Below are 86,714 nucleotides of genomic sequence, written 5' to 3'. Positions count from 1 at the left end.
AACCAGGGAATGCTGGCATCAAAAGCCAGTGCCTTACCGCTTGGCGATAGCCCAACAATGATTTATTTAAAGTTTAGACACTTACAGTAATCACACTGTGTCTTGATCATGTTGAAAACTCAACATCAAGAATGATGGTGCGGTCGGAGAGACTTGAACTCTCACACCTTGCGGCGCCAGAACCTAAATCTGGTGCGTCTACCAATTCCGCCACGACCGCAGCAAGCTTTTTAGCTAACAGGCTGATTGGTGAGGCCTTGTTAACGTTGTGCTCTTAATTCATCGTACTTAGCATCTCGCTTTTAGTACTTCTAAACAAAGAGTTTAAATATGGTGGCTACTGCGGGATTCGAACCTGCGACCCCATCATTATGAGTGATGTGCTCTAACCAACTGAGCTAAGTAGCCAAATAATGTTTACACACTATTTTAAAATATGGTGCGGTCGGAGAGACTTGAACTCTCACACCTTGCGGCGCCAGAACCTAAATCTGGTGCGTCTACCAATTCCGCCACGACCGCGGTGCTTTTTTTGTCTCTAATAAAAGAGAGTCTCTTAGCAAGAGTATAGTCTTGGCCGATGATTGGTAAATCAACCAGACGTTGTATGGTGGCTACTGCGGGATTCGAACCTGCGACCCCATCATTATGAGTGATGTGCTCTAACCAACTGAGCTAAGTAGCCATCTTTTTGGAGCGAAACAATATAATACAATCTCGCCGACAGTGCCATACTCTTTTTCAAGAATTTTCACTGTTAGTAATAATCGCTCAATTAAGCATCGATTATCACGAATGTTGGCTGGGCTACCTGGATTCGAACCAGGGAATGCTGGCATCAAAAGCCAGTGCCTTACCGCTTGGCGATAGCCCAACAATGAATATCTACACGATATTCTAAAAAGAATGGTGCGGTCGGAGAGACTTGAACTCTCACACCTTACGGCGCCAGAACCTAAATCTGGTGCGTCTACCAATTCCGCCACGACCGCATTCTTTTTCTTTCCTAAAAACTTTCGTTAAAAAAGCGTTTAGGAAATGGTGGCTACTGCGGGATTCGAACCTGCGACCCCATCATTATGAGTGATGTGCTCTAACCAACTGAGCTAAGTAGCCATTTTCCAAATTGTTGCTCACTTCGATAAGTTGCCTTGTCGTTGTGAACGGAGCGCATTATGCGGATCTGACCGAAATGCGTCAACAGTTTTTTTGAATAAATTTCGATTTTAGAATCGTTCGAGTTTTTTTTAATCAAAGAGACGTATTTGTGATCAAAAATGGACGTCAAAATGCCATGCAGCCTTTAATTAAAATGGAAACAGACAAATGCTGCTTGTTTCAAATAAAAGAAAAGCCAACGCATTTGTTGGCTTTTTGAACAGTTAAAGCAATTGATTTTTATACGTTGAAACGGAAATGAACCACATCACCATCTTTTACGATGTAATCTTTGCCTTCTAGACGCCATTTACCGGCTTCTTTAGCACCGCTTTCACCACGGAACTGGATGAAGTCATCGTAACCAACAACTTCTGCTCGGATGAAGCCTTTCTCGAAATCTGTGTGGATCTTACCTGCAGATTGAGGAGCTGTCGCACCGATTGGGATAGTCCATGCACGTACTTCTTTAACACCCGCTGTAAAGTAGGTTTGAAGTGTTAGCAATTCGTAGCCAGAACGGATCACACGGTTTAGGCCTGGTTCTTCAATGCCCATGTCTGCTAGGAATTCTTCACGATCTTCATCATCAAGTTCTGAAAGCTCAGATTCAATAGCAGCACATACAGGCACAACAACGTTATTTTCTTTTGCAGCGTATTCACGAACAAGATCAAGGAACGGGTTGTCTTCGAAACCGTCTTCGTTAACGTTAGCAATGTACATTGTTGGTTTAAGTGTTAAGAAGTTTAGGTAGTCAACGGCTGCCAACTCTTCTTTTGATAGCTCAACAGTACGAGCCATTCCGCCTTCAGTTAGGACTGGAAGTAGCTTTTCAAGTACAGCTGTTTCGAATTTAGCGTCTTTGTCGCCGCCTTTAGCTTTTTTAGCTTGACGGAAAATAGCACGCTCACACGAATCTAGATCCGCAAGAGCTAGCTCTAGGTTGATGGTTTCGATGTCTTCGATAGGAGAGATCTTACCTGCAACGTGGATGATGTTTTCGTTTTCAAAACAGCGTACTACGTGACCGATAGCGTCAGTTTCACGGATGTTAGCTAGGAACTTGTTACCTAAGCCTTCACCTTTTGATGCGCCAGCAACCAAACCTGCGATATCAACAAATTCCATTGTTGTCGGCAAGATGCGTTGCGGATTTACAATCTCTGCAAGTGCGTCAAGACGAAGATCAGGTACAGGAACAACGCCTGTGTTTGGTTCGATAGTACAGAAAGGGAAGTTAGCCGCTTCGATACCAGCTTTTGTTAGTGCGTTAAACAGAGTTGATTTACCAACGTTTGGTAGGCCAACGATGCCACATTTAAAACCCATGATTTAGACCTTATTCTGCTTTGAACGTGTGTAAGCGATTTTGCGCTTTGGTTAAGCCATCTTTAAGTAATATATCGAGACAGCGTACAGACTCATCGACTGCCGCGTCTAGGCACTCCTGCTCTTTAGCTGGAGCTTTACCAAGGACGTAACCCGCGACTCTATCTTTATGCCCGGGATGGCCGATGCCAATCCTCAAGCGGTAAAATTCTTTGTTGTTACCCATTTTACTGATGATGTCACGCAGTCCATTATGACCACCATGACCGCCACCTTTTTTAAATTTAGCCACGCCTGGAGGCATGTCCAATTCATCATGTGCGACCATGATTTCTTCTGGCTTTATTTGGTAGAATTTCGCAATTGCGGCTACCGATTTGCCGGATAAGTTCATGAACGTAGATGGGACCAGTAAACGGAGATCTTGACCATTGACCATGATACGGCCCGTTTGACCAAAATACTTCGCTTCATTTTTCAATGTAATATTATGAACACGAGCAAGTTCTTCTACCGCCCATGCACCAGCATTATGGCGAGTTCTTGCGTATTCAGGGCCTGGATTTGCTAGCCCAACGAGCAGTTTAATCTGTTGACTCAAGGTAAGGATCTCTCTGGAATCTCAAAAAGCGCGGTATGATAGCACACTTCTGTGCTATCGGGCGACAGCATCCTAATGACGGGGCTGTTTTGTCTTTTTTAGGAGCACAGTTGCAATCGCACTGATGGCTAAAGCGTAGCAATAATAGGAGTGAGTGGTGACTTCTAACGGTGACAGCTGGAGTATTGAACCGATCAGTAAGACTTGGGCCCCGTAGGGTAAAATACCCTGCATAATGCATGAGAATATATCCAATAGACTGGCAGAGCGTTTGGCACTAATGCCATGCTTTTTTGCTAGATCTTTCGCAATACTGCCCGAAACTAAAATGGAGACGGTATTATTTGCGGTGCAACAGTTCACTAAGCTCACCAGTAGTGCGATACCAAATTCACCACTTTTTTGGCTGCTATTTCTCAAGGCATTGCTGAGTTTTTCAGTAATGTAGTTCAAACCGCCTTGTTGCTTCATCAATTCGCTTAAGCCACCAATCAGCATAGAAAGAAGAAATATCTCCTGCATATTGCCAAAGCCAGTATAGATATCTTGCCCGTATTGCGTGAGGCTGTAATCAACGGTAGTGCTTAAACCAATCACACCGGCCATCAAAGTTCCGATGGTCAAAACGGCAAACACATTGATACCTGATACCGCGAGAATGAGAATGCTGATATAAGGTAATACGTTGATCCAGTTAAAGTCAGACACGATCGGGGCGGTGCTTGGCGTGCCAAGAACGCCAAATAGGATCAAGGAAACTACCGCCGCAGGTAACGCGATACTGATGTTTTCCTTAAATTTGTCTTTCATTTCACAACCTTGCGAGCGAGTCGCTGCAATGGTGGTATCTGATATGATCGACAAGTTGTCACCAAACATGGCACCACCGAGAACAGCACCAGCAGCAATGGCATGGTCGATACCTGCTGCATCGGCTATGCCAAGAGCCACAGGAGCTAGGGCAGCAATGGTGCCCATAGATGTACCCATAGCGGTCGCGATGAATGCCGCGATGACAAACATGCCCGGTAATATCAAACTTGGTGGCAGTAGAGATAAGCCCAGGTTTACCGTCGCATCGACACCGCCAGTGGCTTTGGCGACGGATGCAAAAGCGCCTGCTAGCAAGTAAATCATGCACATGGCAATAATGTCACTGTGGCCAACACCGCGAATGAATTGTTCGATGGCTTTGTTGATCGACTCTTTGCTCATCAATATTGCGATGATTACCGCTGGCAGTGCGGCAATAGGCGCTGGCAGTTGATAAAACGCAAACTCCACACCTTGCAATGTTAAATAGCTTCCTACGCCAATAAACAGGGTTAGAAAGGTAGCAAAAGGTATCAAGGCTTTGATGGATGGCGTCGACATGACAGATTACTCAATAGCGGAAATTGGCGCTAGGGTACGTATTTTGTTTGGGAGTGTCAACGTCTGGATGGCTATACGGCTGCGGTCAAAAAAATACCCCGCCGAGGCAGGGTATTCGATATTTCGATTTACTGACGCAGTAATTTGCGCTCAGAAAATGTCTCTTAGCTGAACATTGCAGAGATAGACTCTTCGTTGCTGATGCGACGAATAGCTTCTGCAAGCATGCTAGATAGAGTTAACTGAGTAACTTTACCCGTAGCTGCCATTTCATCAGAAAGCTGAATTGAGTCAGTGATGATCACTTGGTCAAGTACAGAGTTCTTGATGTTTTCTGCTGCAGTACCAGAGAAAACTGCGTGAGTTGCGTAAGCGAATACACGTTTGGCGCCACGCTCTTTCAAAGCTTCTGCTGCTTTACACAGTGTGCCACCCGTATCGATCATGTCATCAACGATCACACAGTCGCGACCTTCAACATCACCAATTAGGTTCATCACTTCAGAAACGTTAGCACGTGGGCGACGCTTATCAACGATAGCGATATCTGTGTCGTCTAGTGCTTTTGCAGTAGCGCGAGCACGAACAACACCGCCTAGGTCAGGAGATACAACAACAGGATCTTCTAGACCACGAGCACGCATATCTTCAAGCAGTACCGGAGTACCGAAGATGTTGTCTACTGGTACATCGAAGAAGCCTTGGATTTGCTCTGCGTGTAGGTCAATAGTTAATACGCGGTCAACGCCAACGTTAGAAAGGAAGTCAGCGACAACTTTCGCAGTGATTGGCACACGAGCAGAACGTACACGACGATCTTGACGAGCGTAACCAAAGTAAGGAATAACAGCAGTAATACGGCCCGCTGAAGCACGGCGCATTGCGTCAATCATTACCACCAATTCCATTAGGTTGTCATTGGTTGGTGCACAAGTTGATTGGATGATGAATACATCACTACCACGAACGTTTTCGTTGATTTGAACAGCGACTTCGCCATCAGAAAAACGAGAAACAGTAGCGTCTCCTAGAGAGATGTATAGACGATCTGCAATGCGTTGGGCTAGTTCAGGTGTTGCGTTACCAGCAAATAGCTTCATATCAGGCACGGTGGAAACCTCGGGTTTGCGTCCAGTTTTATTTAGATAGTGAGTAGACTGAATCAAGTTCAGTCAATCTTTGGTTTAAAGGCGAAAGATTTACGCCTTCAGCGACAAACGCGTGGGTATCGTTTGGCAACTGAGAGAGTACCGATTCTGCTGCCTGTTTACTGTGAAATTCAGCAAAAACGCAGGAACCCGTACCCGTCAATCTTGACGGCGCGTATTGTAGCAGCCATGAAAGTTGCTTATCAACCTCGGAATAGAGGATTCTAACTATTTTTTCGCAATCGTTTTCGTAAGGAGAGTCTAAAAGCGTTACCAGCTCTCGTTTTACTGTGTTTCTGGTCAATTCAGGATGAGAAAAAATTTCTGCGGTAGATATTGCGACATTGGGCCTAATCACCAAATACCAGTTCTGTTTTGGTGACACTGGGACTAACTTTTCACCGACCCCTTCAGCGAATGCGGAGAAGCCTTTTACAAAAACCGGGACGTCTGCACCTAATGCTAAACCGATTTCTGCTAACTCATCGTCGCTTAGTTTGGTTTGCCATAGAAAGTTAAGTGCGACTAGAGCTGTGGCTGCGTTTGAAGAACCACCGCCAATACCACCACCCATAGGAAGTATTTTTTTGAGCTCAATGTGGGCTCCAAAGCCGACGTCACTTTTTTGTTGCAATGCCGTTGCCGCTTTCCAAATGAGATTGTCTTCGAGTTCTACACCTTCAATGGCTGGTGAAATGGTGATGCTGCCGCTGGTATTGGCTTGAATCGTCAACTCGTCGCCGTAATCAATGAATTGGAATAGGGTTTGTAGGTCGTGATAACCATTGGGTCTTTGGCCGGTAATGTATAAAAATAAATTCAGCTTGGCAGGGGATGGCCAAGAGGTTGCGTCTGTGATCATTGGTTTATCAGCCATTTTGAAATTGACAGTTTAATTCTGGTGTCGTCGTGGGTCATGTTAATACTGCTGGGCAACACGTAATTTACGTTGTTTTCTGAGATTTGATCTCGATAACGATCAAACTGAATAGCCCAGTCTTGACCTGTTACATTTTTTTCAAGCGTTGCTAGCGTATTAAGGTTACTCACGGTGTAGTGATCGGCATTGGTGGGCATACCTTTAACCCAATCGGAAAGTTCTTTGACTGGAATGCTTAAGCCGGTGAGTTTTTTTACTAACATATTAGCGTTTGGGTGGGTAAAAGTGCGGCCATCATAAGTGACGACTTTAGCGCCCATGTTGGTAAAGGTTAAATCCAACGCTGTTTGCCCTAAGAAGGTTGTTAGCGTTAATTGGGTATTCGCTGGAGTGCGTTTCCAGTAAAAATTAAGGCTTTGGCGGTCGTCAGCACCGATATAAGCCATTTTCCCAGATAAGGTATAGTACGAAAGGTCAGTGAGTTGCTGTTGATGACTTTGCCATTCTACGCTGTGCAACGGCGCCTGAGGTACTGAGCTACAGCCGATTAAAAAAGAAGCACAAGCCAGTAATGTTAACCATTGCGTCTTTTTTCGCCAGTTAAATGCGCTGGAAAGAATATGAAACACTCGAATTCAAACCTCAAAATACCAATAATGTGGCTTACTATAGCATTGAAATCACGAACTCAGAAAATCCCCTCTTTAAATAGGCTCTCCCATACAGTAAAATTCCCGGTCTTACACCACTCTGGACAGAGAACGCCCATTACATGTCTTTGCTTGCTATAGGTATCAATCACAATACCGCTTCGGTGGATTTGCGCGAAAAAGTCGCCTTTTCACCAGATAAGCTTACAAAAGCTCTAAAAGAATTTGCAGCAAATAACCATGTAAAAGGTGTGGTTATACTTTCAACTTGTAATCGAACTGAGCTGTATTGCAATGTAAAGCAAGAAGGTAAAGGGCGGCTAATTGACTGGCTGACACAGTTTCACAATGTGAAACCAGAAGATCTCATGTCTAGCCTTTACATCCATGAAGAGCAAGCGGCTATAAAGCATTTGATGCGTGTGTCGTGTGGCTTGGATTCGCTGGTGTTAGGTGAGCCGCAAATATTAGGGCAAGTGAAACAATCTTTTTCAGATGCAAGAGAGCATAAAGCGGTGGATGCCGCGATGGAAAAGCTGTTTCAAAAAGCTTTCTCTGTAGCAAAGAGAGTCAGAACCGAAACCGAAATTGGTGGTAACGCCGTTTCAGTTGCCTATGCTGCGTGTACGCTCGCTAAACAAATTTTTGAATCAATTGAAGATACCACCATTCTTTTGGTGGGTGCGGGCGAAACCATAGAGTTGGTCGCTAAGCACTTAGATGGTCATGGTTGCAAAGAAATGATCGTTGCCAACAGAACCAAAGAAAGAGCATTAGGTTTGGCAGAACAGTTTGGGGCAACCGTCATCAGCTTACCTGAAATACCCGATCACCTTCATCGCGCAGATATTGTCATTAGTTCTACTGCAAGCCCACTGCCTATAATTGGTAAAGGAATGGTAGAAACAGCGTTGAAGACCAGAAAGCATCAACCTATTTTATTGGTTGATATCGCGGTACCTAGGGATGTGGAATCACAAGTGAGTGAATTAAATGATGCCTATCTGTATACCGTGGACGATTTGCAATCCATCGTTGATCGTAATATCGAGCAACGAAAAGTAGAAGCGATTCAAGCGGAAGCCATCGTTTCTGAAGAGAGTGCAGCCTTCATGAGTTGGCTCCGTTCACTACAAGCAGTAGACAGCATTCGAGACTATCGGTACTCTGCCAACCAAATTCGTGAAGATCTGTTGACGAAAAGTCTACAATCTCTAGAGGCAGGTGCTGATCCAAGCAAAATTCTGGTTGAGCTTAGTAATAAGCTGACCAACAAATTGATCCATGCTCCGACTCGTGCGCTGCAAAGTGCCGCAGAGCAAGGTGAACCTGCAAAATTAACCGTCATCAGACAGAGTCTCGGCCTCGAAGACTCGTAACTAAATAAAGAAAATTATGAATCCTTCTATTTTGACCAAACTTCAAACGCTGGTTGAGCGTTATGAAGAAGTGCAGCATTTACTTGGTGATCCAGGCGTTATCGGCGATCAAAACAAGTTTCGCGCGCTTTCTAAAGAATATTCTCAACTGGAAGAGCTAACTCAGTGCTTTCAAGCTTACGAACAAGCTCAAGAAGACTTGGTTGCGGCTGAGGAAATGGCCAAAGAAGACGACGCAGAAATGCGCGAAATGGCGCAAGAAGAAATTAAAGAATCAAAAGCCAACATTGAAAAGTTGACTGCTGATCTGCAAATTCTCTTGCTTCCAAAAGATCCTAACGATGATCGCAACTGCTTCTTAGAAATCCGTGCTGGTGCTGGTGGTGATGAAGCGGGTATTTTCGCAGGTAACCTTTTCCGTTTGTACAGCAAATATGCAGAGAAAAAAGGTTGGCGTGTTGAAGTCATGAGCTCTAATGTTTCAGAGCAAGGTGGCTTTAAAGAAATGATCGCTAAAGTCAGTGGCGACGGCGCTTATGGTATTTTGAAGTTTGAGTCCGGCGGTCACCGTGTACAGCGTGTACCTGAGACAGAGTCTCAAGGCCGTGTACACACTTCTGCTTGTACTGTTGCCGTTATGGCTGAAATCCCTGAAGCCGAGATCCCAGAAATCAAAGCGGGCGATTTAAAAATTGATACTTTCCGTGCATCTGGCGCGGGTGGTCAGCACGTAAACACCACTGATTCTGCAATTCGTATTACTCACTTGCCAACCGGTACTGTGGTTGAATGTCAGGATGAGCGTTCGCAGCATAAAAACAAAGCGAAAGCGATGGCAGTACTTGCCGCTCGTATTACGCAAGCCGAAGAAGCACGACGCGCCGCGGAAGTGTCTGATACTCGTCGTAACCTATTAGGTTCGGGCGACCGTAGTGACCGTATTCGTACTTACAACTACCCACAAGGCCGTGTATCCGATCATCGCATTAACTTGACGCTTTACCGTCTAAATGAAGTGATGGAAGGGGATCTACAATGTTTGGTTGACCCAGTAATGACTGAGCACCAAGCGGATCAACTAGCAGCATTGTCAGAGCATAACTAATTATATGTTCGAAAATTCTCAGTCAGAAACAGACTCTGTGCCTCTTTTGTCTATAGAGGCACAACTGAAAAGTGCGAGCATTGAATTGCTGGCGAGCGGCAGTGATTCACCTTCACTAGACGCCGCGGTCCTTCTTTGCCACGTATTGGACAAACCAAGAAGCTATTTGCTGACTTGGCCAGAACGTGAGCTTACAAAAGAGCAGTTAACTGACTTTGAAACCGTAATGGAAAGACGAAAAAAAGGCGAACCTGTTGCTTACATATTAGGTGAACGTGAGTTTTGGTCTTTGCCATTAAAGGTGGAACCATCCACCTTGATACCAAGGCCCGATACAGAGCGATTGGTTGAGTTGGCATTAGATAAAATACCAACATCACCTTGCCAGATATTGGATCTTGGTACCGGCACTGGCGCCATTGCTTTGGCGCTTGCATCAGAGTTACCGAACCATTCACTTACTGGTATTGATATTCGACCTGAAGCTCAAGCCTTAGCGAGTGAGAATGCTAAGAGATTAGCACTAAATAATAGCTGTTTTTTACAAGGGAGTTGGTATTCACCCTTAGAAGACGGAACAAAGTTTGCATGTATTGTCAGTAATCCACCTTATATCGAAAAAGACGACCCTCATTTAGTGCAAGGTGATGTCCGCTTCGAACCCTTATCAGCGCTAGTTGCTGAGGAAAAAGGCATGGCTGACCTTACGTATATCGCAAACCATGGCCGTCAGTTTCTTGTCGAAGCTGGCTGGTTACTAATGGAACATGGTTTTGAGCAAGGACAAGCTGTACGTGAAATGATGCAGAGTTTCGGATACACAGATGTCGAAACAGCTCAAGATTATGCTGGAAACGATCGAGTGACATTAGGTCGTTATACTAACTAGGTCATCAGACCCTAATAACTAGAAGCAGAACATCCATGTACGAAGGTCTAAAACATTTCCACTTACTGACTATTGCGCTCAGCGCCATACTTTTTGTAATTCGTTATGCATTGATGGTAGCTAAATCACCAATGTTAGAATCTGAGTTTCTTAAACGAGTGCCGCATATTAATGATGCCGTTTTATTACTTTCTGGTATCGCACTCATTATGTTTACGGGAATCATCCCATTCACACCCTCAGCCGTTTGGTTAACCGAAAAACTTACTTGCGTTATGGCATATATCGCTTTGGGTTTCTTTGCTTTGCATTACGGTAGAAATCAGTTGCTGAGAGGTTTTGCATTCTTTGGTGCACTTGGTTGGCTTGCAATGGCAGGCAAAATAGCAATGACCAAAGTGCCCACTTTCTTAGGGTAAATTATGTTGAATTTGTTTGACGAAGACTTCGACAACATGGAACTTGTGGAAGGCGCATTGGCTTTGAACTGTGCGATAAACCCTGAAACACAAAGTCAATGGGCGAAAGCAGAGTTACGACGTTTGCTAGAAGAAGCAGAGCAAACATTGAGTATTGAGTCGAACGAGCAACAAAAATTCGAGTCCTTTTTACGACTGTTCTACCATGAATGGAAGTTTTCTGGAGACAGTGAAGCGTATTTTTCATCTGAAAATGCGTTCATTGACAAAGTGCTAGAGCGTAGAAAAGGCATTCCTGTCAGCCTTGGGGCCTTGTTACTTTATTTTAGTCGTAAACTTGGCTTCCCTGTTGAAGGTGTGACTTTCCCAACTCAATTTTTAGTTAAAGTGACTTGGTTTAATGAGCGCCCTCTATATATCAATCCGTTTACTGGCGAATACGTCGGTGAGCAGATGCTATTAGCTTGGTTAATTGGCCACGATGGCCCATTGGCAAAGTTGCAACCTGAGCACTTAGCGACCGCCGATAATCCAACCGTTATTGGTCGTTGGCTTGCTCTTGCCAAAGGTGCGTTATTGCGAGAAGAACGCTACACTTTAGCCCTTGCTTGTACCGATTTAGCACTTACCTTTGTTCCGGACGATCCGTATGAGATTCGTGACCGTGGCTTTATTTATCAACAACTCGATTGCCATCAAATAGCAGCAACGGATTACCAGTTCTTTATTGATCAATGTCCGGATGACCCTGCGGCTGAGCTGTTGAAAGCGCAAGTTAATAATATGAACAAAACTTCAATTACAATCCATTAATTGGGTTGAGATAAGAATAGAGAGAAGATGATGGAACAGAAAACGGTTCAAATAGGCAATATTCCTGTTGCTAATGATAAGCCATTTACTTTATTTGCTGGAATGAACGTTCTTGAGTCTCGCGATCTTGCTATGCAGATCTGTGAGCATTACGTCAAGGTAACGGATAAGCTGGGCATTCCTTATGTGTTTAAAGCATCGTTTGATAAAGCGAACCGTTCATCTATCAACTCTTACCGTGGCCCTGGTATGGAAGCCGGTCTGAAAATCTTCCAAGAGCTGAAAGACACGTTTGGTGTGAAGATCATTACGGACATTCACAATGAAGAACAAGCGAAAACCGTTGCTGAAGTGGTTGATGTGATTCAGCTTCCTGCATTCCTTGCTCGCCAAACCGATTTGGTTGAAGCGATGGCGAAGACGGGGGCGGTGATCAACGTGAAAAAACCTCAGTTCATGAGCCCGAACCAAGTCGGTAACATCGTTGATAAATTCGCCGAGTGCGGTAACGAGAACATCATCTTGTGTGAACGTGGCGCTTGTATGGGTTACGATAATCTCGTTGTGGATATGCTTGGTTTTGGTGTTATGAAGAAGGTGTCTAACGGCAGCCCAATCATCTTTGATGTGACGCACTCACTGCAAATGCGTGACCCTTCGGGCGCGGCATCTGGCGGCCGTCGTGAGCAAACTGTAGAGCTTGCAAAAGCAGGCTTGGCTACGGGGATTGCGGGTTTGTTTATCGAAGCGCACCCTAACCCAGAAAAAGCTCTGTGTGATGGCCCATCGGCGTTACCACTAGACAAGCTAGAACCTTTCTTGGCTCAGATGAAATCGCTAGATGACCTTATTAAAGGTTTTGAGCACATCGATATTAAGTAAAGCTTTTTAAAAAAAATGTTATTCCAATAAAAAACCGCACTATTAAGTAGTGCGGTTTTTTCGTTTCAATATCGCTTTGGTTATAGCTTAAAGCGCGAGACTTCTTGGAACAATTCGTTTGAAATCGTGTTCAATTCCGAAGCTTGCGAACTGGCTACTTGAGCTTGGCTTGCTAAGTCATCAGACACGTCTTTCACTTCATTAGTATTGCGCGTTATTTCTGCGGTAACCAAAGATTGTTCTTCCGCTGCTGCCGCGATTTGGCTGGCCATGTCGTTGATCAAGTTTGCAGATTGAGTAATGCGTTGTAAGCTTTCAGATGCCACTCGTGCGTCATTTACCGCTTTCTCTGCATTGTCTTGACTCGTCTGCATAGAACCTACGGCACGATTGGTGGTGGTTTGAAGAGTCACAATGTTCTTATTGATTTCTTCAGTTGCATCATGAGTACGTTGGCTAAGAACCCTTACCTCGTCGGCAACAACCGCAAATCCACGTCCTTGCTCACCAGCACGAGCGGCTTCAATCGCTGCGTTGAGTGCTAATAGGTTCGTTTGCTCTGCAATATCTTGAATGGTAGACAAGATTCCGCTGATCTCTTTTGTGCGTTGCTCTAGCTCTTGGATAACGTTAGTTGCATCACTGATGTCCGTTGCTAAAGCAAGAATTGAATTTTGGCTGTTTAATACTTCTCGTTCACCTTCATTTGAAATAGTGACGGTTTCAGCGCCTTCACGAGCTGTATTTTCGGCGTTGTTCGCGATTTCCTGCGTGGCACTCGACATCTCGGTTACTGCAGTTGCCACCATATTAATTTCTTGCATTTGGTGGTCGATACGAGCTGCGTTGTCATTAGCATGGGCGGCTGTGATATCGGCTTGCTTGGAAAGATGCGTCGAATGGTGATGAATATTCGAAACTAAGGTATGCATTTTCTCAACAAACTGGTTAAAGCTTTGTGCTAGCTTGCCTACTTCATCTTGGCTGCGTACTTCAATACGCTGGGTTAAGTCACCATCGCCTTCAGAAATGGCTTCCAATGCTTTGGTTACTTGAGTCAGACCACCAAGAAGGAAAGTAATTAACCACCAAATGAACACGATCATAATCGCAGCTACGACTACCGCGACGACAATGAGCTCTTTTAATAAACTTGCATGGTTAGCCTCTTCAGTTGTACGATCCATTTCGATGGCAAAAACCCAATCAGATTCAGGAACATTGATGAAGTAGACCAGCTTTTCTTTGCCATTGCGCATAACGCTTTCAATGCGGTTGTCTTGAATTGCGGCGTTCATGTTACCGATATTGATGCCCGGAGCGAAGTCAGCCAATCGCTTCATTAACATGTTGCTTTGAGGGTGAGCTAAAATGACCCCCTCTTTATTAAGCATCATAGCAAAGGCGTTGGTACCCACTTCGTATTCATTGATGGCTTTTTGTAGTGACTTCAGTTTTAAATCGGCGCCCATAATACCAATAACATTGCCGTTAGAGATGACCGGTGTCGAAATGGTAATGAGAGTATCGCCATCTTGAGCTCCCGCGTAGGGTTTTGACACATATGTGGAACGTGTCTGCTTCGCTATCTGAAACCAATCACGCGAGTTCGCATCGAAACCCGGGTGTGGTTCAGATTTTCCAGTAGGGTAAAGATCGCCATTTAACTCGGCATAAAACATTTCATCAAACTTACCGGCTCTTTTCGCCAGTGGCATGATGTCGATGGCTTGCTGCAAAGTATCAACTTGTGACATTCCCTCTACGATGCTTTTGTGGCTACTTAACCAATAAGATAACGAGTCACTAGCCGCTTTAGATGTACTGATGGCTCGGCTGTATACACCAAAGCGGGTTTGGTCAAACAAGGTGTTGGATGCTTGCCAGGTTAAAATGGTTGCCAAAATAGAAATGCAGGTTAAAACGGATAGGGTTATTTTAACTTTTAGTGAGGTGTTCTTTATAAAATTACTCATATTTTACGTACATTATTAAGTATTGGCACAGCATACGGTAGAATGGGGTTGAAATCCATACGAGTTATCGATTGTATTGACAAAATTGTAGCCAGTTTTGGCCATTTTGCGTAATCGTTTGCCTGTGATCTTCGTATTATTCGAATTGAAAGTAGGTCATGTTGTTACAGGTTTAGGGGTTAAGAATAGTGATCTATTCGTCATAAATATGAAATCGCTATGGTTGTTTCTATAAGTTAATTTAAACTTGTTCATGTTTTTTAAGGTTAAGCCACGATATGAGCCAATTTAAACTACAAATACAGTGTGGGTTTAACCTCTCCTCTACTAATTAAAAAGGTTATTAAGCATGAAGGAACGCCTAAATCTAAAAGTTGCTATTAGCGCAGCTATTCTTGCCACTCTTACTGGCTGTGCATCACAAGCTCCAGCATGGGATGCAGATACAACGTATAAGCTAACGGTCTTGCATACGAATGATCATCACGGTCGTTTCTGGCAGAATAAATATGGCGAGTACGGTATGGCTGCTCGTAAGACGTTAATTGATGAATTGCGTACAGAGATTCGTGCTGACGGTGGTAGCGTATTGCTATTGTCTGGTGGTGACATTAATACAGGTGTTCCAGAGTCTGATTTGCAAGATGCAGAACCAGATTTTAAAGGCATGAAAATGCTGGGTTACGATGCAATGGCATTGGGTAACCACGAGTTTGATAACCCGTTAGATGTTCTAGAAAAGCAAATTAAGTGGGGCGGTTTCCCTATGCTTTCTGCCAACATCTACGATAAAGAGACTGGCGAGCGCAAATACCAAGCTTATCAAATGTTCGAAAAACAAGGCATTAAGATTGCTGTTATCGGCCTAACTACTGAAGATACGGCAAAAATTGGTAACCCTGAGTACATCAACAGCCTTGATTTCCGTGACCCGAAAGCTGAAGCGAAGAAATTGATCGCTGAAATCGAAAAAACGGAAAAACCTGACTTAATTTTCGCAGTAACTCACATGGGTCACTACGAAGATGGTAAGCGTGGTATCAACGCACCGGGTGACGTAGCATTGGCTCGCTACCTAAATGAAGGTTCTCTGGATATGATCGTAGGTGGTCACTCTCAAGAGCCTGTGTGTATGGAAGGACCGAACGTTATCACGAAGAAGTTCCAGCCTGCAGACGAGTGTAAGCCAGATCAACAAAACGGTACTTGGATTGTTCAAGCGCACGAGTGGGGCAAATACGTAGGCCGCGCTGATTACGAATTCCGTAATGGCGAGCTAGAAATGGTGAGCTACGACCTGATTCCAGTAAACTTGAAGAAGAAAGTGAAAATCGACGGCAAGAAACAACGTGTTCTTATCGAAGATGAAATTAAGCAAGATGCAGAAGTTCTTGCGTTCTTAGAACCTTTCCAAAACCAAGGTCAAGCTGAGCTTAATGTTAAGATTGCAACAACAAACGGTAAGCTAGAAGGCGACCGTAATGTGGTTCGTTTTGAGCAGACTAACCTTGGTCGCTTAATTGCAACGGCACACATGGTTCGTGCTAAAGCTGATTTCGCTGTGATGAACTCAGGCGGCGTTCGTGATTCAATTGAAGGTGGCGACGTAACCTACAAAGACGTACTAACGGTTCAACCATTTGCAAATATCCTGACTTACACTGATATGACGGGCGCTGAAGTAATGGACTACCTAAACGTAGTTGGTACTAAGCCTGTAGATTCAGGTGCGTACGCACAGTTTGCTGGTATTTCAATGACAGTTGAAAACGGTCAAGTAAGTAATGTTGTGATTGGTGGCAAGCCATTAGATCCAGCGAAAACTTACCGTTTCACCGTTCCTAGCTACAACGCTGCTGGTGGTGATGGTTACCCTAAACTAAACAGCCACCCTGGTTACGTAAACACAGGTTTTGTTGATGCTGAAGTACTGAAAGATTACTTAGAAAGCAACAGCCCAATCAAAGTAGAAGATTACGCATCTAAAGGCGAAATGGTATACAAATAATTGACCTAACGGTTTAAATATTATTTGATGAAGGCGAAGCATAACTGCTTCGCCTTTTTTTATGAGTACGAGTAATCCAATGACACCGGCGATTAATCTAGCAAAGAAGAAAAAAATAGCACATCAAGTGCATCAGTATCAGCATGATCCAAAACATGAGAGTTACGGGTTAGAAGCGGCGCAAGCGTTGGGACAAGATCCTAAAACGGTATTCAAAACGCTGTTGTTTGCGTTGGATGGGAACCCTCGGTCGCTAGCGGTTGCTATCATTCCGGTAGAACAAAAATTGAATTTGAAATTGGCGGCCAAAGCAGCCAAGGCGAAGAAAGCCGAAATGGCGAATCCTGATATCGCTCAGAAAACCACAGGGTACGTAGTAGGGGGGATCAGCCCTTTGGGTCAGAAGAAGGCTCTGCCAACCTTCATCCACCAATCTGCATTAGATCTGGATACTATATGTGTTAGTGCAGGTAAACGAGGCTTAGAGATAGAGCTAGCGCCACAAGACCTCGCGGCATTAACAAGAGCGTATTTTGTTGAGCTGTGTTTGGAACCGAGCACTCGCTGAGTAGATTTCAGACACCAATGTTCAAAGGAATCGAACTCAATATTTTTGTGGGTACATTGTTTTAGAGATGACGAAAATTGGAATGCCGGGCATACAAAAAAAGGTTGGCGGAAGCCAACCTTTTGTTTTTCTGTTGTTTCTAAATTGAATTAGAAAGAACGGCTGTACTGTAGACCAACTAAGATTGCGTTTGCGCGAGTAACACCTTCAATAGAAGATAATGCGATAGTATTTCCTGTATTCGGAACATAAGTTGTTTCTTTAACGTCAACATCCTGTCCGAGTAAGTAGGTAAAACCAAAGTCGATGTTAGATTTAGTATCTAGGTGATAAGTGAAACCACCAGAGAACCAATTACGATTAGAATCAGGAACAGAAATAGAGGTTAGCTGATCTTGTGCGCTGGTATCATGCATGTAACCAGCACGTAGCGTCCAGTCTTGGTTTAAGTAGTATGTTCCGCCAATCGCGTAATGCATACCGTCTTTCCATTCGTATTTCTTATCTACGCCAGCATCTTCGATAGTGATTTTATCGAAAGAAGACCAACCTATCCATTGAACGCTGTAGTGTACTGCAAACTTCGTATCAACAATTTTATGGAAACCAGAAAACTCTAACATATCTGGAAGTGGCATAACTAGAGTATCTTTTGAATCAACGCCCATGATGGTTACATCACCTTTGGCTTTTAACTCAGGGCTATAATGATAAGCTAGGCCGAATCTATTGTTTTCGTCTATTTCATATACAGAGCCTAAATTGAAACCTAAAGCCCAGCCATCAGCATCTGCGTTCAGTACAGTCGTTCCTCCGCCAGAAATTACTCTATCAGATAACGTACGTTTCATTTTTCCAGAACCATAGATGATGTCTAAGCCAGCACCAAAGCTAAGTTGTTCGTTTACGCGGTAAGAGCCAGCCACACCGATGTTTGCGCTTTTTACGTCAGTCAGTCCACCGTATTCAGAAGCAGCAAAGGACTCGTCGAATTCAGTTTTAGTTCCGAAGTTTGTGTAAGCATTCACACCAACAGCAAATTTCTCATTGATAGGAACAATTAGGTGGATATTTGGCGCTACTGATGTACTACCTGCATCAGAATAGTTGGAGTCAACTGTATCGTAACCAGATCCGTTAAATGTAGAGTATTTCGCATCTTTAACTTCAATTTGAGAAGTTATAGATGTGAAACCCAAAGACATAGAGGTCTCATCAAACAGCGCCATTGCTGCAGGGTTACGTGCCATTACTGAAGCGTTATCAGCGATAACCGCATCACCAGCAAATGCACGGCCTAGGCCCGTTGCTGATTGAGCGTTAAGTTGGAATCCGGCGGCAACCGCTTGTTGTGAAGCGAGAGCGATGGTTGCTGCAATTACCGTTTTTTTAAACAGACGCGTGCTATTCATTGGTGACTACCTATAATTATTTATTTTTTTAGTTACCCGCTTATAGTGCCAAGTGATTAAGTCGGCGCGGGCTGTTGAGCAAATACTCAGTGATGCAGATAGTAAAGGTAGAAATAGACAGGAGAAATCCGACCAGAAGAAAAAATGGCGATAAAATCCATGAAATGGGCGGTAATTAACAGTAACTACGGCGAAAACGGTGTTTTTTAGAGTTTATACTCTATCTTGGTTCAGGTGAAAGTGAGCTAAATGAGAAATGCTCCCGTTAGGGAGCATTTTAAGTTTTAGCCGATTGGTTTAATGATTGGAGCCAGTGCTTCGGCGATTTTAGCGACATCTTCGTCTGCTTCACCGACTAACACCATACTGGCACCTTTAAGAGGCGTTATTGTGCCACTCATGCCATTTTTCTGGAACGATTGAGTGGCATCGCTATCAACGCGTGTTACGAACATCGTTACTCGGCCTTTCTCACCCTGGAATACCATGTGCATGGCATTTGAGCTACCAAAACCACAGTGATTTAGGTAATAAACGTGGTACGGGAAATTATCGCTAAATGAGAAATCAAAAGGTTTCAATTTCATATTGATTTGCTTAGACGATACTTTCTCATCCAATGGGTTGGTAAATGGCGACTCATCAACCACATGCTGCATGGCTGTGTCTGCTAGCGAGGCATGTGCCGGGCTAACGATGAGCGGTGCCCAATTGATTTGTCCTACCAGCAACCCTGCAGCGAATGCAATGGAAGCCGCCATGGCCATAGTTCGTTTCATTACCGAGCGAGTGAAAGGTGTTTCTTCAATCTCAGCACTTTGATTAAATAGAATTCGATCAGCAAGGCCGTCAGGCACATCGACTTTCATTGCTTGTTCTATTTGGTTATCAAGTTTTAGAATGTCATCGATAAACTTAGAATTGAACTCACACTGTTCTTGTGTCAGCGGGCTATCAGATTCTTTATTCTTGGGATCGGACATAATTCGACGGCGAAGTTCTAAATCATCCATTATGTACCCCCTTATCTAGATCAGATTCATCTAACATGTCTTTGAGTTGATTTCTCGCTCGGAAAAGTCGAGTCATCACCGTATTTTTATTAAGATTTAAAATATCTCCTATCTCTTCACCGCTGAATCCACCAATAACTTGGAGAAACAGAGGCTCACGATAATCAATATCCAGCTTCATGATTTGGTTTTGCAGCCATTCTTGCTGATGCTTGGGATCATCGCTGGTTTTTGCTTCCGCACCATGATCGTCAATATCCACCAATTCTAACTGTTTCCTCTCAAATCTTCGTGCGTTTTCGCGGCGCAATATAGTGATTAACCAAGACTTGGCTGCTTTTTCATCTTGTAAGCTGTCTATGGCTTTCCAAGCTCTTAAGCAGGTTTCTTGCACTAAGTCTTCCGCAATGTGTCCATCCTTGCACAACCAATAGGCGTAGCGATAAAGGTCGCGATGGTAAGCCCGCACAAGGGCTTCGTATCGTTTTTGTTTGTCCATATCAGAGTTGACCGGACTCTTTGATTTTTTCTTTCCAAATAAATTTAATATTGACACATGCGGCTCCATTTTCTCGAGCGAATAACGAGAAAAGCTTATCCTTGCGGCAGTATGAGGTAAAACCACCAATAAATTGATCTAGTTCAATTTCTAGCAATGCGAAAGCGCTATAGTACGGGTGTCATCTCGTTGGTATTTATTATCGACATGTTGAGCAAGATGACACTTCCTTTTGAAGGCTGACTTTACTTTCTCCTAATCAGGAAACTGATTTTTGAATTTTGGCGATACGCTATATATCGATTCCAACCACACAAATATGTGTGGTTTTTTTTTATCAGTCACATTATTTTCCATTCTAGCACCCTTTCTTATTTTTCGTTGTCTGACAAAAGCGACAAATTAAACGATACAGCCCAAAAACGATCCGCTTATTCCTCCTATTCTTGCAGTTGGTCACGCTCTGGCGTAAAAAGTGATTTAAACATATGTTTTAATCTGATAACATTTTTGCTACATATACAGGTCTGACCTCTCAAGCAAGGAGACACAATGGGCATACAGGATTTAACCACACGATCGGGTGAGCGTATCGCGATAGTCGCAGGTTTACGCACACCATTCGCACGTCAAAGCACTGAGTTTGGTCATGTACCAGCGGTTGATTTAGGCAAAATGGTGGTGAGCGAAATGCTAACGCGAGCGGATGTTGACCCCGCTATTGTCGATCAAGTTGTGTTTGGTCAGGTTGTACAAATGCCTGAAGCGCCGAATATCGCTCGTGAAATCGTTCTTGGCACGGGTATGGACGTTAAAACCGATGCATATAGCGTAACCCGTGCTTGTGCTACGAGCTTCCAGGCAGCAGCAAATGTGGCTGAGAGCATTATTGCAGGCACTATTGATGTTGGTATTGCCGGTGGTGCTGATTCTTCCTCGGTTTTGCCTATTGGCGTTTCAAAAAAGCTGGCTTCTTCATTATTGGCGTTGAGTAAAGCTCGAAAGTCTGGCCAAAAGCTGTCTATTTTGAGTAAATTGTCGTTCAAAGATCTGATGCCTGTTCCTCCAGCCGTTGCTGAGTATTCCACCGGTATTTCTATGGGCCAGACTGCTGAACAGATGGCGAAAACCCATGGAATAACACGAGAAGAGCAAGACGCTTTGGCTCACCGTTCGCATTCCTTGGCGGCGCAAGCATGGGCTGATGGTAAGATCCGTGATGAAGTGATGACTGCATTCCCTGAACCTTACAAAAAGTGGATTGATACCGATAACAACATCCGTACCGATTCTACGGTAGAGGGTTACGCAAAGTTGCGCCCAGCCTTTGACCGTAAGAACGGTAGTGTTACGGCGGCAAACAGTACGCCATTGACCGATGGTGCGGCAGCCGTTCTGATGATGAGAGAAGGTAAAGCGAAAGAGCTCGGCCTCGAAATATTAGGCTACATTCGTTCGTATGCTTTTTCTGCCATTGATGTGCATGAAGACATGCTGATGGGCCCATCTCACGCAACGCCTATCGCCTTAGACAGAGCAGGGATCACATTAGATGACCTCACGCTCATCGATATGCACGAAGCCTTTGCAGCGCAAACATTGGCGAATGTAAAAATGTTTGCTAGCGATAAATTCGCTCAAGAAGTGCTAGGCCGTGATAAAGCGATTGGCGAAATCGACATGGAAAAATTTAATGTGTTAGGCGGTTCTTTGGCTTACGGACATCCGTTTGCTGCGACTGGCGCACGTATGATGACACAAACATTGCGTGAGCTAAAAAGACGCGGTGGTGGTCTGGCACTGAACACAGCTTGTGCTGCGGGTGGTTTAGGTGCAGCAATGGTATTGGAGGTAGAATAATGAGTAATCAAAACGCATTTCAATTAACCATTGATGACCAAGGCCTTGCATGGCTTGCGATTGATGTGCCCGGCGAAAAGATGAATACCCTTCAAGCTCAGTTTACTGAAGAGATGCAAACCATCTTGATGGAACTTGAAGCTAAAAAACATGAAGTATCTGGTTTAATTATTCATTCCTTGAAACCAGACAACTTTGTTGCAGGCGCTGATGTACGCATGCTAGACGCTTGTACAACAGCTGAAGAAGCTCAAGGCCTAGCCGCTCAAGGTCAGCAAATGTTTAACCAGCTTGAAGCGTTACCTTTCCCTGTGGTTTCTGCAATCCACGGTCCTTGTTTAGGCGGGGGCTTAGAGCTTGCACTGGCTTGTGATTACCGAGTATGTAGTGATTCAGACAAAACGCGCCTTGGTTTACCTGAAGTTCAGCTTGGTTTGCTGCCCGGTTCGGGTGGTACACAAAGGCTACCTCGTTTAATCGGTTTACTGCCAAGTTTAGATTTGATTTTGACTGGTAAACAGCTAAGAGCGAAAAAAGCGAATAAGTTGGGTGTGGTTGATGCTTGTGTACCTGAATCTATTTTATTGGAAGTTGCCAAGAAGTATGCCTCTGGTAAAAAGGCAAAACGTAAACTGGCGACCAAAGAGCGTCTGCTTTCTGGTGTGAAATTCGGTAGAAATTTTGTGTTTGATCAAGCAAGCAAGAAGACACTTGCCAAAACTCGTGGCAATTATCCGGCTGCTGACGCCATCTTAGATGTTATTGCTTATGGTTTAGAACACGGTATCGAAAAAGGTTTGGAAAACGAAGCCAAACGTTTTGGTGTGTTGTGCATGAGCAATGAATCTAAAGCATTACGTTCTATTTTCTTTGCGACAACAGAAATGAAGAAAGAAAATGGCACGGATGAAAAGCCACGTTTGGTTTCTCGTGTTGGTGTGCTTGGCGGTGGCCTTATGGGAGCGGGTATTAGCCACGTATCCGTATCTAAAGCTAAAGTGCCAGTGCGAATTAAAGATGTTTCTAACGACGGTGTGTTAGGAGCAATTAATTACAATTACAAGCTGCTTAATAAGCAGAAAAAACGCCGAATTTTAACCAAAGCCGAGCTGCAGTATCGAATGTCTCAGCTGTCTGGTGGTACGGATTACACCGCGTTTAAAAACACCGATATGGTGATTGAAGCGGTATTTGAAGATCTTGCCTTGAAACAAGGCATGGTTAAAGAGATAGAGCAATACGGCAATGAACGTACTATCTTCGCCACGAATACTTCTTCACTGCCTATCCACCAAATTGCTGCAGAGGCGCAGCGCCCTGAAAATGTCATCGGCCTGCACTACTTTAGCCCGGTAGAAAAAATGCCGTTGGTGGAAGTTATTCCACATGAAGGAACTTCTGATGAAGTTATCTCAACCACGGTAGAATTGGCACGTAAGCAAGGCAAAACACCCATCGTTGTGGCGGATAAAGCCGGTTTCTATGTAAACCGAATATTAGCGCCGTACATGAATGAGTCTGCACAAGTGTTGTTGGGCGGCGAGCCTATCGAGCAACTTGATAATGCTTTGCTTAATTTCGGTTTCCCTGTCGGGCCAATAGCGCTGCTTGATGAAGTTGGCGTTGATATTGGCGCGAAGATCATGCCAATCTTGGTCGAAGAGCTAGGGGCGCGATTTAAGGCTCCAGAAGTCTTTGATGTGTTGCTTAATGACGGCCGCAAAGGGCGTAAAGTCGGTAAAGGCTTCTACAGCTATAACGGCAAAAAGAAAGAAGTGGATAAAAGCGTTTATAAGCTATTGAAACTTCAACCAGAAGCGAAACTACCAGAAAAAGACATCGCACTACGTTGTGTGTTGCCAATGTTGAACGAAGCAGTTCGCTGTTTAGATGAGGGTATCATTCGCAGCGCAAGAGATGGCGACATTGGGGCTATTTTCGGTATCGGTTTCCCTCCATTCTTAGGTGGCCCATTCCGTTATATGGATCAAATTGGCACCAAAGAGTTAGTGAGCATCATGAACAACTTTGCCGAGAAATACGGTGACAGGTTCGCACCTTGTGACGGTTTATTAACGAGAGCGGGTAGTGATGCGCGTTTCTACGATTAAACCCGCATAGAATACAGTGATTAAAATGAAATTAGGGCTACCATTGGTAGCCCTAATTATTTACGCCTTCCGCCTTTAACCTAAATCAACATCTTTAGGTCGTAGCTGAAACTCTTCAACAGAGCCAATTTCTTGCCCTACGTTGAGTACTTCCACTTCTTCATGCTCGTTGCCCTGGCTATGCATGATCAAGCGGTTGGCTGTGCGAGGTTTGAGTATGCTCACGATAAATCGAATCATCTCAGAACGAGTGAGCCCTTTGAGTTCTTCTAGCACTTGTTCGCGCTGGCGAAACTCTTCATCTTTATTGCCAATTGCTACCCACAATCTTTGCGCTCGCCCGCGTAAGTTGTTGTCTGGCGTTGCTACTTGATTCCATAGGCCTTTTTTACTGCTTTGCCATTGGTATTCATTCAGCTCTAATAACACCATGTAAAAGGCATTGAGGAACTCATCAATGGCAGACAATAGCTCGATAGGGGCTGCCTTAGGAGATTGCACATAAAGCACAATACCAGGGTGGCGGTTAAGTGGCATATTGCCTGTGCCGACCATATAGCCCAGTTGTTGCTTAGTACGGATTTCATGGAAAAATGTTGCAGACATCAAATGATTCGCAAGAGAGTAAAGCGCAATGTTTCGAGGGTTGACCTCTGGGCACTGATAGTAAATGACGATCGCAGAGTCTGCTTGGTCGCAAAAAACTTCTCGCTGATACGTGCCATGCTCACCGAGCATAATCAGCGGGCGTAAGGATTCTTCGTAGCGTTGATCTTCCACACGAAGTGCTGATTTAATCGTTTTAGCTAACGTTTGGGCTTGTTGTTTTTGCCAGTCACCGTAAACGAACAGTTCCACATGCAGTTCAGCCAGAATGCTTTCGACAAAAGAAGGCAGTTCGTCGACTTCAATGGACTCTAATGCTTCGATTAAAACTGGAAACGGTGGGTTATTGGGTTGAAGTAGCCCTGTTAAGCTATTGAATAACTGAGAAACGGGACGGTCTTTAGCGGCGTTCTTCCAGTTGCGTAGCATTTGTTGTTTGATGATTTCAAATCGCTGAGGGCTAAATTCTCGTGTGGCAAATCGCGTTAAAATAACATCAAGTAATTGAGATTGTTTCTGGCTAAAACCACTTAGCGTTAGGGTGACACCACCTTGGTGCGCGTACATGTTGTAACCCATGCCAGCGATTTCAGCTTGGTAGGTTTCTTTGACTAAAGAATCTAAAAACATTTCTACGCATAAACGCGTTTTCACAATGTTTCTTGGTGTCGATACCGCGTGAGGGCTGTCTATTGCCAAATAGACAACGCCTTTCGGAACACGAAACTCAGGCTCTTGTAAATGCCATAGACGAAAGCCAGATAATTCCTCTAGCATTGTTGGGATCGTAACGTCTCCCTCTAGTGGCATTGGGTCAAGGTCGTAGCAGATATAGGGGTTTTCTTTTGGCAAACTCAATTTGGCGTTGAGCGATGCATTATTCCAGCGTGCAGTTTGATTTTCATTGAAAGGCAATACAGAGTAAGGGGCATCGTACCATTTGGCCAAAGTGTCACATTCTAGGCCCTTGGCGATGACAGACAGCTTTAAATTCTCAACGTTGAAATAGTCAAAAACTTCGCTTAATAACTTCTCATCATAATGCGCCATTTTGTAGTCGCCATAAATGACGTCTTCTTCTGGATAATGGTGCAGGTTCATCACTAAATGGCTGGCTAAGTCCAGCGGGCGAGTTGATTCTTGAAAACGAAATGCCGATTCGAGTACCGCTTGTTTTTCTTGGTAGCGCCATGGCTGAAAGCCTGACTCTCTAATGAGTTGAAGGTAAGCAAATACGGTTTCAACAATGTCATCAATGTGGTTTAGACCCTCAGGGGTTAGTGTGCAACTTACCGTAAATTCTCGGTAGTTGTTGCCACTCATGCCGCCGCCAGCACCGAGGCTGTTAATCCATCCGAGTTCCTTTAAATACAGCATCAAGCTGCCTTCTGCTTCATCACCGAGTAAGTGGGCGAAATAAGACATAGGTTTGGTGCCATAGTGCGCATCCATGCTCGGTAGTGCGAACGCGAGTAACAGTTTTCTGCTGTCCTTTTCAGGTTCAATTTGAATATAGCAGCCTTTTTGCTCTGGGCGAGTGAGCGGAACTAAGGTGGCTTTGCCGTGTTTATGACGATTGATGACAGGGCTGAATAGAGATTCGACCCATTGTTGCATTTCATCTAAAGAGTGCGAGCTAACTAAGGTCAGCGTCATTAAATCGGCAGAGTATTGCTGTTGATAAAAATCGATGATTTCTGCGCGGATCGACTGGCCGTTTCTGTCGCCAAGGGTCTCGAAGTTACCGACAGAAAATTTTGAAAAAGGGTGCTCAGGGTTAGCGACTTCTTTATGAACCTGATAAAGGCGGCGCATATCGTCTTTTAATTTTAGGCGATATTCAGAGTCGACCGCTTCTCTTTCTTTATCTAACGCTTCTTCATTAAAAAGAGGGCTAATGAAAAATTGGCTAAAGCGTTTTAAACCACGTTCGAAAGCGGTTGGGGTGATATCAAAAAAGAAACAGGTATGCTCGGTGCCTGTCCAAGCGTTGTTATTACCACCGTGTTGGCTAATAAATGCTTGAAATTCTCCTGTCTTCGGGTATTTTTCTGTACCCAAAAACAACATGTGCTCTAAGAAATGAGCCAGACCTTCGCGGTCAGAGGGATCGTCGAAGTGTCCAACATTCACCGCCAGTGCTGCCGCAGATTTTTGTGCTTGATCATCTTGAACCAGAAGTACGCGTAATGCGTTATCTAGTGTGATGTAGCGGTATTGATTATTGTCATTAGGGCTGAGATGCACGAGAAGGTCTCCGAAAATGCAATTGCTTTAATTATGACTAGGTTATGACGTGCTGCAAACTGAAAGCTGTTTTTTTTAAATGGTTTGTTAACGCAGTCAGAGTCTTGTACACCGAATGGGATATACTTAGTGAAAGTGAGTGCACGGTTTGTTGCCTTTGTTAGGTAACAACACTCTCCCGTCAGCAGTAGTAACCAGTACTAAGTCAGGTTTAATTGGATCACTCTGGCTTAGAATCATTACGGGAACACAGTATGAAAGTATTTATTATGCGTCATGGTGAAGCAGAAATGTTTGCAAGCCGAGACTCAGAGCGTGAGTTAACTCAGCGTGGTATTGACCAGTCTTTGTTGGTGGCTAAAGCTTGTTCAAAGCAAGGACATCAAACGTTTGATTTGGTGCTTGTTAGCCCATACATTCGAGCGCAGCAAACTTGGAAAACAATCTCCCAAGTTTTTTCTGCTAAAGATGGTCGAGTAGAAACGTGTGACGACATTACGCCCTACGGAGATTCCGAAGACGTATACGACTACGTGTGCGCATTAGCCGAAACTCAATCACTAGAGTCTATCTTGCTGGTTTCGCACCTGCCTTTGGTCGGTTATCTAACATCAGAATTTGTCACTGACATGCCACCGCCGATGTTTCCAACGTCAGGGCTAGTCTGCGCGAACTTTGACGCCCAAAGTGGTAAGGGTGAATTTGCATGGCATATTCATCCGTAAGGCGGGGGGAAGTGCTAAAAGCGAAGTACTAAAGGCGAAGTGCTAAAGGCGAGATTGTGCGTTCTTTATTTGCACTTTTGCACTTTTGCACTTTGCTCTACTTAGCTTTTCGCACCTAGCTTTTAGAACTTAACTACCCTATCTATCCGGAATGCTTAGCAACACCAACAATGCGCCATTGCCGCCGAACTCTAATGGAGCTTGGTGGTAGGCCATCACATCAGGGTGTTGTGCCAGCCAGAGTGGTACTTTTTGTTTTAAGATGTGTTTGCCAATGCCATGCATGACGCAAGCACAATCTACGCTTTCCTTAATACAATGGGCGATCATCGCGCCTAATTCTCGTTTTGCTTCTTGCTGCGTCATGCCATGCATATCCAGGTACACATCAGGCACGTAAACACCGCGGCGCAATCGCTTTACTTCAAATTTAGACACATCTGAACGCGCGTAACGGGTCGGTCCGTCTTCGCTAAGGTGCGGGACAAACTCATCTGAGAAGAAAAACTCGTTGTCGGAGGCTTCTTTTTTTGTGCGTTGGACTTCTTTTTGTATCGGGTTTCGGTTTGGTTGCTGGATTATGGTATCCTGTTGCAACTTTTTTACGCCCTGTACGGCGCCTTTAAATAAGGCGAAGTCATCGTCTATGTCGGTGTCTTTCTTGCTCATGGGGTTCTAAAACAAATAGGAATAGCACCATTGTAACGCTATTCGGAGGCAAATTTGGATAAGATTTTTGTAGAAGAAGCGGTTTCTGAGCTACATTCGCTTCAAGATATGATTCGTTGGACTGTAAGTCGCTTTAATGCGGCCGGACTTTTTTATGGCCACGGTACTGATAATGCGTGGGATGAGGCGGTTCAACTAATCTTGCCGACCTTGTATCTTCCTATTGATGTTCCGCCACATGTTTTAAATTCTCGCCTAACAAGCAGTGAACGTTTACGCATTGTAGAGCGTGTGGTGCGCCGTATTAATGAGCGTACACCAACGGCTTACTTAACCAATAAAGCTTGGTTCTGTGGTTTAGAGTTTTTCGTAGATGAGCGTGTGCTTGTGCCACGTTCGCCAATTGGTGAGTTAATCGAAGCGCAATTCCAACCTTGGTTGGTGGAAGAGCCTGTTCGCATTATGGACCTATGTACGGGCAGTGCGTGTATCGCGATTGCTTGTGCTCACGCATTCCCTGAAGCTGAAGTCGATGCTATCGATATTTCTACTGATGCGCTAGAAGTTGCCGAGCAAAACATTCAAGACCACGGCATGGAGCAGCAAGTTTTCCCTATCCGCTCTGATCTGTTCCGCGATTTACCGAAAGATAAATACAACCTGATCGTATCGAACCCGCCTTATGTAGACGAAGAAGATATGAACAGCTTGCCGGAAGAGTTCACTCATGAACCTGAGTTGGGTCTTGCTGCGGGTACAGACGGTCTTAAATTAGTTCGCCGTATTCTCGCCAATGCACCAAACTACCTAACAGACGACGGCATCTTGGTGTGTGAAGTAGGTAACTCTATGGTGCACATGATGGATCAATACCCAGACATTCCGTTTACTTGGATTGAGTTCTCTAACGGTGGTCACGGTGTGTTTATGCTCACTCGTGCACAACTGGTCGAGCATGCAGCAGAATTTGCACTGTACATCGACTAAGAAACAGGCATCGATGAAGTAACGTCGACTGCAAAACAACATCAAAAATACCGAACGCCAGCCTAATTTGCTGGCGTTTTTTGTTTTTAGGGGCTTTACAAGCAAACCGTATAACGACACTATGAAAGCACGAAAAATTGAATTAAACGTAATCAAGAGTGAGTGAGCACGGCTATCATCATTCTTGATACGCACAGAGGAAGTAATGGCAGGAAACAGCATTGGACAACATTTTCGTGTAACGACATTCGGTGAAAGCCACGGTATCGCATTGGGTTGCGTTGTTGACGGCTGCCCACCAGGGTTAGAGCTCACTGAAGCCGATCTTCAGGTCGATTTAGACCGTCGCCGGCCAGGAACATCAAAATACACTACACAGCGTCGTGAAGCTGATGAAGTGAAAATTCTTGCGGGTGTATTTGAAGGGCAAACAACAGGCACGTCAATTGGTCTGCTGATTGAAAACACCGATCAGCGTTCTAAAGACTATTCTGAGATTAAAGACAAGTTCCGTCCAGGACATGCTGATTATACCTACCACCAAAAGTATGGTGTACGTGATTACCGAGGCGGCGGCCGTTCGTCGGCGCGTGAAACGGCCATGCGTGTTGCTGCCGGTGCGATTGCTAAGAAATATCTGAAACAAGAATTTGGTGTGGAAGTGCGCGCTTACTTATCTCAAATGGGCGATGTCACTATTGATAAAGTCGACTGGGACGAGATTGAAAATAACGCATTTTTCTGCCCAGACGTCGATAAAGTAGACGCATTGGATGAACTAATCCGTGGCCTTAAAAAAGAAGGCGACTCCATTGGAGCTAAACTTTGTGTTGTAGCTACTAATGTTCCTGTCGGTCTTGGAGAGCCAATCTTTGATCGCCTTGATGCGGATATTGCCCATGCTCTGATGAGTATCAATGCTGTAAAAGGCGTGGAAGTCGGTGATGGCTTTGACGTTGTGAATCAAAAAGGCAGCGAACACCGTGATCCATTAACGCCTGAAGGCTTCAGCAGTAACCATGCTGGTGGTATTTTAGGTGGCATTTCAACAGGGCAAGATATTGTAGCCAGCATTGCGCTTAAGCCAACCTCAAGTATTACAGTGCCTGGAGATACCATCACCCGTGCAGGTGAACCGACTCAATTGATCACCAAGGGCCGTCACGACCCATGCGTAGGCATTCGTGCCGTACCTATCGCCGAAGCCATGCTCGCGATTGTACTGCTCGATCACTTACTGCGTCATCGTGGCCAAAACTTCGGCGTAACAACCGAAACCCCTAAGATCTAGTACACAGCCTGTTTTATAGCTTTAAAATAAAAATCCCCAACCGCCTAAGCCGTTGGGGATTTTTTATTCATTTAACCTTTTGCATGTCGCTCTTAAATCTAGTTTTTAGAACTTCAACTCTCAATGCAAAGACCCTTCACCTTCCAATTGAAATGAAGGCAATCGCCACTTAAATCTTACCGCGGCCATGCGCAGTAAGTAACCAACAACAAGCGTAGCAAGCGTGCTGGTTACGTCATCGACTTCAAAATGCAGTAAAGTTAGGTACATGATAGATGCAATCATAGCAACGGATGCATAAAGCTCGTGGTGTAACACCAACGGCGACTGTCGGCAAATAAGGTCACGTAATAGGCCACCAAAAACCCCGGTAACAATGGCCGAAACCACACATATTACTGGATGAAGCCCCATATCAATCGCAACCTGAGTGCCGATAATACTAAATACAATTAGGCCTAATGCATCTAATCGAATGAACAAGCCTTTCAACTTGATCACCCACTTAGCAACGCCAGTGGTGAGAACCCCTGCCACACAGGTGATAACCAAAAACTCGGGATGTTTCACCCAAGTCAGTGGGTAGTGACCCAATAAAATATCACGCACGGTGCCACCGCCAATGGCCGTTGCACTTGCGACAAACATTACACCAAACCAATCCATGTTTTTACGCCCAGCACTGAGCGCTCCAGTCATCGCTTCCGCTGTGATGCCTATGACGTAGAGAACACTTAACAACATTTTTTAATACACCAAGCTGCAAGAAAAACGCAATTCTAGTGGGGTTAAGACAATAATGCGAGCAAAATCGCGGTGACTTTCCATTAGAAAATCTAATGCTATTTTACAAAGAAATTCCATGGCTTTACAAATGCGCCAAAGCAAGGAAAATACACCCTAAGTTTATTGATAATTACCCAAAATGAATTTCCAATACCAAGATATGATTGATGTGTTTAATCGCACTTTTTTAAATGAATACAATACCAAGCTGGAGCTAGGGGGGGATGAACCTGTCTATCTGCCTGCGGACGATAAAAATCCACATCATCGTATTGTTTTTGCTCGTGGGTTTTATGCGTCAGCACTTCATGAAATCGCCCACTGGTGTGTGGCTGGCCCGAAACGCCGCTTACTAGAAGACTTTGGTTACTGGTATGAACCTGATGGACGTACAGAACAGGTTCAATCAGAATTCGAGAAAGTTGAAATTCGGCCTCAAGCTTATGAATGGATATTGTCTGTGAGTGCGGGCTTTCCATTTAACGTAAGCTGTGACAATCTACATGGCGATTTTGAACCAGATAGAATTGCCTTTATGCAGAAAGTTCACAAGGAAGTCGGCCTGATTTTAGAGCAAGGCATGCCGATTCGTGTGAAACAACTGTCGGAAGCGCTAAGATCGTTTTACCATGTCGCTCCACTGGACGTGACGCAGTTTATAGTGAAATAAAAGTAAATAAATTAGAGACCATGATGATTATTGAGTTTGAAGAGAAATTACTGACTTTAATTGATGCAACCGTCACAACGGCATCGGATGACGAACTGTTCGCTGGTGGTTACTTACGTGGCCATATTTCATTGGCGGCAGCCGCTTGTGAAAACGAAGGTGAAACAGAAATAGCACAGCTTCAAGCTCGTGTTGAACAAAGCATCGAGCAGGCAAAATCTGAACTGACCCCTGCTGACAGCATCATAGTCATGGATATTTGGCAGCAGCTAATGCATTCTGCGCAAGCTTAGTTGATTTCAGATAAGAGAATTTAGAAGGGCGCTGATGCGCTCTTTTTTTTTGGCCGAGAGCCTGAAAATAGCAAGGAAAAATCGAGCAGGACATATCGCAGTGTGAGTCAGTACACGTCTGGGATATCGAGGTGAGAATATGCGAGAGTTTTGAGATGAATATGCCCATGCAGGGTTCGCTGTTTGATATACTGATTATTCAATCGATATAAAGGAAGGCGATGATATGTCGAAAACGACTAAGCTGCGCAACGAAGACAAGTTAGTGAAAAAGGCTCTAGAAGTCGGTTGTAAAATGGCGAAACTGCAAGGGTTTGATTTACCTATGTCTCCACCACCGTTAAAGACTGAAGCGGTGTACTTATTTTTAGTTGGAGTGAATCAGATCGCACCACTGCCGGAAGACAAACTGGATGGGCCGAGCGTTAAAAAACGATTGGCGATGTGGATACATAAGGCGCTGCCGGATAATGATCCTCTTAAATGAGTATTTTCAAAACAAAAAAAGAACGCGATATGCGTTCTTTTTTAATGCTTGAATACGCTAGTTCGTCAGGTTATCTAGTAACCGATCACAATCTTGTTTCAGCTGTTGTAGTTGTTCAATGTCCATTTTTGACATACACATCATGTTAGACGGGATGTCTTTTGCTTGTTCTCGCAATAGTAAGCCTTGTTCCGTCAGACCAATAATCCGAATTCGTTCGTCTTCTTGGCTGCGTGTTCGGGTGACATACCCTTTCACTTCCAAACGCTTAAGTAATGGCGTTAATGTTCCTGAGTCTAACCGGGTCTTTTGCCCCAGCTCTTTAACGTTCATTGATTTTTCCTCCCACAATATCATCATCACAATGTACTGAAGGTAAGTTAAATCCAGAGCTTTCAGCATTGGCTGATAGGCTCTGCTCATGGCGTTCGAGACGCTATAGAGAGAAAAGCACACTTGGTTATCTAACAGTAGATGAGCGTCTTTAGAAGAATCTGTCATAGCTGGTATCACTCAATTTAAACTAATTGTGCACAATATACTTGCACACCTGATTAGATTCAATTACTATTATTGAAAATAAAGTTGTGCACAATTAAATTGATGGCAATTTACAATTAAATAATAATGAATACAAAAAGGAACGAATCATGAAAGCACTCTACACTACATCTGCAAAAGCACTCGCTGGTCGTAACGGTCACGTTTCAACTGATGACAATAAGCTGGCGGTTGATCTGAGCTATCCAAAAGAAATGGGTGGTTCGGGTGAAGCAACCAATCCAGAGCAGTTATTTGCCGCTGGCTATGCGGCGTGCTTCTCTAATGCGATTCTGCACGTGGCTCGTGAAACTAAGGTGGCTATTAAGTCTGCGCCAACAACGTCAACCGTTGGTATTGGTCCCAATGAAACAGGCGGTTTTGCTTTATCGGTAAGCTTGTCCGTTGAGTTGGATTTAGAGCAAGAGCAAGCGGTGAAGCTAGTTCAAACCGCTCACCAAGTTTGCCCGTATTCAAACGCAGTTCGTGGAAACATTGATGTAAAACTTAGCGTAAATGGCGTTGATCTTTAAGAGTAAAATTCAAGCCTAATACTACGATTACATAAATAATAAATTCTTGGAGAAACCTATGCGCGCAGTTCAAATTCAACAATACGGTGGCGTTGAAAAGCTACAATTACAACAAGTGGAAAAGCCAGCGATTAATGCTGATGATATTCTAGTGCTGGTAAAATCAGCGGCTATTAACCCGGTTGATTGGAAAATTCGCGAAGGGTATCTACAAGCGTTTATTCCTTACGAAATGCCATTCACTCTGGGCTGGGATGTGTCAGGCGTAGTTGCAGAAGTCGGTGCCAATGTTACTGAGTTTAACGTGGGTGATGAAGTATTCAGTCGTCCAGCTATCAATCGCAATGGTAGCTACGCAGATTACATTGCTGTAAAAGCAGACGAAGCAGTGCTTAAATCAACCAAGCTCGATTTTGCTCAAGCTGCAGCCCTGCCATTAGCAGGCATTACGGCATGGCAATGCTTAGTTGATGTTGCTGATGTTCAAGAAGGCCAGCGTGTATTAGTACATGCTGGGGCGGGTGGTGTAGGGCACTTGGCTATCCAAATCGCAAAAGCAAAAGGTGCAACAGTAATTGCTACCGCATCTGCTGCAAACCAGGCGCTTCTGGTCGAATTTGGTGCAGACCAAGCGGTTGATTACTCAAAAGCTCCGCTGAGTGAGCAGATAGAAGCCGTTGATATTGTGGTCGATACCATGGGTGGCGACGTACAGAAACAATCTTGGTCGTTACTGAAAGAAGGTGGCATTTTAGTTTCAGTGGTGGATCAGCCTGATGAGACAGTCGCAAAAGAGCACAATGCTCGTTCTGCATTTGTGTTTATTGAGCCGAGCAGCCGCATTCTCAAAGAACTTAATAAGCTGGTTGAACTCGATCAACTCAAGCCACTTATTGAGCACCGCTTTCCTCTAGAACAAATTGCGGAAGCACATCTGCAAAGCCAATCTGGCCGTACTCGTGGCAAGATTGTTATTGATGTGAACTAAGCTCCATCCGAATAACGGTTATTCAAACGAAAAGCCAGCCAGTACGAGTGTTTATGCTCGTACTGGCTGGCTTTTTTGTTTAGTGCGGTTGCTGGAATTTAGGTTACGCTTTTCGCTCGACTAATGCTTTGCCCTTACGTAGCTTGCGGACCCACATTTTGGCCGGGTGTATTTTCTCTAAACTTTCTGTCGACATAGGCAGTGGATCGCCACATATCTGGGAGGCCAACGTCTCGGCCATTAACGGGGCAGAGCTTAAACCGCGAGAGCCTAACCCAACAAAGCAATACAAGTTGTCGTAACTTGGAACCGGCACGGCTTCTTCTTCCGCTAATGATGCTAAATCCCAATATGCGTTACGCAATTTGTCAAAATTGGCCACTTGGCCAACAAACGGCAGGTGATCTCGCGTAACACAGCGAACCCCTTGGCGTGCTAGGTTGCCGCTTACATCGACCTCTTTTGTCCATGCTTGGTTAGGCAAACATTTAGTGAGCTTTGCGCTGTTATCGGCGTGAGCATCAAGATCAAATTCTTGGTCGATATTGTCTTTGTCGTAACTTGCTCCGATGCAATGGTGCTGATTGTTTGGGTTTTGTGGCGTCATATAACCGTCGTAACACAATACTGTTTTTAAGTGTTTCAGTGTCTCGGTGGTCGGAATATGACTCACTTGCCCTTTTACAGCCGTCGCCGGGATCGGCTGGGTTTGCTCAAATCGAGTGAATTGATGGCCATTGGCGACCACAACGCATTGGTGTTGATGATGGATCGTTTCGCCCTGTTGATTGGTGCCAGAAAGCTGCCACCCATCGTTTAATTGGCTGATTTCAGTAATTGAGTGATTAAAGTGCGCCGTCAGTTGCTTTTTGTTGGTGAGATCGGCAACCAAACCTTGTGTTAATTGCGCGGGACTCAGCCAGCCGCCGAGTGGATAGTGAACACTGGCCACGTCGACATCTAATCCCAGTTTTTCATTCGTCTGTTCTGGTGTCAGTGCGTGAAGAAGTTCAGCATCAAGGCCGGCCTCCATCATGTTATCGAGCTTGGTTTGCGCTTTTTCATCCCAGCCTAGCTGAGTGACGCCGCACCAATCGTAGTCGAAATCGAGATACAGAGCCGCTTGGTTTACAAACTGGCGAGCAAACAAAAACGCCGGGGCAAAAACGCGAGACGCACCAGTATGAGAGCGGTTGATAAGGGGGTAGACGGCACCTTGTCGGTTACCAGAAGCCCCTTGTGCTGCTCGATCATCTTCACAATACAAGCTGACTCTAACGCCACGTTTGGCTAAGCATGCAGCAAGCGAGGCGCTGGCCACACCGCCGCCAATGATGGCGACATCATCTACGTGATTGGGGGAGCTTCGGTAAAACCACGGTTTAATATTAGTGTGTGATTTCTTCGTACTCAGTGAGCCTGCAATCATTTCCCGTTTTGTACCAAAGCCTTTGACTTTTTTCATATCAAAACCGGCTTCAATCAGCCCTCTGCGTACAAAACCTGCGGCAGTAAATGTGGCGCAGCTGCAATCTTGTTTAGCCAGTTTAGCCATTCCGTTGAATAGGTTTTGATTCCACATTTCTGGATTTTTGCTTGGCGCGAAACCATCTAGGAACCACGCATCAACAATGCCATCTTGATTGGTAGGCACGCTTGGCATGCAATCCTTAATATCGCCAAACCATAAATCGAGCGTGATAGAGCCATCGGCTAGGATGATACGGTGGCAATCTGGCACGGCGATTGGATAATGCTCGTGAAGCTGCTCGGCATACTTTGCGAGCTCAGGCCATGCTTGGTGCGCTTTGACTAAATCTGCTTTGCTGACTGGGAATTTCTCAAAACTAATGAAATGCAACTCTTTCAATTTGGCGTCAGGATTTTGGTGCCTAAAGTGTTCAAATTGATGCCATGCTGCCAAAAAATTCAGCCCGGTTCCGAACCCAGTTTCGGCGATAACAAAGCGTCGTTGATCGAAATCAGTCCAACGTTCAGGCAGGTGATTTTGCTTGAGGAACACATAACGGGTTTCTTCAAGGCCGTTAACGTTAGAAAAGTACACATCATCAAATTGATCGGAAACTGGGGTTCCGGCTTCATTCCAGTCGAGTATTGCGTTCTTTATCGTCGTCATAATAGGTTTGATCTTGGGGTTATTTGGCTTAAAGTAGTCGAGATTGTACGGATTTCTGGGAAAGCTGACCACTTTTGTTCGGTAACTTGGTTATCATCTTACGGATTTTTGAATTATAGGAATGTCACATGAAACGAGTCGTCATCACTGGTATGGGTATTGTTTCCAGTATTGGTAATAACGTTGAAGAAGTACTGGCGTCGCTTAAAACTGGCAAATCAGGCATCACCGCTTCTGAGCAGTTCAAAGAAAAAGGACTGCGTTCTCAAGTTTGGGGCGATCTGAAAATGAACCCAGCAGAGCACATCGATCGCAAGAAAATGCGTTTTATGGGTGAAGCTGCGGCATACGCGTACCTATCAATGGAGCAAGCAATTGCAGACTCAGGCCTAACAGAAGACCAAGTTTCTAACGACCGCACAGGTATCGTGGCAGGCTCAGGCGGCGCATCTTCATTGAACCAAGCGATCGCTGTTGATACTTTACGTGAGAAAGGCGTGAAGCGTATCGGTCCATACATGGTACCTCGTACTATGTCTTCTACTGTTTCAGCATGTCTTGCAACGCCATTTAAAATCCGTGGTGTGAACTACTCAATGAGCTCTGCATGTGCAACATCTGCACACTGTATTGGTCATGCAATGGAACTTATTCAACTTGGCAAACAAGATGTTGTGTTTGCAGGTGGTGGTGAAGAGCTTGATTGGACATTAACGATGATGTTCGATGCAATGGGCGCACTATCAACGAAATACAACGAAACGCCAGAATTGGCTTCTCGTACCTATGATGCAGACCGCGATGGTTTTGTTATCTCTGGTGGCGGCGGCATGCTGGTAGTTGAAGAATTAGAACACGCATTAGCGCGTGGTGCGAAAATCTACGGTGAAATCGTGGGTTACGGCGCGACATCAGACGGCTACGATATGGTTGCCCCTTCAGGTGAAGGCGCAGTACGTTGTATGAAGATGGCAATGCAAGAAGTCGACGGCGTTGATTACGTGAACACTCACGGTACATCTACTCCTGTTGGTGACGTAAAAGAGCTTGGTGCTATCCAAGAAGTCTTTGGTGGTAACAGCCCAGCGATTTCAGCAACGAAAGCAATGACAGGTCACGCACTGGGTGCAGCTGGTGTTCATGAAGCTATCTACTCGACTCTTATGCTAGAAAACAACTTTGTTGCACCAAGCATCAATGTAAACACTCTAGATGAAGCGGGCGAAGGCCTAGATATCGTGACTGAAATGCGCGAGCAAGAGCTAACTACAGTGATGTCGAATAGCTTCGGTTTTGGTGGCACAAACGCAACGCTTGTGATTAAAAAATACCAAGACTAACGTTTTCCAGGGCGGATTAGCTCAGCTGATCCACCAGACGCAGACCATGCCCCAGGAGAGCGGGGCACAGTCCTTTTGTTCTGGATATTGCCGACCTCTATATGGGGTCGGTTTTTTTATGGGTGTAATATCGCGCGCTAGATCACAGGAGATGTCGGCAGTCATGGCCTGGCTATAGTAGGTGAATCTGCGGCGGGCTCTGTCATTGTACAGCTAACCATACACTGCCAAATAGCTAGGCTTCGGCTTAGCTATTTTTTTGTCTGGAAATAATGCACAATCGGCCTACGACTCGTTACCTTGCCCAATCTAAGCCCATGAAAATAGTGATCGATGAAAACATGCCGTATGCACAGGCATTGTTTAGCCAGCTTGCCGATGTAGAGATGAAGTCAGGACGCACTCTGACTGCTGATGATCTAATTGATGTTGATGCACTGATGATCCGCTCAGTGACCAAAGTGAATACCAAATTACTTGCTAAAGCCAATAAACTGAAATTTGTTGGTACAGCGACCGCAGGTATGGATCACGTTGACCAAGCACTGTTAGCTGAAAGAAACATCGCCTTTAGCGCCGCCCCTGGTTGCAACAAAGTGGGTGTGGCCGAATATGCGATCAGCGTGCTGATGGTATTGGCTCAGCAACAAGGCTTTTCTATCTTTGATAAAACCGTTGGCATTGTCGGTGCGGGGCAAGTCGGGAGCTACTTGGCTAACTGTTTGCAAGGCATGGGCATTTCAGTGTTGTTAAACGATCCGCCTAAGCAGGCTGAGGGTGATGATCGAGCATTCACTCCCCTTGATGAATTACTTGAGAAATCAGACGTCATCACCTTGCATACACCGATCACCAAAGATGGCAACTACCCAACGCACCATTTAATGGATGAAGCTCGCCTGAGCAAATTGAGATCGAATCAAATCCTGATTAATGCCGCTCGCGGGCCTGTAGTAGACAACCAAGCATTGAAGAATCGCCTACAAATACAAGATGGCTTCTGCGCGGCACTGGATGTGTTTGAATTTGAACCAGAAGTCGACATGAATTTATTACCGCTACTTTCTTTTGCGACCCCCCATGTGGCAGGTTACGGATTAGAGGGTAAAGCACGTGGTACCACCATGATTTATAACACTTATTGTCAGTTTTTGAATCGAACGGAAAGGGCTGATGCCGCGGACTTATTACCGGTAGCCCCCGTACCTAGAGTGCAATTAGAACGAGAGTGGGATCACACAACACTGCACAATTTAACTCAGTTGATTTATGATGTGCGCCAAGACGATGCACTTTTTCGCCGTCAGATAGAAAATCCTGGTGCGTTTGATGAAATGCGCAAGCAATACTGGGACAGACGCGAGTACAGTGCAATCACATTAGTTGGCAATCAAGAGTGTAATCTTGAACCGCTGGCTAAATTAGGTTTTCAAATTGAGGTGAGAAATGAGCCAAGAATTTAACGTTGCAGTATTAGGTGCGACAGGCGCAGTCGGTGAAACTATTCTTGAAGTTCTGCAAGAAAGAAACTTCCCTGTAGGCGAAATTTTCTTGCTAGCAAGTGAGCGAAGCGAAGGTAAAACCGCTCGTTTTAACGGTAAGTCTGTGCAAGTGCAGAACGTTGAAGATTTCGACTGGTCTCAAGTTCATATTGCGCTATTTTCTGCTGGTGGCGATCTTTCTGAAAAGTGGGCACCCATTGCTGCTGATGAAGGCGTTGTGGTTATCGATAACACCTCTAAGTTCCGTTACGACTATGATGTACCTCTGGTTATTCCAGAAGTAAACCCAGAAGCGATTGCTGAGTTTCGTAACCGCAACATCATCGCAAACCCAAACTGTTCAACGATTCAAATGTTGGTTGCTCTTAAACCGATTCACGATGAAGTGGGCATTGAACGCATTAATGTTTCAACTTACCAATCGGTATCTGGTGCTGGTAAAGCGGGCATTGATGAATTAGCAGGTCAAACGGCGAGCCTATTGAATGGCCGTCCTGCTGAAGAAAAGGCGTTTAGTCAGCAAATCGCGTTCAACTGCATTCCGCAAATCGATGAGTTTGCAGAAAATGGTTACACTCGTGAAGAAATGAAAATGGTGTGGGAAACACAAAAAATTCTGAACGACGCTTCTATCATGGTAAACCCTACCTGTGTTCGCGTTCCGGTATTTTATGGCCATGCAGAATCGTTGCATATTGAGACACGAGCTCCGATTGGTGCAGAACAAGTCGTACAGTTGTTGTCTGATAGCGAAAGCATTGAAGTATTCCAAGACCAAGATTTCCCAACTCAAGTTCGTGATGCGGGTGGTAAAGACAACGTAATGGTTGGCCGTATTCGCAACGATATTAGTCACCATAGCGGTATTAATATGTGGGTTGTGGCTGATAATGTTCGTAAGGGTGCGGCAACTAACGCCGTACAAATTGCGGAAGTGTTGATACGCGACTATTTCTAAGCATATTGCTTGCCGCATCTTGTCGTAGATAAGTAAGCTGGCAACCAAAGGTTCAAATTACAGCCTTACATGCTCTCTGTATGTAAGGCTTTTTTGACGCTGCATAAATGTACGAAGTGCGTTTTTTTAAGTCAGAATGGTACGAATATCAATCTAGACACACATTTTTTACGTCTGACCCTATAGTTTTACAGTATTTATCCGATATATTTAGTAGATCACATTATTATTCAGTCATACAGAGCAAGAAAGCTGACCTTATATGCATCAATTTCTTAAGCGTTTTTTAACGCCCTTGCTTCTGATAGTCTCGACTCAAATTTCAGTAGTCCAAGCTGAAGCTATCAGAATAGTTGGTTCCAATGGAGAAGTTACCACTTCGCCACGATTTTCTGAGCAATTTAATCCGAGTGCTTCGGCCAATGAGCCGTCTTTGTTTTATGGCCCTACAGGCAGTAATGAAACCCTGTGGAGTATTGCAACACAACTAAGGCCAGCCAATAGCCTTTCTGTACAACAAACCTTGCTGGCTATATATCGCTTAAACCCACAAGCTTTCGAAAACCAGAATATCCATACACTGGTTCCTCGCAGCACGTTAAGAATCCCTTCACTCGAACAAGTTCAATCGGAATCGACCGCAGACGCCGTTAAAGTGATGGCCTCTCACCAAGCTCGTTTGAACAAACCCCAAATTCGTGTCGTGAAACCAGCAACGTCAAATGCTGAAACCAAGCCAGTAACACCAAGTAAACCAAGCACGGCGCAGAGCGAAACAGCGAAAAATAACGTGGCTAAAACGGAGCCTGTGAAGCCACAACCAGCAAGCACGGCCAAAGTCACCGATACAGGCGCAGGAGACTTAAAAGACAAGCTCAATATGTCAGAAGCTGAGCTGATGTCGCTGGAAGAAAAAAATCACCAGTTAAGATTGATGCTCTCAGATGTACAAAATGAAGTTGAGAACCTAAAAGAAGAGCTTAGTGACGAAGATAGAATTCGATTAGAAGTTGAAAAGCTGCTTGCCGCAGAAAGAATGAAGCAGCTAGAAATGGAGCAAAATGCCCCTTCTATGATGGAACGCATTATGTCGAATCCATTGCTATTGGGCGCACTAGCACTGATACCTGGCTTATTGATTGGCTTGATCGTCGTTCTGCTATTGAATCGTAAACGTGACGACACAGACGAAACGGCAGAGCAAAAAGAAGCGCCAGTTCAGCCGGTTCCAGAACCAACCGATGAGCTTGAAGAGATTAACTTAGAAGATGAGCTCATTGGTGAGATTGACGATTCTGAACTGAGCCTAGATGACGAGCTATTTGGTGACGAGTCTGAACCTACAGGTGATGACAACGCAGCGGATGATGACATCTTCGGTAACCTAGATGACGGCGACCTAGACTTCAACCTAGATGACGAAGATGGTGATGACCCATTTGCAGGCATTGGGGATGATGGCGAGCTGGGAGCGGAAATTGACGATTTAGAAGAAAGTGCAACAGGTATTAGCGTTGATGGCGATGAGCAGGCACTAGGCCTCGATGAAATGGCTCGTGCCCTAGATGATATTGAACCTGAAATCGAACAAGAAGACTTGCTAAACAGTGAGTTTGATTTAGCCGATGAAGACATGGGCATGTCGAATGACGACATTGATGCATTACTTGCAGGCGATGCCCCAACAGAAGAGCTAGAAGCTGAAACGCTTGATCAATCCATGCTTGATGACCTATTCGCTGGAGTAGATGCGACTGAGGGAGAAGACGATCTCGATTTTGGTACATTACTGTCTGACGGAGAATCCGAGAGTGCGGAAGCTGATGCATCAGAAATCGATGACTTATTAGCGGCAAATTCAACCTCTGAACAATCCGATGATGACTTAATCAATGAGTTGATGGGCACGGATTTCGATTTAAGTGATGACCAAGACTCAATTGATGACCTTATTGCTGAAGCAGGCTCGGAGCCAGAGCTTGATCAAAACAGCATTGACTTATTAGATGACGTACTTGGTGAAAACGTCGATGACATGCCAGAGCTTGATCAAAACAGCATCGACTTATTAGATGACGTACTTGGTGAAAGCGCCGATGACACGCCAGAGCTCGATCAAAACAGCATCGACTTATTAGACGACGTACTTGGTGAAAGCGTCGATGACACGCCAGAGCTTGATCAAAACAGCATCGACTTATTAGACGACGTACTTGGCGAAAGCGACGATACACCAGAGCTTGATCAAAACAGCATCGACTTATTAGACGACGTACTTGGCGAAAGCGACGATGACACGCCAGAGCTTGATCAAAACAGCATTGATTTATTAGATGACGTACTTGACGAAAGTGACGATACACCAGAGCTTGATCAAAACAGCATTGATTTGTTAGATGACGTACTTGGCGAAAGCGACGACACGCCAGAGCTTGATCAAAACAGTATCGACTTACTAGATGACGTACTTGGCGAAAGCGACGATACACCAGAGCTTGATCAAAACAGCATTGATTTATTAGATGATGTACTTGGCGAAAGCGACGACACGCCAGAGCTTGACCAAAATAGCATCGACTTATTAGACGATGTATTGGGTGAAAGCGATGATATGCCTGAACTGGATCAAGACAGCACCGATTTACTTGAAGATGTTCTAGGTGAAGATAATAAGTCGGCTATTGATTCAGATAGCGCAGACTTACTGGATGAGGTCTTTGATGAGCTTGAAGATAAACCGGCCGATCAAGCAGCTGAATCAGACATTGAAACGGATGAAATCAGCTTTGAATCTGAAGGGCAATTAGAGCCGGAAGCTAACCCCACTGAACCTACAGCATCATTTGAGCAGCAATTGGATCAGGCGATGGAACAAGCTGAGCCTGATGCAGAACCTACAGATGACGCTGAAATGTCAGCGGAATCTAAGGCCACAGAGGGTATTGATACTGTTGAAGAGATTGAAGCAGTAGAAGAAACCACCGATTATCAGCCTGCACCAATCGATGACCCGAGTTCTGCTTTCTCTCTAAAAGGCCATGAAGATGAGCCGTTAGATGCACTCATGGGTGAAAATCATGACTGGGATTCATCAACTACGTCAGATCAAGATTTAGCAGAAAATGAGGCTGAGCAAGCAACAGAGCAGGAACAACCACTGCCTGATGAACCTCCTGTCACCGAACCCGCTTCTGAAATAGCCGCGGAACCATCGGCTGAACAAGCGATAGAAAGCCCCGTAGCCTCTGATGTTGGCGACGGTAGCGCAGAGATGAGTGATGTTGCGGCTAAATCTTTAGATGAAAGTGCGCTGCAAAGCTCTATGGCTCCCGAGTCGGAGCAGTCTGAACCAGTAGAAGACTGGCAAGCGGAAGCGTTTACAGAGCAAGACAGCGAAGTTGAAGACGAAGAACTCGAGCTGCCAGGTTTTGAAGAACAACCACAAGACACAACTGAACCCGCGCCCCTTGAAGTGCCGGAAGCCGAGCCGTTAGAGGACGAAACTTCTGAACCAGAAGCACAGGAATCATTCCCGCAAGATCAAGGCGAAACGTCGGATCTGGATGATGAACCTGAGTTAGAAACTCTAAATTCTGATGCTGAAACAGTTGACGCTCCTGACGTTGAACTCAATCCTGCAGAGCCAGAGCCAGAGCCAGAGCCAGAGCCAGAGCCAGAGCCAGAGCCAGAGCCAGAGCCAGAGCCAGAGCCAGAGCCAGAGCCAGAGCCAGAGCCAGAGCCAGAGCCAGAGCCAGCAAAAGCACCTGCTGACCCAATGCCTGAAGCCATTCCAAATGAATTTGGTACGCCTCAAGACGACGACTGGGACTTTGATGATGTCAACTTGGACGCATTGGATGATGAGATCGAAGCTGCAGCCGCTGAAGAGGTGGCAGAGCCGTCAGTTGAAGCTGAACTACCAGAAGCTGAAATTGAGCAACCTTCCGATGAAGTACCTGAGTTAGATCTTCCCGAAATAGGTGATGACGAACTAGGTGTATTCGATGAAGAGTCTGCATTAGATGCCATTGATTTAGAACCAGCAGAGCTGACGCCAGAGGGATTTGCGTCTGAAGAATCAGCCCCTGAAGAGCTAGCTCCTGAATTAGTACCGGAAGAAACTGTTCAACCAGAAGCACTGATGTCAGAACCAGAGATATCTGAACCAGAGATGTCAGAGACAGAAGTTTCAGAACCAGCGGCTTTAGAGACGCCAGAAGCTGAAGTTGAGCAATCTGCCGATGAAGTACCTGAGTTAGATCTTCCCGAAATAGGTGATGACGAACTGGGCGTATTCGATGAAGAGTCTGCATTAGATGCCATCGATTTAGAACCAGCAGAGCTAACTTCAGAGGAATTTTCGCCTGATGAATCGGCCCCTGAAGAGCTAGCTCCTGAATTAGTACCGGAAGAAACAGTTCAACCAGAAGCGCTGATGTCAGAACCAGAGGTGTCTGAACCAGAGCTGTCTAAGCCAGAAGTTTCAGAACCAGCGGTTTTAGATACGCCAGAAGCTGAAATTGAGCAGCCTACCGCTGAGGTGCCTGAGTTAGATCTTCCTGAAATAGGTGATGACGAACTGGGCGTATTCGATGAAGAGTCCGCGTTAGATGCTATTGATCTTGAGCCTGCAGAGCTTGAGCCTGAAGAGTTTGAGCAACCAGAAGCTGAAGTAGAGGTTTCTGATCCGCTGGTGACTGAACTGTCTGATTTGGATTTCCAAGAGTTGGAATTACCAGAAATCAGCGATGATGAGCTGGGCGTGTTTGACGAAACCTCAGCGCTTGACGCGCAAGAGGCTGAAATAGAACAACCAGTCGCGACTAATGAAGCGTCAGAACGCACCATAAGTGCTGAAGAAATTGAACAATTTGATGAATCGGCAACGGTAGCAGAGCTGTTATCTGAGCCCTCTACGAGTGATTTTCCTGCGTTCGATCAGCCTCTAGACAGTGAGATGATAGACAGTGCAGGGCTAGACATCGAAGCCATGCTTGATGTGGGTGGTGAAGATTGGAATGGCTTTAACCTCACTCCAGAGCAACAAGCGTCTATCTCAGAAGAGGTACCGGAAGAAGATCAAGAAGCATGGGGTAACCTTGAAGCTCTTGATGAGCCGCAACTTGACGCTGAAGATTGGTCTAATCAACCGGATGTATCGAATCAGCAAGAAGAAGATCAATCGTTCATGAGTGTGGATGAGCTAATGGCTCAGGTTGAACGAGAAGAAGCTGAAATTGAGAAGCCAGATCTGGATGCGCAAGAGCTTGAATTGGATGTCGGTTTAAATGAGTTCCCTGATGTTCTGGGAGAGGTTGAACCTTTTGACGTTGATGACAACAGCGAAGCTGCAGGAAAGCTCGACTTAGCGAAAATCTATGTAGAAATGAACGACACAGAAGGTGCGATCAAGTTACTGGAAGAGTCGATTGTATACGGCGATGATGATGTTCGTAGAGAAGCTAAAGCGCTTATTGATAAATTGAACAAATCATAAAGCGGGTATAGCGAGATAAACAGGTGCCAGTGAGCGAAAGCAAGCTGGCATTTTTGTTGGTTGGTATTATACTCACCCCGTTTTGGTATAGAGGATGATAAAAATGCGCATAGCATTAGGCATAGAGTACGATGGTGCAAAATATTACGGCTGGCAGAAACAGCGCGACGTAGTAAGTGTGCAAGAAAAGTTGGAAAAAGCTTTGTCTATCGTGGCAAATCATCCGGTAGAAGTGCAGTGTGCGGGGCGAACAGACGCTGGCGTGCACGGTACTGGTCAGGTGGTTCACTTTGACACAACGGCCGTAAGAAAGCTTACGTCATGGACCATGGGCGCAAATACGAACATGCCTAAAGACATCGCGGTGCGATGGGCAAAAGAAGTGCCAGATGAATTCCATGCGCGATTTACAGCAACAGCAAGGCGCTATCGTTATGTGATTTATAACCATGCATTTCGTCCTGGTATCTTGTCTAAAGGTATTAGTCATTATCATGGCGAGTTGGATGTTGAAAGAATGCAATTGGCGGGGCAGTATCTACTAGGCGAAAATGACTTCACGTCGTTTCGAGCGATCCATTGTCAATCAAGAAGCCCTTGGCGAAATATGATCCACCTAAACGTGACGCGTCATGGTCATTATGTGGTCATCGATATCAAAGCCAATGCTTTTGTCCACCATATGGTGAGAAATATAACCGGAAGTTTAATAACGGTTGGCCGTGGTGAACAAGAGCCAGAATGGTTCCAATGGTTATTAGAAGCAAAAGATCGAAAACTGGCGAGCGCAACGGCTAAGGCAGAGGGTTTGTACTTGGTTGATGTTGATTACCCAGAGCATTTTGAGTTGCCTCGTGAGCCGATCGGCCCATTGTTTCTTCCTGAGAATCTTTAGCGCGATAATTTGACGCAAAACTGTGAACCAAAGCAGTTGAAAAGCTGCAATTTATCCTCTTTGTTGCTGTCATAAAATAGGTACAACCAGTTTTTGATCCACAGTAGGTCAATATTGTGGTTTAATCCTGACGCAGATTCTAAATTTATATCTTTTGCAATGAGGCGAAAGAGTTGAGAGAAAAGGTCTTCGATGAGTTGGCTTGAAAAGATTTTTAATAAAAGCAGTATTGCGAGTTCACGTAAAGCATCTATCCCAGAGGGTGTGTGGACAAAATGTACCTCTTGCGAGCAGGTACTTTATTACGCTGAATTAGAGCGTAACCTAGAAGTGTGTCCGAAATGTGATCATCACATGCGAGTAGGAGCACGTCGCCGTTTAGAAGGTTTCTTGGATCAAGACAATCGTGTGGAACTGGCAAATGAGCTAGAACCTAAAGATAAGTTGAAATTCAAGGATACTAAGCGTTACAAAGAGCGTATTTCTGTTGCTCAAAAGAAAAGTGGCGAGAAAGACGCACTGATTGTAATGCAAGGCGAATTGCTTGGCATTCCGGTTGTAGCGTGTGCATTTGAATTCTCCTTCATGGGTGGTTCAATGGGTTCTGTCGTAGGCGCACGTTTCGTACGTGCGGTAGAAGCAGCCATTGAAAATAACTGTGGTTTGGTTTGTTTTTCTGCCAGTGGTGGTGCGCGTATGCAAGAGGCATTGATGTCTCTAATGCAAATGGCGAAAACCAGCGCAGCGTTAGAACGTTTGTCTCAAAAGGGCTTGCCATTCTTTTCTGTAATGACCGACCCAACCATGGGTGGTGTTTCAGCAAGCTTGGCGATGCTAGGTGATATCAATATTGGTGAACCTAAAGCGCTGATCGGTTTTGCTGGCCGTCGTGTTATTGAACAAACTGTGCGTGAAGACCTACCTGATGGTTTCCAACGTAGTGAGTTCTTACTTGACCATGGTGCTATCGATATGATTGTTGATCGTCGTGAAATGCGTCAACGTATTGGTGGCTTGCTCGCTAAGATGACGGGTGTTGATTCTCCTATGGTGGTTTCGGTTAACGATTCTCCAGCTAAGGAAGAATACGAAGTACCAGTTGTCGAAGAAAAAGAGTAAAGTACTCATAAAACAACCCTTTCGGATTGGTTAACGTTTTAATGAGTCAAATTACAGTACCTAAAGCCACATCACCCCTATCGATGTGGCTTCATTATTTAGAAAATATTCATACTAGCGCGATCGATCTTGGATTGGAGCGTTCTCAAGCTGTTGCGCAGCGCGCATCTCTTATCAAACCTGCTCCTATTGTTATCACCGTTGCCGGAACTAATGGCAAGGGGTCAACTTGTGCATTAATGGAAGCAATACTGCTTGATGCTGGCTATTCAGTTGGTGTTTATAGCTCCCCTCATCTTATTCGTTATACCGAACGTGTTCGTATTAACGGAGAAGAGCTGGCGGAAGAAAAGCACAGTGAAGCCTTTGACTTCATCGAACAACAGCGTGGTGACTTTAGCTTAAGTTTCTTTGAATTCGGCACCTTGGCTGCTTTGAGGTTATTTCAAACAGAACAGGTTCAAGTTGTGCTGCTGGAAGTGGGGTTAGGCGGCCGCCTAGATGCAACTAATGTGGTTGATCACGATGTATCGGTAATCACCAGTTTGGCGGTTGACCATGTTGATTGGTTAGGCGATGACATCAACGTTATCGGCTACGAAAAAGCGGGTATCTTTCGTTCAGAAAAGCCTGCCATATGCGGTCAGCCAAAAGCACCCGCGACCGTGGCAGGCCACGCAGATGATATCGGCGCTCAGTTACATCAGGTGGGTATTCAGTTCAGTTATTTACAGCAAGGTGATAAGTGGACGTGGAAATCGGGTAATTTTACGTTGGATGATCTTCCTGTTCCAGGGTTGCCACTTCCTAATGCGGCCACTGCCATTATGGCGCTAGGCTGTGCTGAAGTAGAGCTTACTGACATGAATATTGTCAACGGGCTGAATCAAGCTCAGCTTCCTGGTCGAATGCAGCAATTGAATGATGCACCCAAAGTGTTATTGGATGTCGCGCATAACCCGCATTCCGCACAATACTTGGTCGAGCAACTTCAACAGCGCTATGCCGATAAGAAACTTCACCTCGTTGTGGCTATGTTGCACGACAAAGACATTGAAGCAACGTTAGCAACCTTGTCTCAGCTTTCACCAACTTGGTATCCAGCTTCACTAGAGGGGCCAAGAGCGGCTAGTGTTGAGGAGCTAACCCCACACTTGTCACAATGTGCCGGTAAGTTTACCAGCCCTGTAGAGGCGTTCCAGGCTGCGATTAAAGCAGCTGATGAAAACGATCTTATTGTTGTCGTCGGTTCATTTCATACTGTTGGTGCTGTATTAGAGCACTGGGAAAATAAAAGGGAGACGGATGGCCAGTAAATTTCAAAGTCGACTTGTCGGAACCATTATTCTTGCCGCTGTTGGTGTTATCGTATTGCCCGATGTGTTAGACGGTAAAAAAGAGCACTATCAAGAAGAGCTTGCGAGCATTCCTATTAAGCCTGTACAAGAAAGTGAGGTGGAATCTTTTGAGGTACTTGACCCAATCGAAGACGACGTATCTTTACCTGAGTCTCCGGTAGCGATCACAATACAGCCTGAGTCGACGGATCAAGCATCAACTGTCGATAAAGTCGTCGTGGTTGAAAAGCCTATCCCAGAGAAAAATGATTACCAAGACAGTGCGTGGATTATTCAGTTGATGGCGCTTAAAAATGTCGATAACGCGAAGAAGCTCGTCGCTGATTTACAAAAGCGTGGCTATCAAGCGCACATCAAGCAAGAAAACGGATATTCACGAGTCATCATTGGCCCTGATGTATCTAAGCCAAAACTTGAGCGACAAGTGAAAGAGTTACAAAAAATCACGGGTGCAAAAGGCCAATTGCTCAAATTTAGACCACTTAACCCATAAGAAAACGTTTGCGTCGCGCATTTTTCTGTTAAAATGCGCGCCAACTTAAGATGTGTATCAGATGATTTGGATAGATTTTGTCATTTTAGGGGTGATCGGCCTTTCGGCTTTGATCAGTTTAGTCCGTGGCTTTGTTAAAGAAGCACTGTCATTGGTGATTTGGTTTGGTGCATTTTTTATTGCCAGCCAGTACTACGCTAAATTAGCGGTGTATTTCACTAATATTCAAGACGACATGTTTCGAAACGGCGCGGCAATTGCAGCACTGTTTATCGCAACCTTAGTGGTCGGTTCCATTGTGAACTATGTGATAGGGCAGCTGGTGCAAAAAACAGGTTTGTCGGGAACCGACCGGATTTTAGGCGTTGTGTTTGGCGGTCTAAGAGGCGTGTTAATTGTTTCTGCAATCCTGTTTTTTATGGATGCATTTACTGCATTACCAAGTTCAGAGTGGTGGGAAGGCTCGCAGTTGATTCCGGAATTTAGCCGAATCATAGCGCCGTTTTTCGAGCACTTACAGCAAACATCTAGTTTTTTGTCTGGCGCGGTATAGCGCCAGCTTAGCCGCAAACCGAGGGTTTAATACATGTGTGGTATTGTTGGAATCGTGGGTACAACTCCTGTAAATCAGTCGATTTATGACGCCTTGACTGTGTTACAGCATCGTGGCCAGGATGCCGCTGGTATAATTACCATCGAAAGCAATCGTTTTCGTCTGAGAAAGGCGAACGGTTTAGTAAAAGATGTATTTGAAGCTAAGCATATGCAACGTCTTCAAGGTACGGTTGGTATTGGCCATGTTCGTTACCCAACAGCGGGTAGCTCTAGCGCTTCTGAAGCACAGCCATTTTACGTAAACTCGCCATACGGCATTACGCTTGCGCACAATGGTAACCTGACTAACGCTCATGAGCTTCGTGAAACTCTGTTTGAGACAGCACGCCGCCACGTTAACACGACGTCTGATTCAGAAGTTCTGCTGAATATCCTTGCGCACGAAATCGACCTAACGAAAGAAGTAACGAAAGATACCGTTTTCACGGCGATCTCACACGTTCATAAGCAAATTCGTGGTGCTTACGCTGTAACGGCGATGATCATCGGCCACGGTATGGTTGCATTCCGTGACCCTAACGGCATTCGTCCTCTTTGCCTTGGCAAGCGCGAAGTGGAAGGTGGCCGTACTGAGTACATGGTTGCTTCAGAATCTGTTGCTCTTGATGCGGTTGGTTTTGATTTTGTTCGTGATGTGGCACCTGGTGAAGCGGTTTACGCAACGTTTGACGGTGAGCTTTTCACGCAGCAGTGTGCAGAAAACCCACAAGTTAACCCTTGTATCTTTGAATTTGTTTACTTTGCTCGTCCAGATTCGTTTATCGATAAAGTCTCTGTTTACAGTGCTCGTGGCGAAATGGGTAAAAAGCTAGGTGAGCGCATTAAGACGGAATGGGAAGATTTGGATATCGATGTTGTTATTCCAATTCCTGAAACGTCTTGTGATATCGCACTTGAAATTTCGCAGATTATTGATAAGCCATACCGTCAAGGTTTTGTAAAGAATCGTTACGTTGGCCGTACGTTTATCATGCCAGGTCAGCAGCAGCGTAAGAAATCCGTTCGTCGCAAGCTCAACGCTATTCGTTCTGAATTCAAAGGTAAAAACGTGTTGTTGGTCGATGACTCTATCGTGCGTGGTACTACGTCTGAGCAAATCATTGAAATGGCTCGTGATTCAGGTGCTAAGAACGTTTATATGGTTTCAGCGGCTCCGGAAGTTCGCTTCCCTAACGTATACGGTATCGATATGCCAAGTGCGAACGAGTTGATCGCTCACGGTCGTGATAACGATGAAATCTGTAAGATGATCGGCGCCGATGCGCTAATGTACCAATTACTTGAAGATCTTGTTGTCGCGGTTGGTACTGGAAACCCTGATATCGCTCGATTCGAAACATCTGTATTTAACGGTGAATACGTAACGGGTGATGTGAACCAAGAATACTTGGAGTTCCTAGAGTCATTGCGTAATGATGATGCAAAATTTCAGCGCGATATTCAGCAAGACTTAGCGTCACTAGAGATGCACAACGAAGGCGCATAAGCTGACTACCTCGTTAGTGAGTTAACGTTGATTCATTAAAAAAGCCAGAACAGTTCATACTGCTCTGGCTTTTTTGTCTTTAGGCTTTACGTAGTGATTACTTTATGGAGTGTTGGCTAAAGAAATCAATCAGCAGGCGAACTTTCTCCGGTTGATGATCTTTGTGGTTGTATAGCATATAAACCTCGCGCTGATTAGACACCCAAGAGCTTAATACTCGTACCAATTCACCATTTTCTATGTAGTTGTCTACCATGACATTTGGCATCAGTGTGATCCCTAACCCCGCCGCACATGCTCGACGTACCACGTTCAATTCACTTGCCTCTATGCGTCCTCGTTCATTAACCGTTACAGTTTCGCCTTCATTATTTGAAAGCTGCCAACGCATTAATGGACTACCTTTTAAAAGTGCGTGTTCACGAAGATCTTCCGCATGATTAAGAGGACGGCTTTGTTTCAGGTATTCAGGGCTAGCGACAAGTACGTCTTCGACGGAATTGATTTTACGGGCGATCAAGCTAGAGTCGCGTTGAGGGCCAACCCGAAAGATGACGTCCCATTCAGTTGGATCCAGTTCATCGGCGCGGTTTGTCATAGCAAGTTCAAGGCGGATGTCTGGGTATGCCATCATGAAATCATTCAGAATCGGCATGATCATACGCTTAGTGATGTTAGATGGAGCAGAAATTCTTAGCTTGCCAGAGGCGCCTTTACAATCATCGGTGATGAATTCTGCGGTACTCGCAAGTTGTTGTAATAATGGTGAACACTCTTCATAAAAGCGTTCTCCCGCTTCTGTGAGTGCCAACTTTCTCGCATGACGATTGAGAAGTCGCAAGTTAAGCGAATCTTCTAGTGCTTGAATACGACGAGTAATGGTCGCTACCGGTATCAGTGTTTTCCGGGAGGTTGCTGTATAGCTGCCGTTTTCAATCACAAGGCGGAATAGATTTAGATCATCTAGTTTCATTATAAAGACACAGAATGGATGCGGAACTAAGAAGTGTAACCTATGTTTCCATATTGGTGTTGTTTCAAGTCAACATTTTTGTCCATGTGTGTATCAAGAACTTAGCGATAGATTCATCAATTTGAGGCGCAGGTCTGAATTTGCTTCTCTAACTTAGGTTGAGTAATCAACAGATACGAACTACTTTTTAAAGTAGAACAATAATAATAAAAAATGAGTCACGGTCTTTGAGGTTGGTTTATTATGAAGTCTTTGGTAAAGCAAAATTTTACAGAACATCAAATGGTTACGAATGTGAGTATGCAACAATCCGTAGTGATGATTGTCGATGACGATGCCGTTTTTCGTACTATGATCAGTGGGTTTTTAGCCAAACTAGGCTATGAAGTAATGGAAGCCGTTAACGGGTTAGATGGGTTACAAAAACTGCGGATACAAGTGCCGGACTTGGTTATCTGTGACTTATCTATGCCGATACTAAATGGAATCGAATTTGCGGAAGAGGTGTGCTGGGAGTACCCATCACTGCCTATGATCGTCGTTTCGGCCACTGAAGAAATGTCTGATGTGGCACGAGCACTGCGGTTCGGTATTAAGGATTTCCTAACAAAACCGATTACCGATCTTAATCACCTCAAAGGGGCGATTGAGAATACCATGTCGGATGCGGAGGAGATCGATGCCGAGCAAAGGGATTTCGCTAGTCAGTGGTTTAGAGTTGACTCAAATGGTCAGTTACCTGAAGAGCAAGAGTTACATTGGCATTTGGGTGAGTTGCAAGAGAACCCCAACATGGCTCGGCAACTGTTGGAAGCCTTGCTCCCAGATAGAGACACCACGCAAGGCGGTTGGAAGTGCAACTATCGCTTACTGCAATCTTCAGAACAGCTGCCATTTGTTATCGATTACGCGTGGGTTATGGAAGGCCAATTTGTTTTTTACATGGTGGACGCTTCGTCTGGCGGTGAGTCGTCTGTTGCGACTACCTTGCTGATTCGCGCCTTGTTTAATGACTACCTTCGTAACAAAGCTCATGAGCTTATCGATTTAAAGCAAATGTTAAGCACCATTGAAAAAGGCATTGCTTGTTCAGATTATGCGGAACCAATCAAAGGGTTGTTTGGTGTTGCAGATATGACCGATGGCTCAATCGCAGTCGCATCTACTGGGTTGGAATGCGTATGGGCTAATGGCAGTATCAATACTCACATTTTACCAGGCACGTTAATGGGGGAAGGCTGTGCGACTACCGCAACATTTCAACAATTGAACATGTTAGGAGGAGGGCAGTTGAATCTCAATAGGCTTGGAAGCGTCAGTTTTAGTTTAAATATCTCACCAAATAATGTGAATTGACACCACTAAAACTCGTACGGATCACTAAATAGCCCAGGTAAATACTCTCTAAGTGTTTGTCTGGGTTTGTTTTTGGTTAAATTACTGTTAATAACCATGAAGTTGCTGGGTTTTTGCCTGTGCAAGATTGAGCTATATTCTCACGCAATCAGTCTTTCCTTAGGCTCGCATGAGGCATGCTTAAGGGGATAAAATAATAAAACAGTGAGAAAGTAATGGAAGCAACAAACGCTCATCAAGACCCATATAACATTTTCTATTTTATCGGCTTTATTGCCGTGTTATTAATACCTACTCTTCCTGCAACGCTGACCTTGTTTCAAGTGTTTAACGGATACTAATTAATAAACGGAGTCGGTTATTGCAATTAAGCGTGCATTTTTCAATCTGATTGGTTGCCTAGCGTTGTTGCTTGGTATTATTGGTATCCCATTGCCAGTATTGCCCACGACTCCTTTTCTACTGTTGGCCAGCGCGTGCTTTATGCGTGGAAGCCCTAAATTCCACCATTGGCTGCATAGCCACCCATCATTTGGCCCTATTCTTACCAATTGGCACCAGCATGGAGCCGTTACAAAAGCTGTTAAACATCGTGCGTATTGGTTTATAGCAATCAGTTTCTCTTTTTCAATTGCGTTAGCCCCCTTGCTTTGGGTGAAGTTATTCTTAGTTGTCGTGCTTGTGGTCTTGATCACTTGGTTTCGTGGTGTACCTATCCATGATCCGGTTGCTGAGCACCAAGAAAATCACTAACATTAAAGAGAACTGTGCCCGCTCTATTTAGTGGGCGTTATTTTTTATGGTCTGTAGATAATGTACAGAAACCAAAAGCAAAGTGTTGTCGACATCTAATCAGTAGCTGACGTCGATCAACCGATATATAAAGACGACTATTATGACTGAACAAACCATCGCCCAAATTAAAGCAAGTATCAAGAGCATTCCGGATTACCCAAAAGCAGGCATTCTATTTAGAGATGTGACCAGCTTAATGGAAGATCCTGCAGCTTATCGCGCTACGATTAAGCTCTTGGTAGAGAAATACCAAGGCATGGGTTTTACAAAAATTGTTGGTACAGAAGCTCGCGGTTTCCTTTTTGGCGCTCCTTTAGCGTTAGAGTTAGGCGTTGGTTTTGTGCCAGTACGTAAGCCAGGTAAATTGCCACGTAAGACCATCGGCCAGACTTACGACCTAGAATACGGTACCGATACGCTTGAAATTCATACGGATGCGATTGAAGCTGGCGATAAAGTGCTAGTAGTTGATGACTTGCTAGCAACAGGCGGTACAATTGAAGCAACAACTAAGCTGATCCGCCAGTTAGGTGGTGAAGTAGAGCACGCAGCGTTTGTTATTAACCTGCCGGAGATCGGTGGTGAAACTCGTTTGCAAGAAATGGGTCTAACGGTTTACAGCATTTGTGAGTTTGACGGTCACTAACTGCCTAAGCTAGATGTGCGAAGTCAAAAGCTTCGCACAGACCTCTTAGCTTGTAGCACTAGCTTTTAGCACCCTCTCCCCCAATCGGAAATTTTAAATGAGCTATTTAGCCCTAGCGCGTAAGTGGCGCCCGAACCAGTTCGACCAAGTCGTTGGTCAGGCTCACGTTCTTACGGCATTAGAAAATGCACTTAAGCAGAATCGTCTTCATCATGCCTACTTATTTAGTGGCACCCGTGGTGTGGGAAAGACCTCGATTGGACGCCTTTTTGCTAAAGGACTTAACTGTGAAACCGGGATCACGGCAACCCCTTGTGGTGAGTGCGCTACTTGTAAAGAAATCGATGAGGGCCGTTTCGTAGATTTACTCGAAATCGATGCCGCATCGCGTACAAAAGTCGAAGATACGCGAGAACTGCTAGATAACGTGCAGTACAAACCAGCTCGTGGGAGATTTAAAGTTTATCTGATTGATGAAGTGCACATGCTGTCGCGTCACAGCTTTAATGCATTACTCAAAACACTGGAAGAGCCACCGGAGTACGTCAAGTTTCTACTTGCGACAACGGATCCTCAAAAGCTACCAGTGACGATTCTGTCGCGCTGTTTGCAGTTTCACCTAAAGCCAATTAGCGTGGATCAAATCCACGAGCAGCTTGACCACATATTAGCAAATGAGCAAGTGACGACTGAAGCTCGTGCATTAGGGATGATCTCTCACGCCGCCGACGGAAGTATGCGAGACGCACTCAGCTTAACGGATCAGGCCATTGCGCTTGGTAACGGAGTCGTCAATGTTGACACCGTTTCTAATATGCTGGGTACTCTGGATACCGACCAAGCGATTCACCTGTTGGATGCGATCAGCAAAAAAAGTGCGTCTGTCGCTATGGATAAGTTGGATGCGTTGGCAAAAAATGGGGTGGAATGGGACGGCTTACTGCAACAGTTAGCCGCGCAGTTACATCGTATTGCTATGTACCAAGCGTTACCTGCTTCTCTTGATAAAGCGCAACCCGATGCGGAACAAATTGAAATGCTTTCGCAAGCTTTGTCTGCTCAAGACGTTCAACTCTATTACCAAATTGCAGTAAAAGGTCGTCAAGACATCCCCCTCGCACCGACTGCGAGAATGGGTGTCGAGATGGTTGTGTTACGAATGATGGCGTTTAAACCAGCACCAGTGCAAGCTCTGCCGATAGAAGTCAATGTTACGCAAGCACCAGCCACGCCCGTCGTCGCGCCTGCGTCACAATCAAACGGACAACCGGTTTCGCAGCCAGTGACACAACCTGTTATGCAGCAGGCAACGACACAGGCGCCAGCTATGCAGCCTGCTCCATCGATACCCGTGATTAATCCGAAGGCGAACCCGAACCGTAATCAACCGCAGTTTCAACAACCATCTTCAGAAGCGCCCCCGTCGCCTCATGAGATGATGCCGGCAGAGTATGCTCAATACGATGAGCAAGGCATGCAGTCAGCGCCACCGATGGGCTATGAGCAGCAACAATACACAAATGCACCACCGGTAGAGCAAACCGTGCAGCCGAGTGCAGCGGCACCTGAGAAAAAGTCGCCAATATCGGGCTTACGCCACCAGTTAAGAAGTAAAAGAGGCAGCAGTGCACCTGCGCCAAGCGGCTCTGGTTCTCTAAATTCAGGTGTTTCAAAAACTGGTGCTCCAAAAAAGGCTAGTGCGACTCCAGCAAATAAAAAGCAGACGGCCATTGAGCGTATCGCTCAACGAGCGCCATCTGGGCAGGCGTCGCGTCCTCAATTACCAGGCCCTGTCGATGAGGTTGTAAAAGATAATGAACCTTATCAATGGAAAGCGATCAAAGAAGTACCGGTTGAAGTAAAAAAAGAGCTGACACCAAGTGAATTAAAGCGAGCGCTAGAGCATATTAAAACCCCAGAGATGGCGTTGAAATTAGCCGAAGAGTCACTCGCTCAAGATCATTGGGCAGCGCTTGCAAATAAGTTAGAGACCGCAAAAATGGTTGAGCAGCTAGCGCTTAATTCATCGTTTAAGCAGCAAGGCAGCCAGGTTCAATTAACGTTGCGCCAAAGCCATGCACACTTGAATACAGAGAAAGCTCAGCAAGATTTAGCACAGAGCCTAAGTGATGTATTGGGCGAAGCATGTGAGCTGACTGTGAGCATCGGTGAAGATGGCCAAACGCCGCTGGAGTTAAGAGAAGCCCTGTATCAAGGTAAACTTCAGCAAGCTCACCAGAGCTTAAATGGCGATCATCATGTACAATTTATACAAAGACGTTTTGCTGCCGAGTTGGATAGAGACAGCGTAAGGCCAATTTAGTCGCGGCAAAATAACAGTTAATGCAGTGAATCGTGATTGATTTTATTAGATAACAAGTCAATAGTGATTCAACTTAATAGAGTAGAGGTTGAAAGCTGATGTTTTTAACCCCATAAATAACTCGTAACCCAATATAGACCAGAGAGAATAGCAATGTTTGGTAAAGGCGGTATGGGCAACTTGATGAAGCAAGCCCAGCAAATGCAAGATCGTATGCAGAAAATGCAAGAAGAAATCGCAACAATGGAAGTCACTGGTGAGTCTGGTGCTGGCCTTGTAAAAGTGACGATTACTGGCAGCCACAGCGTTCGTCGTGTCGACATTGATGAAAGCTTGATGGAAGACGACAAAGAAATGCTAGAAGACTTGATTGCAGCTGCATTCAACGACGCTTCTCGTCGCATTGAAGAAACGCAAAAAGAAAAGATGGGCTCTGTAACTGGAGGTATGCAACTACCACCGGGTATGAAGATGCCTTTCTAATCCTTAGTGGATGAAATTAAAACTCAACTAAGTAGATAAAAAATGCGTACCAGCCATATGCTGGAACAATTGATGGAGGCCTTACGTTGCTTACCTGGGGTTGGCCCCAAGTCGGCTCAGCGTATGGCCTTTCATTTGTTACAGCGAGATAGAAAAGGTGGTCTTCAACTAGCGGAAGCCTTAGCACAAGCAATGACTGAAATCGGCCATTGCAGTGAATGCCGCACGTTTACTGAAGAAGAAACCTGCAATATTTGTTTGAATCCTAAAAGACAAACTAACGGCCAATTATGTGTGGTGGAAAGTCCGTCAGACATCGCGGCTGTTGAAGCAACAGGTCAGTTTTCTGGTCGTTATTTTGTGTTAATGGGGCATTTGTCGCCATTGGATGGCATTGGCCCAAGTGATATCGGATTGGATGTACTCGATTACCGATTACGTCATGGTGATATTACGGAAGTGATTTTAGCAACCAACCCTACGGTAGAGGGTGAAGCAACGGCGCATTATATTGCCGAGTTGTGTCACGCCCATGAAGTTAATGCGACGCGTATTGCTCATGGTGTACCAATGGGGGGTGAGCTTGATTTAGTAGATGGAACAACTTTGTCCCATTCGTTACTGGGTCGACAAAAGCTCTAAGATGCGATCTTTATGAACTGACCTCCAATAATTGGATTACCAATTCATGGGGGTTTTTTTATGTCATTAATTCCAGTTCAGTGATCACCTTCATAGCATGTTCATTGGTACTGCCACAGATTGTCGGACAGGCTTTGAACATATGGCAGACCTTTGGTCGCTCGGGTTTTCCAAACAGCTTACACAGGTTGTCTTCATTTAACTGAATACAACGAACCCCAGCAGGCTTTCCATTTTCCATACCCGGAATTGATGATGAGATACTTGGGGCAATACAACATGCACCGCAATACAGTCTACATTCCATCTTTTATACTTAACCGAATCTTGAATTGGGGCGCGATGATAGCAGATTATTAACCGGAGTACATACGGGTGAAAAATAATCTTGCTTGAATTTTGGGCGCTACAGGGGTATAAAACGCCCCCCACTATCTAAACGAAGTAAATTCCATGACAGAGCAATTTTGGCAAACTAAAAAACTAGAACAAATGACCGAGACAGAGTGGGAGTCATTATGTGATGGTTGTGGTAAATGTTGCCTGCATAAATTGATGGATGAAGACAGTGACGAGGTGTATTACACCAATGTTGCTTGCAGCTGGCTCAACAACAAAACCTGTTCATGTAAAGATTACCCAAATCGATTCTCCTCTGGTGAAGAGTGCCTTAAACTCAGCCGAGAGAAAATCCATGAATTTCATTGGCTACCAGACACCTGCGCATACCGAGTACTGTCTGAAGGTGGGCAAATCCCTGTATGGCACCCATTGATCACAGGTTCGAAATCCGCCATGCACGCAGCCGGCGAAAGCGTTCGCAATAAAGTGGTATATGAAGTAGATGTGGTCGATTGGGAAGACCACATCTTGAACCATCCTAACCGCCAAAACTGATTTTAGAGAATAGGCCAGCGCTCGCTGGCCTATTTTTTTGTACGCACACCTTTCTTAAATAGACACACACGGAAAACGACTCGAAAGCAATATGTTAAGTGAGTAATGTCATCTGATATTTTCTATTGAATGTGGTGTTCTTTTCCAAAGAAAGGCATACAAATTGGTTGGTTTTAGGTAAATGTCGACTTTACTTTGAGCTTTAAACAAACGCCGTTAACCAGCTCAATGCTGGCGTGGTATCTGACGTAATGAAGTGGGGTGGGGCATCTATTTAAGTTGATAATAATGAATTTTTGATTTGTCTAGCGCGGATTTTGCCTGCTCGAGGCAGCAAGGAGCCCCGATTGCTGTCGAACGCCTTCGTTCTAATGTTGTGCAGACTTCCAACCAACTATTTGGGTTGAAGTTAAGCCTTTCTAAAATTGGTGGAAAATCTGAAGCCATTGATACTTTACCATCTCGAAACTGCCTTGCGGTCCAATCTACCAATTCTATGTAATCCATTAACCTAAAAGGAATCCCATCGCTCATCTTTTTGGTTGGATTTCCAATGAATGGATGCAAACATGGTGCGCTTTCAAGGTTGCTGTTAAGTGCCCTCAGTCTTGCTTGTATTGAGGTAAAGTCTGATTGCTCAGGGGTTGTCGCTATACCAGCACGAACAGGGTTTAAATCTACATACGTCATAGCTGCAGCTAAGGCTTTTTCATCAAGCAGTGCCTGGCTTTTGAAGCGGCTTTCCCAAAAGTGCCCTGTGCATTGGTCTTCTTGATTTGCTTTACATGCAATATCGTAGTTGAGTTCTTTCATGAACCAACTTAATGACCATAGTCTCTCTCTCCATACCTCTATGATTTCTTTGCATTTACTTTCTTCAGCTTGGCTCTTCAACTCTTTCCTCAGCCAGCGCTGAATTAATACGGGTAATTTATGGGTATGACCCCAGCGTTCAACCACATCATCAAGCGATAATTTAAGAGCTTTGTCTTTATTAATGTGCAAGACAGCATGATAGTGGTTGCTCATCACTGCATAGGCACATACATCAATGCAATAGGTATGGGTGAGTGACTGAATTTTATGTTCAATCCATTCTCTACGGTGTTCGTAGCTCATGTTAGTGGTGGTATCCTCACCACATAAATAGCTTTGTCTCACACACCTTGAAACGCAGTGATAGTAAGGAGTTGCATCGACCGAGATAAGTTGTTTTCTTGCGGTAGCCATGAAAGTTACCCATTAGTTTTTTACCAAGATAGCAATTGTGTTAAGTAGGAAAAGTTGGATGCATAGAATTGGGGTTGTATCGAGGTTAAGTCAGTCGTTTCGTCATACTATTTGGTGTGTGTCCTGTAATGCTCCTAACCACCAAAACTGATTTTAGAGAATAGGCCAGCGATCGCTGGCCTATTTTTTTATGCATTTCACGAGGTTTTTTCTTGCAGTACTAACTCAATAGCTATTGCCGATAATCTCAAACTGCTGTAAAACCATGGCTAAAAAATAGGAGTGCAGTTGCATGGCTGTAGTAGTAAGACAAGTCACGACCGATGATGCTCAGGGGATCATTGACGTTCTTAACCCCATTATTACAGAAGGTTTGTTCACGGTATTGGATAACACCTTTACCGTTAAAGAAGAAAAAGAATTCATTGACCAGTTTCCAAAGCGAGGCGTGTTTACCGTTGCGCTAAACCAAGGCAGCACTAAGGTTATCGGGTTTCAAAATATAGAGCCATTCGCTTCATACACCAAAGCGTTTGATCATGTGGGCATCATAGGGACATTTGTTTGTGGTGATAGCCGTGGACAAGGCGTTTCCAAGCAACTATTTCAATCGACATATGAAGTCGCAAGACAAAAAGGCTACGAAAAACTGTTTGCTTATGTTCGTAGCGATAATGAACGTGCCCTAGCAGCCTATAAAAAACAAGGTTTTGAAGTGGTTGGCATTGCGAAGAAACATGCCAAAATCGGTGACGTCTATGTGGATGAAGTCCTCATCGAAAAATTCTTGTAATCTGTTTAAGGCGGCCGAGGTATTGAATGAGTCGACGTTTGTGATTCTCGCCCTAAAATCCTTTAGAAACAGCTAAAGTGGCGGTGTCTTCTCCACGTATTGCTTTTACCAAGAGCATTAATAGTAAAACACCGGTAGCGGCCAAACCAATACCAATACCGGCCCAGATCCCACCTAGCCCATACTTATCGGCTAGCCACCAAGCGGCCGGTAAACCGACGACCCAATAGCCGATTGCCGTGAGCAGTGTTGGCGTGGCAACAATCTTCATTCCACGAAGTAGGTTTATCGCTAATAACTGCCAAGCGTCAACAATAAAACTCACCGCAACAATCCAAATGACTGCTGTTAATAGGTCGATCATCGCTTGATCCGTAAGACCAAAGAACGTAGCAACTAACCCAGGCCATGCAATGAAGATGGCAGAGAAGACCAAGCTAATAATACTGACAAGAATAAAGCTCTTAAATACGGTGCGCTTGATGCCCTCTGAATTATCCGCTCCGAAGTCTCTCCCTACTAAAATAGCCGCCGCTTGAGAGAAGCCAAAGTTTACATTCCAAGTGAAGCTTAAACATTGTAATAGGATTTGGTGTAGAGCGAGTGCCGCGATGCTGATGGTCCCAGCCATAAGTGTGCCGCCATAAATGAGCCCGTGCTCTAGTAAAGCGGCTGCGGCGATAGGTAAGCCCATTTTTAGCAATGGTAGAGTCAGTTTAATGGAATATTCTTCGAGGTTGCGCCAAGGTGCAAACTGCTGGTATTGAGCGTGGCTGAAGACCCAAGCGCCGTAACCTAGCATAACGATTGTCGCCGCCAAGGCTGTGCCTGCCCCTAAACCAGCCAAACCAAAGCCGAGTGGAAAGGCAAGAACATAGCTAACAGGGACGTTGAGAATCACCGTCGCGACAGACATCATCATGATGGAGCGCGCATTGCCAAGTGCGCTGGTTAATCCGCGAAGTACTAAAAGAAGCAGTGATGGCAGCATTGACCACTTCAAAGCGTTCACATATTCCATTGCTAGGTCGATGATCTCTTGAGGCTGTTGCGCCCATTCAAGCATATTAGGGGCAAATGCAAAAAGTGAGAGCAGAACAACCGACAAAATGACAGAGAGTAATACAGCCCCTTTGATTGCTAGGCGGATCTGTTGGTTGCCAAATTCAGGTCTAGATATGCGTTGCCCGTATGCGATGGCAATAAGGTTAGCAACGCAACCCACTGTGCTACTGGCAATCATGAAAATTAGAAAGAAGACGGACGCACCTAATCCTCCCGCGGCAATCGCGCTGACACTGATGCGAGACATCATCCAAACATCGGTTAATACTAACGCCATAGCAATGAGCTGGGAAATAACTAAAGGGAATGCGAGAGAGAGAATTTTTTTCATGACAGCTCCAAGTTGAATTCGGAACTTTAGGTGATTAACTATTCGCACTCAATTAATATTTATGCCACTCTGGTATTCCTTAAATGAATGCGAAACTGATATGACGCCATACGCCAATTTGCCATATTCACATAATGGCTTGAAAGCATTTGAATCTGTTGCTCGGTTCATGAGCTTTACTCAGGCTGCGGATGAGCTGAATGTGACCCAAAGTGCCGTTAGTAGGCAAGTAAAGCAATTAGAGCAAGACTTAAAGATTAAGCTGATAGAGCGAAAGCACCGTTCTATTGAACTAACTGTTGAGGGGTTGCAGTTATTCCAAGCTTTAAGGGATAACTACTTGTCGCTAGAGTCACTGATCGCATCTTGGCAAGAACCAAAACGAAAGCGTATTGTGATTAAGGCAACACTGAGCTTTGCAACCCGTGTGTTGATTTCAAAGGTGAGGGAGTTAAATGAGCGTTACCCAGAACATGAGATAGTGATCATCCCCTCGATCGAAGAAGATGAGTGTTTAGAAATACCAGATTACGACTTATTGATATTCCATACTCGCATTCGAGAGCGTTATCAGGGGCGAAGTAATATGTTCTTTTTAAGGGACGAATATATGGCGCCGGTTTGTGCATCGAATGTGGGAGATGTTGCATCGATATTAGCCATGCCTCGTATCCATTCAACACTCGATCACCATGATTGGAAAATGTGGCTGGCCGAGGAAAAAAAAGAAATACTGAATCCGGTTAGAAATACCACGTTCTTTACGTTGGACTTGGCTTTAAGTGCTTGTTTGTCAGGGCAGGGTGCAACGGTAACGGACCTGTTATTGATCTTGCCGGAGCTTGAACGAGAGTATCTTCGCTGCCCTCAAGGGGTTAGGGTTCAAAATAGTGCTTGGCAGTATTTGGTTCATCAACGTACACATACTCCTGAGATTGACGATCTTATTACTTGGCTTGTTCAGCAAACAGCGCAAGAAATTGACCAATTGCAACGGATTGCTAAGCAGCGGAATTGGCAGGGAGTCTTGTCTGACTAGTTGTCGTTGATATGAGATTTTGTATCCATTTTCTGTGGCTTTGTGTACTGAATTATCCGTAAATCTTACTTACACTGTACTCATCAGATAACAATGAGCAGGTGTGATGAACAAGATTCACTTTGATAATATTACGGATTACCACAAGCATTTGAGTAAGCCTGTACCGGCCCATCCACAATTTAGTGTGTCTACGGTAAAGTCGAATGCAGCTCAGTTTGGAGCGGAATGCGCAGCGACGAATACCATCATTAGCACCTCTTTTTATGCCATCTCTTTGAAAAATGTCATTTCTGGCGAACTGTTTTATGGCAAGACAAAATACGATTGTAGCAGCGGCACGATGCTTTTTTTTGCTCCTGGACAAGAGTTCCATACCAAAGGAATGAAGATAGAATCTGAGGGAAAGGTGATCCTTTTCCACGAAGACTTTGTTCGTACGCATGGTATTTACGATCAGATAAAAAGCAGCTCTTTTTTTAATTATGCGGCTAATGAAGCGCTTCATTTATCATCTGCTGAACAACGACGTATGCAAAAAGTGTTTGATGGGATAGAAGCTGAATATCATGCTAACTACGATGAATTTAGTCGTGAAATCATTCTTTCTCAGATTGGAGTGTTGCTGACTTACGCAGACCGCTTTTATCACCGCCAGTTTTTATTACGAAAAGAGTCGGATGCATCCATCTATACACAATTTTTGCACGCTTTTGATGAGTGCTTTGACGGTGCTTTTGACTGCGTGGGGCACCAAAGTATCCCGGCCATTACTGATATCGCAGCACGGCTTAACATGACGAGCCGGTATTTATCCGATGCACTTAAAGTTGAAACGGGTAAATCAGCCAAAGAATCTATTCAACTGTTATTAGTCGACAAAGCAAAAAATGCACTATTGAGTTCAGGTGACTCAGTCGCGACGATCGCTTACTCGCTAGGTTTTGAATACCCGCAATACTTTGCCCGTTTGTTTAAGAAAAAGGTTGGACTGACGCCGACTCAGTATCGAAACCAGACTCACTAATAGACTAACAATAAAGGAAGAAATTATGCAAAAAGTCGTATTGGTTACCGGAACGTCGACAGGGTTGGGCATCAGTATTGTTGTTAAGCTGGCCAATCTTGGTTACAAAGTGTTTGCAACGATGCGTAACCTAGAAAAAAAAGCGCAGTTAGAAGCGGCGGCGACCAATCTGGGTGTCGATATATCCATCAAACAACTGGATGTTCAAGACGGCGAAAGTATCGATCGTTGTGTGAGTGAAATTATCGCGGAACAAGGGCACATTGATGTATTGGTAAACAATGCGGGTGCCGGGTTTATTAGAACAACAGAACAAGCAACGGAAGACGAAATAAACTGGGTCATGGACGTTAATTTCATGGGGGTGGTTCGCTGTACAAAAGCGGTATTACCGCACATGCGATTGGCAAGAAGTGGCCATGTGGTCAATGTATCCTCGGTTGGTGGCTTAGTTGGTCAGCCTTTTAACGAAATATATTGTGCTGCTAAGTTTGCGCTAGAGGGTTATGTCGAATCGGTATCAACCTATATCACGCCTAATTTTAATGTGAACTTTACCAATGTAGAGCCTGGTGGTATCCAGTCAGAATTTGCCAGTAATGCACTTGCTCAATTCCAAGGCACAGGCGGAATGGCGGATGATGAATATCGCCCTATCTTAGAGAACTACATCGCTGGCGCACAAAATCGTACCGAGGGTGTGTATCAAACCTCGGATGAAGTGGCGGACGTTGTTATCGGCTGTATTGAAAGCTCTGAACCGCCGATTCGTATCCGTACTTCAGATTGGTCAAACGAATTCTGTGAACTAAAAACTCAAGCGGATCCTACGGGCAAACTGCAACAGCAAAAAATTATCGATACCTTGATGTAGCAGAGACGGTTTATGTGGCATAAAAAAAGGAGCATGTCGATGCTCCTTTTGAATGTCTGCGGTTAAATTTATTTATACTTTGTTGTGCAAACGGCGTGTTACCAGCAGCGCATGCTTATTGGTCTGCGCGAATTTTGCCAATGCGAGGATGCCTAAATCGATGAACGGCTCAATTAGAATCACACTCATGTAGGCAAGCCCAAAGCTCGCGATAGATTGTAGGTTTTCTGCACCCATTCCTTGGCCGTATAGCGCCCAAAATGCTACCCACACCACAATGCCACCTTGGTAGGAAACCGAAAGTCTAAATGCTTGGCTAAACGTTAAGTCAACATATGCTGTTTGTATAGGGATGACCTTTTTTGCCAGCAGAGACATTGCAAACAGTGGAACCAGCAAGGTAGTGACGTTCATACCAAATTGAGGTAAATCGAATGGAGCGAACAGCATGCCTTGAGTTAATAGTCCGAAAACAAGGCCGACACCAGCCGCAGCTGGCCCAAAAATGAGGAACAACGTCGAACCGAGAATCAAATGAACTTCAGACACGCCAATCGCATGGTGAGGCAATACTTCGAAAAAACCAAACACCAGCAGTGTGGCCACTAATGAACGCAACAATAACGAAAGTGACCCTCGAATAATCTTTTCTTGCCAGTAGATTGTGGCGAGGTAGCCTAATGCGCCCGTCGCGGTGGCGTAACTTAATATGATTTTTTCTGGGCTAACAAGCCCCGGTTCAATGTGCACAGTAAAGCTCCTTGGTTTTACATCCCCGTAAAACAGTCAGTGAGTTATGTGGGATTGAGTCAGTCTCCGGACTTAGCGCGACAAACCGCCTTCCCAGCCAATGGGCCAGTGGCGTGTTATCGATTCTTCCATGATGCGCGTACCGTTGCGGGGGCAGTGACTATAAAACTCGTCCTGAGTCGTCAGTCTTCCTATGGCAATGATGCCACTCAATCCCTTGATGTAGAAAGTAAACTTTCAGGAGCAGTATATTCTTAGATTAAACAATAATGATGATATCAATCAAAAAAGGTATTATTTAACTGAATGAATAAGGCCACGCGATATAGTGTGAACAAAGAGGGCGGCGAAGATGAGCAGATCGCGCGTGCATAAAATAAGGCCAAACGCTTAGTTTGCATCTGGCCTGACCGATTTTATGCTTGAATTAGAGCGGTATCCGCAACGATTTTGTTGAAGTCCATCCGTGCTGCTTGCGCTTTTTCAGACAATTCTTGTTTGCTGGTTTTAGCTTCAAGCACTCTATCAAGTAGAGATTGCAGTTCAGTCTTCATCTCTGCCGGTAAATGATGATCTTCAAATTCACCCACCTCGCAATGTTCTAAGGCATAAGCTCGAATACGTTTTCTCATGTTCATCACATCAGTTAGGGCTTCTCGCTCGTGTTCTGCGGCTTCTTGCGCAGCATCACGGCTTTTCTCAAAGCGAGCTAATGCCATGCCTTCGGCAGACCACGGGTCCATATCTGGCAATTCTTCAATATTAATGGTTGGCTCGACATAATCTTCTTGATGGCGAAGATCGAGGGAGGTAGCCCTTACCGCCGAAATCATTAGCATCACAGAGAGACCAAGTAGAGGTAACCCGCCTACGATTGCGGCAGTTTGCAAGGTGCTCAACCCACCGAGGAACATTAATACAGTCGGTAAAAGAGACAGTGTAAATGCCCAGAATAGTCGGTTCCAACGCATTGGTTCTTCTGTCACATCGTTCTGTACCACTGAAGCTAAAATGTAAGAGATAGAATCGAATGTGGTCGCGGTAAAAATCACACATAACAGGGTAAATACTGCAATGACAAGGGTGCTCATTGGCAGTTGGTCTAACATAGAGAAAATAGCTTTGGTTGCCCCTTGGTTGTTCAAGATCTCGACAACGTCTAACTGCCCTGAAAGCTGCAAAGATAAACCGTAGTTGCCTAAAATCATAAAGAACAAGAAGCAACCGAGTGAACCAAAGAAAATGGAACCCGATACCATTTGCTTAATTGTGCGGCCGCGGGAAATACGAGCGACAAAAAGCCCCATGCTTGGGGCGAAAACTAACCACCATGCCCAGTAGAAAATGGTCCAATCTTGTGGGAAATGGGTATTGTCAAAGGTGCCATAGCCACCGAAAGGTTCGGCCCATGTTGCCATAACGAAGAAATTAGAAAGCATACGGCCGAGTGAATCTAGACCGGTTTCTAACATGAAAATAGTTGGCCCAACCGCTAGGACGAAGCCAAGTAAGCCCATGGCTCCCCAGAAGTTGATATTGCTTAGGATCTTAATGCCTTTCTCAAGCCCAGCGTATGAGGAGTAAGCGAAGATCGCTGTGCAAACGAGTAACACTCCAATTTGGCTGACCGTTGTTTGTGGTATACCGAATAAATGGTGCAGACCTTCACCAATTAATGGAGCCGCTAGGCCCAAAGTAGTGGCAGCACCACCAAGCAAGCCAAAAATAAACAGCACATCAACGAGCTTGCCTAATGGGCCTTTACTGCGTTCTTCACCTAACACAGGCATCAATGCACTGGATACCTTTAATACAGGTTGTTTACGGACATAGAAAAAATACGCGATAGGCAAAGCGGGGATCAAATAGATAGACCACGCAATAGGGCCCCAGTGAAATAGGCCATAAGTTGCGGCCCAGCGAACGGCTTCTTCACTGCCGGGCTCTAGTTGAAATGGCGGTGATTGATAGTAATAAGCCCACTCGATACAACCCCAATAAAGAATACTGGCGCCGATACCACCGCAAAACAGCATTGCAGCCCATGATGCGGTTGCGAATTCAGGTTTCTCGTCGGCATCACCTAGTTTAATTTGGCCCATGTCGCTAAAAACGACGTATATCATAAAGAAGAAAGCACTGATCCCAAGGGTAAGGTAAAGAAACCCAAGTTTGTCGGTCATGAACGTTTTGGCGATCGCGATCCAGTGTGCTCCTTGTTCTGGGAACATGATCAAAGGAAAGGTAACAGCGATTAAAAGGGCGATGGCACCGAAAAAAGTCGGCTTATCAATAAGCGCAAAAGATTTGTTCACGGTTGGTATCCATAAAAGTGTGGGTGCTAATTATGGAGAGAGAGAGGGGAGAACAACAAATGCAGTTATCTATCATGAAGATAAAAGGATTTTGTAGGCAGAGATAAAGGCGCTATATGTCGAGGTAATATTGGATCTCTAGGCGCAGAAAAGGCACGTCAATGAGGTGCGTGCAGAAACAAGCCGTCGCGATTACGCTAGTGCTCTTTGAACCTGTTGCTCGTATGCCAGTGCCCGATTAGGCAAGCAGTAAGAACAAACCGCCAACCGTTGCCGCTGCGGACAAGTATTGCCCAGCAGAATAGGATGCATCGGTTTCTTCTTTAAAGTTGTCTGGGTGATCCATCCCCAAAGCGCCGTGAGTAAAGGATTCTACTTTATCTGATACGGTTTTATCCTGAGCTTCGGACTTCTTGGCATCGAGTTCAATTTGTTGGAGAGCCGCAAGCAGCGCCTTACCTTCAGCGGAAAGCGTTACCTTAGTCAGTTGCGCCTTTGTTTGCGAAGGTGCAGCGTCGATGGCAGCTTTATCTTTAGGCGCAGTCGGCACCGTTGTTTGGCTGGTGTTCATCTTAGCTGTATCCGCTCCAATGGATGTCATAATACGCTCCTTTTCTTTCCTTGATTACTTATCGGCCAATCATGTAAAAACTTTTGGTTTTTTGCATTGATTAGCCAGATAGTCATGGGGTAAATCATACCTAAACCTATGTGAGGAATAGTTAAGCAAGTATGATGCCCAGTTCTCAAAGGGCGTTATTTGTAACGACGTTATTATTAGTGTTGCCGAGCTCTTAGCAACAGCATTAAGAAGTAAACACCACCGATGACAGAGACTAAGGTTCCTGCGGCAATTTGGCTTGGATAAATGGCGACTTGCCCAGCCCAATCTGCAAAGGCGAGTAACGCAGAACCTGCTAAACCAGCGACGATTAATTGTTGATGGGATTTTCTTGCTCCAATCATGACTGCAATATGAGGTGCAAGCAGGCCAACAAAGGCAACGGGTCCCATTGTTGCGGTGACGAGTGCGGTTAGTAAGGCAGAAAGTACCAATAGTAATGCGAAAGAAAGTGGTACGTTGAGTCCTCTTGAAGATGCAAAACGCCTGCCTCCGGATATAAGCGTTAGCCATCGATGTAACCCAAGGATCAAGCAAGACAAAATGAGCACGCAGGCACACAGAAATAACGCACTGTCGCCGGATACTCTATAGGTCGAGCCGGAAAGCCAAGTGAGTAACATATAAGAGGTTTCGTTACCCTGTGCCAGTACTAACTGGATCAAGGAGTCGACCAAAGCTGACAGTGAGATGCCCGTTAATATCACAATGGATGGCGCATAATTGTTGCGTTTTACCAGCCATAACAGCGCAATAAGTACCGCTAAACTGCCCGTAAACGCAAGCCCCATTGAAAAGACATTTGAATTGGTGCCATAGATTAAAAAGCCAATCACTAAAAATAAGCTGGCCCCTGAAGAGACACCGAGAATATCTGGGCTGGCTAATGGGTTATAAATAATTCGTTGTAATACTGTCCCCGCAATGGCTAACCCAAACCCTGCACTGAGTGCCGTGAGTAGCCTAGGCCAGCGTTGCGCCCAGTTAAAAGCGTCAGGCATGGCAAAGCGCCAAGTATCACCAGCAACAAATAAGTGAAGAACCATAGCCATCGCGACAAAGCCGACCATGATACCTAGAGTGTTAACGCTAAAATTCATTTGGCTTGCAGGTAACTTCAGGCTGAGTTGATCATTCGCAGTTAATCGCTTTCTTACTAGCCATATTAAAATTGGTGCTCCGATAAGCGCGGTTGCGGTGCCTGTTGGAATAATATTTATAGAAACGAAACTTAGGTTTTGAGCCAAAGTGTCGGTGGCTAATAGCAATACGGCTCCCATAAGCGCGCTTAATCGTAATTCGGCGGAGGGTGTGCGAGCACCTAAAGAACGAGCGATATTCGGAGCGATAAGCCCGATAAAACTGATAACACCAACATGAGAGATTGCCGCAGATAATAGCCATAATGCAGCAACGAACAACAGTAAAAATGCCGGAACGAGGCTAAGTCCACGGGCTTTTGCTGTGTTATGTCCTAAACGAAGCAGAGCTAATACTCGCGGCGCGAAAAGAATAATCGGGAGTGCAATTAGTAAGTGGGGCAAGAGTTGTGTTACAGATTGCCAACCGTTTTGAGCTAAGTCTCCAGCCCCCCAAATAAACAGATCACGAGCAAACTGATCGTTAAGTAAGATAATGCTGGTGGCTAAGGCACCAAACAAGATATTGACTGACATACCCGCCAAAATAACGGGTAAGCCTGACAGGTTCTTGAAACCGACGATCAGCACAACCAACGTCAAGCTAACAAGGGCACCCACAAAAGGGATGAGCGAGCCATATTGCGCAGCGAAAGAGGGCGCCCAGACACCTGCAGCCACGAGAGCGAGCCAAGCGCCAGAAGTTGTGCCAAGTGTTAGCGGGGAAACCATCGGATTCTGAGTCAGCTGTTGTAATAAGCTGCCCACCAATCCTAATACCGCACCAATACAAATTGAGATAGCCAGCCTAGGCAGTTGCGCTTCAACAAATAGAATTTGTTCAAAACTTTGCGGTTCAAATACTGGCGTCGTCATGAAATCAATCAATACAACCCATTGCTGGCTAGGGGGTAAGCTACTGCCTGTTGTGATGGCAATGCTCAGCAACAGAGCAATGCCGCCAAATACGCAAGAATAACGAAACAGCATTACTGAATATCACCCTTTTGAGCCATGGCTTTTAGGCTGTCTGATAAAACTTCGGCTACATAAAGCAAAGACATTGCTCCTCCGTAGTTCCAAGCGGGTTCGACAGCCGCTACCTTGTTATTTTTCACAAACGGCATCGCTTGCCACATTACTGAGCTTTGCAGTTCTTTTTCTTGGTGGAAAGGTTTGAAGTAAAGGGCTAGGCCATCACCAATTTGGTACAAGTCTTTGACGCGTTTTTGGGTGACACCCCATTGGCTAGCAGGCATAGGGATCGCGGCTTCGAATCCCAATTTGTTAAGAGCATACATAGTGCTGGAATTGTCGCCATAAAGGTAAATGGTGGTGGTACTAGCAAAGCGAAAAACTGAAATTTTTGGTTTTTCATTTGGGTAAATCTCAGCAAGTTCTGATTTGAGTTCATCCAGTCGGTGATGCATTTGGTCTAACTTTTCTTGAGCACGTTGCTCTTTTCCTACGGCAACGGCGATCGACTGAAAGTGTTCAATCGACTTTTCAATGTTGTTGTGGTCGGTTTTATACGTTTCATAGACCAGCACGGGCGCAATTTTCTCAAGCTTTTCTATCAGCGGTTGTTGGGGGCCTGCGATAATAATAAGGTCGGGGTTTAGTTTTGCCAGTTCTGATAAATTTGGTTCCATTCGGGTGCCGATATCATGAACTGAATTAGGGATAGCGGGTTTAACAACCCACTCACGGTAGCCGTTAATATCCGGTATGGCGATGGGGGTTACGTCTAACTCAAGCAGTTGTTCCGCTATGTCCCAATTCAGAGCAGCAACGCGCACAGCGGGCTTGTCTAAATGATGCGAACCTAAGCTGTCGTTAACTTGAATTTGAGCAAAGCAAGTCAGCGTGAAGCTCGTTAATGCAATGAATGACAAAAATCGAGTTAACATACAACGGCTACCTTATGGTGATGAGTTGGGTGGTCAATAAGTTTGATTTGGGTCGAGTATAAGGATGAAAGCCGCTGCTCATCGAGCAATAGGTCACTTTCTCCTTGGAACAGTACCTGGCCACTATGCAGCGCGACGACATGGGTCGAAAAGCGCAATGCTAAGTTGAGATCGTGCAAGATCACCAAAATGCCTTTGCCGGTTTCTTGGTTCAGTGTTTTAAGTAGCTGCAGTACTTGGTATTGATGCTGCACATCCAACGCTGATGTCGGTTCGTCTAGGATTAAAAACTGGGATTGTTGAGCCAGCAACATTGCGATCCAAGCTCGTTGGCGCTCTCCCCCTGATAGGCTCGAGGTGAGGTGATTTTTGTATTGCTCAATGCCCGTGTCATGCAGCGCTTGTTTTACAATTTCGTGATCGTGTTCTTTCCATTGGCCAAAGACCCCTCGCCACGGAAAACGGCCTAGTCGAACGACTTCTTCTACATTGAGCCCATCCACTTCAGGCAATGTTTGTGGCAAAAGCGCAACTTCTTTTGCCAGCGCTTTGTGGGAATACTGAGAAAGAGCTTTACCGTTCAATTGGACCGAGCCTTGCTCTGGCGCAAATTCGTTAGCAAGAAGATTGACCAGAGTCGATTTTCCCGAGCCGTTATGACCTAAGACGACGGTAAAGCCATGAGGGTCAATCGTTAACTGATCGATATCGAGTATGGTTCGTTGGTCCCGAATGACTTTAGTTTGCGACAATTGATACATGCATCTGTTCTTTATTTTTGTAGTGACGGGGACAGTCTGCGCATAGCTGACCACTTTTGGTTTTATAAACTAAGCAACACGATTTTCTCTGGTAGTAAGTGTCCTGCTCTTGCTGGTATATCGCGTCGATTCTTTCAGTCGGCAGATCCAACGCCGTTAGCCATAATTGGGCGTGTTGCTTAATTTGTTGTTGTGTAAAGTTTGATATGATTTTGGAGGCACGAATGCAGCAACTAATGATGAGATCGACCAGTAAATGGCGAACAAACCCAGGGCGACAGCGAGACAGCGTGTCTATTTGGTGCCTGTAATCTTCAAGTAGATGAGCCAACTGTTTACCGACAATAGTAATTAAGTCTGGAATGCTAGCGTGTTGGTGCTCGTGATTGAAAAAATGGAACCCGGCGACGTAGTCTCCGTTTCGTTGTTGCGAGAACTGAGTGAAATTTGGCGCAGTATGAAAACCGTAAACACTAATAAAAGCAATATAAACAGGCTGCCAAACCGAGACATCCCAAGTGCGAGAAAGCCAATAGCTGTGCCCTGCCTCTGGGGAAGATTCTGCAATATTCTGATAAAGCTCTGAAAAAAAGGCGGCGTTGTCTTTACCTCCTTGTAGGTTGGCATCGTTTGGTTTACCGATAGAGCCGACTAAATAGGGCGAAACTTGCAGGCAAGCTTGGAATAACTGGTCATGAAATTCTGGGTGGTCGTCGTTCATTATTGTCTCAGGGTCTTCATCGCATAAAAGGGATAAGCAACGCTTCGCCTATCCCTTGGGGTAATTTCAGCCGATTTACAAATCGAATTTCACGTTAAGTTCAATAGTCTGTTCTTGCCCATACCAGCAGTTAGCTGAATCGTAACAGGTGTAGTATTCAGTATTGAAGAGGTTGTTAGCGATAAGATTGGCAGAAGCGCCATTCAATGAGCTGTTCACTTTGCCTAAGTCATAACCTACAGATAAGTCGACCAATGTGTACCCTGGAACCTTGGCGGTATTAGCGGCGTCCATTTGCATTTCACCAACATATCTCACTCCGCCACCAATGCGAGCACCATCAAATGAGCCAGTATTGAATGAATAGTTACTCCATAATGTAGCGGTGTGCTCCGGAACATAGATAGGTGTTTTTCCGATCATGGAAGAGTCACCGTCTTTGGTGATTTCCATATCCGTGTAGGTATAGCTCGCCGAGAGATTAAGATTCTCATTCAATGCTAGGTTTCCATCTAGCTCAATACCTTGTGAGCGTACCTCGCCAATTTGAACCATATTTTGAAAGTTGCCCGAACCGTCAGAAACGACCATGTCACTTTTGGTGATGTGGTAGGCTGAAATCGTCGCGGTTTTAGTGTCATCATAAGATTGATATTTCACACCCGCTTCGACTTGAGCGCCAATTTCGGGTTTAAATGCGTTGCCATCTTTGTCTAAGCCCGCTTTTGGTTCGAAGCTAGTGGCATAGTTAGCAAAAGGTGAAAACCCATTGTCTAGTTGGTAGATGCCACCTACACGATAAGAGAATGCGTGGTGATTGGCTTCTGATGTCGCGCCAGACTTACTTTTATAGTCATCAAAACGACCACCAGCAACCACGATAAGCTTATCGAATGTGATTTGGTCTTGTGCATAAAGGCCCAACTGTTTCGCGCTGATATCAGTTGTACTGTCGTAAACCGAATTCATTTTGTCGCGATTGACCAAATTGTTGTTTGGGTTGAAGAGGTTAATGGTATGAACGCCAGTTCCACCAGAATACTCTTGGTAATTAGATGAACCCGTTAGGTCTTGGTAGTCCAGACCAAACAGTAAGTAGTGATCGGCACTGTCTGTGGACACTAAGCCTGGAAGTTGGTTGTCTACTGAATAGCTTTTAGATTTCTCATCTGTGCTGTAGAAGTTACGTGTCAGGTTGCCTGTCGATGCATCCCAATTAGCGGAAGTGTGGTAACTGTTTTCTTGATACAGCTTTGAATCCATGTAGCGGAAATTTTGCAAGAATGACCAGCTATTGTTGAACTCATGATTAACTTTATACCCAGCAAGTAAATATTCTCTCTTAAAAGTACTCCAGTTCTTGTCACCTGCGTAGGTGTTACGAGAGATCTGACCGTTGGGGTTATCGGTGATCATTCCTGATGACGGTAGTGCCGAGTTCATGCCCATCGAGGGGTCATTCTGATAATACAAATTGAAGTTCACAAACGTTTTGTCTGAAACGTACCAATCCAAAGAAGGGGCAAATACATAGCGCTCTTCAGTTGTGTAATCCACTTGTCCATCTTTTTTACGACCAAGCGCAATAATGCGGTATGCCATGTTGTCGCCAATGGCACCGGTTGTATCTATCGATGCTTCGAGTAGATTTCCTGTTCCAGTTGCAACATTAACGCTGGTTTTTTGCGTTAATTGTGGTGCTTTGGCGATCATATTGACCATACCGCCGGGAGGCATAGCACCGTAAAGAACTGAGGTTGGCCCTTTAAATATCTCAATTCTCTCCATCGCTATTGGATCGATTTGAGGCTGTAAGTTCCACCCTGGTAAACTTGGTAACGCAAGGCCATCGTAGTAACTATTCGGTGAGCTAAAGCCCCTGATTGTGAACGTATCATACATGGTGACTGAGCCACCTTTGTTCTCTGTGATGACACCAGGAGCATAGCGTAGAGCTTGATTTAAAGATTTAACAGCGCGTTGCTCCAGTTGCTCGCCCTCGATGATGGTAAGACCTTGAGGAGTTTCAAGTGGCTCTAGCGAAGTTTTAGTCGCGGTATTTCGGTAGGTTTTTCCGAGCACCTGTATTGTTTCATGCTGCGGCTCATCTTCGGCGAAAACGGGCATGCTGAAAGTGGATGCGACAGCTAATGCGACAAGGGAATAACGCATAGCATGCGATTGTAGAGTGTGGTTCATTTTTACCTCTGCTAAAACTTTAGACACTGTATGCTCAGGTTAAAACCTTAACACCAATGATAATTGTTATCATTTCGGGATGATATAGTTTTCTGCCTAGGAAAAATTAACAATTTGGTGCATGTTTTACTGATAATTGGCTAGATAGTACGCTTTTGAATCGGTAACCAGTATTCCATGTAGGAAGGGGTAGAATCTATTGAGAACCTAGTGTCATAAACCTCTAGCTCATACCCATCGACACCTTGATATTCAGAGTTGGGTAGCCAGTAAAGCATAAACCACTCAACTAGGTTAGCGAGGTTGCTAATTGGGCCGTATACCGGTAACACTGCGTAAGTTTGCTGTGGGATGGTTAGAGTAGAGAGTCGTTCCGCTAGAGACGGATCTACTTTATCGTCTCCGATAGACGCCCAGTAGACTAAGCCTTCGTCTCCTAATACGCAATGAGTGGTATCGATGACCCCATATTGAGGATAGACAGCAGTGTGCTGTGGGGCGTATTGGAGTAAAGCATGCCAGATCTCAGGAACTTTAGAACTGAAGTCAGGGGCACTGGAAAAAGGCCCATAAATGGTGTCGTGTAATCCGACTAACTTAAAGGCGTCTCTGTGCTCTAATCTAATTTGGCAAAAGCCCAAATCAGAGTCAGTGGGTAAAGAGAATGAATCTGGTCTTGTGAGCGGTTTTCTTATCCCGTTGAGTTTACCAATCTTTTTATAATCTCGCGGGCTTAAACCAAAGTACTGTTTAAAGGCGCGGCTAAAGCTGATTTCTGAATTGAAACCAAAAGCCAATGCTAAATCAACGATGCGCTCGTTACCTGAAAGCACTTTTTCGGCTGCGAGGCTAAGCTTAAGTTCACGCACATATTGAGCAACACTCACACCGGTTTTAGTATGAAACACTCGTTGCAGTTGCCAGCGAGACCAGCAACTCTGCTTGGCCAAGATATCCAACGAAAGAGGCTTATCTATATTGCTATGAATATAAGATAAGATCTTGTCGATTCTGGTTAGGCTCGGATCGGAAGAATGGTTCATGGTCAGTCAGTATGAAGTGCTTTTTCTCATGGTAACACGTTGTGAACAAAATTTGACCGTATGCTTTAGAACTCAGGTTATGCTTTTTTGTACACTCTGATCACGAAGTCTGCTTCACAGTCGAAATTGGCGCAAGATTGGAGTTCTTGGCGTAACTCATCACTGGCTTTCCAAGCAAACGGTGTCATTTGAAGTAAATCAAACGCATCGCCACCTTTAAGTGGCATGGTGTAATTTAGCTTTTCTTGGTGTGCTAATTGGAAACCTTCGATATTTTCAGGGGTTTCGTCATGCATGCGCACATCAGGGTAAATGCGCTCACGAAGTTGATATAAATGACGACCCGCTGGCGTCACGGTGACAACGATGCCGCCACTTTTCACACAACGGTTCAATTCATCTGCTTTACACGGCGCATAAATCCGTAATACGGCATCTAGGCTTGCGTCTTCGAACGGTAGACGATGGCTAGAAGCGACGGTGAACTCACAATTTGAGTAGCGCTTTGCTGCGAAACGCACAGCGACTTTTGAAATGTCTAGGCCGTAAGTACGTGCGTCACCTGACAGGCTAGATAAATGGCGAGCAACTTCTTGAGTGTAATAGCCTTCACCACAGCCAATATCTAATAATTGATATTGGCTGCCTAATAGATGATCGCCACATATCGCAGCTACAGCATCACGCATAGGTTGGTAGTACCCACCGTCTAGGAAACGACGACGAGCTTGGATCATCTCTTTATTATCACCCGGATTCTTAGAACGTTTGTGATGAGCTGGCACCAAATTGACGTACCCTTCTTTAGCAACATCAAATTGATGATTGTTCTCACATTTGAACATGCGGTCATGTTGCGACAATGAAAGGTGGCATAAAGGGCATTGATAAGTCATCACGATCTCGGGATAGAAATTTAGCGGCAGAGTTTAACAGGAAGCTAAGACGTTCGCTAGCTTCTGAAGACGTGCGAGTTAACAGAGGCGGATAGGGCCAAATAGGCATTTGACCCTATAGATAGAACCTAAAGAGGAAACGAATTAGCTAAAGAAATCGACTTGATTTTTCAGAGATTCCGCTTGGTTTTGTAGTTCGTCAGCACTTTTGGATGTTTGCGCGCTGGTGGCTCTACTTTCTTGATTCAGGTCACTGATGGCGTGGGCGTTAGCCGCGATTTCTTGTGATACCTGAGCTTGTTCCTCCGAAGTCGCTGCGATGGTTTCGGCCTGCGCTGCGATTGATTGAACTTGAGAGGCAATGGATTCCAAAGCTGTGCCGGCTTCCTGTGCTTTATCAAGTACTTGATTGGCATTGGTTTGGCTTTGGTTCATTAAACTCACTGCATTATCTGTTGATGCTTGTAGTTTAGCAATAATGGTCACAACGTCTTTAACTGATGTTTGTGTGCGGTGAGCCAGTGTTCTGACTTCATCAGCAACGACGGCAAAACCGCGACCTTGTTCACCGGCACGTGCGGCTTCGATTGCTGCGTTTAGTGCAAGTAAATTGGTTTGTTCTGCAATATCATCGATCATTTTGGTAACGGTTTGGATACTGCCACTGTCGTTATTCACTTGTTCGATTGCCGCAGCTGACATATCCAATTGGTCGTTCAACTGTGCCACATCAATACAGACGCCTTCTACAACATCCAGCCCTTGCTGGCTGTCATCATTCGCAAGGCGAACATTTTCTGCAATGCTTCCGACCTGTTGGGCAACAGACCCGGCAGAGGTAGCCATTTCTTCAATCGCTGTAACGACTTGCTCAACTTGATCTTGTTGACGGTCAGACTGAGTTAAGTTGTGGCTGGCATCTTGAGATACGCTGTGAGAGTTGCTCTGCACTTGATCACTCGTGTTTCGAATCTCTCCAACGAGTGTATTAAGTTGTGTTGCCATTATGGCTACACCGTTGCTTAAGTTGCCGATTTCGTTTTTGGTTTGTTTACCGCTATTTGGAATATCTAGGCTTACTTCACCTTTGCCTAAACGGCGCATGTAACCGTTTAGCGCCGTGAGAGGCTGGAGCGTTCTGTTTAGGAATACAGTCAGTACTACAATGGTTGCCGCGGCCACTAACGTTGCGATGATCGCGATAAGTTGCAACAAAGCATCACTGCCTTTTGTTACTTCTCCGATGAACGTACCACCTAGTAGTTTCCAATTCCAACCGGGTACTTCGGTGTAAACAAGATATTTTTCTCCAACCGTTTGCTTGTACTCGTATGGGTAGCGGATCAAACCAGAAGGCTGTTCGAAAATTTGATAAAAAGGTTTGTTACCGTCGTAATCAGAGACTTCTACGATAGAAGCATCGTCTTCTTTGTGGGTCGGGTGCAACAGGTACTTACCTAGGTTGTCCTGTTGATTGTCGACAATGATGGTGTAGCCAGTATCGCCCCAAGAGACAGAACCCAATGATTCAAATAGATTCTGCGTGGCATTTTCTACGGGTAGACCAATGAATGAGATGCCATTGACTTTACCTTCAGAGCTCATTAACGGAGAGTAATAAGTAATGTAACGTTGACCAAATAGTTTTACTTGAGCGTAGTATGGTTTCCCGGATTTTATGGCTTGATATCCCGGATGGTCTTTACCGAGACTAGATCCGACAACGCGTGTACCGGATGAGTTTTTAAGTGACGTTGACACTCGAATGAAATCGTCCCCAAAAGGGGCAAAGAGAGTGGCTACCGCACCAGTATCACGGGTAAAACTATCGACTAACTTTGTGTCATTTATTAGGCTCTCACCATATTGCGTCATGTTGGCAATATGGTGTCCGTTAAATTCAACTTCGTAATCTTCAACGTATATGCCAGCTAAATAGCCGTTACGGAAGGTCGACTCTAAGACCTTCGCTGTGTGCAGATAAGCGTCAAATTGACCGGCAATGGTTTGAGCCATTGCTTCAACTTTAGATTGGTGCTCTTTCAGTGTGTTGTCGAGAAGTACTTGTGAAGCATTTCGGTATACTAAAGTAGCGACTGAGCTAAAAGCCACGAGCAAGCATAGTAAAATTACCAACTTAAGCTGGAATCCAACACTTTGATTTTTATAAGTTTTTAACATTTATTTATAACCCTGCCTTAACGGTTTTCGCGAATGAGTATGGGATGGTGCTTATTGTTATAATGCATACTATATATCAATATAACAGTATCTATTGATCATAAATAACAAATCAATCAATAGTTATATTGGTCTACTCATATAAGAAAGCGAAAGAAGCGAATAAATTTCAAGCTAAGGAAATTGTTCGTGGAGTTCGGCATGGATTAGGTGTGGTGAAAGGCTCGGTTACAAATAATCAAAATGAAAATGCAGCTAAAAAAGCTGCATAGTTTTAATCAACGATTCAGAGGTGATCGCAGTATTACTTTGCTGAAATCGTGGTGATCAGCTGGTGGCTTTCACCCGGTTGCAGTGTTTTTCCATCTTCGATGCTAGCTGCGTGAAGAGTAGACTCAACACATAACATGGTTTTATAGCCATCATCTTGCATGTCGCCCATGTCTTGAGCACCTTCTGCCCATGGATTCCATAACACGGCTGAGTTGTGGCCTTCATTAGTAACAGAAATTTCGCGAGATAGAGCATTATCTTGAATAGAAATGACGGATTCAGGCTGAGTGTAAACACGGTCAATTGTATCGGTAAGCTCTAGCGTTTCACCGCCCTGGCATATTTTAGCATCTTGTAGGCCGTCGATGAACTCAGGCCCCATACCTCGAGTCGTCGTCTGCTCGATATCACCTACGTTTAGGTAGGTATGCAGAGCCCCAGAAAATGCCCACGGTGCGTCACCTGTGTTGACAACATCAAGTGTCACTTTAAGGGTATCGGATATCTCGACATTCAGGCGTGCTTGAAACTTGTGTGGCCAAACAGCATGGGTGTCGGCCGTGTCTTGCAAGCCTAAACTTATGATTACGCCATCTTCATTCTCACGATGCTCCACTAATGACCATTCGCTGGTACGCGCAAAGCCATGAGCTGGTGCCGCAATGCGACCAAACCAAGGCCAGCAAACAGGGATCCCACCACGTAACGCCGCCACACCATTAAAGTTAGCTTGCTCGCTCATCCAAATAAGGTCATCTTGGCCTGATGGTTTGAAAGAGACGACGTGGCCACCGTGAAGGGCTATGCTCGCAGTGGCTTTTTCATGGATGACTCGAACGATTTTTACGCCATCTTGCTCAACAATAGTGACGTTGTCTGATAGCACGGTTAACGCTGGAAGTGTGTGTAAGTCCATTTCAGATTCCTAGATTTTAGATAAACAAAAAGGCGACACAATGGTCGCCTTTTTCAATCTTTCTTCAAAGAAAGTCTTTAACTAATGCTTACTTAGAGATGTGAGCGATTAGGTCAAGAACTTTGTTTGAGTAACCGATTTCGTTGTCGTACCAAGATACAACTTTAACGAATTTGTCAGTTAGAGCAACACCAGCTTTAGCATCGAATACTGAAGTTTGAACTTCACCGATGAAATCTTGTGATACTACTTGGTCTTCAGTGTAACCTAGAACACCTTTAAGCTCGCCTTCAGATGCTTCTTTCATAGCAGCACAGATTGCTTCGTAAGATGCAGCAGTTTTCAGGTTAACAGTAAGGTCAACAACAGAAACGTTAGCAGTTGGTACACGGAAAGCCATACCAGTTAGAAGGCCGTTTAGTTCAGGAAGAACAACGCCTACAGCTTTAGCAGCACCAGTTGAAGATGGGATGATGTTTTGAGAAGCACCACGGCCACCGCGCCAGTCTTTAGCAGAAGGGCCATCAACAGTCTTTTGAGTTGCTGTAGTAGCGTGTACTGTAGTCATAAGACCAGACTCGATACCGAACTTGTCGTTAAGAACTTTAGCAACAGGCGCTAGACAGTTAGTAGTACAAGAAGCGTTAGAAACAACATCTTCACCAGCGTAAGTGTCTTGGTTAACACCCATAACGATCATTGGAGTTGCGTCTTTCGATGGACCAGTAAGAACAACTTTCTTAGCACCAGCAGTGATGTGCTTACGTGCAGTCTCGTCAGTTAGGAAAAGACCAGTTGCTTCAGCAACTACGTCTACTTCGATAGCATCCCACTTAAGATCTTCAGGGTTACGCTCTGCAGTTACACGTACAGTTTTACCGTTAACGATTAGGTTACCGCCTTCAACTTCAACAGTACCGTTGAAACGGCCGTGAGTTGAGTCGTACTTAAGCATGTATGCCATGTACTCTACGTCGATAAGGTCGTTAATACCTACAACTTCGATGTCAGCGCGTTCTTGTGCTGCACGAAATACGAAACGACCGATACGGCCAAAACCGTTAATACCTACTTTGATAGTCATTATAGTTGCTCCACAACTTAATTTCTGAATAAAGATAACTGGTAGTAAAATTACAAAACCCAGTAAGTTTCTGCAAGCGATAATCTCGTTTAACTTGTCTAAAGTCAAAAAAAAGCGTGGCTTTTTTTAACATATCGTTGCAAATGTTCATTTTTTACACTTTTTTGTCTAAATTCATCTTATTGATGAATGAGTCAACTACAAAAAGTAAAAAATGGAGGACTCGTCATATTTTGGTTTGAAAGTATGTGCTACAAACGCATTGATAAGCAAGGCTTAGTTTGAAATTTTGTGTAAATAGTGTTCAAAATTCGTTTTCTGAAGAGAGAGGTAACGGTGGAAAAGGTAGTAAAAACAGATGATGAGTGGCGTAACTCGCTGAATGGTAAGGAGTTTATTGTGTGTCGTCAAGGTGGGACTGAAGCACCATTTTCTGGGAAGCTGTTGCATAACCATCAAACAGGCGACTATCAGTGCGTGTGTTGTGGTTCGATTTTATTTCATTCTAGTAATAAATACGATTCTGGCTGTGGTTGGCCAAGTTTTGATGCTCCGATCAATGATTCTGCAATTAACTATATTAGTGACACGTCTCACGGTATGAATCGAACGGAGATACGCTGCGCGCAATGTGATAGCCACTTAGGCCACGTATTTCCTGATGGTCCTAAGACGACAGGGGAGAGATTTTGTGTTAACTCAGTGTCGTTAGTTTTCAACAATGAAAGTTAAAGCGAAGTAAATTACCTCGCAATTGAAATTTACTTTCATTTTATTGCAACTTTTTGTCGGTAAACTTAACCAACTTACGCGATGGGCGGCAACAAAGAAGAATTATACTCACCGTCTTTAATGTCGCTTGCTATGTTATCGGCGATATCATTGAGTTTGGCTCTTTTGTCATCATCAAATGAATACAATCTCTGCAAATTTCGTTCAGACGTAATCGGTAGGTTAAATTCTTTGCCTACCATTGCCCAAATATAGGCGTGTTCATAACGACCAACGGCCTGGTTGGTGCTAGCAAGAGATTTAATAACGTCAGTGTTTAACTCGTCTTCTTTGGTTAACCGGAGGGCATTATCCAGTAATGATAGTGTCTTGAGCCGATCTCTGTTCACATAATATGTGGCTAACGCGTATTGCAATTCTGCTGTTTGTAGCTGCCCAGACCCCTCTAGCTGTAAAAATGATCGCTTGGCGTCTTCGTCTCCGTGTATCCAACGAAAGTAAAATGCTTTGGGGTCCTTGCTCATTGCAAGTTCATTGATGACGCGCTCTTGCTCGTCATAGGTATGCATTAAGGCGTTAAAACGGCGTTCTTTTAAGTTACCTTGGTCGATTGGCTGAATCTGGGCCGCGAGCTCAAGGCACTGCTGATATTCGTGCAGAATGTCGTATTCTTTGATTCGTTTTTCAATACTATTGTTTCTTAGTACATCGAAGCGGTGCCAGATTAAGTCTGTTCGAGGTATACGACACTGGCCGTCCCTCATGTTCAGTTTCTCACAACGTAATGGTGCGTTGTCTTGGCACAATTGGTCTGTATTCTTGCGACCTTCAAGGCAGCCTGAAAGAATAAAAGCTGAGCTGATGAGTAAAAAAAGTTGTTTGTTTGTCATGGGAGTTCCGCTTGTGATCTAAAGCGCTAATTCAAATGCATATACTTGACCAGAAATACTAACTGGATATGCTCGTAAACCAAACTCATTTACTTATTAATAGGACAGAAAGTGAATGTAGAGCAACTTATTGCGTCGATGACGCCTGAGATATACGAACGATTAAGCTATGCGGTTGAAACCGGAAAGTGGCCAGATGGAACGCCACTAGCGCAAGAGCAACGCGCTTCTTGTATGCAAGCGGTAATGCTGTACCAATCTAAGCATAATCATAAGCCAGAGCACATGAGTGTCGCTGCGGGTGGTGAGATTGAGTTTAAGTCGAAGTCTGAGCTAAAAAGGCAATTTGTCGATGGCGCAGAAGACATCGCAAGAGTGAAAATCGAAGAGTAGACTTGGTTACAGGTTACAGGTTACAGGTTACAGGTTACAGGTTACAGGGGCTACCTATAACCTGTAGTGCGGATCTTGTTCTTAAACCTGTGACTTATGCTTATGTTACAGGCTCATTTCTCCACGCAGTACTTTTTGCATTTGTGCTTTCACTTCTTCGTAGCCTAGGTTTTGGCTAAGTAGGTAATGCAATTTTGCTAATGCGGCTTCAGGTGTCATATCGTAACCGCTGATCACCCCAGCTTCTTCCAGTGCACACCCCGTCGCGTAACCACCCATGTTAACTTTACCTGCTAAACATTGAGTTAAGTTCACTACAATCACGCCACGTTCAGACGCGTCTTTTAAATGGCCTAACAATTCAGCGTTTTGAGGTGCGTTCCCAACACCGAATGTCAGTAAGATCATAGCGTTTACTGGTTGTAGTAACGTATTGCGGATCACTTCATGGGAAATGCCCGGATACATGGTGATCACACCAATAGGCTGCGGTGTGATGTTGTGTACTTTGAATTCACCTTCAGGTTTTTCATCTACCGTAGCATGACTACTAACTTGAATATTGATACCAGCTTCAAGCAAAGCGGGAATATTAGGTGACGTAAATGCATTAAAACCATCGGCGTGAGACTTAGTGCTGCGGTTACCACGGATGAGCTGATTATTGAAAAATAACGTCACTTCGTTTATTGGGAAGTTAGCCGCAATGTGCAACGCATTCAGTAAATTGGCTTGGCCGTCAGACCGTAGCTCCGCAAGGGGAATCTGAGAACCGGTAACAATGACAGGTTTACCTAAGTTTTCCAGCATGAACGACAACGCAGACGCGGTATAGGCCATGGTGTCCGTACCGTGAAGAATCACGAAGCCGTCGTACTTTTCGTAATTGTCACGAATGTCATCGGCGATTTGCTGCCAATCCATTGGGGTCATGTCTGAAGAGTCGATCAGCGGTTCATATTCATGGATCGTGTAATCTGGCATTTCAGGGCGATGGAACTCTGGCATACGTTGCAACTGCTTTTCCATAAAACCAGCAATTGGAACGTATCCGTGATCGGATTTTCGCATACCAATTGTGCCGCCAGTGTACGCGATATAGATGTGCTTTTTAGA

General features: G+C 44.8%; 76 protein-coding genes, 7 tRNA genes and 1 riboswitch (1 of these 84 only partly in view). Of the genes, 42 read left to right on the top strand and 41 right to left on the bottom strand.

The window, feature by feature from the left end:
* Window positions 1-135 precede the first annotated feature (135 nt).
* The 13 genes from QWZ04_RS09740 to lolB form a co-directional block, all read right to left on the bottom strand.
* Window positions 136-220 (bottom strand) — tRNA-Leu (locus QWZ04_RS09740).
* Between the two features lie 111 nt (window positions 221-331).
* Window positions 332-408 (bottom strand) — tRNA-Met (locus tag QWZ04_RS09735).
* A gap of 29 nt (window positions 409-437) precedes the next feature.
* Window positions 438-522 (bottom strand) — tRNA-Leu (locus tag QWZ04_RS09730).
* 86 nt (window positions 523-608) lie between these two features.
* Window positions 609-685: transfer RNA gene (locus QWZ04_RS09725), tRNA-Met, on the bottom strand.
* A 114-nt stretch (window positions 686-799) separates the two neighbouring features.
* Window positions 800-874, bottom strand: a tRNA-Gln gene (locus QWZ04_RS09720).
* 33 nt (window positions 875-907) lie between these two features.
* Window positions 908-992: transfer RNA gene (locus QWZ04_RS09715), tRNA-Leu, on the bottom strand.
* A gap of 47 nt (window positions 993-1,039) precedes the next feature.
* Window positions 1,040-1,116 (bottom strand) — tRNA-Met (locus tag QWZ04_RS09710).
* Between the two features lie 282 nt (window positions 1,117-1,398).
* Window positions 1,399-2,490 carry a redox-regulated ATPase YchF gene (gene ychF / locus QWZ04_RS09705; protein ID WP_290327388.1) on the bottom strand — a complete coding sequence of 364 codons (1,092 nt, stop codon included), beginning with the start codon at window positions 2,488-2,490 and terminating at the stop codon, window positions 1,399-1,401.
* 10 nt (window positions 2,491-2,500) lie between these two features.
* Window positions 2,501-3,091: an aminoacyl-tRNA hydrolase gene (pth, locus tag QWZ04_RS09700; RefSeq protein ID WP_290327386.1), complete on the bottom strand. Its 591-nt coding sequence runs from the start codon at window positions 3,089-3,091 to the stop codon at window positions 2,501-2,503.
* A gap of 72 nt (window positions 3,092-3,163) precedes the next feature.
* Window positions 3,164-4,465: a Na+/H+ antiporter NhaC family protein gene (locus tag QWZ04_RS09695; protein ID WP_290327384.1), complete on the bottom strand. Its 1,302-nt coding sequence runs from the start codon at window positions 4,463-4,465 to the stop codon at window positions 3,164-3,166.
* Window positions 4,466-4,629: 164 nt separating this feature from the next.
* Window positions 4,630-5,574 carry a ribose-phosphate pyrophosphokinase gene (locus QWZ04_RS09690; RefSeq protein ID WP_102522064.1) on the bottom strand — a complete coding sequence of 315 codons (945 nt, stop codon included), beginning with the start codon at window positions 5,572-5,574 and terminating at the stop codon, window positions 4,630-4,632.
* Window positions 5,575-5,602: 28 nt separating this feature from the next.
* Window positions 5,603-6,475 (bottom strand): 4-(cytidine 5'-diphospho)-2-C-methyl-D-erythritol kinase, encoded by an 873-nt coding sequence (gene ispE / locus QWZ04_RS09685; protein ID WP_290327411.1) that lies wholly within the window; start codon window positions 6,473-6,475, stop codon window positions 5,603-5,605.
* The gene (lolB, locus tag QWZ04_RS09680; RefSeq protein ID WP_290327381.1) at window positions 6,472-7,122 is read right to left on the bottom strand and encodes a lipoprotein insertase outer membrane protein LolB; all 651 of its coding nucleotides are present in this window, start codon (window positions 7,120-7,122) and stop codon (window positions 6,472-6,474) included. The genes ispE and lolB overlap by 4 nt, the downstream gene beginning before the upstream one ends.
* A 143-nt stretch (window positions 7,123-7,265) precedes the next feature.
* On the opposite strand from lolB, the gene hemA reads away from it, so the two are divergent.
* Genes hemA through kdsA form a run of 6 tightly spaced genes read left to right on the top strand, consistent with a single transcriptional unit; the run spans window position 7,266 to window position 12,630 of the window.
* Complete coding sequence (gene hemA / locus QWZ04_RS09675; RefSeq protein WP_290327378.1) at window positions 7,266-8,522, top strand: glutamyl-tRNA reductase; 1,257 nt, start codon at window positions 7,266-7,268, stop codon at window positions 8,520-8,522.
* 16 nt (window positions 8,523-8,538) lie between these two features.
* The gene (gene prfA / locus QWZ04_RS09670; RefSeq protein WP_102522060.1) at window positions 8,539-9,627 is read left to right on the top strand and encodes a peptide chain release factor 1; all 1,089 of its coding nucleotides are present in this window, start codon (window positions 8,539-8,541) and stop codon (window positions 9,625-9,627) included.
* Between the two features lie 4 nt (window positions 9,628-9,631).
* On the top strand, window positions 9,632-10,516 hold the full coding sequence (gene prmC, locus QWZ04_RS09665) for a peptide chain release factor N(5)-glutamine methyltransferase (RefSeq protein ID WP_290327374.1): 885 nt from the start codon (window positions 9,632-9,634) through the stop codon (window positions 10,514-10,516).
* A 35-nt stretch (window positions 10,517-10,551) separates the two neighbouring features.
* On the top strand, window positions 10,552-10,935 hold the full coding sequence (locus QWZ04_RS09660) for a SirB2 family protein (protein WP_290327372.1): 384 nt from the start codon (window positions 10,552-10,554) through the stop codon (window positions 10,933-10,935).
* Window positions 10,936-10,938: 3 nt separating this feature from the next.
* Window positions 10,939-11,748 (top strand): SirB1 family protein, encoded by an 810-nt coding sequence (locus tag QWZ04_RS09655; protein WP_290327370.1) that lies wholly within the window; start codon window positions 10,939-10,941, stop codon window positions 11,746-11,748.
* Between the two features lie 27 nt (window positions 11,749-11,775).
* Window positions 11,776-12,630 (top strand): 3-deoxy-8-phosphooctulonate synthase, encoded by an 855-nt coding sequence (gene kdsA / locus QWZ04_RS09650; protein WP_290327368.1) that lies wholly within the window; start codon window positions 11,776-11,778, stop codon window positions 12,628-12,630.
* An 80-nt stretch (window positions 12,631-12,710) separates the two neighbouring features.
* Here kdsA and QWZ04_RS09645 read toward each other — a convergent pair whose 3' ends face one another.
* A complete protein-coding gene (locus QWZ04_RS09645) occupies window positions 12,711-14,606 on the bottom strand; it encodes a methyl-accepting chemotaxis protein (RefSeq protein WP_290327366.1) in 1,896 nt (631 codons plus the stop codon).
* 349 nt (window positions 14,607-14,955) lie between these two features.
* Here QWZ04_RS09645 and ushA point away from each other — a divergent pair, with 349 nt between their 5' ends.
* The gene (gene ushA, locus QWZ04_RS09640) at window positions 14,956-16,614 is read left to right on the top strand and encodes a bifunctional UDP-sugar hydrolase/5'-nucleotidase UshA (protein ID WP_290327364.1); all 1,659 of its coding nucleotides are present in this window, start codon (window positions 14,956-14,958) and stop codon (window positions 16,612-16,614) included.
* A 79-nt stretch (window positions 16,615-16,693) separates the two neighbouring features.
* Window positions 16,694-17,182 carry a Cys-tRNA(Pro) deacylase gene (gene ybaK, locus QWZ04_RS09635; RefSeq protein WP_290327363.1) on the top strand — a complete coding sequence of 163 codons (489 nt, stop codon included), beginning with the start codon at window positions 16,694-16,696 and terminating at the stop codon, window positions 17,180-17,182.
* A gap of 149 nt (window positions 17,183-17,331) precedes the next feature.
* Here the strand turns inward: ybaK and QWZ04_RS09630 are convergent, their stop codons facing one another.
* The 3 genes from QWZ04_RS09630 to QWZ04_RS09620 all read right to left on the bottom strand — a co-directional run bounded on the left by QWZ04_RS09630 (window position 17,332) and on the right by QWZ04_RS09620 (window position 20,175).
* Window positions 17,332-18,594: an outer membrane protein transport protein gene (locus QWZ04_RS09630; RefSeq protein ID WP_290327361.1), complete on the bottom strand. Its 1,263-nt coding sequence runs from the start codon at window positions 18,592-18,594 to the stop codon at window positions 17,332-17,334.
* 284 nt (window positions 18,595-18,878) lie between these two features.
* Entirely contained in the window at window positions 18,879-19,607 is a 729-nt protein-coding gene (locus tag QWZ04_RS09625) for a DUF3379 family protein (protein WP_290327358.1), read from the bottom strand.
* Window positions 19,600-20,175 (bottom strand): sigma-70 family RNA polymerase sigma factor, encoded by a 576-nt coding sequence (locus QWZ04_RS09620; RefSeq protein ID WP_290327409.1) that lies wholly within the window; start codon window positions 20,173-20,175, stop codon window positions 19,600-19,602. Before QWZ04_RS09620 ends, QWZ04_RS09625 begins: the two co-directional genes overlap by 8 nt.
* Window positions 20,176-20,658: 483 nt before the next feature.
* Here QWZ04_RS09620 and fadI point away from each other — a divergent pair, with 483 nt between their 5' ends.
* Both fadI and fadJ read left to right on the top strand, forming a co-directional pair.
* Complete coding sequence (fadI, locus tag QWZ04_RS09615; RefSeq protein ID WP_290327356.1) at window positions 20,659-21,966, top strand: acetyl-CoA C-acyltransferase FadI; 1,308 nt, start codon at window positions 20,659-20,661, stop codon at window positions 21,964-21,966.
* Window positions 21,966-24,077: a fatty acid oxidation complex subunit alpha FadJ gene (fadJ, locus tag QWZ04_RS09610; protein ID WP_290327354.1), complete on the top strand. Its 2,112-nt coding sequence runs from the start codon at window positions 21,966-21,968 to the stop codon at window positions 24,075-24,077. The genes fadI and fadJ overlap by 1 nt, the downstream gene beginning before the upstream one ends.
* Window positions 24,078-24,152: 75 nt before the next feature.
* Here the strand turns inward: fadJ and QWZ04_RS09605 are convergent, their stop codons facing one another.
* On the bottom strand, window positions 24,153-26,930 hold the full coding sequence (locus QWZ04_RS09605) for an insulinase family protein (RefSeq protein WP_290327352.1): 2,778 nt from the start codon (window positions 26,928-26,930) through the stop codon (window positions 24,153-24,155).
* A gap of 254 nt (window positions 26,931-27,184) precedes the next feature.
* Here QWZ04_RS09605 and sixA point away from each other — a divergent pair, with 254 nt between their 5' ends.
* The gene (gene sixA, locus QWZ04_RS09600) at window positions 27,185-27,655 is read left to right on the top strand and encodes a phosphohistidine phosphatase SixA (RefSeq protein WP_290327350.1); all 471 of its coding nucleotides are present in this window, start codon (window positions 27,185-27,187) and stop codon (window positions 27,653-27,655) included.
* 138 nt (window positions 27,656-27,793) lie between these two features.
* On the opposite strand, the gene smrB is transcribed toward sixA, so the two are convergent.
* Window positions 27,794-28,324 (bottom strand): endonuclease SmrB, encoded by a 531-nt coding sequence (gene smrB, locus QWZ04_RS09595; RefSeq protein ID WP_290327348.1) that lies wholly within the window; start codon window positions 28,322-28,324, stop codon window positions 27,794-27,796.
* Between the two features lie 54 nt (window positions 28,325-28,378).
* Between smrB and prmB the strand changes: the two genes are divergently transcribed.
* Together prmB and aroC are read left to right on the top strand one after the other, a co-directional pair.
* Window positions 28,379-29,311, top strand: a complete 933-nt coding sequence (gene prmB / locus QWZ04_RS09590) for a 50S ribosomal protein L3 N(5)-glutamine methyltransferase (RefSeq protein WP_290327346.1) — start codon at window positions 28,379-28,381, stop codon at window positions 29,309-29,311.
* Between the two features lie 205 nt (window positions 29,312-29,516).
* Complete coding sequence (gene aroC / locus QWZ04_RS09585) at window positions 29,517-30,602, top strand: chorismate synthase (RefSeq protein ID WP_290327344.1); 1,086 nt, start codon at window positions 29,517-29,519, stop codon at window positions 30,600-30,602.
* Window positions 30,603-30,722: 120 nt separating this feature from the next.
* On the opposite strand, the gene QWZ04_RS09580 is transcribed toward aroC, so the two are convergent.
* On the bottom strand, window positions 30,723-31,346 hold the full coding sequence (locus QWZ04_RS09580; RefSeq protein ID WP_290327341.1) for a trimeric intracellular cation channel family protein: 624 nt from the start codon (window positions 31,344-31,346) through the stop codon (window positions 30,723-30,725).
* 181 nt (window positions 31,347-31,527) lie between these two features.
* Here QWZ04_RS09580 and QWZ04_RS09575 point away from each other — a divergent pair, with 181 nt between their 5' ends.
* From QWZ04_RS09575 to QWZ04_RS09565, 3 genes are all read left to right on the top strand, one after another.
* Complete coding sequence (locus QWZ04_RS09575) at window positions 31,528-32,058, top strand: elongation factor P hydroxylase (RefSeq protein ID WP_290327339.1); 531 nt, start codon at window positions 31,528-31,530, stop codon at window positions 32,056-32,058.
* Between the two features lie 23 nt (window positions 32,059-32,081).
* Window positions 32,082-32,351 (top strand): YfcL family protein, encoded by a 270-nt coding sequence (locus tag QWZ04_RS09570; protein WP_290327407.1) that lies wholly within the window; start codon window positions 32,082-32,084, stop codon window positions 32,349-32,351.
* A gap of 226 nt (window positions 32,352-32,577) precedes the next feature.
* On the top strand, window positions 32,578-32,838 hold the full coding sequence (locus tag QWZ04_RS09565; RefSeq protein WP_102522687.1) for a DUF5062 family protein: 261 nt from the start codon (window positions 32,578-32,580) through the stop codon (window positions 32,836-32,838).
* A 57-nt stretch (window positions 32,839-32,895) separates the two neighbouring features.
* On the opposite strand, the gene ohrR is transcribed toward QWZ04_RS09565, so the two are convergent.
* Entirely contained in the window at window positions 32,896-33,339 is a 444-nt protein-coding gene (ohrR, locus tag QWZ04_RS09560; RefSeq protein ID WP_290327335.1) for a transcriptional regulator OhrR, read from the bottom strand.
* Window positions 33,340-33,488: 149 nt separating this feature from the next.
* Between ohrR and ohr the strand changes: the two genes are divergently transcribed.
* Window positions 33,489-33,911 carry an organic hydroperoxide reductase Ohr gene (gene ohr / locus QWZ04_RS09555; RefSeq protein ID WP_290327333.1) on the top strand — a complete coding sequence of 141 codons (423 nt, stop codon included), beginning with the start codon at window positions 33,489-33,491 and terminating at the stop codon, window positions 33,909-33,911.
* A 58-nt stretch (window positions 33,912-33,969) separates the two neighbouring features.
* Window positions 33,970-34,899: an NADP-dependent oxidoreductase gene (locus QWZ04_RS09550; RefSeq protein ID WP_290327331.1), complete on the top strand. Its 930-nt coding sequence runs from the start codon at window positions 33,970-33,972 to the stop codon at window positions 34,897-34,899.
* A 103-nt stretch (window positions 34,900-35,002) separates the two neighbouring features.
* Here QWZ04_RS09550 and mnmC read toward each other — a convergent pair whose 3' ends face one another.
* Entirely contained in the window at window positions 35,003-37,036 is a 2,034-nt protein-coding gene (mnmC, locus tag QWZ04_RS09545) for a bifunctional tRNA (5-methylaminomethyl-2-thiouridine)(34)-methyltransferase MnmC2/FAD-dependent 5-carboxymethylaminomethyl-2-thiouridine(34) oxidoreductase MnmC1 (RefSeq protein WP_290327329.1), read from the bottom strand.
* Window positions 37,037-37,164: 128 nt separating this feature from the next.
* Here mnmC and fabB point away from each other — a divergent pair, with 128 nt between their 5' ends.
* The 10 genes from fabB to purF all read left to right on the top strand — a co-directional run bounded on the left by fabB (window position 37,165) and on the right by purF (window position 52,299).
* Complete coding sequence (gene fabB, locus QWZ04_RS09540; RefSeq protein WP_290327326.1) at window positions 37,165-38,376, top strand: beta-ketoacyl-ACP synthase I; 1,212 nt, start codon at window positions 37,165-37,167, stop codon at window positions 38,374-38,376.
* Window positions 38,377-38,693: 317 nt separating this feature from the next.
* On the top strand, window positions 38,694-39,839 hold the full coding sequence (locus QWZ04_RS09535) for a 4-phosphoerythronate dehydrogenase (RefSeq protein WP_290327405.1): 1,146 nt from the start codon (window positions 38,694-38,696) through the stop codon (window positions 39,837-39,839).
* Window positions 39,823-40,836 carry an aspartate-semialdehyde dehydrogenase gene (locus QWZ04_RS09530; protein WP_290327324.1) on the top strand — a complete coding sequence of 338 codons (1,014 nt, stop codon included), beginning with the start codon at window positions 39,823-39,825 and terminating at the stop codon, window positions 40,834-40,836. Before QWZ04_RS09535 ends, QWZ04_RS09530 begins: the two co-directional genes overlap by 17 nt.
* Window positions 40,837-41,098: 262 nt before the next feature.
* Window positions 41,099-46,333, top strand: coding sequence for a FimV/HubP family polar landmark protein (locus tag QWZ04_RS09525; RefSeq protein WP_290327322.1), 5,235 nt, complete (start codon window positions 41,099-41,101; stop codon window positions 46,331-46,333).
* A gap of 103 nt (window positions 46,334-46,436) precedes the next feature.
* Window positions 46,437-47,228 carry a tRNA pseudouridine(38-40) synthase TruA gene (gene truA / locus QWZ04_RS09520; protein ID WP_290327320.1) on the top strand — a complete coding sequence of 264 codons (792 nt, stop codon included), beginning with the start codon at window positions 46,437-46,439 and terminating at the stop codon, window positions 47,226-47,228.
* 192 nt (window positions 47,229-47,420) lie between these two features.
* Window positions 47,421-48,347 (top strand): acetyl-CoA carboxylase, carboxyltransferase subunit beta, encoded by a 927-nt coding sequence (gene accD / locus QWZ04_RS09515; protein WP_290327318.1) that lies wholly within the window; start codon window positions 47,421-47,423, stop codon window positions 48,345-48,347.
* A gap of 41 nt (window positions 48,348-48,388) precedes the next feature.
* Window positions 48,389-49,663, top strand: coding sequence for a bifunctional tetrahydrofolate synthase/dihydrofolate synthase (gene folC, locus QWZ04_RS09510; RefSeq protein WP_290327317.1), 1,275 nt, complete (start codon window positions 48,389-48,391; stop codon window positions 49,661-49,663).
* Complete coding sequence (locus QWZ04_RS09505; RefSeq protein ID WP_290327314.1) at window positions 49,653-50,198, top strand: SPOR domain-containing protein; 546 nt, start codon at window positions 49,653-49,655, stop codon at window positions 50,196-50,198. The genes folC and QWZ04_RS09505 overlap by 11 nt, the downstream gene beginning before the upstream one ends.
* Window positions 50,199-50,259: 61 nt before the next feature.
* Window positions 50,260-50,751, top strand: a complete 492-nt coding sequence (locus tag QWZ04_RS09500; RefSeq protein WP_290327311.1) for a CvpA family protein — start codon at window positions 50,260-50,262, stop codon at window positions 50,749-50,751.
* 33 nt (window positions 50,752-50,784) lie between these two features.
* Window positions 50,785-52,299: an amidophosphoribosyltransferase gene (purF, locus tag QWZ04_RS09495; RefSeq protein WP_290327309.1), complete on the top strand. Its 1,515-nt coding sequence runs from the start codon at window positions 50,785-50,787 to the stop codon at window positions 52,297-52,299.
* A 97-nt stretch (window positions 52,300-52,396) separates the two neighbouring features.
* Here purF and QWZ04_RS09490 read toward each other — a convergent pair whose 3' ends face one another.
* Window positions 52,397-53,272, bottom strand: a complete 876-nt coding sequence (locus tag QWZ04_RS09490; RefSeq protein ID WP_290327307.1) for a LysR family transcriptional regulator — start codon at window positions 53,270-53,272, stop codon at window positions 52,397-52,399.
* 282 nt (window positions 53,273-53,554) lie between these two features.
* Between QWZ04_RS09490 and QWZ04_RS09485 the strand changes: the two genes are divergently transcribed.
* From QWZ04_RS09485 to recR, 7 genes are all read left to right on the top strand, one after another.
* A complete protein-coding gene (locus QWZ04_RS09485; RefSeq protein WP_435433600.1) occupies window positions 53,555-54,628 on the top strand; it encodes a response regulator in 1,074 nt (357 codons plus the stop codon).
* A gap of 215 nt (window positions 54,629-54,843) precedes the next feature.
* Window positions 54,844-54,969 (top strand): hypothetical protein, encoded by a 126-nt coding sequence (locus QWZ04_RS09480; RefSeq protein WP_290327303.1) that lies wholly within the window; start codon window positions 54,844-54,846, stop codon window positions 54,967-54,969.
* 19 nt (window positions 54,970-54,988) lie between these two features.
* Window positions 54,989-55,381: a YbaN family protein gene (locus QWZ04_RS09475; protein ID WP_290327403.1), complete on the top strand. Its 393-nt coding sequence runs from the start codon at window positions 54,989-54,991 to the stop codon at window positions 55,379-55,381.
* 142 nt (window positions 55,382-55,523) lie between these two features.
* Complete coding sequence (gene apt / locus QWZ04_RS09470; RefSeq protein WP_290327301.1) at window positions 55,524-56,069, top strand: adenine phosphoribosyltransferase; 546 nt, start codon at window positions 55,524-55,526, stop codon at window positions 56,067-56,069.
* A 97-nt stretch (window positions 56,070-56,166) separates the two neighbouring features.
* Window positions 56,167-58,392, top strand: coding sequence for a DNA polymerase III subunit gamma/tau (gene dnaX, locus QWZ04_RS09465; RefSeq protein ID WP_290327299.1), 2,226 nt, complete (start codon window positions 56,167-56,169; stop codon window positions 58,390-58,392).
* A gap of 153 nt (window positions 58,393-58,545) precedes the next feature.
* On the top strand, window positions 58,546-58,875 hold the full coding sequence (locus tag QWZ04_RS09460) for a YbaB/EbfC family nucleoid-associated protein (RefSeq protein ID WP_102522668.1): 330 nt from the start codon (window positions 58,546-58,548) through the stop codon (window positions 58,873-58,875).
* A gap of 42 nt (window positions 58,876-58,917) precedes the next feature.
* Entirely contained in the window at window positions 58,918-59,517 is a 600-nt protein-coding gene (gene recR, locus QWZ04_RS09455; RefSeq protein ID WP_102522667.1) for a recombination mediator RecR, read from the top strand.
* 58 nt (window positions 59,518-59,575) lie between these two features.
* Here recR and QWZ04_RS09450 read toward each other — a convergent pair whose 3' ends face one another.
* Window positions 59,576-59,824: a YkgJ family cysteine cluster protein gene (locus QWZ04_RS09450; RefSeq protein WP_102522665.1), complete on the bottom strand. Its 249-nt coding sequence runs from the start codon at window positions 59,822-59,824 to the stop codon at window positions 59,576-59,578.
* 146 nt (window positions 59,825-59,970) lie between these two features.
* Between QWZ04_RS09450 and QWZ04_RS09445 the strand changes: the two genes are divergently transcribed.
* A complete protein-coding gene (locus tag QWZ04_RS09445) occupies window positions 59,971-60,414 on the top strand; it encodes a YcgN family cysteine cluster protein (RefSeq protein WP_290327293.1) in 444 nt (147 codons plus the stop codon).
* A gap of 270 nt (window positions 60,415-60,684) precedes the next feature.
* Here QWZ04_RS09445 and QWZ04_RS09440 read toward each other — a convergent pair whose 3' ends face one another.
* On the bottom strand, window positions 60,685-61,644 hold the full coding sequence (locus QWZ04_RS09440; protein ID WP_290327292.1) for a transposase: 960 nt from the start codon (window positions 61,642-61,644) through the stop codon (window positions 60,685-60,687).
* 292 nt (window positions 61,645-61,936) lie between these two features.
* Between QWZ04_RS09440 and QWZ04_RS09435 the strand changes: the two genes are divergently transcribed.
* The gene (locus QWZ04_RS09435) at window positions 61,937-62,437 is read left to right on the top strand and encodes a GNAT family N-acetyltransferase (protein WP_290327290.1); all 501 of its coding nucleotides are present in this window, start codon (window positions 61,937-61,939) and stop codon (window positions 62,435-62,437) included.
* A 52-nt stretch (window positions 62,438-62,489) separates the two neighbouring features.
* Here the strand turns inward: QWZ04_RS09435 and QWZ04_RS09430 are convergent, their stop codons facing one another.
* Entirely contained in the window at window positions 62,490-63,833 is a 1,344-nt protein-coding gene (locus tag QWZ04_RS09430) for an MATE family efflux transporter (protein WP_290327287.1), read from the bottom strand.
* A 100-nt stretch (window positions 63,834-63,933) separates the two neighbouring features.
* Between QWZ04_RS09430 and QWZ04_RS09425 the strand changes: the two genes are divergently transcribed.
* From QWZ04_RS09425 to QWZ04_RS09415, 3 genes are all read left to right on the top strand, one after another.
* Window positions 63,934-64,872, top strand: coding sequence for a LysR family transcriptional regulator (locus QWZ04_RS09425; protein WP_290327285.1), 939 nt, complete (start codon window positions 63,934-63,936; stop codon window positions 64,870-64,872).
* 106 nt (window positions 64,873-64,978) lie between these two features.
* Window positions 64,979-65,899 carry a helix-turn-helix domain-containing protein gene (locus QWZ04_RS09420; protein ID WP_290327283.1) on the top strand — a complete coding sequence of 307 codons (921 nt, stop codon included), beginning with the start codon at window positions 64,979-64,981 and terminating at the stop codon, window positions 65,897-65,899.
* A 25-nt stretch (window positions 65,900-65,924) separates the two neighbouring features.
* Complete coding sequence (locus tag QWZ04_RS09415; protein WP_290327281.1) at window positions 65,925-66,773, top strand: SDR family oxidoreductase; 849 nt, start codon at window positions 65,925-65,927, stop codon at window positions 66,771-66,773.
* Window positions 66,774-66,845: 72 nt separating this feature from the next.
* Here QWZ04_RS09415 and QWZ04_RS09410 read toward each other — a convergent pair whose 3' ends face one another.
* The 13 genes from QWZ04_RS09410 to gap form a co-directional block, all read right to left on the bottom strand.
* Entirely contained in the window at window positions 66,846-67,523 is a 678-nt protein-coding gene (locus QWZ04_RS09410; protein ID WP_290327279.1) for an energy-coupling factor ABC transporter permease, read from the bottom strand.
* Between the two features lie 40 nt (window positions 67,524-67,563).
* Window positions 67,564-67,751, bottom strand: a riboswitch (cobalamin riboswitch).
* A gap of 188 nt (window positions 67,752-67,939) precedes the next feature.
* Entirely contained in the window at window positions 67,940-69,838 is a 1,899-nt protein-coding gene (locus QWZ04_RS09405) for a BCCT family transporter (protein ID WP_290327277.1), read from the bottom strand.
* A gap of 238 nt (window positions 69,839-70,076) precedes the next feature.
* Complete coding sequence (locus tag QWZ04_RS09400) at window positions 70,077-70,439, bottom strand: hypothetical protein (RefSeq protein ID WP_290327276.1); 363 nt, start codon at window positions 70,437-70,439, stop codon at window positions 70,077-70,079.
* A 176-nt stretch (window positions 70,440-70,615) separates the two neighbouring features.
* The gene (gene fhuB, locus QWZ04_RS09395) at window positions 70,616-72,589 is read right to left on the bottom strand and encodes a Fe(3+)-hydroxamate ABC transporter permease FhuB (RefSeq protein WP_290327274.1); all 1,974 of its coding nucleotides are present in this window, start codon (window positions 72,587-72,589) and stop codon (window positions 70,616-70,618) included.
* A complete protein-coding gene (locus QWZ04_RS09390) occupies window positions 72,589-73,509 on the bottom strand; it encodes an iron-siderophore ABC transporter substrate-binding protein (RefSeq protein ID WP_290327272.1) in 921 nt (306 codons plus the stop codon). The genes fhuB and QWZ04_RS09390 overlap by 1 nt, the downstream gene beginning before the upstream one ends.
* On the bottom strand, window positions 73,503-74,270 hold the full coding sequence (locus QWZ04_RS09385; protein WP_290327270.1) for an ABC transporter ATP-binding protein: 768 nt from the start codon (window positions 74,268-74,270) through the stop codon (window positions 73,503-73,505). Before QWZ04_RS09385 ends, QWZ04_RS09390 begins: the two co-directional genes overlap by 7 nt.
* Window positions 74,248-74,991 carry a siderophore ferric iron reductase gene (locus tag QWZ04_RS09380; protein ID WP_290327268.1) on the bottom strand — a complete coding sequence of 248 codons (744 nt, stop codon included), beginning with the start codon at window positions 74,989-74,991 and terminating at the stop codon, window positions 74,248-74,250. The genes QWZ04_RS09385 and QWZ04_RS09380 overlap by 23 nt, the downstream gene beginning before the upstream one ends.
* A gap of 75 nt (window positions 74,992-75,066) precedes the next feature.
* Window positions 75,067-77,190 (bottom strand): TonB-dependent siderophore receptor, encoded by a 2,124-nt coding sequence (locus tag QWZ04_RS09375; protein ID WP_290327266.1) that lies wholly within the window; start codon window positions 77,188-77,190, stop codon window positions 75,067-75,069.
* A 140-nt stretch (window positions 77,191-77,330) separates the two neighbouring features.
* Window positions 77,331-78,233, bottom strand: coding sequence for an AraC family transcriptional regulator (locus tag QWZ04_RS09370; RefSeq protein WP_290327264.1), 903 nt, complete (start codon window positions 78,231-78,233; stop codon window positions 77,331-77,333).
* A 77-nt stretch (window positions 78,234-78,310) separates the two neighbouring features.
* Window positions 78,311-79,129: a 23S rRNA (guanine(745)-N(1))-methyltransferase gene (gene rlmA / locus QWZ04_RS09365; protein ID WP_290327262.1), complete on the bottom strand. Its 819-nt coding sequence runs from the start codon at window positions 79,127-79,129 to the stop codon at window positions 78,311-78,313.
* Window positions 79,130-79,273: 144 nt separating this feature from the next.
* A complete protein-coding gene (locus QWZ04_RS09360; RefSeq protein ID WP_290327260.1) occupies window positions 79,274-81,310 on the bottom strand; it encodes a methyl-accepting chemotaxis protein in 2,037 nt (678 codons plus the stop codon).
* Window positions 81,311-81,614: 304 nt separating this feature from the next.
* The gene (locus QWZ04_RS09355) at window positions 81,615-82,499 is read right to left on the bottom strand and encodes a D-hexose-6-phosphate mutarotase (protein WP_290327258.1); all 885 of its coding nucleotides are present in this window, start codon (window positions 82,497-82,499) and stop codon (window positions 81,615-81,617) included.
* Window positions 82,500-82,587: 88 nt separating this feature from the next.
* On the bottom strand, window positions 82,588-83,583 hold the full coding sequence (gap, locus tag QWZ04_RS09350; protein WP_102522630.1) for a type I glyceraldehyde-3-phosphate dehydrogenase: 996 nt from the start codon (window positions 83,581-83,583) through the stop codon (window positions 82,588-82,590).
* Window positions 83,584-83,919: 336 nt separating this feature from the next.
* On the opposite strand from gap, the gene msrB reads away from it, so the two are divergent.
* Window positions 83,920-84,315 carry a peptide-methionine (R)-S-oxide reductase MsrB gene (msrB, locus tag QWZ04_RS09345; RefSeq protein ID WP_435433598.1) on the top strand — a complete coding sequence of 132 codons (396 nt, stop codon included), beginning with the start codon at window positions 83,920-83,922 and terminating at the stop codon, window positions 84,313-84,315.
* A gap of 74 nt (window positions 84,316-84,389) precedes the next feature.
* Here msrB and QWZ04_RS09340 read toward each other — a convergent pair whose 3' ends face one another.
* A complete protein-coding gene (locus QWZ04_RS09340; RefSeq protein ID WP_290327256.1) occupies window positions 84,390-85,205 on the bottom strand; it encodes a DUF2989 domain-containing protein in 816 nt (271 codons plus the stop codon).
* A gap of 111 nt (window positions 85,206-85,316) precedes the next feature.
* On the opposite strand from QWZ04_RS09340, the gene QWZ04_RS09335 reads away from it, so the two are divergent.
* Entirely contained in the window at window positions 85,317-85,598 is a 282-nt protein-coding gene (locus QWZ04_RS09335) for a YeaC family protein (protein ID WP_290327254.1), read from the top strand.
* 105 nt (window positions 85,599-85,703) lie between these two features.
* On the opposite strand, the gene ansA is transcribed toward QWZ04_RS09335, so the two are convergent.
* A protein-coding gene (gene ansA / locus QWZ04_RS09330) for an asparaginase (protein ID WP_290327252.1) crosses the window boundary here: on the bottom strand, window positions 85,704-86,714 show its 3' portion. 3 nt of this gene lie beyond the right edge of the window; only the last 1,011 of its 1,014 coding nucleotides appear in the window; its start codon lies off the right edge, out of view — the gene reads right to left on this strand; its stop codon occupies window positions 85,704-85,706.

The sequence above is a fragment of the Vibrio tapetis subsp. quintayensis genome (genome assembly GCF_030409945.1).
In the GTDB taxonomy this organism is placed as follows: domain Bacteria; phylum Pseudomonadota; class Gammaproteobacteria; order Enterobacterales; family Vibrionaceae; genus Vibrio; species Vibrio quintayensis.
Note: the sequence above shows the minus strand (reverse complement) of the source record. Positions and strands in the feature narration are given on the sequence as shown.

Bases quoted from the DNA above. Each gene is read 5' to 3' on its own strand.
- ychF (WP_290327388.1), bottom strand. From the start codon at position 2,490: ATGGGTTTTAAATGTGGCATCGTTGGCCTACCAAACGTTGGTAAATCA.
- QWZ04_RS09695 (WP_290327384.1), bottom strand. From the start codon at position 4,465: ATGTCGACGCCATCCATCAAAGCCTTGATACCTTTTGCTACCTTTCTA.
- ispE (WP_290327411.1), bottom strand. From the start codon at position 6,475: ATGATCACAGACGCAACCTCTTGGCCATCCCCTGCCAAGCTGAATTTA.
- hemA (WP_290327378.1), top strand. From the start codon at position 7,266: ATGTCTTTGCTTGCTATAGGTATCAATCACAATACCGCTTCGGTGGAT.
- prfA (WP_102522060.1), top strand. From the start codon at position 8,539: ATGAATCCTTCTATTTTGACCAAACTTCAAACGCTGGTTGAGCGTTAT.
- prmC (WP_290327374.1), top strand. From the start codon at position 9,632: ATGTTCGAAAATTCTCAGTCAGAAACAGACTCTGTGCCTCTTTTGTCT.
- QWZ04_RS09660 (WP_290327372.1), top strand. From the start codon at position 10,552: ATGTACGAAGGTCTAAAACATTTCCACTTACTGACTATTGCGCTCAGC.
- QWZ04_RS09655 (WP_290327370.1), top strand. From the start codon at position 10,939: ATGTTGAATTTGTTTGACGAAGACTTCGACAACATGGAACTTGTGGAA.
- kdsA (WP_290327368.1), top strand. From the start codon at position 11,776: ATGATGGAACAGAAAACGGTTCAAATAGGCAATATTCCTGTTGCTAAT.
- QWZ04_RS09645 (WP_290327366.1), bottom strand. From the start codon at position 14,606: ATGAGTAATTTTATAAAGAACACCTCACTAAAAGTTAAAATAACCCTA.
- ushA (WP_290327364.1), top strand. From the start codon at position 14,956: ATGAAGGAACGCCTAAATCTAAAAGTTGCTATTAGCGCAGCTATTCTT.
- ybaK (WP_290327363.1), top strand. From the start codon at position 16,694: ATGACACCGGCGATTAATCTAGCAAAGAAGAAAAAAATAGCACATCAA.
- QWZ04_RS09630 (WP_290327361.1), bottom strand. From the start codon at position 18,594: ATGAATAGCACGCGTCTGTTTAAAAAAACGGTAATTGCAGCAACCATC.
- QWZ04_RS09625 (WP_290327358.1), bottom strand. From the start codon at position 19,607: ATGGATGATTTAGAACTTCGCCGTCGAATTATGTCCGATCCCAAGAAT.
- QWZ04_RS09620 (WP_290327409.1), bottom strand. From the start codon at position 20,175: ATGGAGCCGCATGTGTCAATATTAAATTTATTTGGAAAGAAAAAATCA.
- fadI (WP_290327356.1), top strand. From the start codon at position 20,659: ATGGGCATACAGGATTTAACCACACGATCGGGTGAGCGTATCGCGATA.
- fadJ (WP_290327354.1), top strand. From the start codon at position 21,966: ATGAGTAATCAAAACGCATTTCAATTAACCATTGATGACCAAGGCCTT.
- sixA (WP_290327350.1), top strand. From the start codon at position 27,185: ATGAAAGTATTTATTATGCGTCATGGTGAAGCAGAAATGTTTGCAAGC.
- smrB (WP_290327348.1), bottom strand. From the start codon at position 28,324: ATGAGCAAGAAAGACACCGACATAGACGATGACTTCGCCTTATTTAAA.
- aroC (WP_290327344.1), top strand. From the start codon at position 29,517: ATGGCAGGAAACAGCATTGGACAACATTTTCGTGTAACGACATTCGGT.
- QWZ04_RS09580 (WP_290327341.1), bottom strand. From the start codon at position 31,346: ATGTTGTTAAGTGTTCTCTACGTCATAGGCATCACAGCGGAAGCGATG.
- QWZ04_RS09575 (WP_290327339.1), top strand. From the start codon at position 31,528: ATGAATTTCCAATACCAAGATATGATTGATGTGTTTAATCGCACTTTT.
- QWZ04_RS09570 (WP_290327407.1), top strand. From the start codon at position 32,082: ATGATTATTGAGTTTGAAGAGAAATTACTGACTTTAATTGATGCAACC.
- QWZ04_RS09565 (WP_102522687.1), top strand. From the start codon at position 32,578: ATGTCGAAAACGACTAAGCTGCGCAACGAAGACAAGTTAGTGAAAAAG.
- ohrR (WP_290327335.1), bottom strand. From the start codon at position 33,339: ATGACAGATTCTTCTAAAGACGCTCATCTACTGTTAGATAACCAAGTG.
- ohr (WP_290327333.1), top strand. From the start codon at position 33,489: ATGAAAGCACTCTACACTACATCTGCAAAAGCACTCGCTGGTCGTAAC.
- QWZ04_RS09550 (WP_290327331.1), top strand. From the start codon at position 33,970: ATGCGCGCAGTTCAAATTCAACAATACGGTGGCGTTGAAAAGCTACAA.
- mnmC (WP_290327329.1), bottom strand. From the start codon at position 37,036: ATGACGACGATAAAGAACGCAATACTCGACTGGAATGAAGCCGGAACC.
- fabB (WP_290327326.1), top strand. From the start codon at position 37,165: ATGAAACGAGTCGTCATCACTGGTATGGGTATTGTTTCCAGTATTGGT.
- QWZ04_RS09535 (WP_290327405.1), top strand. From the start codon at position 38,694: ATGAAAATAGTGATCGATGAAAACATGCCGTATGCACAGGCATTGTTT.
- QWZ04_RS09530 (WP_290327324.1), top strand. From the start codon at position 39,823: ATGAGCCAAGAATTTAACGTTGCAGTATTAGGTGCGACAGGCGCAGTC.
- QWZ04_RS09525 (WP_290327322.1), top strand. From the start codon at position 41,099: ATGCATCAATTTCTTAAGCGTTTTTTAACGCCCTTGCTTCTGATAGTC.
- truA (WP_290327320.1), top strand. From the start codon at position 46,437: ATGCGCATAGCATTAGGCATAGAGTACGATGGTGCAAAATATTACGGC.
- accD (WP_290327318.1), top strand. From the start codon at position 47,421: ATGAGTTGGCTTGAAAAGATTTTTAATAAAAGCAGTATTGCGAGTTCA.
- folC (WP_290327317.1), top strand. From the start codon at position 48,389: ATGAGTCAAATTACAGTACCTAAAGCCACATCACCCCTATCGATGTGG.
- QWZ04_RS09505 (WP_290327314.1), top strand. From the start codon at position 49,653: ATGGCCAGTAAATTTCAAAGTCGACTTGTCGGAACCATTATTCTTGCC.
- QWZ04_RS09500 (WP_290327311.1), top strand. From the start codon at position 50,260: ATGATTTGGATAGATTTTGTCATTTTAGGGGTGATCGGCCTTTCGGCT.
- purF (WP_290327309.1), top strand. From the start codon at position 50,785: ATGTGTGGTATTGTTGGAATCGTGGGTACAACTCCTGTAAATCAGTCG.
- QWZ04_RS09490 (WP_290327307.1), bottom strand. From the start codon at position 53,272: ATGAAACTAGATGATCTAAATCTATTCCGCCTTGTGATTGAAAACGGC.
- QWZ04_RS09485 (WP_435433600.1), top strand. From the start codon at position 53,555: ATGGTTACGAATGTGAGTATGCAACAATCCGTAGTGATGATTGTCGAT.
- QWZ04_RS09480 (WP_290327303.1), top strand. From the start codon at position 54,844: ATGGAAGCAACAAACGCTCATCAAGACCCATATAACATTTTCTATTTT.
- apt (WP_290327301.1), top strand. From the start codon at position 55,524: ATGACTGAACAAACCATCGCCCAAATTAAAGCAAGTATCAAGAGCATT.
- dnaX (WP_290327299.1), top strand. From the start codon at position 56,167: ATGAGCTATTTAGCCCTAGCGCGTAAGTGGCGCCCGAACCAGTTCGAC.
- QWZ04_RS09460 (WP_102522668.1), top strand. From the start codon at position 58,546: ATGTTTGGTAAAGGCGGTATGGGCAACTTGATGAAGCAAGCCCAGCAA.
- recR (WP_102522667.1), top strand. From the start codon at position 58,918: ATGCGTACCAGCCATATGCTGGAACAATTGATGGAGGCCTTACGTTGC.
- QWZ04_RS09450 (WP_102522665.1), bottom strand. From the start codon at position 59,824: ATGGAATGTAGACTGTATTGCGGTGCATGTTGTATTGCCCCAAGTATC.
- QWZ04_RS09445 (WP_290327293.1), top strand. From the start codon at position 59,971: ATGACAGAGCAATTTTGGCAAACTAAAAAACTAGAACAAATGACCGAG.
- QWZ04_RS09440 (WP_290327292.1), bottom strand. From the start codon at position 61,644: ATGGCTACCGCAAGAAAACAACTTATCTCGGTCGATGCAACTCCTTAC.
- QWZ04_RS09435 (WP_290327290.1), top strand. From the start codon at position 61,937: ATGGCTGTAGTAGTAAGACAAGTCACGACCGATGATGCTCAGGGGATC.
- QWZ04_RS09430 (WP_290327287.1), bottom strand. From the start codon at position 63,833: ATGAAAAAAATTCTCTCTCTCGCATTCCCTTTAGTTATTTCCCAGCTC.
- QWZ04_RS09425 (WP_290327285.1), top strand. From the start codon at position 63,934: ATGACGCCATACGCCAATTTGCCATATTCACATAATGGCTTGAAAGCA.
- QWZ04_RS09420 (WP_290327283.1), top strand. From the start codon at position 64,979: ATGAACAAGATTCACTTTGATAATATTACGGATTACCACAAGCATTTG.
- QWZ04_RS09415 (WP_290327281.1), top strand. From the start codon at position 65,925: ATGCAAAAAGTCGTATTGGTTACCGGAACGTCGACAGGGTTGGGCATC.
- QWZ04_RS09400 (WP_290327276.1), bottom strand. From the start codon at position 70,439: ATGACATCCATTGGAGCGGATACAGCTAAGATGAACACCAGCCAAACA.
- fhuB (WP_290327274.1), bottom strand. From the start codon at position 72,589: ATGCTGTTTCGTTATTCTTGCGTATTTGGCGGCATTGCTCTGTTGCTG.
- QWZ04_RS09390 (WP_290327272.1), bottom strand. From the start codon at position 73,509: ATGTTAACTCGATTTTTGTCATTCATTGCATTAACGAGCTTCACGCTG.
- QWZ04_RS09385 (WP_290327270.1), bottom strand. From the start codon at position 74,270: ATGTATCAATTGTCGCAAACTAAAGTCATTCGGGACCAACGAACCATA.
- QWZ04_RS09380 (WP_290327268.1), bottom strand. From the start codon at position 74,991: ATGAACGACGACCACCCAGAATTTCATGACCAGTTATTCCAAGCTTGC.
- QWZ04_RS09375 (WP_290327266.1), bottom strand. From the start codon at position 77,190: ATGAACCACACTCTACAATCGCATGCTATGCGTTATTCCCTTGTCGCA.
- QWZ04_RS09370 (WP_290327264.1), bottom strand. From the start codon at position 78,233: ATGAACCATTCTTCCGATCCGAGCCTAACCAGAATCGACAAGATCTTA.
- rlmA (WP_290327262.1), bottom strand. From the start codon at position 79,129: ATGACTTATCAATGCCCTTTATGCCACCTTTCATTGTCGCAACATGAC.
- QWZ04_RS09360 (WP_290327260.1), bottom strand. From the start codon at position 81,310: ATGTTAAAAACTTATAAAAATCAAAGTGTTGGATTCCAGCTTAAGTTG.
- QWZ04_RS09355 (WP_290327258.1), bottom strand. From the start codon at position 82,499: ATGGACTTACACACACTTCCAGCGTTAACCGTGCTATCAGACAACGTC.
- gap (WP_102522630.1), bottom strand. From the start codon at position 83,583: ATGACTATCAAAGTAGGTATTAACGGTTTTGGCCGTATCGGTCGTTTC.
- QWZ04_RS09340 (WP_290327256.1), bottom strand. From the start codon at position 85,205: ATGACAAACAAACAACTTTTTTTACTCATCAGCTCAGCTTTTATTCTT.